Source organism: Nocardioides zhouii (genome assembly GCF_004137345.1).
GTDB classification, from domain to species: domain Bacteria; phylum Actinomycetota; class Actinomycetes; order Propionibacteriales; family Nocardioidaceae; genus Nocardioides; species Nocardioides zhouii.
In genome coordinates, this window is record NZ_SDWV01000003.1 from 110,160 (window position 1) to 222,906 (window position 112,747).

Below are 112,747 nucleotides of genomic sequence, written 5' to 3' on the forward strand. Positions count from 1 at the left end.
TTGATGCCGAGCTCGGGGTCGACGACGTCCTTCATCGCCTCGGTGACGTCGTCGACGGTGACGGTCGACGTGCCACCGCCGGTCGCCTCGGGGACCTCGGGCAGGTCGGAGTGGTCGGGCAGCTGGGACTCGCTCATGCGGTCTCTCCTTCGTCTGTGGCCTGGGCCTGAGTGGTCGCGTCCTTCCACGCCATCCAGGAGAGCAGCGCGCACTTCACGCGTGCGGGGAACTTGGCGACACCGGCGAACGCGATGCCGTCCTCGAGGACGTCCTCGTCGGGTTCGACCTGCCCCTTGCCCTGCATGAGCTCGAGGAAGGTCTGGTGGATCGTCATCGCCTCGTCGACCGGCTTGCCGATCACGAGGTCGGTCAGCACGGAGGCCGAGGCCTGCGAGATGGAGCAGCCGACGCTGTCGTACGACACGTCCTCGACGACACCATCGGACAGGTGCACCCGGAGGGTGACCTCGTCGCCACAGGTCGGGTTGACGTGGTGGACCTGCGCCTCGAACGGGTCGCGCAGGCCCTTGTGGTGCGGGTTCTTGTAGTGGTCCAGGATGATCTCCTGGTACAGGTTGTCGAGCTCGGCACTCATGGGATCAGCCCACCTTGAAGTAGCTGCGGGTGTGGTGGAGCGCCTCGATGAGCGCGTCGATCTCGGCCGGGGTCGTGTAGAGGTACGACGACATCCGCGTCGTGCTCTGCACCCCGAAGCGCGCGTGCGCCGGCTTGGCGCAGTGGTGGCCGGCGCGCACGGCGACGCCGCGCGAGTCGAGCACCTGCGCGATGTCGTGCGGGTGCACGCCGTCGAGCTCGAAGGAGATCGCTCCGCCGCGCTGCGTGGCGTCGAGCGGACCGAGCACGGTCACGCCCGGCACGGACTGCAGCCCGTCGAGGGCGTACGCCGTGATCGTCTGCTCGTGGCGGTGGATCGCGTCGAGCCCGATGTGGCCGAGGTAGTCGACGGCGGCACCGAGGCCGACCGCCTCGACGATCGGCGGGGTGCCTGCCTCGAAGCGGTGGGGCGCCTTGGCGTACGTCGAGCGCGCCATCGTCACCGTCTCGATCATCTCGCCGCCGCCGTGGAAGGGCGGGAGCTCGTTGAGCAGCTCCTCGCGACCCCACAGCACGCCGATGCCCGTCGGGCCGCAGACCTTGTGGCCGGTGAAGACCAGGAAGTCGCAGTCCACGGCCTGTACGTCGACCGGGAGCTGGGGCGCGGCCTGCGAGGCGTCGATCACCGAGAGGGCGCCGAACGCCCGGGCGCGAGCCACCAGGTCGACGACCGGGTTGATCGTGCCGAGCATGTTGGACACCCACGTGAAGGCGACGACCTTGGTGTGCTCGTCGACGAGCTGGTCGGCGTTGCTCAGGTCGAGCTCACCGCCGTCGGTCAGGCCGAACCAGCGCAGCTCCGCACCCGAGCGCTCGCACGCCAGCTGCCACGACACGATGTTGGAGTGGTGCTCCATCTCGGTGATGACGACGTTGTCGCCGGGGCCGAGGTCGATCGTGCGCGCAAGCAGGTTGAGCGCCTCGGTGGCGTTCTTGGTGAAGATCACCTCGTTGCGCGAGCGCGCATTGAGGAAGGTCGCCACCTTGTCGCGAGCGCCCTCGTACGCCTCGGTCGACTCCGCGCCGAGCTGGTGCATCGCGCGGGCGATGTTGGCGTTGTGCCGCTCGAGGTGGTCGACCATCGTGTCGATGACGACCTGCGGCTTCTGCGAGGTGTTGGCGCTGTCGAGGTAGACCAGCGGCTGCCCGCCCGCGAGCGTGCGCTCGAGGATGGGGAAGTCCTTGCGGATCACGTCGAGATCCGGAAGCAGTCCTTCCATCGTCAATACCTCGTTTCGGCGGAGTGAGAAGTGGTGCTGGTCAGGCAGTGACGGCGTTGACGTACTTGTCGTAGCCATTGGCCTCGAGCTGGTCGGCGAGCTCCTTGCCGCCGGACTCGGCGACCTTGCCGTCGACGAAGACGTGGACGAAATCGGGCTCGATGTAGCGCAGGATGCGGGTGTAGTGCGTGATCAGCAGGACACCCTTGCCCTCGCGCGCACGGAAGCGGTTGACGCCCTCTGAGACGGTCTTGAGCGCGTCGATGTCGAGGCCGGAGTCGGTCTCGTCGAGGACGGCGACCTTCGGGTCGAGCAGCTCGAGCTGCGCGATCTCGTGGCGCTTCTTCTCCCCACCCGAGAAGCCCTCGTTGACGTTGCGGGTGCCGAACGACGGGTCGAGGTTGAGCTGCTCGAGCGCGGCGTTGACGTCCTTGACCCACGTACGGAGCTTGGGAGCCTCACCGTCGATGGCGGTCTTCGCGGTGCGCAGGAAGTTCGACACCGAGACGCCGGGCACCTCGACGGGGTACTGCATGGCGAGGAACAGGCCGGCGCGGGCACGCTCGTCGACGGACAGCGAGAGGACGTCCTGGCCGTCGAGGGTCACCGTGCCGCCGGTGATCGTGTACTTCGGGTGGCCGGCGATCGAGTACGCCAGCGTCGACTTGCCGGAGCCGTTGGGCCCCATGATCGCGTGGGTCTCGCCGTCGTTGATCGTCAGCGTGACGCCCTTGAGGATCTCCTTGGGGCCGTCCTCGGTGTCGACGGTGACGTGCAGGTCGTTGATCTCGAGCTTGCTCATGCGGGGGTGACTCCGTTCAGGGTGGTCTCGGTGTCGACGAAGATCTCGGTGCCGCGTACGTCGACGGGGAAGGTGGCGACCGGTTCGGTCGCCGGGAAGTTGGTGGGCTTGCCGGTGCGCAGGTCGAACATCGACCCGTGCAGCCAGCACTCGATCTGGCAGTCGGCCACCTCGCCCTCGCTGAGGGCGACCTCGGCGTGGCTGCAGGTGTTCTCGATTGCGAAGACCTCGTCGCCGTTGCGGGCGATGGCGATGTCGTAGCGGCCGACGGTGACCGCCAGGGCCTGGTCGGCCTGGACCTCGTCCAGCGCGCAGGCGCGCTCGTACGTCATCGCGGGGTCCCCGCGGCGTTGTCGGCGGAAGGAGCGGAGCGGGAGGAGCCGAGAACGTCGTGGGGTGCATTGTCGTCCTGCCCGAACGCGGCGAGGGACCCCAGGTCCTTGAGGACGTTCTTGGCGAGCTCGGCCTCGACGGTGGTGAGCAGCCGCTCCTCGATGGAGGGCACGCCCACCTGGCGGATCAGGTCGTTGAAGAAGCCGTGCACGACGAGGCGCTGGGCCTCCTTCTCGGAGATGCCGCGCGATTGGAGGTAGAACAGCTGCGTGTCGTCGAAGCGCGCGGTGGCCGAGGCGTGCCCGGCACCCTCGATCTCACCGGTCTCGATCTCGAGGTTGGGGATCGAGTCGGCCCGGCAGCCGTCGGTGAGGACCAGGTTGCGGTTCTCCTCGTAGGTCTCGATGCCCTCGGCGACCTTGCGGATCAGCACGTTGCCGACCCACACGGTGTGCGCCTTCTCGCCCTGCAGCGCGCCCTTGTAGACGGCGTGCGACTTGGTGCGAGGGGCGGTGTGGTCGGCGAAGATTCGGTGCTCGATGTGCTGACCGGCGTCGGCGAAGTAGAGCCCGAGCAGCTCCGCGGAGCCGCCGGGACCGTCGTACGTCACGTTGGCGTCCATCCGCACGAGGTCACCGCCGAAGGAGATCGCGGCGTGCTTGTACGTCGCGTCGCGACCCACCCGCGCCTGGTGGTGCGAGAGGTGCACGGCGTCGTCGGCCCAGTCCTGGATCGACACGACCGTGACGTCGGCGCCGTCGCCCACGGCGATCTCGACGACCGCGGCGACAGTGGACGAACCGGTGTGGTTGAGCACCACGATCGCCTTGCTGTGCCTGCCGAAGCGCATCGCGACATGGCCGGCCTCCGTGACGCCGGCGTCCGTGCCGTCGAGGTCGACGACGATCGGCTCGGCCACCTCGGTGTCGGCCGGCACGTCGATGAGCAGGGTCGAGGGGACCTCCGCGAGAACTCGCGCAGCCCAACGGGTGTTGGGCACGAGGCCGGAGATGCCGCGCAGGCCGCGGGCCTCGTCGCCGGAGACACCCTCGACGCGGACACCCTCCTGGGTGTTCCACGTCGAGGTGGTCGCCGAGCGCATGAACTCCGCGTCGGCGTGCAGGCCCTTCAGCCGCTTGAGCGGCGTGAAGCGCCAGATCTCCTCGCGACCGGTGGGGACCTCGTGGTCGGCGACGTCGAACGAGCCCTCCGGGTGGAGGTGGCTGTCGACGTGGTCGTGCTCGGGAGCCAGCTCCAGGGCGGAGCGGACTGAGTCGGTGGTGACGGTCAAAGCTCTACTTTCTACGTACGGGCGTGGGGACTGCGCGGCCGGCGATCAGCCGACGGCGCCTTCCATCTGCAGCTCGATCAGGCGGTTGAGCTCGAGGGCGTACTCCATCGGGAGCTCCTTGGCGATCGGCTCGACGAAGCCGCGGACGATCATCGCCATCGCCTCGTCCTGCTCCATGCCACGCGACATGAGGTAGAAGAGCTGGTCGTCGGAGACCTTGGAGACGCTCGCCTCGTGGCCCATGGACACGTCGTCCTCGCGGATGTCGACGTAGGGGTAGGTGTCGCTGCGGCTGATCTGGTCGACGAGCAGCGCGTCGCACAGCACGTTGGACTTCGAGCCATACGCGCCCTCGTTGATCTGGATCAGGCCGCGGTACGACGTACGCCCGCCGCCGCGCGCCACCGACTTGCTCAGGATCGAGCTCGACGTGTGGGGAGCCGCGTGCACCATCTTGGCGCCGGCGTCCTGGTGCTGGCCCTCGCCGGCGAACGCGATGGACAGCGTCTCGCCCTTGGCGTGCTCGCCCATGAGGTAGATGGCGGGGTACTTCATCGTCACCTTGGAGCCGATGTTGCCGTCGACCCACTCCATCGTCGCGCCGGCGTCGCACGTGGCGCGCTTGGTGACGAGGTTGTAGACGTTGTTCGACCAGTTCTGGATGGTCGTGTAGCGGCAGCGACCACCCTTCTTGACGATGATCTCGACGACCGCGGAGTGCAGCGAGTCCGACGAGTAGATCGGCGCGGTGCAGCCCTCGACGTAGTGCACGTAGGCGTCCTCGTCGACGATGATCAGCGTGCGCTCGAACTGGCCCATGTTCTCGGTGTTGATCCGGAAGTAGGCCTGCAGCGGGATGTCGACGTGCACACCCTTCGGCACGTAGATGAAGGAGCCGCCCGACCACACCGAGGTGTTGAGGGCCGAGAACTTGTTGTCGCCGACGGGGATGACGGTGCCGAAGTACTCCTTGAAGAGCTCCTCGTGCTCCTTCAGCGCGGTGTCGGTGTCGACGAAGATGACGCCCTGCTCCTCGAGGTCCTCGCGGATCGAGTGGTAGACGACCTCCGACTCGTACTGCGCGGCCACGCCGGAGACGAGGCGCTGCTTCTCGGCCTCCGGGATGCCGAGGCGGTCATAGGTGTTCTTGATGTCCTCGGGCAGGTCGTCCCAGGTGGCCGCCTGCTTCTCGCTGGACCGCACGAAGTACTTGATGTTGTCGAAGTCGATCGTGCTGAGGTCCGAGCCCCACGTGGGCATGGGCTTGCGGTGGAAGAGCTTGAGTCCCTTGAGCCGGAGGTCGAGCATCCACTGCGGCTCGTTCTTGAGGCCCGAGATGTTGCGGACGACGTCCTCGCTGAGGCCACGCTTGGCGATCGAGCCCGCCGCGTCGCTGTCGGACCAGCCGAACTCGTAGTTGCCGATGCCCTTGAGCGTCGGGTTGAGCTCTTCGATGGAGGTCATGCCTTCTCCTTCTTCGGGGTCTGGGGGATGCACGTGGTGCACACGCCGTCGCCGTGGGCGATGGTCGCCAACCGCTGGACGTGGGTGCCGAGCACCGCGGCGATGGCCTCGGTCTCGGCCTCGCAGAGCTGCGGGAACTCGTGGGCGACGTGGGAGACGGGGCAGTGCTGCTGGCACAGCTGCTCCCCCACGACCGGCATGTCGCGTACGGACGCCGCGTAGCCGTTCTGGGTGAAGACCCGGGCGAGCGCCTCGGCGGGCGTCAGCTCGGGGTCGAGCGCGGTGAGCGCGGCGTAGTCGCGCCCGACGAACGCGACGCGGCGTCGGGCGAACTCGACGACCGCCTCCTCGCCCTGTGTCTCGGCGAGGAACCGCATCGCCTGGACGGCGAGGTCGTCGTACTGCTGGTCGAAGCTGTCGCGACCCACCTCGGTCAGCGCAAACACCTTGGCCGGGCGACCGCGCCCGCGTGCGCCGTAGACCTTCTGCTCGCGCGACTCGACGACGTCCTCGGCCATCAGGTGGTCGAGGTGCCGGCGTACGGCGGCCGGAGTCAGGTCGAGCAGGAGGGCCAGGTCGGCGGCCGTCGATGGGCCGTTCTCGAGGATCGTGCGGGCCACGCGGTCGCGAGTGGGCGCATCGCCCTCACGCTGTGCCGTCGACGTCCTCACGAATTCCACAACGACAGTGTGTCGTTAATGCTTCCCGGCATTCAAGCAAGGGTCACCTAAGTGCCTGGACCGGAGACGCCGGCGGGCGTGACCCCTGGAGGTGTCACGCCCGCCGAACGGGTGTTGCTGCTGCTTCTCAGGTCAGGGCACGGTCACCGTGACGAAGGTCGGAGCGAGTGCCCCGTCGTACTCGAACGCGCCCAGGTAGCGGCCCGTGGTGAGCCCGGACCACGTCGCCTTGAACGTGGTCTTCTGACCCTGGACCACGTCGACCGGGTCCGGTGTGGCGGCGAACCCACCGAGCACCGTGGCCGGCGTGACCAGGTAGCGGTCGTAGCGGTAGGCGATACCGCTCTCACCCGTCGCCGCTGCGTAGCCGTCGACGTCGACCCGGTACTTGCCTGCCACCGGGTTGGTGAGGGTGACGCGCTCGTCCGCCGACCCGGTGGCCGACTGGCCGACCAGCTCGACCGGGACGCCCGCGTCGTTGAGGCGGTAGACGTAGAGGTCCAGGTCCGCCCCGTTGTTGGTCGCGTCCACGTCGAAGCGGGCGAACTTGGTGCCCGCCTCGATCGTGACCGCGTCGTTGGACACCGCGCCGACCGCCAGGGTGCCCGCGACGGTGGTCGCCCGGGCGAGTCCGCTCGGCTTGACGTCGAGCTTGCCGGTGAAGCCGGCCGTGATGGCGACGTCGGCGGTGCTGGTGGCACCCGCGCCCGTGACCTCGGCCGGGGCCGAGACCGACACCGGTCGCAGAGCGATCGGAAGCCGGACCGTCGTGGTCCCGGTGAGCGTCGCGAAACCGGTCGAGAACTGACCCAGCGTCGCCGTCGTCGTGGTGAAGGTGAAGGTCACCGTCTCCTTCGCCCCGGCAGCGAGCGTGAAGCTCGCGTCGCCGCTCGAGTCGGCAATCGCCACGTCGAAGCCCGGCACCGAGGCCGCGACGTTCCACGTGCCCGCCTTGACCGCGGTGAACGTGCGCTTGATCACGACACTGGACGTCACCTGGCCCTTGGCCATCGACGGGATGTTGAGGTCCGTCGCAGCCACCGCCGGGATCGAGTCGAGGTCCGGGTCGTCGAAGAAGGCACCCTGACCCCTCAGGAAGCCGATCCACTCGGCCGCGCCCGAAGTGACGACGAGGCCCGGGTCGAAGAACTTCGTCGGGTCGACGTGACCGGCACCCTCGTTGAACGGGTTGGTGTCGGGCGAGCCGTTGGCGTTCTTGAGGTCGTACGCAGTCGTCATCATGGCCGACTTGACTGCCATCGGGGTCCAGGTCGGGTTCTTGCTCAGGATGAAGGCTGCGAGACCCGCGATGTGCGGGCTCGACATCGAGGTGCCCGAGTAGAGGTCGAAGTTGCGACCCCCACCGGACGCCGGCGCCACTGCGGCCAGCACGCTGACGCCGGGAGCCGAGATGTCCGGCTTGATGACGTCCGAGCTGTTGGCGATGGCGGGGCCGCGCGAGGAGAACCCGGCAACCTGCGGGAGCGGGGTCTCGACACCGGTCGTGTTGGTGAGCTCGAACGCCGCAGTGGCGCCCGCCGTCTTCGAGTAGGCCTGCACAGCGCCGTCGAGGTCGTTGATGTGCACCGTCGGCACCGAGTGGAAGTCGGCGTCGAGGCTGCCCGCCGTGGCGTTGGCCAGGATCATGGCCACACCACCGGCGCGCTTGACCTCAGCGCTCTTCGCCACACGGTCGAAGCCGCCGCGCACGCACAGCACGATCTTGCCGGCCGCCTTGGCCGGGTCGAGCGTGTTCGGACCGCAGAGGTTGAGGTTGGACGCGTTGGCGCCAGCGACCCCTGCAAGGGTGGAGCTCACCAGTGCGGTCTTCGCGACCGGGGTGTCCGCGATCGACGCGCCCTTGTACTTCGCCTCGTTGCCGAGGACGACGGTGTTCTCGTAGTTGACGTGCGTGGAGGCCGCCACCGTGGTCAGCCACGGGCTGTTGTGGGCGACGGTCGAGGCGGTCGGTCCGCTGTTGCCGGCGGACGCGGCCACGAAGATCCCGGAGGCCGCGGCGCCCAGGAAGGCGAACTCCACTGCGTCGATGACCGTGTCGGTCGCGCCGGAGATCGAGTAGTTGATGACGTCCACGCCGTCGGCGATGGCGTCGTCGACCGCGGAGAGGGTCGAGGAGGTGTAGCAGCCACCCGTGTCGGGGTCGAGGTCGCTGAAGCAGACCTTGTACGCCGCGATCTTGGCCGCCGGCGCCATGCCGCTGACCTTGCCGAAGTAGCGACCCTCGACGCTCGCGTCGACCCCGTTGTTGCCGGCAGCAGTGCTGGCGGTGTGGGAACCGTGGCCGTCACCGTCGCGGGTCGAGATGAACTCGGCGCCGAAGCGCTCCTGCGGGGGCACGCTGTCGAGGAAGGCGTCGGGGTAGTAGCGCGCTCCGACGATCTTGCTGTTGCAGTCGTCGACGTTCCACTTCTGGCCCGGCTGGCACACGCCACGGAAGATGCCGCCGTCGGCCTTCTTCATGTAGATCGTGTTGCCCTTGCGGTACAGGTCGAACGGACCCGTCGGGTTCCGGTCGATCTTTGAGCCCGCGAAGGAGGCGGACTCGGGCCAGATGCCGGAGTCGAGGATGCCGACGACGGTGCCCTTGCCTGCGGTGGCGACGCCACCTGTCTTGTCCCAGACGCCAGCCGTGCCGCCGGGGCCGACTAGGCCGAGGAACTCGGGGGACTTGTAGGTGTCGAGGCTGAAGGCCGTGTCCTTCACGACCATCAGGACGTCGCGCGACTGGGACAGGTCGGTGGCCTGCTTGCCGGTGAGACGCGCGGTGAAGGAGCTGGCGGAGAGCGTCGATCGGCTCATCACCTCGGCGCCCACCGCGGCGGCCACACCGTTCTGACGCTTGGTCAGGTACGACTGGTAGTCGGCGACCTTGGCGGTCTGGGCGTCGAACGACCTGCCGTTGGGCGACGCGGTCGCCTGGAGGCCGTTGACCCCTCCGTCGTAGCGGGTGGCACCCGGGTCGTTGAGCAGCACGACGTAGCGACCCGCAGCGAGGGTCGAGGCCCTGGGTGCGACCGCCGAGGTGATCGTCCGGTCATTCTTCTTGGTCGCGGCGGAAGCGCCCGGCACGCCCGCAGCAAGGCCGCACACCACTGCGGCCGTCGTCAGTACGGCGAGGCCGCGTCGCGCGGCCCGCCCGGTGAAGTGGATCGACACGAGAAATTCCTCCGAAGGCTCTCCGCTGGCGAACGGCTCGCCAGGTGGCCCACGCGCGTGCCGGATCGCGGCACGGTGCGAGCCTCCTCACACAAGGCCATGACGGTGGACCAGTCAAGGCTTCCCGGGTCAAAAGTGGTCGGATGGCTGCAAACTCCCTCCCTAGGGTGTAGGGCACGGCCGTGACGACTGTCTCGTCGACGCCGACGCGGGTGGATGGAGGACGGCTCCCTAGACTGACCGCGTGTCCACCGCTGCGCCCGCCGTCTCGGTCGACGGGCTCGTGATGCGCTACGGCGACAAGGTGGCCGTGGACGGCCTCTCGCTCGAGGTGGCCCGCGGGTCGATCACCGCGGTCCTCGGTCCCAACGGCGCCGGGAAGACCACGGTCCTCGAGACCTGTGAGGGCTACCGCGCCCCGCAGCAGGGCACGGTCCGCGTGCTCGGCCTCGATCCGCAGCGCGATCGCGCCCGGCTCCTTCCACGCATCGGCGTCATGCTCCAGGCGGGCGGTGCGTGGAGCGGCGTACGCGCCCACGAGATGCTGGCACACATGGCGTCGCTGCACGCCCACCCCCTCGACACCGCGATGCTCAGCGAGCGGCTCGGCCTGGCCGACTGTGGGAAGACGCCGTACCGGCGACTGTCCGGCGGGCAGCAGCAGCGGCTCGGCCTCGCGATCGCGCTGGTCGGCCGACCGGAGCTGGTCTTCGTCGACGAGCCCACCGCCGGGATGGACCCGCAGGCACGACGTACGACGTGGGAGCTGCTCGAGGAGGTACGCGCCGATGGCGTCACCGTCGTGCTGACCACCCACCACATGGACGAGGCGGAGCACCTCGCCGACCTGATCCACATCCTCGACCGCGGCACGGTGATCGCGAGCGGCACGCCGGGCGAGCTGACCCGCGACGGCCGCACGGCCACCATCCGGCTTGTCGTCAACCGACCCTTCCCTGACGGCGCGCCCGAGTCGTTGCGCGCCGAGCTCGGCCCCGGGACGGAGGTGCGCCAGCTCGACGACGTGAGCATGCTCATCCACGGACCTGCCGACTCGATGACGCTCGGCCGGGTCTCGCGCTGGTGCGAGGAGCACGACGTGCTCCCCCAGACGCTCAACCTCGGCCAGCGCAACCTCGAGGACGTCTTCCTCGAGCTCACCGGACGGGAGCTGGCGACGTGAACACCTTCGCCCCCGCACCCGGCGGAGCCGCCCTGTCGCGGATGGTGCTGTCGCAGGCACGGATGGAGGCGCGGCTGATGCTGCGCAACGGCGAGCAGCTGCTCCTGGCCATTGTCATCCCGGTCATCGTCCTCGTCGGAGGCGTCGCCGCTGCCGGCCGCATCGGGCTCGACCTCGACGGGCACCGCGCCGTCGACATCCTCACCCCCGGCGTGCTGGCGCTCGCGGTGATGTCCACCGCCTTCACCTCCGTCGCGATCTCGACCGGCTTCGAGCGGCGCTACGGCGTGATCAAGCTGCTCGGCTCCTCGCCGCTGCCGCGGCACGGCCTGCTCCTGGGCAAGGTCGTCGCGCTCCTCAACGTCGTCGTGCTGCAGCTCGTCGTGCTCGTCGTCGTCGGCCTCGCGCTGGGCTGGGAGCCGACGCTGGCCCATCCCCCGCGATCCGTGCTCGCGCTGGTCCTGTCGGTGGCGTTCGGGACCGCGGCGTTCGCCGCGCTCGGGCTGTTCGTCGCGGGCGTGCTGCGGGCCGAGGCGACCCTGGCCCTCGCCAACCTCGTCTACCTCCTGCTGATGGCCGGCGGCGGCATCGTCCTGCCGGCGTCCACCTACGGATCGGCGTCGGGCGTGGTCCAGTGGCTGCCCTCCGGCGCGCTCGGCGAGGCGATGCGGGCGGCGCTCGTCGACGCCACCGTCGACGGGCGCTCCCTGATCGTCCTCGCGATCTGGGCCGCAGTCGGCACCGTGCTGACCGCCCGGACCTTCAGGTGGGAGTGATGGACGCCCTTCTCTCTCGGCTCGCCCGGCACCTCTGGCCTCTCGCACTGGCCAACCTCGTCGCCAACATCGGCATCGTCGTCACCGGCGCCGCGGTCCGGCTGACCGGCTCGGGGCTCGGCTGCCCGACGTGGCCGCGCTGCTCCGACGCGTCGTACGTCGCCCACGGCGAGCTCGGCATCCACGGCGTCATCGAGTTCGGCAACCGGATGCTGACCTTCGCCCTGGCTGCGGTCGCCGTGCTGTGCTTCCTCGCCGCCCTCGGGGCCGCGCACCGCCGCGCGACGCGGCTGTCGCTCGTCGTCGGCCTCGGGATCCCCCTGCAGGCGGTGATCGGCGGCATCACCGTGCTCACCGACCTGAACCCGTGGATCGTCGCCGGTCACTTCCTGCTGTCGATGGCGATGATCATGGTCTGCGTCGCGCTCGTCGACGAGCTGCGCAGCCCCGACCGCGGCGCGGCCCCTCCCCTGCCACGTGCCCTCGCCTGGTCGACGTTGGCCGTCGGATGGGTGGTGCTCTACCTCGGCACGGTCGTCACCGGCGCCGGTCCCCATGCCGGCGACACCGAGTCGCCGCGCAACGGGCTCGACCCTGCGGCGGTCGCGCACGTCCACTCGTACGCGGTGTACGTCCTCGTCGCCCTCACGGTCGCGCTGCTGGTCGTCGCCGTACGCGGTGGGCACCGCTGGCTGGCCACCGTGACCTCGCTGGTGCTGCTGATCGAGGTGCTGCAGGGCGTGCTCGGGTGGGTGCAGTACTGGCTCGACCTGCCGGTCGGGCTGGTCGCGCTCCACATGCTCGGAGCTGCCCTCCTCGCGGCCGGGCTGGCCCGGATCGCGCTGGCCGTCCTGCCCCACCGCGCGAGCCACGAGGCCCGCGCCGACGGGCAGGAGCAGCCGCACGCAGCGACGCGGCTCCCCTAGACCGGGACCAGCCCGGGACTACCGGCCGAGCTTGCGCGCGAACACCACGGTGCGCTTGGAGTAGTCGTCGGCCTTGCAGCCGACGAGGACGATCCTCGGCGGGCCCGACACGGAGTAGAGCGAGCCCATCCTCCGCTGTGCCGGCCAGAACTCCCGCCGGGTCACCTCGAACCAGCAGCCGGCGACCTTGATCCGGTCGCCCCGGCGCAGCTGCCCCCACCTGTCGGCGACCCCGTTGCCGGCGCGCCACGCGTGCCCGGCGTACAGGGTGCTGCCGCTGGGGTCGCAGGGCGGATCGCCCTTCGACCACGTGTAGACAGCGCCGTTGAGGCGCGAGCCCACGGCGAGCGTGCCGCCACGCGAGGCCACCCGGACCACCACGGCGTCCGTGCCGGTCCGGGCGATCGTGAGCCGGTCAGGGGCGGCGGACTGCGCCGCACCCTGACCGGCAAGCACCGTCGCGCACAGCGTCAGCAGGGACCGAGCGAGCGCGTTGCGACGCATCACGACCCGGTGTGGGGCGCGACCTGGGGAGCCTGGGCGCACGCCTTGCGGGTGAACGACAGCTTCCAGACCGACTTGCCCTGCAGCTGGTACGTCGCGTCGGCCGCGCTCGCGCGGACGGTCACCGAGCGGGTGCGCGCCTTGAGCCAGACGCCCTGGCGGATCACCTTGCCGTTGACCTTGTAGACGACGCCGGCGTTCCTGGCGACCTTGAAGAGGTCGCTCTCGCGACCGCACTTGTCGATCCAGCGCGCGCCCGCCTTCACCACGAGCAGCTCAGCGGGGAGCACCTCGGGCAGCGCCACGACGGGCGGCGTCACCACCGGCGGCGTGACGACCGGCGGGGTCGTGGGCGGCGTCGGGCACGCGACGTTGCTGTCGGTCGGGACCGGCAGGGTCACGCTCTGCTGACCGTTGGGGAACGCGAAGCCCGGGTTGGCGGTGATGGTGAGGCTGCCGTCGGGGTTGGTCTTCGAGGTCCACTGGCCGGTCGGCACCGTGCCGTAACGAGCGTTGCCCGGGCCGCAGTCATCGATGACCGGAACGGTGGGCACCGTCACCGGGCACGGCGTGTTGCTGTCCGTCGGCTTGGCATAGGTGACCGTCGTCTGGCCGTTGGTGAACCGGTAGCCCTGGTTGGCGGTGATGGTGAGGCTGCCGTCGGGGTTGGTCTTCGAGGTCCACGGACCGCTCGGGACGGTACCGAATCGGGCGTTGCCCGGACCGCAGTCGTCGATGACGGGCACCGTGGGTGCCTTGACCGTGGTGATGATGCAGGCGTCGGAGAACTCGCTCACCTCGACCGCGTCGGAGTTGGTCGAGTAGATGTTGTTGCCGTCCCGGACCCACTTGCCCGTCAGCGTGAGGTTGAGGGCCGCGGTCGGCTTCGTGGTCACGGTCTCGGTGAAGGTGCGCGTCTGCGATCCGGTGAGTCCCGTACCGACGGGGACGACAGACGTCCGGTTGGACGCCGTGATCGTCTCCGCGATCGTCTCGCTGTTGACCACGGTCCAGCTGACGGTCCAGCCCCCGCCGTCCTTGCACGTGGTCGTGCCGGTGATCGTGTTGTGGTGCGCGCTCGCGGCTCCCGCGATGCCGACGACGGCGAACCCCACCGCCAGCACCAGCGTCACGATCCTCGACACCGCCCGGTGCCCCCTGTTCCCCTGCCCTGCTTGCACTGCAGTCATGCCCGTACTCCCCTGATTGCCCGGGACAGGCCGAATGCCTCCCCGCTCCTCGATTGAACGAGACTTAGGGCGTCCTAACACGGGGCAAGGGCTCAAGAAGATGTCTAGGGATCGTCAGTCCCCGTTGATCTCTCCCAGAGGGTGTCAGCGTCCGAGCAAGGGGTCCAGCGCCACCGCGACGAACAGCAGCGACAGGTAGAGGTTCGAGGCGTGGAAGAGCCGCATCGGGTTGATGTCTCCGAGTGCGTCGGAGCCCTTCGCGCGTGACCACATCCGGTGCGCCTCGACGAGGAAGACGGCGCCGAGCACGGCCGCGGCGACCGGGTAGATCAGGCTCGTGCCGGCGACCGGCCAGAGCAGGAGCGACGTGGCCACCATGACCCAGCTGTAGAGGACGACCTGTCGGCCGACCTCGGCGGCGGGCTTGACGACCGGCAGCATCGGGACGTCGACGTTGCGGTAGTCCTCGCGGTACCTCAGGGCCAGCGCCCAGGTGTGCGGCGGCGTCCAGAAGAAGACGACCAGGAACAGCACGACCGGGGTCCAGGCGAGCTCGCCCGTCACTGCGGTCCAGCCGATGAGGGCCGGGAAGCAGCCGGCGAGCCCGCCCCACACGATGTTCTGGGTGGTGCGGCGCTTGAGCAGCATCGTGTAGACGAAGACGTAGAACGCGTTGGCCAGCACTGACAGCCCCGCCGACAGCCAGTTGACCCACAGTCCGAGGACGACGGTCGACAGCACGGCCAGCACGGTCGCGAAGACCAGGGCCGACAGCGGCGAGACGATGTGGCGCGGCAGGGCCCGGCGACGGGTGCGGCGCATCTGCTCGTCGATGTCGCGGTCGTAGACGCAGTTGTACGCCGACGCGGAACCGGCCGACAGGGTCCCGCCGACGACGGTCGCCGCCACCAGCGCGAGCGACGGGATGCCGCGCTCGGCGAAGAACATCACCGGCACGGTGGTGAGCAGCAGCAGCTCGATGACCCGCGGCTTCGTCAGCCCGACGTACGCCGCGACGACGTCGCGCCACGACGGAGAGCCCTCGACCGGGTGCCCGTCGTCACCGGTCGACGGCCGGGCTGACGCATCGGCGTGCGGGCCGGCTTGGGACACGGTGGGAGACCTCGCGGGACGGGTGCGGATGGGACGGTGACATCGGGGAACCGAAGGGTTCGAACCGCCTGCGAATCCGGCGTTCTGGGCCACCCTCGGGTGGGGTCGAGTCTACTCGGCCACGGCGCTAGGCTCGCAGTCGAGGGGCCTGTGCTCCCTGCTGCACTCCACCGAGAGGAACTGCGTTGACCGAGAAGTCCGCCCTGCCCGCCACGCTCCAGTGGAACGAGCTCGACGACCGAGCGGTCGACACGTCCCGCGTGCTGGCGATGGATGCGGTGCAGAAGGTCGGCAACGGCCACCCCGGCACCGCGATGAGCCTGGCGCCCGTGGCGTACCTCCTCTTCCAGAAGGTGATGCGGCACGACCCCGCCGATCCCGAGTGGATCGCGCGCGACCGCTTCGTGCTCTCGTGCGGCCACTCGAGCATCACCCTCTACACCCAGCTCTTCCTCGGCGGGTTCGGCCTCGACCTCGATGACCTCAAGGCGCTGCGCACGTGGGGCTCGAAGACGCCGGGCCACCCCGAGCTCGGCCACACCGCCGGTGTCGAGGTGACGACCGGTCCACTCGGCCAGGGTGTCGGCAACGCCGTCGGCATGGCGATGTCGGCCCGTCGTGTCCACGGCATGCTGGACGCCACTGCCTCCCCCAGCGAGGGCCTGTTCGACCACCAGGTCTACGCGATCGCCTCCGACGGTGACCTCGAGGAGGGCGTCAGCTCCGAGGCGAGCTCGATCGCCGGCACGCAGAAGCTCGGCAACCTCACCCTCATCTACGACCGCAACCGGATCTCCATCGAGGGTGACACCGACATCGCGTTCACCGAGGACGTCGCCGCGCGCTACAAGGCGTACGGCTGGCACGTCCAGACGGTCGACTGGACCAACGGCGGCACGGACTACGTCGAGGACGTACCTGCTCTCTACTCCGCGATCCGCAAGGCCCACGCCGTCGACGACCAGCCCTCGCTGATCGTCCTCGACACCGTCATCGCCTGGCCCGCCCCGAGCGCCCAGGGCACCGAGGCCGCCCACGGCAGCGCGCTCGGCGCCGACGAGGTCGCCGCCACCAAAAAGATCATCGGCTTCGACCCCGAGCAGACCTTCGAGATCCCGCCCGGCGTCCTGGAGCACACCCGCGAGCTGCGCGAGCGCGGCGCCGCGTGGGGTGCGGAGTGGGACGAGAAGTACGCCGCGTGGTCCTCCGCGCACCCGGAGTCGGCCGAGCTGCTCCACCGGCTCAAGCGCCGCGAGATGCCCGCCGATCTCGCTGCCGCACTGCCGACCTTCCCCGCTGACGAGAAGGGCGTCGCCACGCGGTCCGCGTCCGGCAAGGTCATCAACGCCCTCGCACCGGTGCTGCCCGAGCTCTGGGGCGGCTCGGCCGACCTGGCCGGCTCCAACAACACCACCATCAGCAGCGCCCCGTCCGTCGGCCCCGTCGTCGCCGAGGTGGGCGAGTGGAGCACCGACCCGTACGCCGGCCGCGTCCTGCACTTCGGCATCCGCGAGCACGGCATGGGCGCGATCATGAACGGCATCGCCGCGGATCGGCTCACCCGCGTCTTCGGCGGCACGTTCCTCACCTTCTCCGACTACATGCGCGGATCCGTGCGCGTGGCCGCGCTGAGCAAGCTGCCGGTCACCTACGTCTGGACGCACGACTCCATCGGCCTGGGCGAGGACGGCCCCACGCACCAGCCGATCGAGCACCTGGCCGCGCTGCGCGCCATGCCCGGCCTGGACGTCGTACGCCCTGCGGACGCCAACGAGACGGTCGCCGCATGGCAGACGATCCTGTCCCACACCGACCGGCCGGCTGCGCTGGCGCTGACCCGTCAGAACGTGCCCGTCTTCCCGCGAGGGACCGACGGTTTCGCCACGACCGAGGGCGTCGAACGCGGCGGCTACGTCCTCATCGACGCCGAGAAGGGCACCCCCGACGTGGTGTTGATCGGCACCGGCTCGGAGGTCCAGCTCGCGGTCGAGGCACGCACGCTGCTGGCTGCCGACGGGATCGGCGCCCGCGTGGTGTCGCTGCCCTGCCTCGAGTGGTTCGAGGACCAGGACCAGGCCTACCGCGACATGGTGCTGCCGCCCACGGTCAAGGCCCGGGTGTCCGTCGAGGCCGGCGTCAAGCAGGGCTGGCGCGAGCTCGTCGGCGACCACGGCCGGATCATCTCGATCGACCACTACGGCGCCTCGGCCGACTACGCCCGGATCTACAACGAGTTCGGCGTCACCGCGATCGCGGTCGCCGACGCGGCTCGCGACAGCGTCGCCGCCGCGAACGCCTGACCCCACTGACCACACTGCACACGGGAGGACCACCCATGAACGACCGTCTGAAGGCCCTGGCCGACGCCGGGGTGTCCATCTGGCTCGACGACCTGTCCCGCGAGCGCCTGGAGACCGGCAACCTCGCCGACCTGGTGAAGAACAGCAACGTGGTGGGCGTGACGACCAACCCGGCCATCTTCCAGGCGGCGCTGGCCGAGGGCGAGCGCTACGACGCGCAGGTCCGCGAGCTCGCCGCCGCGGGTGCCGACGTCGACAAAGCGACGCAGAGCATCACGACCGACGACGTGCGCGAGGCCTGCAAGGTGATGCGCCCGGTCTTCGACGCCACCGACGGCGTCGACGGCCGCGTCTCGATCGAGGTCTCCCCCGGCTTCGCCCACGACACCGACGAGACGGTCAAGGAGGCCGCCGAGCTCTGGAAGATCGTCGGTGAGCCCAACGTGCTCATCAAGATCCCGGGCACCCCGGAGGGCTGGCCGGCCATCACCGAGACGATCGGGGCCGGCATCTCGGTCAACGTCACGCTGATCTTCGGGCTCGAGCAGTACCGCAACGTGATGGAGGCGTACGTCTCCGGGCTCGAGAAGGCGCTCGACAACGGGCACGACCTGGCCGACATCCACTCGGTGGCGTCGTTCTTCGTCTCGCGCGTCGACTCCGAGATCGACAAGCGCCTCGAGGCGACGACCGAGGGTCCGGGCACCGACCCCGACCTGCGCGGCAAGGCCGGCGTCGCCAACGCCCGGCTCGCCTTCCAGATGTACGAGGAGTTCTTCAGCGGCGCGCGCTGGGAGAAGCTCGAGGCCGAGGGTGCCCGCAAGCAGCGGCCGCTGTGGGCCTCGACCGGGGTCAAGAACCCCGACTACGACGACACGATGTACGTCGTCGACCTGGTCGTCGAGGACACCGTCAACACGATGCCCGAGAAGACCCTCGACGCTGTCGCCGACCACGGCGAGGTCCGGGGTGACCGGATCCGCCCGTTCTACGACGACGCCGCCGCCCACATGGCGGCCCTGGCCGAGGCGGGGATCGACTACGACGAGGTCATCGAGGTGCTGATCAAGGAAGGCGTCGACAAGTTCGTCGTTGCCTGGGACGAGCTCCAGACGACCCTGTCGGCGTCGCTCGAGGCCGCTCGGGCATGAGCGAGGCGGTCGACCCGAGCACGACGGCCGCCTGGGCCGACCTGGCCCGACTCGCCGCGGCGTACGAGCCGGACCTGCGCAGCGCCCTCACGGCCTCGTGGGTCGACCGGCAGACTCTGGACGCGGCCGACCTGCGGGTCGACCTGTCCAAGAACCTCCTCGACGACGAGGTCGGTGCGGCCCTGCTGCGACTCGCCGACGAGGTCGACCTCCCGGCCCGCCGCGAGGCGATGTTCGCCGGCGAGCACATCAACGTCACCGAGGACCGGGCGGTGCTCCACACGGCGCTCCGCCTGCCGCGGTCCGCCTCGCTCACCGTCGACGGCCAGGACGTCGTGACCGACGTGCACGAGGTGCTGGACCGCGCGTTCGCCTTCGCCGAGCGCGTGCGCTCCGGCGACTGGACCGGTGTCACCGGCAGGCGGATCGAGACGGTCGTCAACATCGGCATCGGCGGCTCCGACCTCGGCCCGGTCATGGCGTACGAGGCGCTGGCGCCCTACCGGCAGGACGGCCTCACCTGCCGCTTCATCAGCAACATCGACCCGACCGACGCCGGCCAGACGCTGACCGGGCTCGACCCCGAGACGACGCTGTTCATCGTCTCCAGCAAGACCTTCGGCACGCTCGAGACGCTCACCAACGCCCGGCTCTGCAAGGCGTGGCTCCTCGACCGGCTGCCCGCCGACGCCGACCCCGGTGAAGCCGTCGCTCGACACTTCGTCGCCGTCTCGACGGCGCTCGACAAGGTCGCCGACTTCGGCATCGACACTGACAACGCCTTCGGCTTCTGGGACTGGGTCGGCGGTCGCTACTCGATGGACTCCGCCATCGGGCTGTCGCTCGTCATCGCCATCGGCCCCGATCGCTTCGCCGAGCTGCTGGCCGGCTTCCACGCCATGGACGAGCACTTCCGCACCGCTCCCGCCGAGGCCAACGTGCCACTGCGGATGGGCCTGCTCAACGTCTGGTACGTCAACTTCCTCGGCGCACACACGCACGCCGTGCTCCCCTACGCGCAGCTGCTGCACCGGTTCCCGGCGTACCTCCAGCAGCTGACCATGGAGTCCAACGGCAAGGGCGTGCGGTGGGACGGCGAGGCCGTCGGCTACGACACCGGCGAGGTGTTCTGGGGCGAGCCCGGCACCAACGGGCAGCACGCGTTCTACCAGCTGATCCACCAGGGCACGCGGCTCGTGCCGGCCGACTTCATCGCCTTCGCGCGCCCGGCGTACGCCCTGCAGGACGGCGACGCCGACGTGCACGAGCTCTTGCTCTCCAACTTCTTCGCCCAGACCAAGGCGCTCGCGTTCGGCAAGACCGCCGACGAGGTGCGTGCCGAGGGGGTTGCCGAGGAGCTGGTCTCGGCGCGGACCTTCCCCGGCAACCGGCCGACCACGTCGATCATGGCGCCGGAGCTCACGCCGTCGGTGCTCGGCCAGCTGATCGCGCTCTACGAGCACATCACCTTCGTCGAGGGCGCGGTGTGGGGCGTCGACAGCTTCGACCAGTGGGGCGTCGAGCTCGGTAAGCAGCTGGCCCAGGAGCTGCGTCCCGCCGTCTCCGGCGACGCCGACGTCCTCGCCCGGCAGGACCCGTCCACCCAGTCCCTGATCGGCTACTTCCAGGAGCACCGCGACTGATGACGTACACCAACCCCCTGCGCGACCCGCAGGACCGCAGGCTCCCGCGCATCGCCGGACCCTGCGGCATGGTGCTCTTCGGAGTGACCGGCGACCTGTCGCGCAAGAAGGTCATGCCGGCGATCTACGACCTCGCCAACCGCGGCCTGCTGCCGCCGGGCTTCAGCCTCGTCGGCTTCGCCCGGCGCGACTGGGCCGATCAGGACTTCGCGCAGATCGTGCACGACGCGGTCAAGGAGTACGCGCGTACGCCCTTCCGGGAGGAGGTCTGGAAGCAGCTGTCGGAGGGCTTCCGCTTCGTGCCCGGCAACTTCGACGACGACGACGCGTTCGAGCAGCTGCGCCGTACTGTCGAGGAGCTCGACCAGCTCCGCGGCACCGGCGGCAACATGGCGTTCTACCTCGCGATCCCGCCGGGCTTCTTCGGCAACGTGGTCGGCCAGCTCAAGGAGCACGGGCTCGCCGAGCAGGGCCTGGACCAGTGGCGGCGCGTGGTGGTGGAGAAGCCGTTTGGCCACGACCTCGAGTCGGCCCGCGAGCTCAACGCGACCCTCGCCGACGTCTTCCCGTCCGGCTCGATCTTCCGCATCGACCACTACCTCGGCAAGGAGACGGTGCAGAACATCCTGGCGATGCGGTTCGCCAACAACATGTTCGAGCCGATCTGGAACTCCAACTACGTCGACCACGTGCAGATCACGATGGCCGAGGACATCGGCATCGGCGGACGCGCCGGCTACTACGACGGCATCGGCGCCGCGCGCGACGTCATCCAGAACCATCTCCTCCAGCTGATGGCGCTCGTCGCGATGGAGGAGCCCGTCGCCTTCGACGCCGAGAGCCTGCGCATCGAGAAGCAGAAGGTGCTCGCCTCCGCGCAGCTGCCGCCCCGCCTCGACACGACGACCGCACGCGGGCAGTACGCCGCGGGCTGGGCCGGCGGCGAGAAGGTCATCGGGTTCACCGAGGAGGAGGGCATCAAGAAGACGTCCGCCACCGAGACCTTCGCCGCCATCACGGTCCACGTGGAGACCCGCCGCTGGGCCGGCGTCCCGTTCTACCTCCGCACGGGCAAGCGCCTCGGGCGTCGGGTCACCGAGGTGGCCGTGGTCTTCAAGCGGGCGCCGCACCTTCCGTTCACCTCGACGGCCACCGAGGACCTCACCCAGAACGCGCTGGTCATCCGCGTGCAGCCCGACGAGGGCATGACGATGCGCTTCGGGTCCAAGGTCCCGGGCACCGCGATGGAGATCCGCGACGTCAACATGGACTTCGCCTACGGCGGGTCGTTCACCGAGGCCAGCGCCGAGGCGTACGAGCGCCTCATCCTCGACGTCCTGCTCGGCGACCCGCCGCTCTTCCCGCGCCACGAGGAGGTCGAGCTCTCGTGGAAGCTCCTCGACCCGGTCATCGCCCACTGGGCGAAGAAGGGTCGGCCCGAGGCGTACGAGTCCGGCACCTGGGGACCCGAGTCCGCGGAGAAGATGCTCGCCCGTGACGGACGCACCTGGCGGAGGCCTTGATGATCGAACTGACCGACACCAACTCGTCGAAGATCGCGGCGGAGTTCGTCCAGGCCCGCACCCGTGCCGGCAGTCCGGCGATGGGCATGGTGATGACGCTGATCATCGTTGCCCCCGAAGATGACGCAGCCGAGGCCATGTTGGCCGCCAAGCGCGCCTCGCGCGAGCACCCCTCGCGCGTGCTCGGCGTGATCCTCGGTGACGCGCGCGGCGCGGGCCACGTCAACGCCCAGGTCGGCAGCGGCGACGGTTGGGGCGGCGAGACCGCCCTCATCCGGCTCAAGGGCGAGGTGGTCAGGCACGCCGAGTCGGTGGTGCTCCCGCTGCTCCTGCCCGACTCCCCTGTCGCCATCTGGTGGCCCACCACCCCGCCGGCCGATGCTGCCACCGACCCGCTGGGCGCCCTGGCCCAGCGGCGGATCACCGACTCGGCCGCCGTGTCGCGCGGCAAGTCCACGGCGATGCTGAGCCAGTGCGAGTCGTACGCACCCGGCAACACCGACCTGAGCTGGACCCGGCTCACCCCGTGGCGAGCACTCCTCGCTGCGGCCCTCGACCAGCACCCCCTGAAGGTCTCCGGCGCGAAGGTGACGGCCGAGCGGGTCAGCCCCAGCGCCGACCTGCTGGTCGCCTGGCTCGCCGACCGGCTCAAGGTCGACGTGGCCCGCGGCACCTCCGACGGCCCCGGCATCACCGAGGTCAGCATGGACACCAAGGAGGGGCCGATCCGCATCTCGCGGGCCGACGGCCGGCTCGCGACGTTCACCTCGCCGGACCGCCCGGACCGGCCCGTCGCCCTCAAGCGCCGCGAGGTCCCTGCCCTGCTGGCGGAGGAGCTGCGTCGCCTCGACGAGGACGACGTGTACGCCGCCACCGCCGCCCGCCTGGTCAAGCTGCGGGGCTCGAAGTGACCGCACCCGAGGTCCGTCGCCACGACGACTCCGACTCCCTCGTCGGCGACGTCGCCTCCGCGCTGCTCGACCGTCTCGAGTCCGCGCAGGCTCGCGGCGAGGTGCCGCAGATCGGGCTCACCGGTGGTTCGATCGCCGAAGAGCTCCACCGCGAGCTGGCCCGGCGCGCACAGGACTCCTCCGTCGACTGGTCGCGCGTCGTGTTCTGGTGGGGCGACGAGCGCTTCGTGCCGGCCGCCTCCCCCGACCGCAATGCCCGCCAGGCACGCGAGGCGCTGCTCGACCACGTCGGCGTCGACCCGGCGAACGTCCACGAGGTCCCGGCGAGCGACCAGGTGGACTCGGCCGAGGAAGCGGCTGCCGCGTACAGCGCCACCCTGCGCTCGGAGGGTGCCGGCTTCTTCGAGGTGCTGATGCTCGGCATCGGCCCCGACGGCCACTGCGCCTCCCTCTTCCCCGGCCACCCGGGCCTCCAGGCCCGCGACGCCATCGCCATCGCCGTCCACGACTCCCCCAAGCCCCCGCCCGACCGCGTCACCCTGACCTTCGAGGCGATGGAACGCTGCCGCGCCGTCTGGTTCATCGCCAGCGGCGAGGGCAAGGCTGACGCCGTCGCACGCGCCCTCGCCCCCGACGGCTCCGTCGAGGAGACGCCCGCCCGCGGCGTACGCGGTGATGAGACCATCTGGTGGCTCGACGACCCCGCCGCCTCCGCCCTCCCCACGTGACCGGGCACTTCGTGCCGGTCCTGACAGGTGACCGGGCACTTCGTGCCCGTCCTGACAGGTGACCGGGCACTTCGTGCCCGTCCTGACGGGTGAGCGGGCACTTCGTGCCCGTCCGCTCAACGCGAGAGGTCGATGTACGAGGTGTGTCGACCAGGCTGTGCCTTATCAGCTCGCATGAACCCATGTCTCAAGCGGTCGGCCGCCACCAGTTCTCTCCCATAGACGTGGACCTTGGTGAAGACGTCGATGTTCCAGTTGCGCCGTTCCTCGAGCCAGGCGATCCGGCCATCGTCGTGCACCCGCTCCTCCTCGCCATGGAACTGCTCGCCGAAGTACTCGCCGCCGTAGGAGACCTCGGAGTTGCCTACGTCGATGCGGTACTTCGGCGTGCCGTCGTCGTCGTACACCCAGATCTGCGTCTCGGGCGTCCCGATGTCGGCGTCGAACCAGTGCAGGCGCAGTGCGCTCTCGGGCTGTGACTCGGCCTTGCGATCTCCGAGCGGCGCGAGCTCGCGGAGCTGGAGAACGCCGCGAAAGCCCTTGAAGCGATCGATCTCGGCGAGCAACCTGTCATGGTCGAGGCCCTGACGCAGGAACCCGTCGATGGCACCGAGTGCATCGAAGCGCCACAACAACCGACCGAGGTCGCACGCAGTCCGGAGCTGGGAGGTCACCTGGAGGCCTTCGATCACCGTCAGGTCCCGTGGCTCGAAGGCTCGGATGCCGCTGGTGACGCCGGGGCGCCGCATCCGGCTGCCAGTGCTGCTGAAGAGGTCCAGCTCGGGCATCAAATGGATCGCGGAGCGAGGCAGCGCGTCAACCCCGTGGACCCAAGCGGCCGTACGGTCCACGACAACCGCGTGGTCGGGCACGATCAGCTTCAAGGCGCGCACACGCAACTTCAGCGAGTCCTCGACCTGACCGGCCACGAAGACGCCCCGGAGCAGAGGCCTGAGGAGCCCTCGCTCCACGAGTCGACGCCGGAGGCTTGCGCCGATGCCGAGGTCGTCGGCTTCGACAGCCGTGAACGGACGGTCCAACGGAACTGGCGCGTCGCTGCCAAGGAGGACAGCATCTCGAGCCCAGGGTGGCATGACGTGCATGCGACCACTGTGCCGCCTATGCACCTGACGCCGCTCGCGTCATCCACAGCCTCGGGCACGACGTGCCCGGTCACCTCGCCAAACGGGCACGAAGTGCCCGGTCACCTCGCCAGACGGGCACGAAGTGCCCGGTCACCCTGCCAGACGGGCACGAAGTGCCCGGTCAGAAGATGATCTCGCCGGCCTTGCGGCGGCTGCGGAGGAGGGCGACGGCCTCGTCAAGGATGTCGGCCGCCTCGGTCTCGCTGCGACGCTCCTTCACGTAGGCGAGGTGCGTCTTGTACGGCTCGATCTTCGGCGCCGGGGGCGGGTTCTCGCTGTCCAGGCTGGCCGGGAGGCCGCACTTGGGGCAGTCCCACGACTCGGGCACGTTGGCCTCGATGGCGAACGTCACGACCGAGCGGTGGTCGTGGCTGCAGAAGTAGGTGACGGTCTGCCGCGGCGCGGCATCACCGCGCTCGGCCTCACCCATCGGGCCCGCTCCGACCCGGCTACCCCGGATCGCGTTTCCAGCACCAGCCACGACGGCTCCTTCGAAAGAGTGGGGGGACTCAGTTGCCCGCGTAGGCCTTGAGAAGGCCCAGGGCGACGATGCATGCGAACCAGATGACGCCGACACCGACCGTGAACCGATCGAGGTTGCGCTCGGCAACCGACGATCCCCCCAGGCTGCTGGAGACGCCACCACCGAACATGTCGGAGAGGCCACCACCGCGGCCCTTGTGGAGCAGCACCAGCAGGATCATGATCGCGCTCGCTAGAACGAGCAGGACGGTGAACAGCAGAATCACGAGCGGAAGCCTACGTCACGACCACGGCGAAGTGAGCGGCGCCTCACAGCACGGGCATGTCGTAGAAGCGGCAGATGCCGCCGAACTCGTCGACCTGCAGGCTGGCGCCGCCGACGAGGCACCCGTCGACGTCGACCTTCTCCATGATCCCGCCCACGTTGGCGGCCTTGACCGAACCGCCGTAGAGGATCCGCAGCGAGTCGGCAGCGCCGTCGCCGTGCACCTCGCGTACGCGCTCGCGGATGGCCGCGCAGACCTCCTGCGCGTCGTCGGGCGTGGCCACCTCGCCGGTGCCGATGGCCCACACCGGCTCGTACGCCACGACGAGGCCGGCGACCTGCTCGGCGGTGAAGCCGTCGAGCGAGCCGTCGACCTGCGACAGCGTGAAGGGCACGTGCTCGCCTGCCTGGCGCACGTCGAGCCCCTCGCCCACGCACACGATCGGGGTCATCCCCGCCGCGAGTGACTTGTGAGCCTTGGCGTTGACCAGCTCGTCGCTCTCCTGGTGGTGCATCCGCCGCTCGGAGTGGCCGACCACGACGTAGGAGCAGCCCAGCTTGCTGAGCATCGCCGCGGAGATCTCACCCGTGTACGCGCCGTCGTCGTGGACGGACACGTCCTGCGCGCCGTAGCGGATCGACAGTCGGTCGCCGTCGACCATCGTCTGCACCGAGCGGATGTCGGTGAACGGCGGGACCACGACGACCTCGACCTTGCCGTAGTCGTGGCGCTTGTCGGACAGCGTCCAGGCGAGCTTCTGGACCATCACCACCGCTTCCTGGTGGTTGAGGTTCATCTTCCAGTTGCCCGCCATCAGCGGGGTGCGGTCGTTCTTCGGAGCCACGGTCAGTCCCTTTCGAGTACAGCGATGCCCGGGAGCTCCTTGCCCTCCAGGAACTCCAGCGAGGCGCCGCCGCCCGTGGAGATGTGGCCGAACGCGGCCTCGTCGAAGCCCAGCTGGCGTACGGCCGCGGCCGAGTCGCCGCCGCCGACGACGGAGAGGCCGTCCACCTCGGTCAGCGCCTGCGCGACGGCACGCGTGCCCTCGGCGAACGCGTCGACCTCGAAGACGCCCATCGGGCCGTTCCAGAACACCGTCTTCGCGTCGGCCAGCGCGGCCGCGAAGGCCCGCGCCGACTCGGGCCCGATGTCGAGACCGAGTGCGTCGGCCGGGATCTCGGTCGCGGGTACGACGCTGGGCTCGGGCGCGCGGTCGTCGGACGGGAACGCCGTGTCGACGACGACGTCGGTCGGCAGGACGATCTCGACGCCCCGGTCCGCGGCCTCTTCGAGGTAGCGGGTGCAGGTGTCGAGCTGGTCCTCCTCGAGCAGGCTCTTGCCGACCTCGTGGCCCTGGGCCTTGAGGAAGGTGAAGACCATGCCGCCACCGATGAGGATCTTGTCGGCCTTGTCGATCAGGTTGTCGATCACGCCGAGCTTGTCGGAGACCTTCGAGCCGCCGAGGACGACGACGTAGGGGCGCTCCGGGTGCTCGGTGAGCTTGCGCAGCACCTCGACCTCCGCAGCGACCAGGCCGCCCATCGCCGACGGCAGCCGGAGCGCGACGTCGTACACGCTGGCCTGCTTGCGGTGCACGACACCGAAGCCGTCGGAGACGAACGCGTCGGCCAGCTGCGCGAGCTGGTCGGCGAACGAGCCGCGGATGGCGTCGTCCTTGCTGGTCTCGCCGTCGTTGAAGCGGACGTTCTCGAGCACGGCGATGTCGCCGTCCTGGAGCCCGGCGACAGTCTCCGAGGCGCTCGCACCCACGGTGTCGGTCGCGAACGCCACGGGCCGCTCGAGCAGCTCGGAGAGCCGCGCGGCCACCGGCCCGAGGGAGTACTTCGGGTCCGGCGAGCCGTCGGGGCGGCCCAGGTGGGCGGTGACGACCACCCGGGCACCCGCGTCGGACAGCTGCGCGATCGTCGGGACGCTGGCGCGGATGCGGCCGTCGTCGGTGATGGTGGTGCCGTCGAGGGGCACGTTGAGGTCCGAGCGGACCAGGACGCGCTTGCCCGTCAGGTCACCCAGGGACTCGATGCCTGCAGTGGTCGACATCGTGGTCAGAGCGTCGCGCCGACGTGACCGATCAGGTCGACGAGGCGGTTGGAGTAGCCCCACTCGTTGTCGTACCAGCCGACGACCTTCACCTGGTTGCCGATGACCTTGGTCAGCGGGGCGTCGAAGATGCACGAGGCCGGGTCGGTGACGATGTCGGAGGACACGATCGGGTCGGTCGAGTACTTGAGGAAGACGCCGTCGGCGGCCTTCTCGATGATCGCGTTGACCTCCTCGACCGTGGTCTCACGGCCGGCCTCGAAGGTGAGGTCGGTGGCCGAGCCCGTCGGCACGGGCACGCGGAGCGCGAAGCCGTCGAGCTTGCCCTTGAGCTCGGGGAGCACGAGGCCGATGGCCTTGGCGGCACCGGTCGAGGTGGGGATGATGTTGAGCGCGGCCGCCCGGGCGCGACGCAGGTCCTTGTGGATGTTGTCCTGCAGGTTCTGGTCGGCGGTGTAGGCGTGGATGGTGGTCATCAGGCCCTTGACGATGCCGAGCTCGTCGTTGAGCGCCTTGGCCATCGGGCCGAGGCAGTTGGTCGTGCAGGACGCGTTGGAGATGACGTGGTGCGACGCTGCGTCGTAGTCCTCGTGGTTGACGCCCATCACGATGGTGATGTCCTCGTTGGAGGCGGGCGCCGAGATGATGACCTTCTTGGCGCCGGCGTCGATGTGGGCCTTGGCCTTGGTGGCGTCGGTGAAGAATCCGGTCGACTCGACGACGACGTCGACGTCGAGGTCGCCCCACGGGATGTTGGCGGGGTCGCGCTCGGCGAAGGCGCGGATGACCTGGTCGCCGACCTTGATCGAGGACTCGTCGCTCGACACGTCGGCGTCGAGGCGACCCAGGATCGAGTCGTACTTGAGCAGGTGCGCCAGCACCGCGTTGTCGGTGAGGTCGTTGACGCCGACGATCTCGATGTCGGCGCCCGAGGCGCGGACGGCGCGGAAGAAGTTGCGGCCGATGCGGCCGAAGCCGTTGATGCCTACGCGAACGGTCATGGGTGCATGTCTCCTTGGTGTGGGGCCTTCAGTGACCCCGTGGACAACTCTGGCCTTTGGTGACCGGCTCCGACCTTATCGGTTGCCGATGAGCCCGATGTGCGGAGTCTTCCGCGGTACGGACAGGTAACTTGGATCGTTCCAATACTCGGGACGAGCGTCACAACGGCGTACGTCGGGCGAGTCAGCGGCTCAGCTGGTTTCGCCCCGACTGCTCAAGCATCCTCGGCGAGCATTTCCGGGGTCAGCGACGACTCGGTGTCGGGGATGCCGAGCTCCTCGGCGCGCTTGTCGGCCATCGCGAGCAGGCGACGGATGCGCCCGGCGATCGCGTCCTTGGTCAGCACCGGCTCGTGGAGCTGGCCGAGCTCCTCCAGGGAGGCCTGCTTGTGCTCGAGGCGGAGGTGGCCGGCCTGGCGGAGGTGGTCGGGGATCTCGTCGCTGAGGATCTCGAGCGCCCGCTCCACCCGGGCCCCGGCGGCGACCGCGGCGCGCGCCGAGCGGCGCAGGTTGGCGTCGTCGAAGTTGGCCAGGCGGTTGGCGGTCGCGCGCACCTCGCGGCGCATCCGGCGCTCCTCCCACGCCATCAGCGACTCGTGGGCGCCGAGGCGGGTCAGCAGGGCGCCGATGGCGTCGCCGTCGCGGATGACGACCCGGTCGACGCCGCGCACCTCGCGTGCCTTGGCCGAGATGCCGAGCCGGCGGGCGACACCCACGATCGCGAGGGCCGCCTCGGGGCCGGGGCAGGTGATCTCGAGCGACGACGAGCGACCGGGCTCGGTGAGCGACCCGTGGGCCAGGAACGCACCGCGCCAGGCGGCCACGGCGTCACAGCCGCCGCCACTGACGACAGCAGGCGGCAGACCGCGTACGGGGCGACCGCGCTGGTCGAGCAGGCCGGTCTGCCGGGCGAGCGCCTCACCGTCCTTGGTGACCCGGACGATGTAGCGGCTGCCCTTGCGGATGCCGTTGCCCTGCACCATCACGACGTCGGAGGGGTGGCCGTAGACCTCGGAGATGTCCTTGCGCAGCCGGCGGGCCGCCGCACCCGTGTCGAGCTCGGCCTCGACCACGATCCGACCACTCACGATGTGGAGACCGCCCGCGAATCGGAGCATCGAGGCGACCTCGGCCTTGCGGCAGCAGGTCTTGGTGATCTGGGTGGAGGCGAGCTCGGCCTTCACCTGTGCCGTCATTGCCATGGACGGAATCCTGCCATGCTGGTCAACGACCCTCGACCGGCGAGGTGGAGACGCCTCAGCTGCCCTCGACGATGCGCCCGAAAGCGGCCGCGAGCAGGTCGGGATCGTGCCGTGGCTCCCCCGGTACGGCGATGTCCTCGACGACCAGCCGGGCACCCCGGTCGGCGACGACCTTCTCCAGCCGCTCGCGGTCGCCGCCCACGGCCGAGGAGTCCACGAGGACGGCGTGCACGGTGAGGTCGGGGGCGTGCTCGTAGAGCACCGCGAGGTGGTCGGCCGGCCCGAAACCGGTCGTCTCCCCCGCCTGTGCCTCGAGGTTGAGCACGACGATGAGCCGACCCTCGGTCTCGGCCAGCGCGCGCCGCAGTCCCGGCACCATCAGGTGCGGGATGACCGAGGAGAACCACGATCCCGGCCCCAGCACGACCCACTCGGCCGCGCGGATGGCCGCCATCGCCTCCTCGCAGGCCTCGGGATCCTCGGGGACGAGCGCGACGGACTCGATCTGGCCGTCGGTCGTGGCGACCTCGACCTGGCCGCGGACGACGGTGATGTCGTCCGGGCGTGCGGGATCGGCGCCCCGCACCCGTGCGGAGATGTCCATCGGCGTGGTCGCCATCGGGAGCACCCGGCCGTGGGCGCCGAGGAGGCGCCCCACCCAGTCGAGCGCGCGGACGTGGTCACCCATCAGCTCCCACAGCGACACGATCAGGAGGTTGCCGACGACGTGCCCCTGCATCTCGCCCTCACCAGCGAAACGGTGCTGCAGGACGTCGGCCCACGTCCGGCCCCACTCGTCATCGCCACAGAGGGCGGCGAGCGCCATCCGCAGGTCTCCCGGAGGGAGCACCCCGAACTCGCCCCGCAGCCGGCCCGACGAGCCGCCGTTGTCGGCGACGGTCACGACTGCCGTCAGGTCGTCGATCGTGAGGTCGTCGTGGAGCCGGCGGAGTGCGGACAGGGTGGCGAACAGTCCGTGCCCGCCGCCCAGGGCGACCGCGGCCTGCGCGGTCCCGCGGGCCACGTCACTCCCTGCCGAGGTCGCGGTGGGCGGTCCGTACGTCGTAGCCGCCGTCGCGGAGCCGCGCGGCGATCGCCTCCGTCATGGCCACGCTGCGGTGCTTGCCGCCGGTGCAGCCCACGGCGACCTGCATGAACCGCTTGCCCTCGCGGACGTAGCCCTCGGCGACCGTGCCGAGGACGGGGAGGTACTGCTCCAGGAAGGTGCTGGCACCGGGTTGGGACAGGACGTAGTCGGCGACGGCGGAGTCCCGACCGTTCTGCGGTCGCAGCTCGGGCACCCAGTGGGGGTTGGGCAGGAACCGCATGTCGGCCACCCAGTCGGCGTCCACGGGGATGCCGTACTTGAAGCCGAAGCTGATCACCGTCACCTTGAGCCGCGTCGAGGCCGCGGTGCCGAAGAGCTCGGCGATGCGGTCCTGCAGCTCGTGGACGTTGAAGTTCGAGGTGTCGAGCAGCACGTCGGCGTCGCCGCGGATGTCGGCCATCGCGACCCGCTCGCGCTGGAGGCCGTGGAGCAGGCGACCGCTGCCCTGGAGCGGGTGCGGCCGGCGGGCCGCCTCCTGCCGGCGCACGAGGACGTCCTCGGTGGCCTCGAGGAACAGCAGCGTCGTCGGGCGCCCGGTGACCTGCTGGTGCCGGTTGGCCTGGAGGGAGTCGAAGAACGAGCCCGACCGTACGTCGACCACGACCGCGATCGGCTGGTCGATGCCGCGGCTGTCGTCGACGAGCCGCACGACGTCGCGCACCAGCGTCGGTGGGAGGTTGTCGACCACGAAGTAGCCGAGGTCCTCGAGCTCCTTGGCGGCCGTGCTGCGGCCGGCACCGGTCATCCCGGTGACGATCACCAGCTCGCCGGGTGTCGCCTCGACCATGTCCTCAGTCCTCCTCGAGCAGCTCGCCGGTGGCCGTGTTGACCCGCGGCTGGGACGCAGTCTTGCGGGTCGCGTCGGCCTTCGCGACCGCATCCTTGATCGCCGTCGCCGTCCGCGGGCCGATGCCCGGCACGAGCGCGATCGCGTCGGGCTCGGCCTCGCGCAGCTTCTTGAGCGACCCGAAGTGCTTGAGCAGCGTCTTGCGGCGGACCTCGCCGAGGCCGGGCACGTCGTCGAGCATGCTCTCGACCATCGACTTGGAGCGGCGGCCGCGGTGGTGGTTGATCGCGAAGCGGTGGGCCTCGTCGCGGATCCGCTGCAGCAGGTAGAGGCCCTCGCTGGTGCGCGCCATGATCACCGGGTCCTCCTCCCCCGGCAGCCACACCTCCTCGAGCCGCTTGGCCAACCCGCAGACCGGGATGTCGTTGACGCCGAGCTCGGCGAGCGCCTGCTGGGCGGCGGCCACCTGGGGCGGGCCGCCGTCGACCACGACGAGCGAGGGGGCGTACGCGAACTTGCGCGGGCGACCTGTTTCAGGATCGACGAGCATGGGGCCGGAGTCGGTCGCCACCGTCTCGCTCCGCGCCTGCTCGTCGAGCAGTCGCTTGAACCGTCGGGTGATCACCTCGTGCATGGACGCGACGTCGTTCTGCCCGTCGACGCCGCGGATGACGAAGCGCCGGTACTCCGACTTGCGGGACAGGCCGTCCTCGAAGACGACCATCGACGCGACCACCTCGGTGCCCTGGAGGTTGGAGACGTCGTAGCACTCGATGCGCAGCGGCACCTCGTCGAGGGCGAGCGCCTTCTGGATCTCCTCGAGCGCGCGGTTGCGGGTGGTGAGGTCGCTGGCGCGCTTGGTCTTGTGGAGCGCGAGCGCCTGCGCGGCGTTGTTGGCGACGGTCTGCTGCAGGTCGCGCTTGTCACCGCGCTGCGGCACCCGGATCGCCACCTTGCTCCCCCGCCGCTCGGACAGCAGCTCCTCCAGCACGCCGGCGTCCGGCGGGAGCATCGGCACCAGCACCTCGCGCGGGATCGTGTCCCCGCTGTCGTCGTGGCCGACGCCGCCGTAGAGCTGCAGCAGGAAGTCCTGGACGAGCTCGGGCGTGCCGCCCTCGTCCATCCGGTCGGCCACCCAGCCTCGCTGACCGCGGATCCGGCCGCCCCGGACGTAGAAGATCTGGACAGCCACCTCGAGCGGGTCCTCGACGAGGGCGATCACGTCGGCGTCGGCGCCGTCGCCCAGCACGACCGCCTGCTTCTCCAGGGCCCGCTCCATGGCGCCGAGGTCGTCGCGCAGCCGAGCGGCCTTCTCGAAGTCGAGCGCCTCGCTGGCGGCGTACATCTCCTTGCGGATCCGCGCCATGAACGGCTTGGTCTGGCCGCCCATGAAGTCGCAGAAGTCGTCGACGATGCGGCGGTGCTCCTCCTCGGAGACGTTGCCGACGCAGGGGGCCGAGCACTTGTCGATGTAGCCGAGGAGGCACGGCCGGCCGATCTGCGCCGAGCGCTTGAAGACGCCGTTGGAGCACGAGCGCATCGGGAAGACGCGCAGCAGGATGTCGACGGTCTCGCGGATGGCCCAGGCGTGGCTGTAGGGGCCGAAGTAGCGGGTGCCCTTGCGCTTGGCGCCGCGCCCGACCATCACGCGCGGGAACTCGTCGCCGACCGTGACCGCGAGCCACGGGTAGGACTTGTCGTCGCGGTACTTGACGTTGAAGCGCGGGTCGAACTCCTTGATCCAGCTGTACTCCAGCTGAAGCGCCTCGACCTCGGTGTCGACGACGGTCCACTCGACGCTGGCGCCGGTGCTGACCATGGTCGCCGTACGGGGGTGCAGGTTGCCGATGTCCTGGAAGTAGGACGACAGGCGAGCGCGCAGGCTCTTGGCCTTGCCGACGTAGATCACGCGACCCTTGGCGTCGCGGAACCGGTAGACCCCCGGGCGGGTGGGAATCGACCCGGGCGCGGGTCGATAGGAGCTCGGCGTGGCCACCCGCCAACCCTACGGGCGGCCCCCGACACCGGAGGCCGCCCGGGTGGGCTCAGCCGAGCGTCACTTGATCTTCGTGGCCCGCGACGTCGCGCTGGCCTTCTTGAACGCCTTCTTGGTCCCGGTGACCTTGACCTTGAGCTTGTCGCCCTTCAGCGAGCGGGTGATGCGGAGCTTCTTGCCCGTGGCACCGCGGATCGCCAACTTGTCGGAGAACCACTGGTAGCGGAACTTCGTCCCGTTGGTCCAGCCCGACGTCCGCGCCACGACGCGCTTGCCCACCTTGGCCTTGCCGCCGATCGTGGGCCGCGGCGAGGCCAGCTTGCCGATGCGCACCTTGCGCGTGGACTCCGACCGCGAGTAGTCGTTCGTCGCGAACCCGGTCGCGCGGGGATACTCCAGGACCTGGATCCTCTTGCCGAGGTCCTTGGCCGTCAGCCGGTACGTCGCCGCCGTGGCGCCCTTGATGGCCTTGCCGTTGCGCGTCCACTTGTATGTCGGCGCGTAGCCGGCGGGCTTGTCGCCGAAGTAGTCCACCCAGTCGAGGCCGAGCGCGGTCAGCGTCTGGCCGACGCGCGCCTTGCCGCTGATCTCGGCGTAGCGGCGCTCACCGCTGGCGTACCAGTCCGCCGGAGCCACCACCTGGGAAGCCTGGGCCTGGGGACTCGGGTCGCGGCCCACGGCGTAGCCCGTGGCGATGACGCCGAGCGTCCCACCGGCCATCCCCGGGGACGGGGTGTACGTCGAGTCGTCGGCCTGCGGGATCGCCTGACCGTTGAAGGTCCACTGGTAGCGAGCCGCGGTGGCGCCGGGGATCGAGACCGACGCCGTCACCTGGCGGTTGACGGTGGGGGCGCCGATGGTCACAGAGCCGGCAGGGAGCGGCGGCTTGGCCGTCCTGTCGATCCGGACCGTGTTGGCTCCGGTCGCCGTCAGCGTGACGCTGGCGCCCTGGTTGGTCCAGGTCTCGTTCAGCTGCAGCGAGCCATCGCCACCGGAGGTGCCGACCAGGTAGGCGCCGCGCAGGGCGTCCTCGCGCTCGATGACCAGGCCGGGCCGATAGCCCTGCCCGAACTTGCCGCCCGTGTAGTTGCACGTGTCCGGCGCGGAGTAGCAGGTGCCGGCGTCCGCACCGGCACCGTCGCGGTAGTCGACGAAGTAGCGCTTGCCGTCGTCGGGGTTGATGAAGTGGACCCCGCGCTGGCCGCTCGCCGAGGCGCGCGGAGCAAGCGTGAAGGTGCCGCCGGCAGAGCCGTCGACCGCCTCACCGGCGGCGAGGATGCCCTGCTCCATGCGGTAGATCGTGCCGAGCGCGGGGCTGAGGCGGTTGACGACCGACGTGCCCATCACCTCGTAGAGGTCGCCGTACTCGATGTCGTTGTTGGCGTGCTGCAGGCCGACGTTGTGGCCGTACTCGTGCTCGAGGACGGTGCGGAAGCCCGTGCCCGCGTTGGCCTCGATGATCACCGGTCCGCCGTTGGCCAGCGAGGTGCCGAGGCGGCCGCGGCCGCTGGCCTCGCCGGCGCCGCACCCGTCGGGCACCACAACCACGAGGTGGTTCGGCGAGCGGCCGGAGAAGTCCACGCCGGGGAAGGCCTGTCCGGCCACATCCGCGGCGATCTCGCTGAAGCCGTCGCCGTTGTTGCGGAGGCCGCAGCCCGCCTCGAACGAGCTCGCGCCCGAGGTGACCGGGGCGATTCCGGAGGCGGTGGTCCAGGTCGGGATCACCCCGCCGGACTGACCGACCCACCACTGCTGGGCCTGGCCGAGCCCGTCGAGGATCTGCTGGTCGGTCTGCTTGAAGTCGGCACCCCAGTTGACGATCCGGGCGACGTACGTCGTGTGGGCCGTGGCCGCCGCCGACGGGGCGCGCGCGGCGACCCGGGAGTCGACGACGGTGAGCGGGGTGCCGGACGAGGCCGCCCGGGCGAGCGTCCGCGACCGCAGCGAGCCGGTGAGCGTACGACCGCTGCCGGCGCCGGGCAGCGCGACCGTCCCGGCGAACCGGGACAGCGGCTCGGCGGTGAAGCCCTCGGCGAGTTCGACGGTGCGACCCGACGGCAGCAGCAGCGAGTAGCGGTCCGGGTTGCCGTCCTCGCCGGCCAGCACGACGACCGTGCCGCGGACCTCGACGGTGTCGCGCGTCGGGGCGGGCTGCGCGGATGCCGCGCCCTGCGCCGGCGCCAGGAGGGCGGCGGTGACGGCGGCGGCCGTCGCGATGGTGGTGCTTCGAACAACCCGACGTGACATGTGGTGCTCCCCCTGTGCGCGCGCCCACTGGTCAGGGCGTGTCGGGAGCATCATGTCTCCGCGCTGGCCTCCTCAAACCCTCGGGGACCAGCCGGCCGGTCCTACGCCTGGGAGATCGAGTCCCCGTCGACGGTGATCTTCACCGCGGCGAGCGCGGCACTGGCCGGCCCGGACTGGGGCGAGCCGTCGTCCAGGGAGAACTTGCTGCCGTGGCACGGGCACGGGATGTCGCCCTCGGTGCTCGTCTCCACCAGGCAGCCCTGGTGGGTGCACACGGCGGTGAACGCCTTGAAGTCGCCCTCGGTCGGCTGGGTCAGGACGATCTTGGAAGCCGCGACCACGAAGCAGCCGCCGACCGGCACGTCGGAGGTGCTGGCGAGCGCCGCGCCACCCCCGGAGGACCCGGTGTCCTCGCTCGGCGAGGACGACTCCTCGGAGGGAGCGCTCGAGGAGGACGGGTCGGTGGCGGTCGAGGTGGAGTCGTCGCCGCACGCGGCCAGCAGCGGGACACCGACGGCCACTGCTGCGGATCCGGAGAGGGCACGTCGTCGGTTGATGGCGGTCATGCGGGGTCCCCGCGGCGTTCTTCGGGGGAGCGGAGCGGAGGAGATGAACGTCGTGGGGTGCTCATGCGGTCAGAGACTAGCCAGAGGACCTGTGAGGACCCTGTGACTACTTCTTCGTCGACCTCGTCGCGACGGCCTTCTTGGCGACAGCCTTCTTGGCAGGCGCCTTCTTGGCAGCGGCCTTCTTGGCCGGAGCGTGGGCTGCCGCCGCCTTCTTGGCCGCCCGCTCCGCCGCCGCCACCTTCTTGGCCGCGGCCTTGGTGATCGGCCGGGTGACCTCGACCGGCTTGACCTTGCCGCGGGGCTGCTTGGCCCCGCGCCCCTCGAGGATCGGCTTGAGGAAGGCGCCGGTGTAGCTCGCGCCGACTGCCGCGACCTCCTCGGGCGTGCCCTCGGCCACGACGTAGCCACCGCGCGACCCGCCCTCGGGACCCATGTCGATGAGCCAGTCGGCGGTCTTGATGACGTCGAGGTTGTGCTCGATCACGAGCACGGTGTTGCCCTTGTCGACGAGGCCGGAGAGCACGTGGAGGAGCTTGCGGATGTCCTCGAAGTGGAGGCCGGTGGTCGGCTCGTCGAGGACGTAGACCGTGCGGCCGGTCGAGCGCTTCTGGAGCTCGCTCGCGAGCTTGACGCGCTGGGCCTCGCCGCCGGAGAGGGTGGTGGCCGGCTGGCCGAGACGGACGTAGCCGAGCCCGACCTCACCGAGCGTCGTCATGTGGCGCGCGATCGGCGGGACGGCGGCGAAGAAGTCGGCCGCCTCCTCGATCGGCATGTCGAGGACCTCGGCGATGGTCTTGCCCTTGTAGTGGACCTCGAGCGTCTCGCGGTTGTAGCGGGCTCCGTGGCAGACCTCGCACGGGACGTAGACGTCCGGCAGGAAGTTCATCTCGATCTTGATCGTGCCGTCGCCCGCGCACGCCTCGCAGCGCCCGCCCTTGACGTTGAAGGAGAACCGACCCTGGAGGTAGCCGCGCATCTTGGCCTCCGGGGTGGAGGCGAAGAGGCGACGGACGTGGTCGAAGACGCCGGTGTACGTCGCCGGGTTGGAGCGCGGGGTGCGACCGATCGGCGACTGGTCGACATGGATGACCTTGTCGACGTGCTCGAGGCCGGTGATCTTGGTGTGGCGGCCCGGCACTGATCGGGCGTTGTAGATCTGCTTGGCCAGCGACGTGTAGAGGATGTCGTTGACGAGCGTCGACTTGCCGGAACCCGAGACGCCGGTGACGGCGGTGAAGACACCGAGCGGGAAGCTGACGTCGACGTCCTGCAGGTTGTGCTCGCGCGCCCCGTGGACGGTCAGCTCGCGACCGACGGTGCGCGGGCGGCGTACGGCCGGGATCGGGATCTCGCGCCGACCGCTGAGGTACTGGCCGGTGATCGAGTCGGGGTGGGTGAGCAGGTCCTCGACCGAGCCGGAGTGGACGACCTGGCCGCCGTGCTCGCCGGCGCCCGGGCCGATGTCGACGACCCAGTCGGCGACGCGCACGGTGTCCTCGTCGTGCTCGACGACGATCAGGGTGTTGCCGAGGTCCTTGAGCCGGAGCAGGGTCTCGATCAGCCGGTGGTTGTCGCGCTGGTGGAGGCCGATCGAGGGCTCGTCGAGGACGTAGAGCACGCCGACGAGGCCGGCGCCGATCTGCGTCGCGAGCCGGATGCGCTGGGCCTCGCCGCCGGACAGCGAGCCGCTGGGCCGGTCGAGCGAGAGGTAGTCGAGGCCGACGTCGAGCAGGAACCGCAGGCGCTCCTGGATCTCCTTGAGCACCCGCTCACCGATCTGGCGCTCACGGGCGGAGAGCTCGACGGTGCGGAGGTAGTCGGCCGTCTCGTCGATCGACATCGCGCAGACCTCGGCGATGTTCTTGCCGCCCTGGTCCTTGGCGCCGAGGGTCACCGACACCGAGACCGGCTTGAGCCGGGTGCCCTGGCAGGCGGGGCACGGGACCTCGCGCATGAAGCCCTCGAACCGCTCGCGGCTCGTGTCGGACTCCGCCTCCTTGTGGCGACGCTCGACATAGGGGCGGACGCCCTCGAACGCGGCGTAGTAGGCGCGCTCGCGGCCGTAGCGGTTCTTCGTGACGACGTGGACCTTGGTCTTGTGGCCCTCGAGGAGCGACGTACGTGCGGTGGGCGAGAGCTTGTCCCACGGGGTGTTGAGGTCGAAGCCGAGCTCCTCGCCGAGCGCGTTGACCAGGCGGAGGAAGTAGTCGGCGACGTGGGCGCCGCTCCACGGCGCGATCGCGCCCTCGCCGAGGGTGGCGCCGGCGTCGGGGATCACCAGCTCCGGGTCGACCTCCATCTTGGTGCCGAGGCCGGAGCACACCGTGCAGGCGCCGAAGGGCGAGTTGAAGGAGAACGACCGGGGCTCGAGGTCGTCGGTGTCGATGGCGTGGTCATTGGGGCACGACATCTTCTCGGAGAACTTCATCTCCCGGCCGGGGTCCTTGGCGTCGAGGTCGACGAAGTCGAACGCGACCAGCCCGCCGGCGAGCCCGAGCGCGGTCTCGACCGAGTCGGTGAGCCGGCGCTTGGAGGACTCCTTGACCGCGAGGCGGTCGATCACGACCTCGATCGTGTGCTTGAGCTTCTTGTCGAGCGTCGGCGGCTCGTCGAGCCCGTAGGTCTCGCCGTCGACGCGCGCGCGGCTGAACCCCTGCTGCTGCAGCTGGCGGAACAGCTCGACGTACTCCCCCTTGCGACCGCGGATGACGGGCGCGAGCACCTGGAAGCGCCGACCTTCCTCGAGGCCGAGGATCCGGTCGACGATCTGCTGCGGCGTCTGCCGCTCGATCGGGGCGCCGCAGGTCGGGCAGTGGGCGCGACCGGCGCGGGCGTAGAGCAGGCGGAGATAGTCGTAGACCTCGGTGATCGTGCCAACCGTGGAGCGCGGGTTCTTGGAGGTCGACTTCTGGTCGATGCTGACCGCGGGGCTCAGGCCCTCGATGAAGTCGACGTCGGGCTTGTCCATCTGGCCGAGGAACTGGCGGGCGTACGCCGACAGCGACTCGACGTAGCGGCGCTGGCCCTCGGCGAAGATCGTGTCGAACGCGAGGCTGGACTTGCCCGACCCGGAGAGTCCGGTGAACACGATGAGGGAGTCGCGCGGGAGGTCGAGCGAGACGTCCTTCAGGTTGTGCTCACGGGCGCCCCGGATGATGAGCTGGTCGGCCACTGTGGTCCTCTGTCTGGTCCTTGACAACGAGCGTGATGGAGTCGAACACATGTTCGTCTCGATGGCGCGCCGAGGTCAAGCCGACGCACCGGACCACCCTATGACCCCCTACCGACAGCGGGCCCATCGTCCACCCGGCGGGGTGGTGGCCCGGAGTGGCACGATGGGTCCCGTGACGCACGATGCGGGCCTCGCCCCCCACCTCGCAGACCTCCTCGCGGAGGCCGACCAAGCACTCGTCCGCACCGTCGACGGCCTCCCGGACGACGCGTACGCCGAGCCGTCCCTCCTCCCCGACTGGACGCGCGCCCATGTGGTCGCGCACCTGACGCTCAACGCGGAGGGACTGGCAGGCGTGCTCCACGGAGCTCACCTCGGCCACCCGCGGACGATGTACTCGTCCCTGGAGGCGCGCAACGGCGACATCGCCGAGCTCGCGACCACCGACCCGGCCGACCTGCGCGAGCGGTTCCTCACGTCGGTCGGGGTCCTGGGCGAGGCGCTCGGCGCGATGGTCGACGACGACTGGGACGGTCGGTTCGAGCGGGTGCCGGGTGCCGGGACGGACATCTCCGTCGCCCAGGTGCCGCTCATGCGGCTGCGGGAGGCCGAGATCCACCACGCCGACCTCGGAGCGGACTACACCGCCGCCGACTGGCCGGAGGCGTTCCGCGTCATCCTGCTGGAGTCGATGACCAAGCGTCCCTACCCCGCGCCCTTCGAGGCCCGACCCACCGACCTCGACCGCACCTGGCACTACGGCGAGGGCGGTGGCGGACCCGTCGTGACCGGCACGTCGGCCGCCATCGGCTGGTGGCTCACCGGTCGCGGCAGCGGCGAGGGCGTCTCGTCCGACACAGGATCACTCCCGGAGGTGGAGTCATGGTGAACGAGTCCTACACAGGGGACGTGTCCCCCGGCGGCGAGCCGCACATCCGTACGCTCGGCTGCCTGACCCTGACCAAGGTCGCGGTCGACCCGGAGATGTCCAACAACTGCTATCTCCTCCACTGCGGCGAGACCGACGAGCTGGTGCTCATCGACGCGGCCGCCGAGCCCGAGCGGCTGCTCGAGCTCATCGGCGAGCGCTCGCTCACCTCGATCGTCACCACGCACCAGCACTGGGACCACCACCGTGGCCTGGCCGCTGTCGCGGCGGCCCATCCCGACGCCACCGTGGTGGCCGGGGCGCCCGACGCCGACGCCATCGAGGAGCAGACCGGCGTCACCGTCGACCGCCGGGTCGGGGAGGGCGACAAGGTCGCGGTCGGCACCTGCGACCTCCTGGTGATCCCCATCGCCGGCCACACGCCCGGTTCGATCGCGTTGCTCCTCGACGACCACACCGCCTCGTCCGAGCCGCACCTCTTCACCGGCGACTCCCTCTTCCCCGGCGGCGTCGGTGCGACGCGCGGCAACGCCGACGCGTTCACCCAGCTCATCGGCGAGGTCGAGACCAAGATCTTCGGGCGGCTCCCCGACGAGACGCTGTTCTACCCCGGCCACGGCGGTGACGGCGTCCTCGGCGACGAGCGGCCCCACCTCGAGGAGTGGCGCTCCCGCGGCTGGTAGGTCGCCGACGTGAGTCGGCGGCGCAACCGTGGCACGCTTGAGGCATGAGCACCCGCGAGCTGACCCTGGCCGACTTCGAGCAGACCGTCAGCGGCGAGGGCATCGTCCTCGTCGACTTCTGGGCTGCCTGGTGCGGACCGTGCCGCCAATTCGCGCCGATCTTCGAGAAGGCGGCCGAGGACAACCCCGACATCGTCTTCGGCAAGGTCGACACCGAGGCCGAGCAGCAGCTGGCCCAGATGGCGGCGATCACCTCCATCCCCACCCTGATGCTCTTCCGCGACGGCGTCCTGCTCTTCAACCAGGCCGGCGCGCTGCCGCCGCAGGCGCTCGGCGGCGTGATCGCCCAGGCCCGCGAGCTCGACATGGACGCCGTACGCCAGGAGGTGGAGGCCGCGCAGGAGGCTGCCGCCAACGGCCCCCAGGACGAGGTCGGCCTCGACGACTTCGCCGCGGCGCACAGCCAGGGTGCGTACGTCGTCGACGTCCGCGAGGCGGCCGAGGTGGCGGGCGGACGCGTGCCCGGCGCCGTCCACATCCCGATGAACGACATCCCCGCGCGGGCCGCCGAGCTGCCGAAGGACGCGCCGTTCTTCGTGATCTGCGCCGTCGGCAGCCGCAGCCGCCAGGTGGTCGACCACCTGCGGGCCCAAGGGCTCAACGCGCTCAACGTCGACGGTGGCACCCACGGCTGGGCGCAGCGCGGCTGGCCGCTGGAGAGCTGACCGGGCTCAGGGCATCTGGCGTCGGATCGCTGGGATAACCTCGGCGCGTGCTCATCTCCGACTCCCAGAGGGTCCTCTTCGTCCACGTCCCGAAGACGGGCGGCGTCTCGGTCGAGGACACGGTCAAGGAGGCCTGCCCCGACGCGCGCAAGGTGAGCAAGAAGATCGGGCGCCACGCGACGCTCGGCAAGATCCTGCGCAATGAGCCGCAGGTGCTCGACTACTGGACCTTCGGCTTCGTCCGCAACCCGTGGGCGCGCATGGTGTCGTGGTACTCGATGATCTCCGCGTGGGACCGGCGTCACGGCCCGGCCAGCGGCAAACCGCAGGACGTCCGGCACGGCTCGATGCGCGACGGCAACGAAATGTGGCGCGCTGCGGCGGCGTACTCCGGCTTCGACGAGTTCGTCATGCGAGGCACCGAGGAGCTCCCCCGCGTCGGCGCCCCTCAGATCACCTACCTGCGCGCGCCGAAGTTCGAGCGCGAGGTCGACTTCATCGGCCGTACGGAGAACTTCGTCGCCGACCTCCAGCGCGTGCAGGTCCAGCTCGGCCTGGAGCCGACGACGCCGGTGCACAAGAACAAGTCCAAGCACGGCACCTACCACGACTACTACACCGACGAGACGCGCCAGCGCATCGCCGAGGTCTACGCCGAGGACATCGACCTCTTCGGCTACACCTACTAGGGACCTGAGCCCCTACTGGGGCCGCTTCGCCAGCCTCGTCCCGCGTGCGCCGGACCACACGCCCGTGTCGTCGAGCCGCCGCCACACGTCGTACTCCGGTGCGAACCATGCCTCGAGCCGCTCGCGCGTGTCCGCGGTGAGCTCGCCGCGCTCGGCGGCGGACACGTTGCGGCGCTCGAACTCCAGCGGCTCGCCCACCCGCTCGGCGAACCACGCCGACCACACCTCCGGCCGGTCGACGCTGAAGATGCGGTCCACCGCGACGGCTCCCTGTGCGCGGATGAACCTCGCCGGGCGGCCGGCGGGGACGGGCGCCTCGTCGTCGCCCGCGACGTAGCGCAGGGCGAACTCCTCGAACGTCACGTCAGCGGTCGACTGCTTGCTGGCATCACGCGCCCGGTAGCGCCACCACGACTCCAGCCACTCGATCGGCTCGCGGAACATCGTGACCAGCTCGTACGACTCGCGCGGGTGACCCTGCGAGGCCAGCTCCTCCGCCCGGGTGTGGACGAAGCCGCGGGCCGGCAGGTGCTTCTGGGCCGGCGGCGAGCCGACGACCTCGGTGGCGTACGGCGTCAGCGTCCGCTCCAGCGACGTGCTCGCGGTCTTCGGCAGGGCGAGGAGCACGAAGTCCCGGCCGGGTCCGAGCCCCAGGAACGTCATCACCCGCCGATCATCCCCCATCGCGGTCACCGGCTCTGCCTGCTACCCGTGAGTGGGTTAGCCTCGCGCCGTGTTGATCTCAGACGCCCGTCGCGCGCTCTTCGTGCACGTGCCCAAGACCGGCGGCGTGTCGGTCGGCGTCGCGTTCGAGCGCTGCTGCCCCGACGCGCGCAGCAAGACGCCCGGGGTCACGCCGCCGCTCGGCCGGCACGCGCCGTACGCGCGCATCCTCCGCGCGGAGCCCCGGACGGCCGACTACTGGTCGTTCGGCTTCGTCCGCAACCCGTGGGCGCGGATGGTGTCGTGGTGGTCGATGATCGACGACTGGGACCGCGAGTGGGGCCCGTCGAGCGGGAAGCCGCAGGGTGAGGCCGCCGTGAAGATGCGCGGCAACGACATGTGGCGCGCCGCCGCCGCGTACTCCGGGTTCGAGGAGTTCGTGCTGCGCGGCACTGAGGAGCTGCCCCGCGTCGGCCGGCCGCAGGTCGACTACCTCCGCACGCCCGACCGCGAGGTCGACTTCGTCGGCCGCACCGAGCGATTCGCGGAGGATCTGCAAGAGGTGGAGCGACGCCTCGGCGCCGAGCCCACCCGCGTGCCGCACCGCAACAAGTCGCCCCACGGCGGCTACCACGACTACTACTCCCCCGCCGCCCGCGACAAGGTCGCCGAGGTGTACGCCGCCGACCTCGAGGCCTTCGGCTACACGTTCTGAGCCGCCCGGCCCGGACGTACGGACACCGGGCCAGGCGGCTGCCTGACCCGGTGTCCGGTGTCACTTCTCGCGCTGGGTTCAGCTCGCCCGGTACTGCGTCCAGGCGTCGCTCATGCGAGCGACCTGACCACCCGTGAACTGGTACATGCAGGAGTCCTGCGTGTAGTCCATGTAGTTGTGGATCGGGTCGACACCGGGCGAGGCGCAGGTGTCGGCGCCGACCGGGCAGTTGAACTGCGGCCCGGCCTCGGCCGGGGTGTCGGCGACCTGGTCGCCGGGGCCGTTGCAGCCGCCCTGGAACGTGTGGAACAGCGCCAGCCAGTGGCCGACCTCGTGCGGCAGCGTGTCGCCCTCGGCGTAGATGCCGGCCTTGCCACCCGGCATCGACTCGTCGAGGATCACGACGCCGTCGTCGGTGCTGTCGGTGTTCTTCGGGAACGTCGCCCAGCCCAGGAGGTCCTGGCCGATGTTGGCCGTCCACACGTTGAGGGTCTCGTTGCCGCCCACCCGGGTCGCGGCCTTCATCTCCGTCTCGACCTTGCCGGGCACCACGCCGTACCACGCGTCGTTGAAGGCGAAGTCGATCTCGACGAGGTCGAACGAGAACGGCGTCACGGCGGACGACTTCTTGCCGGTGCGACCCGCGTAGGCCTCGTTGAGCACGGCGACCTGGTTGGTCACCAGGCGGGTGAGTCGGTCCTCGGCCCTCGTGCTGTTGCCCGCCTCTGCGGCGGGCAGCACTACGTGGAAGTAGGTCGGGATCGTGATCGAACCGGCAGCGAGCGTCGCGGAGTCGGCGAGGTTGACGTACTCCTCGCCGGTGCCGGTGAAGCCCTGGGGCTCGAGCTTCTTGGAGCCCTGGCGCACGCGGGCGTTGGCGGCGTCGGAGTGGCTGTCGGCGCACGCGGCTGCCCCGGGGGACAGCGACAGCGCGGTGGCCGGGATCGCGGCGGTCGCGGAGAGCGTCGTGGCGGCGAGCGCCATCGAGCCGGCGACCACGAGGCCACGAAGGGGACGGGAGTGTCGCATCCGTTGAACACCTGTCTGTGGGGATCTGGGAACCGCAGCAACCTAACCGCTCGGTCGGTAAAACGGATAGACCCTCAGGTGTGGACGCTGGACAGGCTCTTCCCACGGGCGTCGCAGGCTGCAAGGTTTCCGGTCGTGGACGCACTCGACACCTGGACCCGCTCCGAGCACACCGCCGACGTCAACGGGGAGCCGACGACGCACCCGGTCTGGCGCAAGGGCACCGGCCCCGGTGTCATCGTGATCCATGAGATCCCGGGGCTCACGACCGGCGTGATCGGGTTCGGCCAGGAGCTGGTCGACGCGGGCTACACGGTGCTGCTGCCCCACCTCTTCGGCCCTGCCGGGCGCCCGTTCAACAACCTCGACGTCATGCGTACGATGCCGAAGGTCTGCGTCAGCCGGGAGTTCACCAAGCTCGCGACGGGCGTCACGACCCCCGTCGCCGGGTGGCTCCGCTCCCTGGCCCGCGACCTCCACGCCGAGCTCGGCGGACCCGGCGTCGGCGCGCTGGGGATGTGCTTCACCGGTGGCTTCGCGCTCGCGATGATGGTCGACGAATCCACGGTCGCGCCGGTCGTCTGCCAGCCCAGCGCGCCCTTCGTGCCCTTCCCCGGCCGCGGCGCCGACCTCAACCTCTCCCCCGCCGACGCGGAGGTCGTGCGCCGTCGGGCGGGCGAGGGCTGCCCCGTCCTCGGCATCCGCTACGCCTCCGACCCGCTCCCCGGGACCCGCTTCGACACCCTCACCACCCTCATCGGCGACGCCTTCATCCGGGTCGACCTCGAGGGCAAGGGCCACTCGACAGTCACCGAGCACCGTTCCCAGCGTGCCGTCGACGCGGTGCTCGAGTTCTTCGGCGAGCGGCTGACCTCCTAGCTCTCTCCGCCCTTCCGTCGGGGTAGTCCAGTGAGGGTTGGCTGCGGAGCCGACGTACTCCAGTGAGCGATGGCTGTCCGTGGCACGTAGGACGACCATCCGTCACTGGACTACCTAGGGCGGCCTTGATCCCGTACCCCGGGGTCAGGGCTTGTCCGCCACGCTCACCGGCGGGAGGCCGAGGTCGGCGCGGGCACGGTCGACGACCTCCTGCACGAACGCGCCCTTGGCCGCGGTGTACGTCCGACCCCACGTGCCGTCCGCCCACAGGGTCTGCTTGAGCTCGGCATAGCGCCGTCGATCCTCGTCGTGGGCGCGTAGCCAGGCGACGAAGAGATGCTGGTGGGCGGTGTCCCACGCCTCCGCCGGGAAGAAGTGGGCGATGTGGGTGCGTACTGCCCCCTCGAGGCGCATCCGGACGCCGTGGCTGCTGACGCTGGAGCCGACCTGCAGCCAGCCCGCCGACGCGAGTGCGTCGTCGTACGCCGCGAGGGCGGCATCCGGCGCGATCCGCACGGCGAGGTCGATCACCGGCTTGGCGAGGAGGCCCGGCACAGCGGTGGACCCGATGTGCTCCACCGTCCAGGCCGGTCCGAGGACAGCGACCAGGCCGCCGCGGGCCGCCTCGAACTGAGAAGGCCACGTGTCGTCGTACGCGACGAGTCCGTCGACCGGGTACCTGGCGGGCTCGTCCATCAGCTATCGCGCGACGCACTCAGCCGCCGGTACCCCGCCTCATCGGCATGCATCCCAGCCATCGGACAGGACACTAGTACTGGCCAGTAGATTGGGTCGGGTGAGTTTTCTGAGCCGCCAGAGCATCGTCGCCGCCCTGACCGCCAATGCCGTCCGGCCGCCGCGCCACCATCGTGCGGAGCTCCCGGCCTTCGTCGCCGGCTGGCTCGTCAGCGAGACCGCGCCGCAGATGCTCGCGCTCACTGCCCTCGACGTCGCCACGCACCTGACGCGCGGCCGCCGCAAGGGCGTACGCGCCAAGGCCGGCCTGGCGCTGGCCGGCGCGAGCGCGCTCGGTCTGGCCCACATCGTGCGCCAGAGCCGCCGGGCCAAGGACGGCTTCGAGGACGCGCTGGTCGAGGGACTCGGCGTGGACTACGTCGAGCAGCTCGACCAGGTTCCGACGCCGGCCGACCTCGCGACGCCGTGGCGCAAGATGGCTCGGCCCTTAAACTTCGCCGACGAGGGTGTCCGGGTGATCAGCGACCTGCCCTACTCCGAGGCGGGCAAGCGCGGCCACCTCGACCTCTACCTTCCTGCCGGCGAGGACGCGATCACGGACGCGCCGGTCCTCCTGCAGATCCACGGCGGTGCCTGGTCGATCGGTGAGAAGGAGCACCAGGGCCGACCGCTGATGAACCAGATGGCCGCCAAGGGCTGGATCTGCGTGGCGATCAACTACCGCCTCTCGCCCCGCGACGCCTGGCCGGCGCACATCGTCGACGTCAAGCGCGCCATCGCCTGGATCAAGGACAACATCGCCGAGTATGGCGGCGACCCCGACTACCTCGCCGTCACGGGCGGCTCGGCCGGCGGGCACCTCACCGCCCTGGCCGCACTGACCGCTGGCGATCCGGAGTTCCAACCCGGGTTCGAGGACGCGGACACCAGCGTCCAGGCGGCCGTGCCGTTCTACGGCATCTACGACTTCGCCGGCTCGACCGGACTCTCGAACGCGATCGGGATGCGCGACACGTTCCTCGGCCCGCGCGTCATGCAGACGACCTGGCAGGACGCACCCGACGTCTACGAGGCGGCGTCCCCGATCCTCCGCATCACCCCGGACGCGCCGGACTTCTTCGTCATCCACGGCGAGCTCGACACGCTCGTCGCGGTCGACCAGGCCCGTCTCTTCGTCGCCGAGCTGAGGCGGACGTCGACGAAGTCGGTCGTCTACGCCGAGCTCCCCGGCACCCAGCACGCCTTCGACGTCTTCCACTCGATCCGCAGCGCGTACGCCGTCCACGCGGTCGACCGCTACCTGACCTGGCACTGGAACACCTGGCGCCACGGCCTCGAGGCCGATAGCGGTGTCGATCCGGAGGAGCTCTCGGGAGACCGCCCCGCCTGACCGCTCACGCCTGGGTGATGAATCCGACCTGGTTGCCGGCCGGGTCGGACAGCAGCGCCAGCGACGTGCCTCCGCCGACCGCCGTGACCGGGCGTACGACGGTCCCGCCGGCCGCCTCGACCTCGGCGACCTTCGCGTCGAGGTCGTCGGTCATCCAGTAGACGACAGGCCCGGTCATCTGGTCCCGCTCGCCGTTCGGGTTGAGGCCGATCTCCTGGCCGTCGAGGTTGAAGCCGACGTAGTAGGGCGTCTCGGTGTGTGCGGCTCGGCGCCCCACGCGACCCGGGAGAACGCCGTCGCGGCGGCGAGGTCGGGGGTGGGGATGACGATCGTGTGGTTGCTCATGGCTGCTCCTGGGGTAGTGGCGTGCTTCTCCCCTACGACGAGCGGCGGCGGGCGAGTGTGACCACGCGCGCTAGGGGCGAGCCGCATGCCCAACGACTCGGGCGCGGTCTCCACGAAGCCCGCGGACTCGTACAGCCGGCGTCCGGGCTCATCGGCCAGGAGCGTGACGTACGCGCCCTCAGGCGCAGCAGCTTCGATCTGCGCGATCAGGTCGGCGAGCACGCGCCTGCCCAGCCCTCGCCCCTGGTCCTCGGGAAGTGTCGCCATGTCGGCGACGTGGAAGTACCACCCGCCGTCGCCGATCACGCGGCCCATCGCGACAGCCCGTCCATCACGACGTACGACGCTCCAGCACCAGCTGCCCGTCAGCGCGCCGGCGCCCTGCGCGGGCGACTTCGGCGACAGGCCGGACGTCGTGCGCAGGTGAAGGTAGTCATCCAACGTCGGCGGAGTCCTGGTCAGCTCGTCGGCGGTGTCAGGTGTGCTCACCCGACCGAGGCTAGGTGGCCGTCGTCACGCGAGCACAGAGCGGCCCTCGTGATCCGCCTGGTGGATCACGGGCACCGCACTGACTCCCGCCCGTACCCGCCGCAACTAGGCTCGCGCCGTGATGCCCGCAGACCTGCTCGAGCACGCGCGCGCGGCCAAGGGCTTCATGCCCGAGGACGAGGGCGCGCTGCTGCACCGGTGGGCGCGCGACCGGCTGCCGCACGGCCCAGCACTCGAGGTCGGCACCTACTGCGGCAAGTCGGCGATCTGGCTCGGGGCCGCCGCCCGCGAGGTCGGCGGGACGGTCTTCACCGTCGACCACCACCGCGGCTCGGAGGAGAACCAGGCCGGCTGGGAGCACCACGACGACAGCCTCGTCGACGCCGACCTCGGCGTGATGGACACCCTGCCGACCTTCCGGCGCGCGATCCGCAACGCCGGGTTGGAGGAGCAGGTCGTCGCGGTCGTCGGGCGCTCGGAGGTCGTGAGCCGCTGGTGGCGTACGCCCCTGTCGTTGCTCTTCATCGACGGCGGGCACGGCGTCGAGCCGGCCCGCTCCGACTTCCGCGGCTGGGCGCACCACGTGATGGCGGACGGCGTGCTGGTCATCCACGACGTCTTTCCCTACCCGGCCGACGGCGGCCGCCCGCCGTACGAGGACATCTACCTCCCGGCGCTGGCGAGCGGCGCGTTCACCGAGGTGGACGTCGTCGGCTCGATGCGGGTGCTACGCCGTACGTCGGGCGAGGCCGGCGACCCGCTCACCTGACGCGCAGCCGCACTCCAGGCCGATCTCGGCGAAGTCAGGAGCAAGGGTCGTGCCGCGCATGATGTCGGCGCCGGGCGTCGTGTCGGACAGGGCGTCCACGGCCAGGATCACCGCCGCGGCGGTGTACGTCGTCTGCTCCCCCGGCCAGTTCACGCCCACCTCGTCGACATCTGTGGGGAAGACGTAGCCGGTCCAGTAGGACCCCTCGTCGGTGCGCAGGTGCTGCATGTCGGCGAGCAGCCGCAGCGCCCGGTCGCGGTCGCCGATCGCCTCGAGCGCCAGCACCAGCTCGCACGTCTCCGCGCCGGTGACCCACGGGTTGGCGGAGACGCAGCGGATGCCCAGGCCGGGCTCGACGAAGGTGCCCCACCGCTCGGCGAGCAGTGCGTACGCCGCGTCGCCGCGGACCGCGCCACCGAGGACGGGGTAGTACCAGTCCATCGAGAAGGTCGACTTGTCCAGGAAGAGGTCGCGGTGCTCGCGCAGCGCGTGGCCCAGCCGCCCGCCGGCCAGCTCCCACTCGACCTGCGGCTCCCCCACCAGCTCGGCCATCGCGACGCCGGCACGGAGCGAGTGGTGGATGCTCGACGACCCGGCGAGCAGCGCCTCCTCGTTGACCGACGCAGGGGCGCCGTCGCGCCACTCCTGCGACCACGCGATGCCGCCGAACGGCAGCTGCAGGGACACGACGTGGTCGAGCGCGCGCCGCACCGTCGGCCACATGAGGCGTACGAACGCCGCGTCGCGGGTGACCAGCCAGTGGTGCCACGTGGCGACCGCGACGTACGCCGTCATGTTGGACTCGCCGGAGTGGTCCTCGACCTCGCCGGCGACGATCTTCATCGGCCACGAGCCGTCGGCCCGCTGGGTGTCGCGCACCCACGCGAACGCGCGCTCCGCGGCCTTGCGGCGGCCGCCGACGAGCAGCCCCATCGCGGACTCGAGGTGGTTCCAGACGTCGGTGTGCTCACCGCGCGACCACGGGATCGCCCCGGACGGCTCCTGGACGGCCTCGATGGACGCGGCGGTCTGCTCGACCTGCGCCCGGGTGAGGATCCCGTCGAGCGACGGGACCGTCACGCGACCGGCTTCTGGAAGTAGAGCACCAGGCTCTTGCCGATGAGTGGGTCGAGGACCTTGCCGACCAGCTGCAGAGAGCGCGGGTTCTCCATGATCTCCCGGACCAGGAGCTTGTGGTACCCCTTGGCGAGCGGATGGTCGTCGTTGGTGACACCGACCGCGCACTTGATCCACCAGTAGGGCGCGTGGAGGCCGTGGGCGTAGCCCTTGCCGGTGAAGACCATCGCGTCGCCGGGGGTGCCGTCGTTGGCGCGACCGGCCTTGGTCACCTTGTCGACGAGCTCCTCGGCCGTGTAGATCCGGACGTGGCCACCCTCCGCGTTGTGGTAGTCGTCGGAGAGCTTCCAGTTGATCACCTCGGGCAGCCACCGCGGCACCGAGACCGCCAGCGTGCCGCCGGGGCGCAGCACCCGCACCAGCTCCTTGATCGCCGCGACGTCGGCGTGGATGTGCTCGAGCACCTCGGCCGCGACGATGCGGTCGAACTCGCCGTCGGCGAAGGGCAGCGCGAGCGCGTCACCCTCCTTGACGTCGGCCTCGGCGCCCGCGGGCACCTCCCCGGCGTCACGCATGGCGGCGAACCACTCCCGTACGGTCGCGAGCTCGTCGGCGTCCTGGTCGAACGCGATGACGTCGGCGCCCCGCTTGTACATCTCGAACGCGTGCCGGCCGGCTCCGCAGCCCATGTCGAGCACGCGGTCGCCCGGGCGCAGCCCGAGCCGGTCGAAGTCAACGGTCAGCACGGCGCTGCTCCTCGCTGGTGCGCTGCTCGATCTTGAAGGCGGCGATGGTCTCCTCGTAGGCGGCGGCGGTGGCCTCGGCCACGGCGCGCCAGCTGAACAGCTCCTGCACGCGGGCCCGGCCCGCGGTGCCCATGCTCGTACGTCGCTCGGGGTCGTCGAGCAACGCGGCGATCGCCGACGTCAGCTCGCCGACGTCACCGGGAGTCACCAGGTCGGCGCAGACGCCGTCCTCGCCCACGACCTCCGGGATGGCGCCCGCCCGCGACACCACGAGCGGCGTGGCGCAGGCCATCAGCTCGGCGGTGGGCAGCGAGAAGCCCTCGTAGAGCGACGGCACGCAGGCGAGCTCGGCGGACCCCATCACCTCGACGAGCTCCTGGTCGCTGACCCCGCTCACGAAGCTCACCCTGTCGACGATGCCGAGGTCGTCGATCAGCCGCTCGGTGCGGCCGCCGGGCTCGGGCCGGGTGACCAGCACCAGCGAGACATCGCGCTCGACGCTCAGCTTGGCGAAGGCCTCGAGCAGGGTCGCGATGCCCTTCATCGGCGCGTCCGCGCTGGCCATCGCCAGGATCCGGCCGGGCACACGAGGTGCGGTCGGCGGCACGAAGACGTCGTCGACCCCGAGCAGGATGGTCTGCATCCGGGCCGGGTCGACGCCGAAGTCGCGCGCGATGTCGCGCCGCGACGAGTCGGACGGTGTGAGGACCTTGCGCAGCCGCTTGGCGACCCTGGTCTGCATCCTCAGGAAGCCGTACCACCGGCGCAGCGTCAGCCGCTTGCGCCAGTTCGGCGCCGTCTGCAGGTCGATCTGCCGGTCCATCGTGATCGGGTGGTGGATCGTGGCGATGACCGGCAGGCCGAGGGCCTCCAGCTCCAGGATCCCGGTGCCGAGCACCTGGTTGTCGTGGGCGATGTCGAAGTCGCCGGCGCGCTCCTTCATCAGTCGCGCGATCCGCGTGCTGAAGGTCTTCGGCTCGGGGAAACCGGCCGCACACATGGTGAGGAACTCCTCGACGTCGATGAGGTCGCGGAACTCCCGCAGGTGCGGCACCCGGAACGGGTCGGGCTCGCGGTAGAGGTCGAGGCTGGGCACCTCGGTCAGCCGGACGCCCTCGTCGAGCTCGGGATAGGGCTGGCCGGAGAAGACCTCGACGTCGTGCCCGAGGCGGACCAGCTCGCGACTGAGGTGACGGACGTAGACGCCCTGGCCGCCGCAGTGCGGCTTGCTCCGGTAGGACAGCAGGGCGATGCGCACGGGGTCATTATGCCTACTGACCGGTAGGGCCCGGCGCGCTCACCCCTCGCTGGGCTCAGCCCTCGCTCGAATGGCCGGGGAACACGTGTGCGGACGGATCGATCGTGACGGCCGCGTTGTTGACCGCCGTCGCGGCCTCGCCGAACCCGACCGCGATCAGCCGGACCTTGCCCGGGTAGTCGGTGATGTCACCGGCCGCGAAGACGCGCTGCAGGTTGGTCCTCATCGCGGAGTCGACGACGACGTGCCGCTTGGACGTGACCAGCCCCCACTGCTGGATGGCACCGAGGTCGGCGATGAAGCCGAGCGCGGCGACGAGCGCCTGCGCCTTGACCACGCGGGGCTCCTGGCCGTCGACACTGATCTCCACCTCCTCGAGGTGCGCGTCGCCGCGCAGCTCGGTGACCTGGGCGTTGGTGACGATCTCGACACTCGACTCCTTGACCGCCGAGACCGTGCGCTCGTGGGCACGGAACGCGTCGCGACGGTGCACCAGGGTCACGGAGGAGGCGACGGGCTCGAGGTGCTGCGCCCAGTCGAAGGCGCTGTCCCCTCCCCCGACGATGACGACATCCTTGCCGGCGTACGGCGCGAAGCTCGGCACGAAGAACTCCATGCCGCGCCCCACCCAGCCCTCGCCGGCGGGCAGCGGCCGCGGGCTGAACTTCCCGATGCCCGAGGTGATGAGCACGGCGCCGGCGGTGACCCGCGTGCCCTCGTCGAGGGTGACCACGACGTGGTCGTCCGCGTGCTCGAGCATGGTGGCGGTGCGGTCGAGGAGGTACGTCGGGTGGGCCGTCGCCGCCTGCTCGACGAGCCCCTCCACGAGGTCGCGCCCCTTGACGCTCGGGAAGCCGGCGACGTCGAGGATCGCCTTCTCGGGGTACATCGCCGTGATCTGGCCGCCCAGCTCCGGCAGCGAGTCGACGACCGCGACGCTCATCCCCCGGAAGCCGGCGTAGTAGGCGGAGTAGAGACCGGTCGGGCCGGCTCCGATGATCAGCAGGTCCGTCGTCACGTCGTCCACGCCGCGATCCTCCCGTCCGGACGGTGTGCCCACAAGGGGCGTGTCATCGATCACGGCTCAGAGCGCATCGAGCTCGTCGACCAGCCAGTCGCCGTCGACGTGCCGCAGCGTCACCAGGACCCGGTCGAGGTCGAGGGTGGGCTTCTCGAGGTCGTCGCCGGACGTGCTCTGGTTCACGAACACCAGCACCCGGGCGTACGACGTCGACGCCGTCACGAGCGCCGTGTCGACGATCTCGGCCGTGGCGACCGTGTGCTCGCGGCGGCTGCTGGTGCCGACGCCGGCCATCGTGCGGTCGTAGCGCCGCTGCATGTCGCTCGTCATCAGCGACCGCGCCTTCGTACGGTCGTCTCCGAGCGTGTCCCAGGAGTAGCTGTAGGCGGCCTTCGCCGCCTTCGCGGCGGCGTCGCGGGCAGCTGACTTGACCTCCGCCGAGGCGATCGAGGCCTCGGACGACTCGGCCGTGCTCACCGTCGGGGCCGCCCCGCCCTGGTCGCGCACCAGCCAGAAGAGGACCGCCGCGGCGAGGAGGACGAGGACGGCGAGGACCCTCGCGGTCAGCCGCTGCGTCGCGGTCACCGGACGAACTCCACGTTGCTGGTGAGCCACCGGTCGCCCTCGCGCACCAGGGAGAGCCGCAGCCGGTAGTAGCGGACCTGGCCCTCGTTGCCCGTCGTGGTGTTGGTGACCGTGCTGTTGGCCGCGATGAGCACGTCGCCCGCGTCGTCGGTGAAACCGCCGACGCCGAGCGCGACGACCTCGGCGGTCGAGGTGGCCTCGGTCCGGATGGCCTCGCTCGTGAGCATCTCGCGCTGCGACTCGTACTGCTTCTTGAAGCGGCCCGTGGCGCCGGAGAGGACGGCGTCGACAAGCGGGTCCATGTTCTCGTGGTCGACCGTCAGGAAGGCCAGGGCCTCGGCGCGCGCAGCCGCAGCGATGTCGTGCTGGGTCTGGGTGAGCTCGGCGTCGGCGGTGTCGCGTGAGCCGACCAGCACCCCGATGCCGACGAGCAGGCCGACGAGCACGAGCACGAGCGCTCCGATCACCCACCTGCCGACGCGCGCTTCCACGCGGCGAACCTAGCGGAGCGGAGCGACGCAGCGCCGCTGATCCGGCTCCCTAGACTGCGTTGTCGTGACCACTCCGATCCGGCACCTCACCGCCCACCCGTCGGCGATGCTGCTCGGCGCGCAGCTGCTGCAGGTGCTGGCGTACCCCTTCCTGGGCGAGTCGCGTGTCGGCGGGGCGATCCTGGGGGTCATCGGGATGCTCGCCGTGGGGTCCGCGGTCCTCGCCGTGCGACGTACGCCGAACGTGAGCCGGGTCGTGTTCTTCCTGGGCGCGCCGACGATCGTCTTCACCCTGCTCGAGGCGACCTTCTACGAGAACAGCACGATCATCCTGGTGTCGGGCCTGCTGCACGCGCCGTTCTACTTCTACGTCTCGTACGCGATGCTGCGGTACCTGTTCCACGACGACGTCGTCACCACCGACGAGTACTACGCGACCGGTGCCGCCTTCACCGTGGTCGCGTGGGGCTTCACCTACCTCTTCGCAGCGGTGCAGGTGGTGTGGCCCGACTCCTACATCAACGCCGACGGCTTCGACCGGTCGTGGTTCGAGCTGCTCTACCTGTCGTTCTCCACGCTGACGAGCGTCGGGCTGTCGGACATCGTCGCTGTCGGCGAGCAGGCCAGGTCCCTGCTGATGGTGGAGATGATGGTGGGCGTCTTCTACATCGCCATGGTCGTCTCGCGCATGGTCGGGCTGACGATGATGCGGCGCCGCCGCTGAGGGTGGACCCCACCCCCGCGGGGTGTGCGGGGATGGCCACGTGAGCAGTGAGCGGGCCGGCTCAGGCGTCCCAGCCGTCGGGCCTGTCCCGCTTCGGCAGCCGGGACACGACGAGCCGGTAGGACTCCTGCACCGCCTCGACGAGCTCGTCGTCGGGGATGGCGCCGCCCAGCACGAGGTCGTTCCAACCCGAACGGCCGATGTACGCCATCACGCTCGCGTCGTGGGGATAGCGGTCGAGCCACTCGTCGGCGACCTCGCGGGTCGCTGCGGCCTTGACGCCGACCTTGTCGACACCGAGGAACGCGAAGATCTTGCCGCGCTGTCCCGCGCCGACCTTGAAGACCGGGTGCTCGTGGTCCCACGGATTGTCGGGCCAGGCGCCGGGGAAGCCGGCACACAGCTCCTGCACCTGCGTCACGTCCACCCGTCGCCCCTCACTCGGCTCAGTCGTCGGAGCCCTCGTCCTCCTCGTCGTCGAGGAGGCCTTCCCGCTCGGCAGCCTTCACGATCCGGCGGACGTTGTCGATCGCGCCGCAGTCGGCGTCGAGCTGCTGGTTGCGCTCGGTGGCGAAGGCCAGGCCGAGCTCGGCACGAACCTGCTCGCCGACGTCCTCGCGAGCCGGGTTGAGGATCGTGAGCTCCTCCTCGGTGAGGTGGTGGTTGATCACCTTGGCCAGCTCCTCCACCGCGTCGTCGAAGGCCTGCGTGTCGGTGCCCTTGAGCTCGAGCACCGCGAGCATCGCCTCGTGGCCCTCGGCGTGCTCCTCCTCGCCGTGCTCGGCCTCGTGCTCGGTGATCGCGTCCTTGCGCTGGAGCTTCGGGTAGACGTGCTTCTCCTCAGCCTCCGCGTGCGCCACGTGGAGGGCGGCCAGCGCCTTGCGTACGCCGTCGCGGTCCGAGGTGCTGTCGCGCAGGTCGCGCAGGAGGGTCTCGAAGCGGCGGTGGTCCTCGAGGATCAGGTCGATGACGTCGCCGGAGACCGGGCGACCGAGGTCGATGGGAGTGCTCATGCTCGCGAACCTAGCGAGCCGTTCCGACGACGGCACGCCACCCACATCCCGAGGGGTGGGGCGGGTGCCTACGATGGTCCGGTGCCAGGCATCGAGGTGTGGAGCCAGTTCGACCACGACCCGCGCATTGCCGCCAACACGACGATGCGCGCGTCGGACCGCGACCGCGCGGTCATCGAGACCGTGCTGGCCGACGCCTTCGCCGAGGGACGCATCACGCGAGCGGAGTACGACGAGCGCACCGACGCCGCGATGGCCAGTCGCACCCTCGGCGAGCTGATGCCCCTCGTCGACGACCTGCCGGTCGGCCGCGCCCAGCAGTCGAGCATCCCCGAGGAGGCGGTGCGCGCCTACGTCCAGGCCCGTCGCTCGGCGATCTGGGGCTTCCTGTCGGCCTCGCTGATCTGTTGGGTGATCTGGGTCGCGACCAGCTTCGGCGGCGACGGCTTCAACGCCCAGTTCCCCTGGCCGCTCTTCGTGATGCTCGGCACCGGGCTCAACGCCGGCCGGGTGGCGTGGCAGCGCGACGAGATCATCGAGGAGGAGACGCGCCGCCTGGAGAAGAAGGAGCGCAAGGAGCTCAAGCGGCGCGACGAGCTGGGCTGAGTGCGGATCTCCAAGCGCAAGTGGGCGCCGGCCACGTCGACCTTCGACGAGGCATTCAGCTGGCAGGTCGTTCCCCTGGGCGCCGATCGGCACGGCACGTGGCTGGGCTCGCGACGCGGCAACCCGGTGCGGCAACGCGACGGCCGCATCGAGCAGCAGCCGCACGACGCGGTCTGGCTGGTCGTCGAGGGCGCATGGTGGCTGACCGCCTTCTGGTTCACCGCGGAGACCGACCTCACCATCGACGTGTGCACACCGCCCGTGCTCGATGAGTCGACCTGGTCATTCACCGACCTCGAGCTGGACCTGTTCCGGGCGGCCGACGGCCGTGCCGGAATCGTGGACCAGGACGAGTTCGACCTGATCGCCGCGTCGGGCACGCTCAGCCAGCACGAGATCGAGACGGCTGAGACGACCGCGCGTGTACTGCTCCCGCTCGTCGAGCAGCGGTCCGAGCCTTTCGACGACACCGCGCTGGCCTGGCTGCGGATGCTCCGCGAGCTGGAGGCCTGACGCGGGGCAGGTCATGCCGGCTTTCGGTCCGCTCGTACTGTCGAGCCGGACGAGCACCTGCTCGTCGTCACCCAGCAGAACGAGGCCGTCACCATGCCCCAGCCCACGACCGCCATCGCAGGCGCGACCGGGGATCTCGGCGCCAGGATCACCCGCGCCCTGGTGGCGCGCGGAGCGTCCGTACGCGCGCTCGTACGCCACGACGCCGGACCCGAGGTGCTCCAGCAGGTGCGCGACCTGGGCGCCGAACCGGCCGTCGCCGATGTCTCGGACGTCTCGTCGATGGCGGAGGCCTGCCGCGGTGCCGACTGCGTCGTGTCCGCGCTCAACGGCCTGCGCGACGTGATCGTCGACCGGCAGAGCGTGCTGCTCGACGCCGCCGTCGCGGCGGGAGTACCGCGATTCATCCCGTCGGACTACTCCGCGGACTTCACCACCACGCCGCCCGGCGACAACCGCAACCTGGACCTGCGACGGGAGTTCATGGGCCGTGCCGACCGGGCGCCCATCCGGGTGACGTCGATCCTCAACGGCGCCTTCATGGACATGCTGGGTGCCGAGATGCCGATCATCCAGCCGCGGATCAAGCGGGTGCTCTTCTGGGAGGACAAGGACCAGCTCCTCGACTTCACCACCAAGGACGACGTCGCGGCCTTCACCGCTGCGGCCGCCCTGGACCCCACCACCCCGCGCGCGCTCCGCATCTCCGGGGACACCCTGAGCGTGCGAGACCTCGCCGGCACCCTGACCCGTACGACGGGCGATCGCTACCGGCCCCTGCGGGTGGGCAGCGTCACGAGTCTCAGCCTCCTGATCGGAGCGATCAGGACGGTCGCCCCTGCGCATGGCGAGGTGTTCCCGGCGTGGCAGGGCATGCAGTACACCCGCGACATGTTCTCGGGCCGCGTACAGCTCGGCTCGCTCGACAACGACCGCTACCCCGAGCTGACTTTCACGACGGTCGACGACAAGTTCACCCGGCGCGAGCTGGAGTCCGCTGCTCGCTAGGCCGGGTCTTCAGGTCGCCGGCGCTTGTGCGGTGCTTGTGACGCGTTTCCCGCACCACCATCACCGCGCAGCGGTAGTCGCTGGGCCTCGCTCAGCGCCCCCTCCTCACTTCGTCGCTTCCATCATCTGGCGCAGTTCCTTCTTGAGATCGCTGATCTCGTCGCGGAGGCGGGCGGCGACCTCGAACTGCAGCTCGGCAGCCGCGGTCCTCATCTGGTCGGTCAGCGCCTGGATGAGCTCGGCCAGGTCGCTGCTCGGGATGCCGGCGGTGTCGGGCATGTCCTTGTGGATCCTCGACAGGGCGGGCGTCGGCGACTTGCCGGCCTTCACGCCTCCCGCGCGACCCTTCTGACCGACGTCGGCCCAGGTGCGCAACAGCTCCTCGGTGTTCTCGTCCTCGCGGGCGAGCATCTCGGTGATGTCGGCGATCTTCTTGCGCAGCGGCTGGGGGTCGAGCCCGCGCTCGGTGTTGTAGGCGACCTGGATAGCCCGGCGACGGTTGGTCTCGCCGATCGCCATCTCCATCGACGGCGTGATCTTGTCGGCGTACATGTGGACCTGGCCGGAGACGTTGCGCGCTGCGCGGCCGATGGTCTGGATGAGCGACTTGTCGGAGCGCAGGAAGCCCTCCTTGTCGGCGTCGAGGATCGCGACCAGCGACACCTCGGGCAGGTCGAGGCCCTCGCGGAGCAGGTTGATGCCGACGAGCACGTCGTACTCCCCCATCCGCAGCTCGCGCAGCAGCTCGATGCGCCGCAGCGTGTCGACCTCGGAGTGGAGGTAGCGGGTGCGGATGCCGGCGTCGAGGAGGTAGTCGGTGAGGTCCTCGGACATCTTCTTGGTCAGCGTCGTGACCAGGACGCGCTCGTTCTTGTCGGTGCGCTCGCGGATCTCGTAGATGAGGTCGTCGATCTGGCCCTTGGTGGGCTTCACCACGACCTCGGGGTCGATCAGGCCGGTCGGGCGGATGATCTGCTGGACGGTGCCGTCGATGCCGCCGACCTTGTCGAGCTCGTAGTTGCCCGGGGTCGCGGAGAGGTAGATCGTCTGGCCGATGCGGTCGAGGAACTCCTCCCACCGCAGCGGGCGGTTGTCCATCGCGCTCGGCAGCCGGAAGCCGTGGTCGACCAGGTTGCGCTTGCGCGACATGTCGCCCTCGTACATCCCGCCGATCTGCGGCACGGCCACGTGGGACTCGTCGACCACGAGCACGAAGTCCTCGGGGAAGTAGTCGAGCAGTGTGTTGGGCGCGCTGCCGGGCTTGCGGCCGTCCATGTGCATCGAGTAGTTCTCGATGCCCGAGCACGAGCCGACCTGCCGCATCATCTCGACGTCGTACGTCGTGCGCATCCGCAGTCGCTGCGCCTCGAGCAGCTTGCCCTGCCTCTCGAACACCGCGAGCTGGTCGGCGAGCTCGAGCTCGATGCCCGTGATCGCCTTCTCCATGCGCTCGGGACCGGCGACGTAGTGGGTGGCGGGGAAGACGTGGAGCTCGGTGTCCTCGGAGATCACCTCGCCGCTGATCGGGTGGAGCGTCATCAGCCGCTCGATCTCGTCGCCGAAGAACTCCACGCGCACCGCGAGCTCCTCGTAGACCGGGAAGATCTCGAGGGTGTCGCCGCGCACCCGGAACGTGCCGCGGGTGAACGACATGTCGTTGCGGGTGTACTGGATCTCAACCAGCCGGCGGAGCACCGAGTCGCGGTCGTGCTCCTCGCCGACCTTGAGCCGCAGCATCCGGTCGACGTACTCCTGCGGGGTGCCGAGGCCGTAGATGCAGGACACTGTCGAGACCACGATCGTGTCGCGGCGGGTGAGCAGGCTGTTGGTCGCGCTGTGGCGCAGCCGCTCGACCTCCTCGTTGATCGAGGAGTCCTTCTCGATGTAGGTGTCGGTCTGGGGGACGTAGGCCTCGGGCTGGTAGTAGTCGTAGTAGGAGACGAAGTACTCGATCGCGTTGTCCGGGAACAGCTGGCGCAGCTCGTTGGCGAACTGCGCGGCGAGCGTCTTGTTGGGCTGGAGCACCAGCACCGGACGCTGGACCTGCTCGGCCACCCAGGCAACCGTCGCGGTCTTGCCGGTGCCGGTCGCGCCGAGCAGCACGATGTCCTGCTCGCCGCCCTGGATGCGCTCGACGATGTCCTCGATCGCGGCCGGCTGGTCGCCGGAGGGCGAGTAGTCGGAGACCACCTTGAAGGGGGCCACCCGGCGCTGGAGATCGGTGACTGGACGCATGCGTCGAGCCTACGGGCAGCCACCGACAGCGACCCGTTCGCCGATCGTGACCCGGGCATGATCCGTGAGGTGCACACTCACGGCATGGGGGTACGACAGGGTCTCGGCGCGGTGGCGCTCGTGTTCGGGTTGGCGGTCGCCGGAGGCTCGGCCGCCGGGGGTGAGGCGGACGTCGACCTGGGCGGCACCTGGGTGCTCGTGGCCGGTCGGACGGCCGCAGGTCCGCTCGCGGTGAGTAGGTACGCCCACGTCACCCTGACTTTCGACGCCGACAACCTGGGTGGCAAGGGGGCATGCAACGACTACGGCGCCGACTACGAGCTCGACGGCCACTCCTTCGACGTCATCGGCCCCGGCATCGAACAGACCTCCATGGGCTGCAGCGAGGAGCAGGAGGCACTGGACTCTGCGTACTTCTCAGCGCTCACCGGGGCCGATGCCGTCGCCCGAGACGGCGACACCCTGACCATGACCGGCGAGGACGTCGAGCTCGAGCTGCGACTCGTGGCGCCGTGGCCGCGGGCCGAGGTCGTCGACAAGCTGTGGCGGCTCGCCACCTGGACCGACGACGCTGGCGTCGTCCACCGGCCGGCGTGGAAGCCCGGACTGCGACCGTTCATCCGGTTCGACGACAACGGGGGTGCCAGCGGTCGCATCTCCGCCAGCACCGGCTGCCGGGTGCTGGAAGGTCGCTGGCGGATGTCGCGCGGCGCCCCGTACATCGCCCGCGCGGAATGGCGCGGCGACTGCCCCGACCGGCTGATGGACCAGGAGATGGCAATCAACAGCGTGCTGTCCGAGCCGGTCCTCGACGTGCGCACCGGGGACCGTGGTCCGAAGCTGGTCATCCGCTACGCCCACGTCAACGGTCCGGCCAAGGTCGTCTACCGCCACTGACCGCCCGGCGCGTCGGACGACCAGAAGTCTGCCGACCCACGCCCGGCCAGGCTCAGCCCCCGGGCCGTCGTACGACTTTGTCCTGTCCGACGCGCCGGTCCTACGCTCGCGTCATGCTCTCGGACGACGGAAGGCCCTCGGACCGCGTGCTCGACCTGTTCGCCGCGGAGGGCGTGCTCGAACGCCTCGCCGGCGGGCGGGGCACGACCTGGCGCGCCGGCGATCTCGTGCTCTCCCCCGTCGACGGCTCGGCCCAGCTCGCCTGGCTCGCGCCGGTGCAGGCCAGGCTCGCGGTGCGGCTCGACGAGGAGGTGCCTCGTTCGCTCCGGCTCACCCTGCCCGTCCCGGCCCGCGACGGCCGCCTGGTGGTCGACGGCTGGGCGGCCACCCGCTTCGAGCACCGTACGACGCCGTGTCACGACCTCGCGACCCTGCGGGCGACGGCCCATCTCCTGCACGCCCGGCTGGCGAGCGTCGTCCCCGAGCGACCCGCCGCGCTCGACGCGCGGACGGACCAGTGGGCGGTGGCCGAGCGGCTGGCGTACGACGGCGCCGCCGCCGCGCGAGCCGCACAGGGCCGGCCCGAGCCCGGGTTCGCCGACCTCGCCGCCGCGCTCGTGGCCGGGCTCGACGACACCGACCTGGGCCGCGAGCAGGTCGTGCACGCCGACCTCGCAGGCAACGTGCTCCTCGATGCGACCGGCGTACCGCTCGTGATCGACTTCTCGCCCGCCTGGCGGTCGCCGCTCTGGGCCGAGGCGGTCTGCGTCCTCGACGCGGTCCTGTGGCTCGGCGCTCCGCCCGAGGCGCTCGACGAGTGGCGCTCCGGCGCGCACCGGCACGCGATGCTGCGCGCCGCGCTCTTCCGGGTGTTCTCCGACCAGCCGTGCGACGTCGCGCGCTACGCCGCCCTCGGTCTCACCTGAGCCCTAGGCTGCAGGTATGGAGAGCGACGGGGAGCCGGCCCACCGGAGCGGGCGTACGTCGACGGTGGTCCTGGGTGTGCTCTGGGCGATCCTGGGCGCGTGGCTCATCTCGTCCGGTGACACCGGGCCGGGAGTCGGGATGCTCCTCCTCGCTGGGGCGTACGGCTTGGCTTTCGTGTCGCCGCGCGTCGAGGCGTTCATGTACACCCCGATCTTCCGCAGGAAGAAGTGAGCGGCGACCGCTGGCCCGTGCTGGCTAGATTGTGCGCGTGACCGTCGCCCGCATGCTGACCGCCGCGCGACGGACTGCGTTGGGGCTGCTCGGGCTCCAGCTCACGGTCGCCATCGCGCTGTCCCTCGTCGACTCCTACCGGCGCCGCGGCAAGAAGCCCAAGGCGTTCCCGGTCACCGAGCCGGAGACCGTGCCGGTGGGCGGCGGGATGATCACGACGTACACCTTCGGGCGCGACCTCTACGACGACATGCTGGCCGCGATCGACGGCGCCAAGAAGCAGATCCTCTTCGAGACCTACATCTGGAAGGGCGACGAGATCGGGTGGAAGTTCAAGACCGCCCTGACCGCCGCAGCCGATCGTGGCGTCGACGTCCACTGCATCTACGACGGCTTCGCCAACGTGGTCGTCTCCCCCGCCTTCAAGCGCTTCTCCCCCTCGCTCAAGGTGATGCGCTACCCGATCTGGAACGCCGGCATCAAGTTCTGGGACCTGCGCCGCTACGGCCGCAACCACCGCAAGCTGCTGGTCGTCGACGAGGAGGTCGCCTTCCTCGGCGGCTACAACATCGGCTCGGCGTACGCCACCGAGTGGCGCGACACGCACGTACGGATCAGCGGTCCGGGCGTGTGGGACCTCAAGCGCGCGTTCGCGGACTTCTGGAACCTCAACCGGCGTCGGCGGCTCACCCGCAGTGAGCGGCCGCTGCTCATCGAGACCGCGTCCGAATGGGACCCGCAGATCCGCATCCACCGCAACATCCCGCGGCAGTGGACCTTCCCGATCCGGAGCATGTACCTCGAGGCGATCAACCGCGCGAGCCGCAACATCTGGCTGACCACGGCCTACTTCCTGCCCGACCAGGACTTCGTCGACTCGCTCGCCGACGCGGCGCTGCGCGGGGTCGACGTACGCATCCTGCTGCCGCTGAAGTCCAACCACATCGTGGCCGACTGGATCTCCCGCGGCTACTACGGCCAGCTGCTCGCGGCGGGCGTACGCATCCTGCGGTTCAAGGACGCGATGGTGCACGCCAAGACGGCCACCATCGACGGCAGCTGGGCGACCGTCGGCACGGCGAACATCGACCGGCTCAGCCTGCAGGGCAACTACGAGATCAACCTCGAGGTGATCGACCCCGACTTCGCGGCCGTGATGGAGCGGGTCTTCCGCAACGACGAGACCAACTGCCTCGAGCTGACCTTCGACGAGTGGCAGGCGCGCGACCTCAACCGGAAGTTCACCGAGAGCTTCCTCGCACCACTCCGCCCGCTGCTGTGAGCGGCCGGCTCTCCCCGCTGGGGGCGCCGGCCTTCCGGTGGTTCTTCATCGGGCAGGTCGTCAACCGGGCCGGATCCTCGATGGCGGGAGTGGCGCTGGCCTTCGCGGTCCTCGACATCGAGGACTCCGCGTCCGCCCTCGGGTGGGTGGTCGCGGCGTCGAGCGTGCCGACGGTCGTCTTCATGCTGCTGGGCGGCGCGATCGCCGACCGGATGCCGCGCGCCCTCGTGCTGCGCGGCTGCAACCTCGTCCAGGGAGTCGTGCAGGCACTCACGGCAGCCCTGGTCATCAGCGGGCACGCGGAGATCTGGCACCTCGTCGTCCTCCAGGCCGTGGCCGGCACCGTCTTCGCCGTGAGCTATCCCGCGTTCCTCGGGATGGTCCCGATCCTCCTGCCGCCCGAGGAGCGCAAGGCCGCCTTCCTGCTCATCGGCCAGGCCACGAGCGCGGTCGGCATCCTCGGACCGGCGATCTCGGGCGTCCTCGTGGCCACCGCGGGTCCGGGAGCGGCGCTGGCGATCGACGCTGCGACCTATCTGGTCGCAGCCGGCCTCCTCCTGCTCGTACGCCTCCCGCCGGGCGACCGCAGCCAGGCCAAGGCCAGCGTGATCGGCGACTTCGTCGCCGGTTGGTCGTACGCCCGGCAGCTGGGCTGGGTCATCCCGGGGGCGTCGTGCGCCCTCGTGTTCAACGCGCTCGTGAGCGGCGGCATCTACGTCCTCGGGCCCGTGATCGCCAACGACACCATCGGCAGCGAGGGCTGGGGCCTGGCCGGATCTGCGCAAGCGGTGGGCGTCTTCGTGGCCGCCTTCTTCCTCGCCAAGGCCAAGCTGACCAGGCCGATGAAGGCGATCATGGGCGCCTTCGTCCTCTGGTGCCTGCCGATGCTGGTGCTCGGCACCCACGTGAACATCTGGCTCCTCACGGCGTCCTTCGTCGTCGCCGGTGCAGCCCTGAGCCTGCTCGACCTCTCGTGGAACATGCTGGTGCAGGAGAAGGTGCCCGAGGCGATGCTCTCGCGGATCATGGCGATCGACGGGTTCTTCTCGTTCGTCGCCAACCCCATCGGCCAGGTGGCCGTGGGTCCGCTCGCCGGCGCCTTCGGCGCGAGTCGCGTGCTGATCGGCTTCTTCGCGATCGCCGTCCTCGTCGCCTGCTTCGCCCTCACCCGGCGCGTGCTCACCGACCTCACGCTGACCGGTGCGCCGCCGCCCGAGCTGTCGGGCTAACGCGTCGGGAGGTGCGTCGGGATGCTCATCCGCGGGCCACGTCGCGGCCGCGACTGGCCGCCGGCGATCGCCATCGCGGCGGCGCGACCGCGCTGCGGGCGATAGGGCTCGAGCAGCTCGCCCATCTCGTCGTCGGTGATGTCGTGGCCGACCAGCGCCCAGCCGACCCAGTTGGCGAGGTGGTAGTCGCCGAAGCTGACTGCATCGGCGTCGCCGAGGGCCCGCATGCGCACCTCGGCGCTGGTCCACACCCCGATCCCGCGGACCGTACGCAGCCGCGTGTCCGCCTCCTCGGCCGACACCTGGCTGACCCGCTCCAGCGACGGCGCGAGCCGGCAGGCGGTGACCATGGTCCTCGACTGCGCGGGTTGTACGCCGAGCCGCAGCCACTCCCACGACGGGATCGCCGCGATCGTCGCCGGGGTCGGCTGGAGCATCAGGCGCAGCGCCGCGACCGGACCGGGGGCGGGCTCCCCGTGACGGCGGACGAGCTCGCGGAACGAGCCGAACGCCTGCTTGCCGGTTACCTTCTGCTCGAGGATCGACGGCACCAGTGACTCCATCACCAGGCCGGTGCCACCGATGCGCCAGTGTCCGTGGCGTCGGATCCCTTCGGCGACCTGCGGGTGGTGGGCGACGAAGCCGGACGGGTCGTCGTCGGCACCGAGCAGGGCGGGCAGCCGGTCGAGCGCCCACTCCGCACCCGGTCCCCACGCGCGGGCGTGCACGTCGCCGGTCGACGGCCGGGCCTGGACGCACAGCGACGCCGGCCCCGTCGGCGTACGCAAGGCGCGCCAGATGCGGCCGGCGTCGTCCTCGCGCTGGGTCGGGTCACCGGCGCCGCGTCGCTGCGGGCGCAGCACCTGCGCGACCGAGCACGGCCAGTCGGGCACCCACGTGCGGGTCTGCTCGCCGGTCGTGAGGGCCATGGTGCGACGGTAGACGAGGCCACCGACCGCTCTGGCAGATAGGTTGCCAGCCATGGCCGAAACTCCGAACCAGCGCGACCTCGAGGACGGCATCCAGCGGGACTTCTCGCGGTCGATGTCCTACGGCGACTACCTCCGCCTCGACACCCTGCTCGCGGCCCAGCAGCCCCTGTCGGACCCACCGCAGCACGATGAGCTGCTCTTCATCATCCAGCACCAGACCAGCGAGCTCTGGCTCAAGCTGATGATCCACGAGCTGCGTTCGGCCCGTGCCCTGCTGCGCAGCGACGACCTCTCCCCCGCCCTCAAGCGGACGGCGCGGATCAAGCACATCCTGCACACGCTCACCGACCAGTGGTCGGTGCTCGCGACACTGACGCCGAGCGAGTACGCGGAGATCCGGCCGTTCCTCGCGACCAGCTCGGGCTTCCAGTCCGCGCAGTACCGCGAGGTCGAGTTCCTGCTCGGCAACAAGAACCCCGACATGGTCGACGTCTTCTCCCACGACGAAGCCGCCCGCACCACGCTCGCCGAGCTGCTGCACGAGCCGTCGCTCTACGACGAGTTCCTCGCCCACCTGGCCCGGCAGGGGTACGCCGTCCCGCTGCGGCTGCTCGACCGCGACTGGTCGCAGCCCCGCACGTCCGACTCCGAGCTGGTCGATCTCTTCGCGTCCGTGTACGCCGCACCCGCCGAGCACTGGGGCGTGTACGAGACCTGCGAGGAGCTCGTCGACGTCGAGGACGCCTTCCAGCAGTGGCGCTTCCGCCACCTCCAGGTCGTGCAGCGCGTCATCGGCCACAAGGTCGGCACCGGCGGCTCGTCGGGCGTCGACTTCCTGCGCCGGGCGCTCTCGCTCACGTTCTTCCCGGAGCTGTACGAGGTGCGGACGCGGATCGGGGAATGACCCGGGCGTGCGTCGCTTGGGTCCGAGTTTGATCGTGGATGCCGCGAGCAGACTTCGACCCAGACCGGCGGTCTCCAGCACTCGGCCTCCGTTGAGCAAGGCACGTCGACCTAGGCTGCGTACGTCGCTCGTCTCGGGCGAAGTCCGCAGCACCCGACCTCGAGTGAGGACCACGCCCGTGCCCGTCCGCAGCCTTCGGCAGGAGGAGGCCGTCGAGCGCGCGGCCCTCCTGTCGGTCACGTCGTACGACATCGCCATCGACCTCACCGGACTGGTCGACGGTCCTGACTTCCGGGCCGTCAGCACGATTCGCTTCACGGCCGCGGCGGGAGGATCGACGTTCGTCGACTGCTGCGCCCAGGTGGAGTCGGCCACGCTCAACGGCGAGCCGCTGCCCGCGGCCGAGGAGGGTCGGATCGCCCTCGCGGACCTGAGGCAGGACAACGTGCTGGTGATCGCCACGGTGCAGAGCGACACCACCCACGGGCGCGGCGTGCACCGCGCGGTGGACCCGGCCGACAAGAACGTCTACCTGTGGACGTCCTTCGAGCCCGACGAGGCGCGCTACGCGTGGGCCTGCTTCGACCAGCCCGACCTCAAGGCGCCCCACGCCTTCACCGTCACCGCACCGGCCACGTGGACCGTGGTCAGCAACTCGGGGGACCCGGCGATCGAGCACGTCGACGAGGGGCGGAGGTGGACGTTCGAGCCCACGCCGCCGCTGTCGACGTACAACCCGGTCGTGGTGGCCGGCCCCTTCGTGGAGGTGCGCCGGGAGGCGGACGGCTACGACCTCGGTCTGTACGCCCGGCAGACGCTGGCCTCCGCGCTGGAGCGCGACGCCGAGCAGCTGTTCACCCTCACCGCCCAGGGCCTGGCGTTCTTCGGCGAGCGGTTCGGCATGCCCTTCCCGCAGCGCAGCTACGACCAGGTGTTCCTGCCCGAGTTCGGCGGCGCGATGGAGAACTACGGCTGCGTCACCTGGGCCGACAGCATCCTGCAACGCCACGAGCCGACCACCAGCGAGTGGCAGGTCTTCGCCAACGTGCTGCTGCACGAGATGGCGCACATGTGGTTCGGCAACATCGTGACGATGCGCTGGTGGGACGACCTCTGGCTCAACGAGGCCTTCGCCGAGTTCGCCTGCATGTGGGCGGCCGAGCGGGCCACCGCCTACGGCGACACGGCTGCCAACAACCTGGTGGGCGACAAGCTGGCCGCCTACCTCGCCGACCAGGGGCCTGCCTCGCACCCCATCCGCCAGCCGGTGGCCACCGTGGCCGACGCCGAGTCGATCTTCGACTCCATCACCTACCCCAAGGGCGCGGCGGTGCTCAAGCAGCTCATGCACTTCGTGGGCGAGGACACCTTCTCGACCGGCATGAGCGCCTACTTCGCCGAGCACGCCTGGGGCAACACCACCCTCGACGACCTCGTCGCATCGCTGGAGCAGGCGAGTGGTCGAGACCTCCAGCCCTGGCGCATCGCCTGGCTCGAGACCGCCGGCGTCGACCGGCTCGGCATCGAGCACACGGCCGACGGCCTGGTGCTCACCGCCCATGGCGCCCACGGGGCGCCGCACCCGCAGGTCGTGGGCGTGGGCGCCTACCGCCGTACGGGCAACGTACTCGAGCAGGTCGGCTCGACCATGGTGGAGGTGGACGGTGAGCGCACCGCCGTCGAGGGCCTGCCCCAGGCCGACCTCTACCTCGTGAACCACGACGACACGACGTTCGCCACCAGCCGGCCCGACGCCGCGGGTCGCGAGGTGCTCATCAATCATCCGTCGGGCCTGCCCACCACCCTCGCGCGCGCCGTGGCGATGGCGACGGTGTGGGACATGCTGTCCAGCGGCGAGGCCACGGCAGCCGAGGTCGTGGGCGCGTACACCGACGTCCTGACGGTGGAGACCGTCGAGACCGTCGTCGAGCCGTGCCTCGAGCATGCCTTCGCAGCCGCCCAGCGGTGGGCACCCGAAGCTGAGCGGGTCGGCCTCGAGGCGCAGGTGGCGGCCGCCGCACGGCACCTGGTCGACACCGGGGTCTCGCGGCAGTCAGCACTGCGCATCCTGGCTCGTACGGCGACCGGTGCGGACGACCTCGCCCGGTTGCGCGAGCAGGTGGGCGACGACGTCGACCTGCAGTGGTACGTCCTCCAGCGCCGGGCCGAGCTCGGCGACGTGGACACCGACGCCGTGAATGCCCTGGAGGGGCGCGACCCCGACCCCGACGCGTGGATCCGCGGACTCTGTGTGCGCGCGAGCTCCCCGACTGCACAGGCGAAGGACGAGGCGTGGGCCGCGATGGTGGAGCGCACCGCGCCCATCCAGAACGTCAGCCAGATCTCGGACGCGTTCTGGCGCCCCGGCCAGGACGACGTGCTGACGCCGTACGCCGAGCGCTACGTCGCGGCGCTGCCGAGCCTTCACGAGGGCGGGATGATCCCCGGCCTGGCGCTCTCGTTCGTGCTCTTCCCCGTGTTCGCGATCGACGAGGCGTGGGTGGACCACGCCCGCGAGGTCGCAGCCGCCGACGCCGCACCCGTCGTGGTGGGCTCGCTCACCGAGCGCTCCGAAGAGGTGCTGCGGATGCTGCGCGCGAGGTCGCTGTGAGAAGTGGAGCGGACGCGAGGATTTGAACCTCGACCATCTCCCTGGAAGGGAGCCGTGCTGCAACTACACCACGTCCGCATGGCCAGGATCTTGCGAGCCTGACAGGTGACAAGTGTGCACCACTCCCGCGAGCGGGACGGTGCCGGGCTAGTTTGACGCCGTGTTCCACGTGATGTTCCTCGAGCCCCGGATCCCGCCCAACACGGGCAACGCGATCCGGCTCGCGGCGGCGACGGGCGTGACCCTGCACCTGGTCGAGCCCCTCGGCTTCGACCTGTCCGAGCCCCAGCTGAGGCGCGCGGGCCTCGACTACCACGACCTGGCCACGGTGGAGGTGCACGCCGACCTCGACGCGGCCCTCGCCAGCCCCGCGCTGGCCGGATCGCGGGTGTTCGCCTTCACCGCGCACGCGACCCGCTGGCACACCGACGTCGAGTTCGAGCCGGACGACGTGCTGCTGTTCGGACCGGAGCCGACCGGGTTGCCGCCCGAGGTGCTGGACCACGAGCGGGTCACCGATCGGCTCCGGATCCCGATGGTCCCAGGACGCAGGTCGCTCAACCTGGCGAACTCAGCGGCCGTCGTGACCTACGAGGCCTGGCGTCAGCACGGCTTCCCGGGAGCCCAGTAGCAACCAGCCTCAGAGCAGGCGACCGCACGTAGGCCACGGGGAGCGCCCGCGCTGCTGGAAGAGCAGCTTGGCCCGGTACGTCTGCTCGGCTGCGGAGGCGTTGGTGGGGAGGCCGGAACCGCCGACGCTCCCCCACGTGCCGAGGTCGAACTGGTAGAGCCCGTAGTAGCCGGCCGGGTTGACCGCGTTCGGGTTGCCGCCTGACTCGCAGTTGGCGAGAGCGCCCCAGTTGAGGCCGTCGGCGCCGGGCACGGAGTACGCCTCACGGCCCACGAGCACGCGGCGGGCGCGCGGCTCCTGGACGAGCTTCCGCTTGATCACGCGGTACTTCACGGGCTCGTCATTGTGGAGCGTCTGGATCGCGACGACCTTGCGGACGCCCGCGCGACCCGTGCTGACGACCTTGCGCTCGCCGGGCTCGAGCTTCGTCGTGAACAGCTCGACGGTGCCCTTGCGGACCTTGCTGAGCTTGGTCTTGCGCTCCTTCACGACCTCCGTCAGGCGTACGACGTCGCCCTCACGCAGCCGCTTGCGGTCTCCCGAGACCTCGTCCCCGTCGCGCAGCACGTCGACCAGGTCGTTGCCGTCGACCGGCACGCCGTACGCCTCGAGCACCTGGCCGGGCCACGTCTGGGGCGTGGTGGCGACCTCGACGGGAGCCGCGTCGGCCACCTTGAGGCGTACGTCGACGGCGTCATCCTGCGCGACGGCGCTACCGGGCACGAGGGTGAGCGCGAGCGCTGCTGCGGCGATGCCGGCAGAGAATCGCGGACGGGTGAACAGGGCGGGTGTGGTGGTGGCACGCATGTGCTTCGGACCTCACGGGGGTGTCGGGGCACGCCTCGGCGGCGTTCGGACGCGACGCCGTCGGTGGGCGTCGAGGCCGCGGCACGCATCCGCCTCGCGATGGGAGGCGCCTCGGTGAGGAGCGGTGCCTGCGGCATCTCCACCAGAACACGATCGCGGCGGGCATGTCGAATCACGAACCTGCTCTCGAGGTGCATCCAGTGACGCCTCTCACACGGAGAAGGGGTCAGAGGGTGACCCGCACCCGCCCACGAAGGGATGTCCCATGAAGCGCATGCTCGTTGCTGGTTCCATCGCCGCTCTCGCCCTGCTCGGTTCGGCCGGCGCCGCCCAGGCCGCTCCCTCCGACGCGGCGTGCTTCGGCGGGATCCACAAGGCCATCAACACCGCCGACGCCCTCGGCCTGGAGAACGTGGGCCAGCTGGTGAAGGCCGTGGGCGGCCAGGCCAAGAACGCCGCCGCCACCGGTCTCTGCGGCGGCTGACGCCCAACCCCGATCGGCGAAGGGCGTCCTGGTCCCCTGGCCGGGGCGCCCTTCGTCTTGTCACAGGTGTCGTATCGCCCCCTACCCGTTCGTCGTACTGGTGGAGGCCCCACCATGGGGCCTGAACGACGAGGAGACGACTGATGACGCACGCACCCGTGGCCCGCAGGATGTTCGACCTCACCGAACCGATCGCGCTGGTCAACTTCTTCTCCGACGAGCCGAACGAGGCGATGGCGGCGCTCGGCTTCCGGGGCTACTGGGACGGCTACTTCGCCGGTCGCTCCGCGCCACTGGGCGTGGTCCCGGCCGAGGTCGTCGACGCTGCCTTCTACAACTTCGCACCCGGTGAGGTCGCCCGCCATGTCCCGAAGGTCTGGGCGACCACCACCCCGGAGGCCGCGCACGCTGCCCGGCAACAGGGATGCGTCGCCGCGCTGGTGCGGATCCTCGGCGACCTCGTCGGCACCCCCGGCCTGTCGCGCGCGGCCGACCTCCTCACCCTGGCTGCGGTGAGCGCGCCCGTCGAGGGACGCGTGATGTACGCCGCCCTCCGCGCGCTCCCGATCCCCGACGAGCCGGTCGCCCGGCTGTGGCACGCGGCCAACATGCTGCGCGAGCACCGCGGAGACGGTCACATCGTCGCGCTGATGGCCGAGCAGATCGACCGGACCGAGGCCCACGTGCTCCTCGCCCTCGACATGGGGATCCACCCGGCCGAGACGTTCGGGCGGATCCACCACCTCCCGGCGAGCTATCTCGCGTCGGTGATGGACGGTCTGCGCTCGCGCGGGCTGGTGGACGCGTCTGGTCTCTTCACCGACGCAGGGCGCGCCTCCAAACACCTGATCGAGTCCCTGACCGACATCCTCGCCGAGCCGCCGTACGCCGTGCTGGGCCCCGTCGAGCTCGACGACCTGATCGCCTCGCTCGAGCCGATCGCGGCAAGGTTGCAGGAGACGGGATCGCGCTAGCTGCCGACCCGGAGCCGGATCGGCCTTTCGGCCGAGCCCCTGGCGGTGCTCCATCCCTACGCTGAGGGGGTGAGCAACCCACTGCGGTCCCTCCTGGAGGAGCCCCGGCCCTCGCCCCCGCCGGTCCGGGTGTGGCGGGACTGGGCCCTGCTCGCGGTCGTGTTGTTCTTCGGGGTGCTGGAGGGTGTCCTGCGTGACGACCTGTCGCTGCCGTGGCTGGCGGTGGTGGTGACGGTCGGACTGACGCCGGTGCTGCTGTGGCGACGCACCCATCCGCTCGCGATGGTCGTGACGGCCTTCGGCGTGGTCACGGTCATTGACCTGTGCTTGATCACCTTCGGTGCGCCGGCGCTCGACGTCTACACGATGCTCTACTTCCTGCTGCTGGCCTACGCACTCGTCCGATGGGGTTCCGGGCGGGAGGCGGTCGCGGGACTGGCGGTGATCCTGTTCTCCGGCACGGTGGCGTTCATCGGGAGCTGGACCGGGATCGGCGACGCCATCGGCGGGGTCGGGATCCTGATGTCCGCCTTTGCCCTGGGGTGGGCGGTCCGTTCCCAGCACGGTGCCCGGGAGCGACGGCTGGAGCAGGTGAAGTCGGACGAGCGGGTCCTGTTGGCGCGCGAGCTGCACGACACTGTGGCGCACCATGTTTCTGCGATCGCCATCCAGGCACAGGCGGGTCGCGCGCTCGCGGCGACCAACCCCTCGTCGCCGCTCGAGGCGCTGGAGGTGATCGAGGTGGAGGCGTCGCGCACGCTCGCGGAGATGCGGGCGATGGTCCGCGTGCTGCGCAACGGGGCACCGGTCGACTACGCCCCGCAGCCCGGTGTCGCCGACCTCGAGCGGCTGGCCGGTGCCTCGCCTGCCGGGCCGCGGGTGGCGATCAGCGTCTCGGGTGACCTCGCCGCCCTGCCGGCTGCGATCGACGCCGCTGTCTTCCGGATCGCCCAGGAGGCGGTCACCAATGCCCGGCGCCACGCCCGGAACGCCACCGTGATCGACGTACGTGTGGTCGGCGACCGGTCGATGGTCAACCTCGTCGTCCGCGACGACGGTGATCCGCGTCCGGCCGACCCCGCCCCCGAGGCGGGTTTCGGGCTCACCGGGATGGTGGAGCGCGCGCTGCTCCTGGGGGGCGTGTGCCAGGCGGGTCCCGGCCCCGGCCGCGGCTGGGCCGTCACCGCGACACTGCCGCGCACGGTGCCGGCGTGAGCATCCGGGTGGTGGTCGCCGACGACCAGGACCTCGTCCGGACCGGACTGCGGCTGATCCTCGGCACCCTGGACGGCATCGAGGTCGTCGGGGAGGCGCGCGACGGGCAGGAGGCGGTGCGGCTGGCTCGCGAGCTCCGTCCCGACGTGTGCCTGATGGACATCCGGATGCCCGTCCTCGACGGCGTCGAGGCGACGCGCCTGCTGGCCGGACCGGGCGTCGAGCACCCGATCGCGGTCGTCGTGATCACCACTTTCGACCTCGACGAGTACGTGCACGGCGCGCTGTCGGCCGGCGCCACCGGCTTCCTGCTGAAGGACGCCGGCCCCGAGCTGCTCGGCGAGGCGATCCGGGCGGCGACCCGGGGTGACTCGCTCATCTCGCCCAGCATCACCCGCCGGCTGCTGTCGACGTTCGCGGGCTCGGGTCGGTCATCGCCTCCCGTCCAGCCCATCGACCCGCTCACCGAACGCGAGGAGCAGGTGCTGCTCACCATCGCGCGGGGTCGTACGAACGCGGAGATCGCCGCCGAGCTGCACATCAGCCTCAGCACGGTGAAGACCCACATCGGCAGCCTCATGGCGAAGCTCGGTGCCCGCAACCGGGTGGAGATCGCGATGTGGGGGTACGAGACCGGCCGCGTCCGGGACTAGGGACAGCCCTCAGGGTCGAACCGTACTTTCGGCCGGGTCAGGACTGGCCTTCGAACCGATACGCGCACGACGTGATACCGCGAGGGTTGGGGCCATGATCACAGTCGATTCCCTGACCCGGACGTACGCCGGCTTCACCGCCGTCGACAACGTCTCCTTCACAGCACGGTCCGGTCGCGTGACCGGCTTCCTCGGTCCGAACGGTGCCGGCAAGTCCACCACCATGCGCGTCATGGTGGGGCTCACCACCGCAACGTCCGGCTCGGCGACCATCGACGGCGTCCGGTTCGCCGACCTCCCCAACCCCGGCCTCGAGGTGGGCGTCCTGCTCGACGCCTCTGCCCAGCACGCCGGCCGCACCGGACGCGAGATCCTCACCCTTGCCTCCGACACCATGGGCCTGCCCCGCGCCCGGGTCGACGAGATGATCGAGCTGGTGAGCCTGACCCCCACCGAGGCCGGGCGCCGCGTGCGCAACTACTCCCTCGGGATGCGTCAGCGTCTCGGCATCGCCACCGCGCTGCTCGGCGATCCGAGGGTGCTGATCCTCGACGAGCCCGCCAACGGGCTCGACCCCGCGGGCATCCGGTGGATGCGCGACCTCCTGACGGGCTTCGCCGGCCGGGGCGGCACGGTGCTGCTGTCCTCGCACCTGCTCCACGAGATCGAGGTCATCGCCGACGACCTGGTCGTGATCGGGAACGGCAAGATCGTCGCGTCCGGCACCAAGGAGGACCTCCTCGCCGCGGCCGGGACGCTCGCCCGCTCGGCGTCACCCCGCGACCTCGCCCACGCACTCGAGCAGGCCGGGATCCCCAGCACGCTCGCCGGGGACGGCTCGGTCCGTACGGACGCCGACCCCGCACAGGTCGGGGCCGTGGCCCTGGCCGCCGGCATCGCCCTCACCGAGCTCCGCTCCGCCGAGGGCGCCGGGCTCGAAGACATGTTCCTGTCGCTCACTGCCGACACCCAACGAGAAGGAGTTGCGGCATGACCGCCACGATCGTCCCCCCTGCCACCACCACGGAGACTGCACCTGCCCGCCGGGCGGTCCGTCCCATCCCGACCGCCCGGCTCGTCAGGATCGAGCTCCGCAAGATGTTCGACACGCGCTCGGGGTTCTGGATGCTCGTCAGCATCGGCGTCCTGTCGCTCGTCGCCACCGGGGCGGTCATCCTCTTCGCTCCCGATGACGCCGTGACGTACGACAGCTTCGCGACTGCGATCGGCTTCCCCATGTCGGTGATCCTGCCGATGATCGCGATCCTGGCCGTCACGAGCGAGTGGAGCCAGCGCAGCGGGCTCACCACGTTCACCCTGGTGCCCCACCGCGGACGCGTGATCGGCGCGAAGGCGATCGCGAGCGTCATCGTCGGCCTCGGCTCGATGGCCATCGCGTTCGCGGTCGGCGCCGTGGGCAACCTGGCCGGCTCCGCACTCGCCGGCGTCGACACCGTCTGGGACGTGTCGCTGTCCACCGCCCCGCAGATCGTGCTCGGCAACCTGGTCGGCATGGCGATCGGCTTCACGCTCGGCGTGGTGCTGAGGGCCTCGGCCGCGGCGATCGTGGGCTACTTCGTGGTCTCCCTCGTCATGCCGGGCATCCTCGTCCTCCTCGCGCAGGTGCGCTCGTGGTTCGAGGACCTGCAGCCGTGGATCGACTGGAACTACACGCAGGTGGAGCTCTTCGAGGGCGCCACGAACACCGGTGAGGAGTGGGCGATGCTCGGCTCGACGACGATGATCTGGATCGTCGTACCCCTCGTCATCGGGCTGCTGACCCTGCGCCGCTCCGAGGTCAAGTAGCCGGCTGCACCGCTCGATCGATCGTGGTGACCACGCTCGTCACCGAGGGCCGCTTCGGCGTGCTGGAGAACCCGAACCGGCAGGGCGGCTCGACAGGGGCGAGCCGACCCAGGTCGGTCCCACGCCACTCCCCCTCGATGGCCGAGACCGCCACCATCGCGGTCGCGCCGTACCACTCGCCCCGGTCGTTGCCGGCGGTCCCACGGGTCCGTACGCCCCGCAAGACGACGCGTGCGACCGGGTCGATGGCGCTGCACCAGGCAGGCGAGGTCGCGACGCGTGCGGGCACGAGGTCGAGCAGGGAGCCCAGCGGCGTACGCCCTCCGACCACACCAGGCGGAGCGACAGCGAGGGCGTGACGACCTGCCACCCGTCGGCAGTGTCCTCGACGGACACCGGCTCGATGACCTGCTCGTCGAAGGAGTACGTCGACGAGACGAACTCGCGGACCCGCTCGTCGGGCGCGAGCAGCACGCGGTGGCCGGCGGCGTCCTCGACCATCGCGTCGGCGAAGGTGCCCCAGGGCGAGTCGTCCCAGCGGCCGACGACGATCCGCACCCCGCTCGTACTGCCGACGCCGGCGATCCGCCCGGTGAAGCGCTCGCGGATCCGGCCCGGCTTCACTCCTGCACCAGACCAGCGGGGTCGACGCCGTCGGCCGCGAGCCCGCGGGCGACACCCGAGCGGTCCTCGTCGGAGCGGTTCTGGCTGAGCTTCGCCTTCGCCTCGACGGACTCGACGAGGAGCTCGACACCGACGATCGGGCGGAGGTTCTTGTCGATGTAGTCCGCCGGTGCGTCGGTGACGGCCCACGGCTCGTCGCGTGAGGACTCGTGACGGTCGGTGAGCCGGGTGACCAGCGCACGCACCCACTCGGGGTCGTCGTGGACGACGATCCGGCCGCGGAGGTGGACCACGGAGTAGTTCCACGTCGGCACGACCTTGCCGTGCTCGGCCTTGGTGGCATACCAGCTCGGCGAGACGTACGTGTCCGGCCCCGTGACGATTGCAAGCGCCGGTGAACCGTCGACGATCCGCCGCCAGTGGGCGTTGGCGCGGGCGAGGTGGCCGACGAGCCGGTCGCCCTCCCAGAGCACCGGCAGGAACGTCGCGTCGGGCACGCCGTCCGCACCCACCGTGACGAGCTGCGCGGTCGCGACGGCCTCGACGAAGGGGCGTACGGCGTCGGGCTCCATCACGTTGAAGCGCGGCACGTAGAGGGATGCGTCAGTCACTCGACCATCCTGCACTGCCCGTCGGGGGCAGCGGGTGTCGGTGGCGGGCGGCAGGATGGGCGCATGCTGCTCGCCGAGCTCGTCGCGACCTCCACCGCCGTCGCCGCCACCCGGTCCCGCAAGGCCAAGGTGGCCGCGCTCGCGGAGACCCTGCGGGGCGTCGAGCCGGCCGAGCTCGAGATCGTCGTGTCCTACCTCGGCGGCGCGCTGCGCCAGCGGCGTACGGGCCTGGGCTGGCGCGGCGTCAGCGACCTGCCCTCCGCCGCCGACGAGCCGTCGCTGACGGTGCTCGAGGTCCACCACGCGTTCGAGGCCATGTCGGGCCTCTCCGGAGCCGGGTCACAGATTGCGCGCAAGGAGGCGGTCACCGACCTCTTCGGCCGCGCCACCGCCGCCGAGCAGGCGTGGCTGCAGGCCGTCGTCACCGGCAACCTCCGCCAGGGAGCGCTGGACGCCGTCACCCAGGAGGCGGTCGCGCAGGTGGCCGAGGTGCCGCTCGCGGCCGTACGCCGTGCCGCGATGCTCGCCGGCAGCACGGTCGCGGCCGCCGGGGCGGCGTTCGAGGGCCAGGCGGCGCTGGATGCGATCGGGCTCGAGGTGGGCCGGCCGATCATGCCGATGCTCGCCTCCAGCGCGCCCGACGTCACGACGGCCATGGCCGGCCTCTCCGCCGACGGCGCGACCGAGGTCGCCATCGACGCCAAGCTCGACGGGATCCGGATCCAGGTGCACCGCGACGGCGACGACGTGCTCGTGGTGACCCGCAGCCTCGACGACATCACCGGTCGACTGCCCGAGGTGGTCGAGGTCGCCCGATCACTGCCGGCGACCCGTTTCGTGCTCGACGGCGAGGCACTGGCGCTGTCCGACGACGGGCGGCCGATGGCCTTCCAGGACACGGCCAGCCGGACGGCCCAGGACACTGGAGTCGCGGTCACGCCCCACTTCTTCGACCTGCTTCACCTGGACGGCCGCGACCTGCTCGACTCCCCCGGCCACGAGCGCCTCGCGGCCCTCGACGCGCTCGTGCCCGAGCAGCACCGCGTACGCCGCCTCGTCACCGCCGACGCGGCCGCCGCAGACGCCTTCGCCAGCGAGACCGTCGCCGCCGGGCACGAGGGTGTCGTGCTCAAGGACCTGTCCGCTCCGTACGCCGCCGGCCGCCGCGGCTCCGCGTGGGTGAAGGTCAAGCCGCGCCACACCCTCGACCTCGTCGTGCTCGCGGTCGAGTGGGGCTCGGGCCGGCGCCAGGGCTGGCTCTCCAACATCCACCTCGGCGCCCGCGACCAGTCGTCGGAGACCGGGTTCGTGATGCTCGGCAAGACGTTCAAGGGCATGACCGACGAGATGCTCGCCTGGCAGACCGAGCGGTTCACCGAGCTGGCGACGTCACCGGTCGACCGCAGCTCGTACGTCGTCCACGTCCGGCCCGAGCAGGTGGTGGAGATCGCCTTCGACGGCCTGCAGCGCTCGACGCGCTACCCCGGCGGCGTCGCGCTCAGGTTCGCGCGCGTCCTGCGCTACCGCGACGACAAGGGACCGGACGAGGCCGACACGATCGAGCAGGTCCGCGCTCACGTCCCCGGCTGAGGGCCGCTCCCGGGCCTCGCGGTGCAAGCAACGTTGCTTGCAGGCCCGGAGGCGTCACAGGTCGAGCAGGTAGAGCCGCAACGTCGCCGGACTGCCGTCGGGATGGCGGTCGGTGCCCGAGACGAACTCGCGCACGAACCGGAAGCCGGCCTTGTCCGCGACCCGCAGGGACGCGTCGTTCTCCGGGTCGGCGCGGATGGCTGCACGTCGGCCGATCCCGTCGCTCCGCAGCAGCGCACAGACGAGAGCGACCGCCTCCCCGGCCACGCCGCGGCCGCGCGCCCAGGGGTGGACGCAGTAGGAGAGGTTGACCTCGTCCGCCTCGAGGCCGTCGTCCAGGTCGGGGTCGAAGTCGACGTAGCCGCCCAGCCGGCCGTCGACCCACATCCCGTAGCCGCGCTTGCCGACCCCCGCCGCGGCGTTGTCGGCCAGCACGGCGAAGTGCTCCGCCGTTCCCTCGATCGTGCCGTAGCCACCGGTGAGCCACCGCACGACGAGCTCGTCCTCGCCGGCGTTGTGCGCCTCGACGTCCTCGGTCGTCAGCGGCCGGAGCTCGACCACCATCAGCCGCGCGGCTTCGCCAGCTTGCAGCCGGCCACCGAGAGGTCGAACCGCCGGTCCGCGCCTACACACGTGGTGAGCAGCCAGGTCTGCTGGCCGTAGTTCATGTTCTTCCGCATCACCACGCGCCCGCGCTGGTTCTCCTCGCAGGCCGAGTCGATGCACCGGCGGCCGCCGACGTACCCGGTGTTCGCGATCCCGACGACGAGGCCGGTCTCCCGCGACGCGATCGGCGACCCGGAGTAGCCGCCGCGGATCGCGCACCCGTCCTGGGCGGGCAGCCGGATCGAGCGCCACCAGTCCCACTCCCGCTCGTGGACCCGGTACGCCGTCCCGGTGGTCGTGCAGGCCCGCTGCTCGGTCCAGTAGCCCGACGGGATCCGGATCTCGTCACCGCGCGACGGGCCCTCGGTGGCGAGGGTGAGCGGGGTGACGCCCGCTGCGGCGAGGTCGGTGTAGGACTCCCGCAGCTCGTAGACGGCGAGATCGGTGCGATACATCGAGGCGTACGCCAGCCGCGTGCCGCGCACGGTGGTCGCGACGTCACCGCTGCCGTCGAGCAGCTCGATCTTCTTGTACTGCTTCTGGTCGACCAGCACCTCCCGAGCGCCGAGGAACGGGAAGCGGACGCAGTGGCCGTTGGTGATCACGACGGCCGGGTCCTCGGCGAGGGCCGACGCCCACCGCACCACCGCGCCGGAGCAGCCGGGCAGGCGCGCGGTCCCGGTGAACCGGTCGTCGGCGGCAGCGCCGGCCGACGCCGGTGGGGTGAAGGCCAGGCCGCCGAGGAGCGCGAGCAGGAGGCAGACGAGGAGGCGACGGAGTCCGAGAGAGGCCATGACGGCATGCAACCACACCCGGGGCTCGACGACCGCCCTCCCTAGACTGGCCCCATGAGCACCGAGTCGGCCCCGGCGACCGCCGGGCGCGGAGGCACCGCGGCCGCGCGCCGACGACTCCGCGAGACCGAGATCATCTCGGCCACCCGCCGGCTCTTCGACGAGCGCGGCGTCCGCGACGCCCAGATCGAGGACATCGCCCGGGCAGTCGGCATCAACCGGGCGATCATCTACCGGCACTTCACCGGCAAGGAGGAGCTCTTCAGCCTCACACTGGTGCAGTACCTCGACGAGCTGCGCGTCGCGCTCGAGGACGCGGCCGAGACGACGAGCGAGCCCCGCGCGCAGCTGGAGGCCCTCGTCGAGGCATTCGTCGGCTACGGCCTGGCCCACCCGGCCTTCGTCGATTGCGCCCAGTCGATCATGCGGCGCCCGGGCGGCGACCTGCTCGAGGAGGTCAGCGAGAGCGCGATGTACCGGCTCGGCCAGGCCATCAGCGGTTGCCTGTCGGTCCTGACCCGCACGATCGAGGCCGGCGCGCAGAGCGGCGACTTCCACGTCGAGGACCCGCGACTGCTGGCCAACATGCTCTACGCCAGCGGGCTCGGCACCCTCCAGCTCGGCCGGGTGGCGATGCTCGTCTCGGAGGAGGCGCCCGGCGTGCCGCGGATCAGCCGCGTGACGGCCGAGCAGGTGCGCGACCACATGGTCACGACCGCGCTGGCCGTGGCGGCCGGCGCGCCCGCCACCCGCTGAGCGAGGTACGGACCCTCAGCGCGAGAGGTGCCTGGCACGCGCGAAGCAGAACAGGCCGTACGCCGCGATACCGAGCGCGATCGCGGTGAGCAGCACCTGGCCGAAGGGCTGCTCGAGCACGGTCTGCAGCGCCTGGTCGAGCCCGCCGGATTTCTTCGCCTCGTGGGTGATGGCCGCGTAGCCGAAGAGCCCGCCGACGATGCCGATCGAGACGCCCTTGGCGATGTAGCCGACCTTGCCGAGCATGACGTACGCCGAACCGTCCTGGCCCGACTGACCCTGTGCATCGAGGTTCTCGCGGAACTTCTCCGTCCAGCCCCGGATGATGAGCGAGATGCCGTATCCGATGATCGCGAGGGCGATGGCGCCGACGATCAGCTGGCCGCCCGACAGGTTCATGATCTTGGCCGTCATCGAGTCGGTGCCGCCCTTGCCCCCACCGTCGCCGGTGGCGGTCTTGAACGCGCTGTACGCGATCACCCCGTAGATGATCGCCTTGCCCAGCGACGTCGCGCGCTTGCGCCAGCGCTTCGCGTCGTCCGACTCCTCGGGATAGCCGAAGGCGAACTCCAGCAGTCGCCAGACGACGAGGAAGAGCATCCCGATCGCGATGACCCACACCAGGAATCCCCCGAGCGGCTGCTCGGACAGGTAGTGCAGCGCGCCCGAGTTGGAGGTCTGGTCCTCCTTCTCACCGAACGCGAGCTGGAGGGCGAGCCAGCCGACCAACAGGTGCACGACGCCGTACGTCACCAGTCCGATCCGGATGGCGTAGTCCATCCACTTGCTCTGGTGGACGGACTCGGCAGTGTCGCTGGGGGCGTTCATGGCCTCAACCTAGGACGTACAACTGTTCACCGGCGACGTCCGGTCACCCCTGCGAGTGGTGCGAGTCAGACGAGGGTGGCGCGGTCGCGCAGCACCGAGCCGAGCAGGCCGTTGACGAATGCCGGTGAGTCGTCGGTGGAGAGGTCCTGCACCAGATGCAGCGCCTCGCTCACCGCGACGTTCTCCGGCACGTCCGCGTCGCCCCACAGCAGCTCGTAGACGCCGATGCGCAGGACGTTGCGGTCGACGACCGGCATCCGTGCGAGGGTCCAGCCCTTGCTGTAGGTCGTCAGGACCTCGTCGATGCGGGTCAGGTGCTCGGCGACACCGCGTACGAGCGTGCTGGTGTAGTCGTTGGTCGGGCCCTCACCGGCCTCGATGGCGCGGTCGAGCGCCACGACGGGGTCCTCGGAGCGGAGCTCGGAGGCGAACAGGATGTCCAGCGCGCGCTTGCGGGCCTTGGAACGGGCAGCCACCTGGGGCGCTCAGGCCTTGACGCGGCCGAGGTAGGACGAGTCGCGGGTGTCGACCTTGACCTTCTCGCCAGAGGTGATGAACAGGGGCACCGCGATCGTGTGACCGGTCTCCAGCGTGGCGGGCTTGGTGCCGCCGGTGGAGCGGTCGCCCTGCAGGCCCGGCTCGGTCTCGGCGATCAGCAGCTCGACGGAGGCGGGCAGCTCGATGAAGAGGACGCGGCCGTCGTTGGTGGCGACGATGGCCTCCTGGTTCTCCAGCATGAAGTTCTTGGCGTCGCCGACGACCTCGGGAGAGACCTCGAGCTGCTCGTAGGTGCTGTTGTCCATGAAGACGTACGACGAGCCGTCGTTGTAGAGGTACTGCATGGTCCGCTTGTCGACGTTGGCCGTCTCGACCTTGAGGCCGGCGTTGAAGGTGCGGTCGACGTTCTTGCCCGACTCGACGTTGCGGAGCTTGGTGCGCACGAAGGCCGGACCCTTGCCGGGCTTGACGTGCTGGAAATCGACGACGGCCCAGAGCTGACCCTCGATCCTGAGGACCATGCCGTTCTTGAGGTCGTTGGTGCTTGCCATGCTCGCTGTCCGCCTTCGTCGCTGTGTCAGATGTCAAGGATGAGCGGGCGCCGCGGCCGTGGGGCCGGCGCCGACGCGCCAGTCTAGTCGTGGGCTGCGAGAGCCATGAAATGCTCGGCCTGCGCCTCGGTGGTGCCCGGCGGGTTGCGCCGCCAGCCCCCGTTGCCCGGCAGGAGCATCACCAGCCAGAAGGCGGCCCACAACGGGCGGTACGCCGTCATCCGCTCCCGCGCGTCGGCGTCGAGGTCGACCGCGTCCGCCAGCGCGTGGGGTTCGTACACCCGCGGAAGCCGGCTGCCGAGGTGCTCGACGTGGTCCGCGAGCTCGTACGCCGGGTCGCTGAGGCCGCCGTCCTCGAAGTCGACCAGTCGGGCGACCCGCCCGTCCCACAGCACGTTGGGCGGGTTGAGGTCGGCGATCCCGAGGGCCGTGACCCGCGGCTCGGGCAGGGGCGGGGCGGCGGCGTAGGCACGGGCGACCTCGACCGCCTCGGCGACCAGCTGGGGGTCCCGGCACTCGGTGAGGTCGTGGTCCTCGGCGAGCCATTCGACGAGGAGCGGCGCGTGCTCGCGCACGCCGTACCTCCGCGGCCCGATCCCGGCTTCCCGTACGGTCTCGACCGGTACGGCGTACAGCCGTCGCAGCGCCGACCCGAGCGCAGCGGTCTGGAAGATCGTCAGCGGGCGCGGGGCGAGCGGTTCGCCGGGGAGTCGCTCCATCACGATCACCGGCGTCGCGCCGTCCTCGCGGCGCAGCGGCCGTGGCGCAAGGCCGGGCGCGTGCTCGGCGAGGAGCGTGAGAATGGCCCACTCCCGCTCGGCCTCCGCCTCGTGGTCGGCCACGAACTCCTTGCGGACCTCCCGGTCGCCGATCGTCACGGCGTGGGTGGACGTCTGCACCGCGCCACCGTAGCCGCGCTAGCGTCGGACGCATGAGAATCACCATCGTCGGCGGCCACGGCAAGATCGCACTCCTCCTGGCTCCCCTGCTGGTCGAGGCGGGCCACGAGGTCACGTCGGTCGTCCGCAACCCCGACCACGCCGCCGACGTGGAGGAGACGGGTGCCACCGCGCTCGTCTCGTCCGTCGAGGACGCCGACACCGACGCCCTCACCGAGCTGCTGTCCGGCCAGGACGCGGTCGTGTGGTCCGCCGGCGCGGGCGGTGGTTCGCCCGAGCGTACGGACGCCGTCGACCGGGACGCCGCGATCCGCTCGATGGACGCCGCCGTCGCCGCCGGCGTGTCCCGCTACGTGATGGTCTCCTTCTCCGGCGCGAGCGCCGACCACCTCGTGCCCGAGGATGACCCGTTCCGCCGCTACCAGGACGCCAAGATCGCTGCCGACGAGCACCTGCGCAGCACCGAGCTGGACTGGACCGTCCTCGGCCCCGGCGCCCTCACCACGGACCCGTCCGACGGCCGCGTCAACCCCGACGCCTCCTCCCGCGACGGCGACGAGTCGCCGCGCGAGCTGGTCGCGCACGTGGCGGCTGCGGTCCTCGCCGACAACCGAGCGTCGCGCAAGACCCTCGTCTTCGGCGCCGGCGAGGTACCGATCGACGCATGGCTGGGCAACCTCTGAGATGACCGAGCGGCTCTTCGTCTACGGCACCCTCGCGCCCGGGCGGCCCAACGAGCACGTGCTTGCGCCACTGGGCGGCACGTGGGTACCGGCGGTCGTCCACGGCGAAGTGCTCGACGTTGGCTGGGGAGCCGACCACGGCTACCCCGCCCTGGCCCTGCGACCGGACGGACCCGAGGTGTCCGGGCTCGTCCTCACCACTCCCGCGCTGGCCGACCACTGGACGTCGCTGGACGAGTTCGAGGGACCGGGCTACGAGCGGGTCCTCGCCCCCGTGACGCTCGCGTCGGGCGAGGTGGTCGATGCCTGGCTGTACGTCGACGCGGCTGGCTCGCCGTGACCTCGCTCGCGGTCCTGGGCTACCCCTAGCCTGTCCGGGTGCCTGAGCCCACGCATCAGCTCGTCATCCAGTTCCCGCAGTCGGTCTTCCCTGCCTTCGACGACCTCGTGGACTACGAGGACGCTCTGATCGAGGTGCTTGGCGATGACCACGAGGTCGACGGGCACGACATCGGGTCTGGTGAGGTCAACTTCTTCATCTTCACGGCTGAGCCGGCGCGCGCGCTGAGCACGGTCCATGAAGCGTCGCTGCTCGCACACGCGGAGGTGCGCGTCGCTGCCAGGCCCGTGGGCGGCGAGCGCTACGAGGTGCTCTGGCCTGTCGGCGACGACCGTGAGTTCGACCTCGCGTAGGACCTTCCATGGCCGTCCTCCTCCAACGGTGGGGCGCCGGTCAATCCCTGTCCACAGGCGGGTCCTGGAGGCAGGTCCACTGTCGGTGGGTCCTGATTGTGTAGTCACATGACAGCAGCCACCGCCTTCGGATCCGGGGTCACCGACCTCGAGGACCTGGCCGAGTCTGCGCTGCTGTCCGAGGCCACCGAGATCGAGTCGGTGCTGCGTGAGGGCGAGGTCCACAAGCTCCAGATCGCCTACCAGTGGGCTGTCGCTCACCCGCCCGTCGATGCCTGCGAGACCGCCGACGGCCCCGTGCTCCCCTCTGTGCTCACCGAGCCGGAGACGCTGGGCGGCGCTGGCACGCCCGAGGTCGCGGCGTTCACGAGCGAGCCACTCGCCGTCGCGATGGGGTGCTCGCCGGCCTCTGCCTCGACGCTCCTTGCGGACACCCTCGACCTGCACCACCGCCTCCCCCTGCTGTGGGATCAGGCGCGGGCGCTGCTGGTGCCGGCCTGGAAGGCGCGCCGGGTCGCCTCCCGCACGCGAGGCCTGTCCCCCGATGCCGCACGCTGGGTCGACCGGCAGGTCGCCGGCCGCGTCTCCTCGCTCAGCGCACCGGCACTCGACCGACTCGTCGCCGAGGCGGCTGCCCGCTGCGACGGCGTCGAGCTCGCCGACCGCGAGCAGGCCGCCCGGTCGTCGTGGGACGTGGTGCTGTCCCATCCCGACCCCCATCGCGCCTCGGGCACCTCCGAGCTCCACGCCACGGGCGACACCCTCGACCTGACCCGGTTCCACGACGTGGTCTGCGCCGAGGCCGAGGCGCTGGGCGCGCTCGGCGACGCCGAGCCCCTCGGCGTACGCAAGGCCAAGGCGCTCGGCGTCATCGCCGACGCACAGGCACGACTCGACCTCACCTCGCTGCTGTCCACGCCCGATCCGCAGGCGCACGAGCAGGCGCGTCGCGAGGCGATGAGCCGACGTGACGCGAAGGTCAGGCTCTACCTCCACGCCTCGCTCGCCGACGTGGTTGCCGGCACGCCGGGAGCCAGCGGCAGCGTCGAGTCGCTCGGGCCGGCGACCCTCGACCTCATCCGGGAGTGGGTGGGCCGTTCGGGCGTGACCATCCAACCCGTCGTCCACGTCGCCGCCGACGACCGCTGGTCCGTCGACCGGCACGACCCGCCTCCCCGCATGGCGGAGGAGGTTCGTCTCCGCGACGAGACGTGCGTCTTCCCATGGTGCGGTCGCGCGGCCCGCCAGTGCGACCTCGACCACCGCGACCCGTTCCTGGACCCCGGCGACGGCGGACCGCCGGGGCAGACGTCACCGGACTCGCTCGCGCCCCTCTGTCGGCGCCACCACCGGGCGAAGACCGCCGGGCGATGGAGCTACGAACGCACTGGCCCGGGGTCCTACCTCTGGACCGGACCCGCAGGACTCTCGGTCCTGGTCACCCCGCGCGGCACCGTGAGCATCCCGCGCACCTAGTCACGGACGCCTGCTCCTCCCGCGATCACGTCCCGATCGTGGGAGGAGCAGACGCGCCCTGTACGGGCGTACGGCTCAGCCCGCCCGGAGACCGGGCTGACCCGCCAGGGGCTCAGTGCCGCGTCAGCCGAGCTCGGACTGGAGCGGTCGCATGCTGTCGGCTGCCACGCGGAGGTCACGCCAATCCGTGACGGCGAGCCGTGCGGCTGACGCGAGTCCGGCGAGGCTCGCGTTGGCCAGCACCCACACGTCTTCCATCACGTGCGATGGCGGCGTGATGTCGCCGTGGCAGTCGTGCCAGGCGAGCTCCAGCAGCTCGAGGATGTCGAGTGCCGCGTCGGCCTCCGCGCCGAACTGGATCGAGGCGCGTCCGCGGGCGGCATCTCGACGCTCCCGCCGGCTGATACCGATCACGGACGGCGGCACCCGGCCCCCACTGCCGGCACCTGCCGCACCGTCCCGGACCATCATCGCGCTGACCTTCGGGGCCGGACCGTGCTGATCGTGTGCAGGAGCGCGTCCCGTCGCGCTGCGCGGATCTCCCCCAACTTCACCTCGCAGGCTCCACACCGGCAGCTCGCAGCGCAGCACCTCGCGTCGCGGACCTCCGCTTCCAGCTGGTCCGCATGCGCGCTCCTGCTCAGCACGTGTCGCATGGTTCCCTCCCCGACCTCGCTCAGGATGCGAGGCCTGCGACCGAGTCTGGCGTCGCGGGCAGGCACTCCACATCAGCAGTCCTACGGATCTCTGGGTGGGTCGCGCGGGTACGGTCCTAGGCTTCGAACGTGCCCGTGACCGTCCGCCAAGCCCTCGAGTCCGATGCCGAGGGGCTTTCCCGGCTCGCCGCGCTCACCTTCCCGCTCGCTTGCACGCCGCAGACCTCGGCCGAGTTCCTGGCGACGCACATCGCCACCCGGCTCGATCCGGCGAGCTTCCGCCGCCACCTCGCCGACCCGGCCTGCGTCGTCTTGCTCGCCGAGGCGGACGACGGGACCGACCCGCTCGGCTACACGATGCTCATCGGTGGAGAACCCACGGATCCTGACGTCGCGCGCACGATCCGCTTCCGACCAACAGTCTCGCTCGAACGGTGCTACGTCCATCCCGACCACCACGGCACCGGGGTCGCCAGCCACCTGATGGCCGCCACGCTGGACGCGGCTCGGCAAACCGGGGCGCAGGGCATCTGGCTCGGAGTCAGCGAGGAGAACGCGCGGGCCAACGCGTTCTACGCACGCCACGGCTTCGAGCAGGTCGGCAAGAAGCGCTTCCACATCGGTGATGCGTGGGAGGACGACAACGTCCGCGAGCGCGCGCTGTAGTCGACCCGAACGGTCTACGGAATGGCCCCGCACGCCGCCACGATGGCGGGCACCAGGACGCGATACCCGGCCCCGTTGAGGTGCACCCCATCGTCCGCGAAGGCCTTCGCGCCCAGCGGAGCGAGCAGGAGGTCCGTACGCACGACGCGACCGCCGACCTGTCCAGCCACCTCGATCACAGCCTCCCGATAGTCGTCGATCACCGCGTTGGTGCGATCGCGTGCCCCGGCCAGACGTGCTTCGACCACCCCGGGCGGGGCGACAAACACCCAGCCGCGCGGCGCGTGGGACGCCGCGAGCATCGACAGGGTCTGCGCAAACTCGGGCATCGGGACGTGCTTCCACGGGGCGGCGTCGTTCGTGCCCACCGACAGGACCACGACGTCCGACTCCCGTACGCCGACCGCGGCCGCCTGCCCCATCAGGTCGCGCGAGGACGCGCCGCCCTCGGCTGCGTTGCGGACCTCACCGGGGAAGCTGTCGAGCTCGCGGCGCAGCCTGGCCAGGTGGCTGTCGCCCAGGAGGACCGTACGCACGGTCAAAGATCGACCTCGCCGACGATCCGGGTCACCGCATCGCCCGACACCCACACCCTGTCGCCGTCCGCTTCCAAGCGGACGCGTCCCTCCCGGCCGATGACGCTGCCCTGCCGGGACGTGTACGCCGCCGGCAGGGCGCCGGTGCCGATCAGCCACTGCGCGAGGCCGGCGTTGGCCGACCCGGTGACGGGGTCCTCGCCGAAATCGCGACCATCGGCGTAGAACGCCCGCACCTCGACGTCGGCGCCGAGCTCGCTGGCCGACGCGTCGTCCCAGCGGCCGAGGATCGTGACCTTGAGGTCGGTGAAGGCGGCGATGTCAGGCACCACCTCGAGCACGGCTCGCGCCGAACCGAGGTCGGCGCCGACCCAGCCGGGACCGTTGTCGATCCACGCCATGTCCTCCACCGAGGCGTCGTCGATGCCGAGCGCACGAACGATGCGCGCCCGCAGATCCGCCACGACGGGCCCGGACCGACGGAGCGGTGGTGCGGCGAAGCCGAGCCGCGGCGAGCGGCGTACGTCGACGAGGCCAGCACCGCACTCCTGGACGATCACGTCGCCGCGGGGCACTCCCCCAGCCTCGAGCCACGCGTGGGCGCTGCCGATGGTGGGGTGCCCGGCGAACGGGAGCTCGCCGCCGGTCGTCCAGATCCGAACGCGGTAGTCAGCGCCCGGGCCCGTCGGTGCGCAGAGGAACGTGGTCTCGGACAGGTTGGTCCACCGCGCGAACCGCGCCATCTGCTCATCGGTCACGCCGTCGGCGTCGTGGACCACTGCGAGCGGGTTGCCGAGCCACGGCTCGGCGCTGAAGACATCGACCTGGCGGAAGGGCAGCACCCGTCGATCCAATCAGGTGTGGGCGGCCCATCGACGCGAGGCCTCGTCGGCCGCCGCCGAGATCAGCGCGGTGATCTCGGGACGGTCGGGCACCGGGAACGAGACGTACGCCCCGCGGCCGCCCGCGACCGGCCGTCCGTAGGCCTTGGCGGCCAGCGAGCCGTCGGGCAGCATCCGGATCGTCAGCGACTGGAGCTCGAACTCCTCGTCGCGTCGCGTGTCGCGCCACCGCAGGTCCTCGGGGATGGCCACGTTGATCGCCAGCGCGCTGAGCTCCACCCGTTCGTCCATGCGCCAAAGGCTCGCACGGATCGGCTCAGGCGAGGGTCTGGACGTCGCCCACGAGCCCCACGAACGCCAGCACCGACAGCGCCGCGAAGAACGCCCGCAGGGTCCACGCGACCGCGGGGGCGCGGACGGCCAGGTCCTCGCCCGGCGGCGTGCCTCCGAGGCGCACCATCGCGAGGTGCATGAGCGGCCCGTAGGTCGCGGGCACGAGCACGAAGAGGCCGACGGTGAGCCACACCGGGCCGAGGAGGGTGAAGTCGACGCCCTCGGGGTGCACGATCAGGCTCGCCACGACCACGCCCGGCGGGATGCTGAGGCAGAACCAGCGGAACCAGCCCGGGCCGAACAGCAGCGGCCTGGCCACGAGGTACACCAGCCAGCCGGCGACGCCGACGAAGAGGCCCAGGACGGCGAGGTTCATCGACCCGTCGAAGGTCACCACGCCCATCTCGAAGCCGTCGTCACTCGTGCGCCCGGCGGCCTGCGGGTTGCGGCTGGCGAGCAGTGACATGGCGATCCGTGAGAGTCCGCCGACGCAGACGACGCCGGTCGCCAGCGCCACCGCGAGTGCCGTCAGCACGTAGCGCACGCGCATGGGGACCGCCTCCCTCCCCGCTCGCACATTGTCGCGCTCGCCGAGTGCCTGGCGGAAGGGAGGTCTAGCCGGGTCCGGCGAGGAACTCCAGCGCGCGACGGTAGCCGTCGACTCCCTCACCCGCGATCGTGAGCGCTGCGTGCGGCTCGACGACGGAGGTGTGCCGGAACTCCTCCGGGCGCTGCTTCGGGTCGGAAATGTGCACCTCGACGAGCGGCGCGGAGAGCTGGGCGCAGGCGTCCCAGAGGGCCAGCGAGTAGTGCGTCCAGGCGCCGGCGTTGAGGACGACCCGGACCCCGTCGTCGGCGGCGGTGTTGAGCCAGTCGAGCAGCTCGCCCTCGTGGTTGGTCTGGCGCACCTCGACCTCGAGGTCGAGACCGCTGCCCCACTCGACGCACTGGTGCGCGAGCTCGGCGTGCGTGGTGGAGCCGTAGATCTCCGGCTGGCGGCGACCGAGGCGGCCCAGGTTGGGTCCGTTGAGCACCAAGACCTTCATCACGGCAGCGTAGTGCGCCGCGCCTCGGCCACCAGCGGAGTGTCCGGCAGCGGCGGCGTGGTCCATGCGGCGGGCGGGCGCCACGCCGTCCACTCGTCGTCGAGGGGCCAGTCGCGTCCCTCGACCAGCTCGGCGCGGGCCCACTCGCCGATCGCGCGCACCTCGGCGGCCTGCTCGGGCAGGTAGCGCCCCGCCTCCACGACGGCCTCGAGCTCATCGGCGTCCTTGAGCCACAGCACGCCCGACGGCTCGAGCCACAGGTCGAGGATCAGGTCGCGGGTGTTGGTCTCGTCGCCGTGCCGTCGGTGCGGCAGCTCGAGATTCACGTAGTGGCCGGCCAGCGATCCGTCGTCCTCCCGGAAGACCCACACCGACCACGGCCGGTCGGTGGGCGCGATGCGGAGGATGCCGCCGCCCCGCCAGGTGCCGAGCGCGGGCACCCGGTCGCCCAGGAAGCGCTCGGCGAGTGGCTTGTCCCGCAGTGCCACGCCGTCCCCGGGCGCCGTGGACAGCAGCTCGGTGTCGTCGGCCAGCCACGCCACCAGCCCGCGCTCGTCGTCACGGACCACGCGCATCGGGTCGCACCTGGTCGCGTAGCGCCACTGGACGACGTCCCCCACGGCGAGGAACGGTCCGGCACCTGCCGGGCACCACGGGCCGGCGCCCTCGGCCACCTGCAGCGGCGACAGGACCTCGAGGTCGACGGGACGAGGGGATGCAGCGCCGGAGAGGCGCTGCATGGTGCCTCCGGACTCGGAGACGTGGACGTCGGGATCCGGTTCGCTCACCCGGCGGACGTTATCGCGGCGTACGCCGCCCGCAGGTCCTCCTCGCCGGGGCCGGCGAGGATCCGCGGGGAGGCGAGGTCGTCGAGCACGACGAACCGCAGCTGCGATCCGCGCGCCTTCTTGTCGATCTTCATGGCCGCGTGGAGGTCGTCGAACGACGCGGCGTCGTACGTCGTCGGCAGGCCGACGCGCGACAGCGCCGCACGGTGCCGCTCGACGATCGCGGGGTCGAGCGAGCCGGCGCGGGCGGCCAGCTCGGCGACGAAGACGCACCCGATCGCGACGGCCTCGCCGTGGCGGACGGTGTAGTCGCTCGTGCGCTCAATCGCGTGCGCGAGCGTGTGGCCGTAGTTGAGCACCTCGCGTCCGACTCCCCCACGGGCACTGGTCTCCTTCAGGTCGCCGACGACGACGTCGACCTTGACCCGGATCGCCCGCTCGACGAGCTCGCGCAGCTCGGGCGAGTCGGCGGTCAGCGCGGCAGGATCGGTGCGCTCGACGATCTCGAGGATCGCCGGGTCGGCGATGAAGCCGCACTTGACGACCTCGCCCAGCCCCGCGACGAGCTCCTCGCGCGGCAGCGAGGCCAGCAGGGAGAGGTCGCACAGCACACCGGCCGGCTCGTGGAACGCCCCGACGAGGTTCTTGCCGGCACCGGTGTTGATGCCGGTCTTGCCACCGACGGCCGCATCGACCATCGCGAGCAGGGTCGTCGGCACGTGCACGACGCGTACGCCCCGGAGCCAGGTCGCGGCGACGAAGCCACCGAGGTCCGTGGCGGAGCCGCCGCCGATCGTCACCACGGCGTCCGACCGGGTGAAGCCGGCCTCGCCCAGCGCCTCCCAGCAGTCGGCGGCGACGGGGGCGGTCTTGGCGCGCTCACCCTCGGGTAGCCCGAGGGCGAGGACGTCGTAGTGCTCGACCAGCGCGTCGACGATCGGGTCGGCGAGCGCGCCGAGCGCTCCCGCGTACAGCACGGCGACGCGCTCCACTGACTCACCCAACAGCTCGGGGAGTCGCGCGGTCAGGTCGTGACCGACCACGATGTCGTACGGCGAGGCGCCGCCGACGTGCAGGACGGTGTCGTCCGAGGTGCTCACGAGAGCAGCTCCCGGATCTCCGCGGCAACCTCGTCGGGGGTGCGGCCGTCGGTCTCGACCACGTGGGTCGCGACGGACTCGTAGATGGGCGTGCGCTCGTCGAGCAGCGCCTTGATGCGCGAGCGGACGTTGCCGAGGAGCAGCGGCCGCCCGATGCCGAGGTCGACCCGCTTCACGGCGTCGGTGAGTCCTACCCGCAGGAACACCACGGTCAGGCCGGCCAGCAGGTCACGCGCGCCGGGGCGCAGCACCGCACCACCGCCGAGGGCCAGGACGCCCTCGTGCTCGGCGACGGCCGCCGCGACCGCGGCAGCCTCGAGCTCGCGGAAGGTCTCCTCCCCCGACTCGACGAAGATGTCGGAGATCTCGCGGCCGGTGCCGGCCTCGATGTCGGCGTCGGTGTCGCGCACCGGCACCTGCCACGCCTCGCCGAGCAGCCCGGCGACGGTCGTCTTGCCGGCACCCATCGGGCCGACCAGCACCACGCGTGGGGGCATCAGCGGTACCGGAGCGTGTCGAGGTAGGACTCGACGTTGCGCCGCGTCTCCTGGACCGAGTCGCCGCCGAACTTCTCGACGACCGCGTCGGCCAGCACGAGCGCGACCATCGCCTCGGCGACGATCCCGGCGGCGGGCACGGCGCAGACGTCCGAGCGCTGGTGGTGCGCGACGGTGGCCTCGCCGGTGGCGACGTCGACCGTGCGCAGGGCCTTGGGCACGGTGGCGATCGGCTTCATCGCCGCGCGGACCCGCAGCACCTCGCCGGTGGACATACCGCCCTCGGTGCCACCGGAGCGGCCAGTCGTACGCCGCAGCCCGTCGTCGGTCGGGACGATCTCGTCGTGCGCGAGCGACCCCGGGGTGTCGGCCAGCTCGAAGCCGTCGCCGACCTCGACGCCCTTGATCGCCTGGATGCCCATCAGCGCGCCGGCCAGCTTGGAGTCGAGGCGGCGGTCCCAGTGGACGTGCGAGCCGAGGCCCGGCGGCAGCCCGTGCACGACGACCTCGACGACGCCGCCGAGCGTGTCGCCGTCCTTGTGGGCCTGGTCGATGCGCGCCACCATCGCGGCGCTCGCCTCGGGGTCGAGGCAGCGGACCTCGTCGGCGTCGAGGCGCGCGACATCGTCGGGGGCGGGTACGACGCCCGCGGGCGCCTTCACCCCGCCGAGCGAGACGACGTGCGACACGATCCGCGCACCGGTGGCCTGCTCGAGGAAGTTGGACGCCACCCGGCCGAGCGCCACGCGGGCCGCGGTCTCGCGGGCGGACGCGCGCTCGAGGATCGGGCGGGCCTCGTCGAAGGCGTACTTCTGCATCCCGACGAGGTCGGCGTGACCGGGGCGCGGCCGGGTCAGCGGCGCGTTGCGGGCCAGGGCGTCGAGCTCCACCGGGTCGACGGGGTCGGCCGACATGACCTTCTCCCACTTCGGCCACTCGGTGTTGCCGACCTCGATGGCGACAGGGCCGCCCTGCGTCTCACCGTGCCGGACGCCGCCGAGCACGCGGATCTGGTCCTGCTCGAACTTCATCCGCGCACCGCGGCCGTAGCCGAGCCGGCGCCGCGCAAGCGACTCGGCGAGGTCGTCGGTCGTGACACGGACGTGGGCGGGCAGCCCCTCGAGGATCGCCACCAGCGAGGGACCGTGGGACTCGCCTGCAGTGAGCCATCGGAGCATGGCTCCAGTCTCTCAGCCCCAGATGCGCCCAGCGAGCGCGGTCCCCCAGACGAGACCCACCAGCGCGCCGACGATCATGAACGGCCCGAACGGGAACGGCTTCTTCATCAGGCTCCGGTCCCGCTTGACGATGGCGAGGAGAAGGCCGGGCAGGCCGAAGATGACCATGCCGATCCAGAATCCGAGCAAGGCAGGGCCCGGTCCGACCCAGCCGAGCACCAGTCCGACCGGGGCAGCCAGGCGTACGTCGCCGAACCCCATCCCGGCCCCGCCCAGCACGGCCCACAGGACCCAGAAGAAGGACCGCGCGACGACCATCACCACCAACGCACTCACGAGGTGGTCGCGCTGGTCGGTCATGAGCCCGACGACGACCACCAGCAGGATCGCCGCCAGCGTCACGGGCACCACGATCCGGCGCGGCAGCAGCCGGGTGTGCCAGTCGATCACCGACAGCGCGACGGCCACCGGGGTCAGCGGGAGCAGCCACAGCAGTGGCCAGTCGAGGCCGGTCGCGGCACCGAGCACCGCACCGCACACTGCGGAGATCGCGGCGCTGCGCACGCCCAGCCCCGGCCGGGCCGCGATGTCGACGTACGCCGTCTTCGGCGGCTCCTCGGCCTCAGGAGTGGCGGGCGGATCGGCCTCGGACTCGACGGTCTCGTCGGGCGCGGCCTCCGACTTCTTGGGTGCCGGCTCCGGCACGGAGGCGATCAGTCGCGGCACCAGCAGGCCACCGAGGCCTGCGACCAGGAGCCCGAGCAGGGCTGCCAGCACGGCGTCGTTCACTCAGGGCTCCGTTCGTCGAGGGCGTGCCGGCCAGCCTCCCGCATCACGTCGAGCGGCGCAGGAAGTCCGGTGAACAGCTCGACCTGGACGACGGCCTGGTGCACGAGCAGGTCGAGGCCGCCCACGAGCGTGCGGCTACCGGACTCGTCGACCGAGGCAGCCAGCGGTGTCGGCCACGGGTCGTACAGCGCCTCGAAGACGACCGGGACGCCGGCACAGCGCGCGACCAGCGCGTCGGTCTGCGCGGCCGCCGGGATCGTGGCGACGACGACGTCGACGGCCAGGTCACCGGTCGCGTCCAGCGCCCCGGTGCGTACGTCGATGCCTGCCGGGTGCGACCGCAGCAGGTCGATCGTCTCGGCGGCCCCGGCCTCGTCGCGCACCAGCACCTCGATCGTGGTCACGCCCAGGTCGACCAGGGCGAGTCCGACCGAGACGGCCGTCGCGCCGCCGCCCAGGATCGCCGCCGACCGCAGCGGGAGGGACGTACGCTCCCGGATCGCCGCGACGGCGCCGGGCAGGTCGGTGTTGTCGCCGAGCCGGGTGCCGTCGCCCTCGAGCACCAGCGTGTTCACGGCGCCCGCGAGCCGGGCGCGGTCGGTGACGCGGTCGGCCAGCGCGAGCGCCTCGCGCTTGAGCGGCATCGTCAGGGACAGCCCGCGCCACGTCTCGTCCAGCCCGGCGAGGAAGGACGTCAGGCCACCCGCAGGCACCCGGTGGGCGTCGTAGGTCCAGTCGAGCCCGAGCTCGACGTAGGCCGCCCGGTGGAGCACCGGTGAGAGCGAGTGGGCGATGGGATCACCCAGCACGCTGCAGCGTCGGCTCAACAGCGGTCCGACGAGGTCTCGCAGTAGGAGTTGTACTCCGCCTTGCCCTCCAGGAAGCCGTCGTAGTCCTCGTAGAACTTCGTCTCGCCGGTCTCGAGGTTGACCGTGACGTAGTAGTACCAGGGGCCGTCGACCGGGTTGGCGGCCGCCGCGATGGCGTCGTCGCCGGGCGCCTCGATCGGCGTCGGGGGCAGACCGACCCGCCGGCGGGTGTCGTAGGGGGTGTCGACCGCGAGCTCCTCGGTGGTCAACGCCGTGGTGCCGGACTTGCCGAGGCCGTAGGCGTTGGACGCGTCGATGCCCAGGGTGCCGTTGGTGCCGCCCTTGTCGCCGGGCCCGTCGAGCCGGTTGTAGATGACGCGGGAGATCTTCGGCATGTCGGCGCCGCGGCCCTCGGCCTCGATCAGCGAGGCGATGATCATCAGCTCGGCCGGCGTGTGGCCCAGCTCTGCCGCCCGGCCCTCGAGGTCGGCGGCATCGGCGGCATCGCGCCAGCGGCTGACCATGGTCCTGAGGATCTGGACGGGCTTCTGGTTCGGCTTGATCTCGTAGGTCGCCGGGAAGAGGTAGCCCTCGGCGTTGCCCTCGGCATAGTCGGGGAGGCCGAGCTTTCCGGACTCGAGCGCCTTGTTGTAGGCGCCCTGGGAGAAGTCGGTGTTGTCGGCGAGCACGGACACGATGTCGACGAGTCGCAGGCCCTCGGGGATGGTCACCGTGGGGAAGCTGATGAGGTTGGCCGGGTCGATGAGCACCTCGAGCGCGTCGGAGGCCTTCATCTCCTTCTGCAGCTCGTAGTCACCGACCTGGATGCCGCTGGACGCGCTCTCGCCTGCCGCGGCGTCGATGAACGCCTGTACGGACTTGGTGACGCCCTGCTCCTTGAGGTTGCGGCCCATCTGGGCGACCGTGTCGCCCTCGTTGACGGTGAACTCGACCGAGCCCGTGCCGGGACCGGCGTAGTCGTCCGGTCCCTGGAACTGGTCGGAGACCCACGAGACGCCCTGGGTGAGACCGACGTAGAAGCCGCCGACGAGCACGGCGAGCGCGACGAGGACTGCCAGGCACCCCTTGAGGCCGCGGCCCTTGCGCCGCCGACCACCGGGGACGTACTCGTAGGACTCCTCGTCCTCGGCCCGGTCCTCGTGCTCACTCATCCGTCACTCACCTCGACGATCTCTCCCGGTGCCTGTCCGCTCGCCCGCTCGGTGTCGAGAGCAGTCTGCAGGATCAGCACCGCGGCTGCTTGGTCCACCACGGCGCGTCTCTTCGCCCCGTGCCGGCCCTGCTCGCGCAGGATCGACTCGGCGGACACCGTGGTCAGTCGTTCATCACACAGTCTGACGGGGACTGGCGCAACTCGGCGGGCCAGCCGCGCCGCGAAGGCGCGTGCCTTCTGCGCCGCCGGCCCCTCGGCGCCGCTCAGGGAGCGCGGCAGCCCGACGACGACCTCGACGGCCTCCCGCTCGACGACCAGCTGGGCGATCCGGCGTACGTCGCCCCGGCCGGTGCGCACCGTCTCGACCGGGGTCGCGAGGAAGCCGGAGGGGTCGCTCGTCGCGACGCCGATCCGGGCGTCGCCCGGGTCGATCCCCAGCCGCACCCCGAAGCGCACGCTCAGCCCTGCGTGGTCGCCCGGGCGACCTCGGTCGTGACCAGCGCAAGCGCCTCGTCGATGCGCGAGGCGTCGCTGCCGCCGCCCTGGGCGACGTCGTCCTTGCCGCCGCCCTTGCCGCCGAGCAGCGGTCCGAGAGCGCGCACCAGCTCGCCCGCGGACAGGCCGCGCGACCTGGCCTCGTCGTTGGTCGCGGCCACGACCGACACCTTGCCGTCGGCCTGGCCGATGATCACCACGACGCCCGGCTCACCCCGGGGCAGCCGGCCGCGTACGTCGAGCGCGAGGTTGCGTACGTCGGCGCCGCCGGCACCGTCGGCGCGGTGGGCCACGACCTTGACCGGACCGACCTGGCTCGCACCGGCCGCCAGCTCGGCGCTGGCGCCGAGCAGCTGGGCGAGGCGTGCCTTCTCGAGCTCCTTCTCCGCAGCACGGAGCCGCTCGGCGAGCCCCTGAACCCGGCCGACGAGGTCGTCGGGCTGGGTCTTGAGCAGACTCGTCAGCTGGGCCACGACGTCGCGCTCGCGGGCGAGGTAGCCGAAGCCCTCGACGCCCGTCAGCGCCTCGATCCGGCGGTTGCCGGAGCCGACGCTCGCCTCGCCGGTGACCACGACGGTGCCGATCTGCGACGAGTGGTCGACGTGCGTGCCGCCGCAGAGCTCGCGCGACCACGGGCCGCCGATCTCGACGACGCGCACCTGGGTGTTGTCGTAGGTCTCGCCGAAGAGCGCGATCGCGCCCCACTCCTTGGCCTGCTCGAGCGTCATGTAGTCCCAGCCGACGGCCAGGTCGGCGCGGAGCGCCTGCTGCGAGACGAGCTCGATGTCGCGCACCTGCTCGGGGCTCAGGGCCTGGGTCCACCCGAAGTCGAGCCGGAGGTAGCCGGGCCGGTTGTAGGAGCCGGACTGCAGCGCCGTCGGGCCGAGCACCTCACGCAGTGCGGCGTGCACCACGTGCGTGCCGGAGTGGGCCTGCCGGGCGCCGATGCGCCACTCGGGGTCGACGCGCGCGTGGACCTCACGGGTGGCGTCCAGCTCGCCCTCGACCACGCGCACCTGGTGGACGACGAGGCCCTTGATCGGTCGCTGGACGTCGATCACCTCGAGCTTGCCGCCGTCGACGATGATCGTGCCGGCATCGGCGACCTGGCCGCCCGACTCGGCGTAGAAGGGCGTGCGGTCGAGGACCAGCTCGCCGATCTCGCCCTCGACGAGGCGCGGCACGGCCTCTCCCCTGCTGAGCAGCGCCAGCGGGCGCGACTCGGTCTCGAGCGTCTCGTAGGCGAGCCACTCGGTCGGACCGTGCGTGTCGAAGATCCCGCGGTAGACGGCCGTGTCGCCGTGGGTGCCCTTCTTGGAGCGGGCGTCGGCCTTGGCGCGGTCGCGCTGCTCGGCCATGAGGTCTATGAAGCCTTGCTGGTCGACCTGCAACCCATGCTCTGCGGCCATCTCGAGCGTGAGGTCGATCGGGTACCCATACGTGTCATGCATCGTGAATGCATCCTGCGCCGTCACCATCTTGGTCACTTGGGCTGACTCAACTACTCGGAGAGCCACCTGCTCGCCGGTCTGCAGCGTCTTGCGGAACGCGTCCTCCTCGGCGAAGGCCACCTGCGCGATGCGCTCCCAGTCGGTGACCAGGTTGGGGTAGGTCGGGCTCATGGCGTCGCGGGAGACCGGCATCAGCTCGGGAAGCACCCGGTCCTCGCAGCCGAGCAGGCGCATCGAGCGTACGGCGCGGCGCAGCAGCCGACGCAGGACATAGCCGCGGCCGTCGTTGCCGGGAGTGACGCCGTCACCGATGAGCATCATCGCGGAGCGCACGTGGTCGGCGACGACGCTGAACCGGATGTCGTCGGCGTTCGTGCGGTCGGCGCCGTACGTCTTGCCGGTCAGCTGCTCGGCCCGCGCGATCACCGGGTGGACGATGTCGATCTCGTACATGTTCTTCTTGCCCTGCAGCAGCAGCGCGACGCGGTCCAGCCCCATGCCGGTGTCGATGTTCTTCTTGGGCAGGGAGCCGGCGATGTCGAAGTCGGACTTGGAGCGTACGGCGCTGAGGTCGTCCTGCATGAAGACGAGGTTCCAGATCTCCAGCAGCCGGTCCTCGAGCTCGACCGGCATGTCGGGGCCGAGCGTGGCGGCGTCGAAGTCGGGACCGAAGTCCGGGCCGCGGTCGAAGAGGATCTCCGAGCACGGGCCGCCGGGGCCCGGGACACCCATCGACCAGTAGTTCTCCTTGGGCCCGAGCTGGACGATGCGCTCGCGGGGCAGCCCGGTGACCTTCATCCAGAGCGCGATGGCCTCGTCGTCGCCGACCAGCACCGAGGGGTAGAGACGGTCCTTGTCCAGCGCGTAGCCACCGTCGGCGACCGGCTTGGTGATCAGGTCCCAGGCGAGCTGGATCGCGCCTTCCTTGAAGTAGTCGCCGAAGGAGAAGTTGCCGCACATCTCGAAGAACGTGGCGTGCCGCGTCGTCTTGCCGACGTCCTCGATGTCGGGCGTGCGGATGCACTTCTGCACGCTCGTCGCGCGGTCGAAGGGTGGCGTCTCCTGGCCGAGGAAGTAGGGCTTGAACGGCACCATGCCGGCGTTGACGAACAGCAGGTTGGGATCGTCGGCGAGCGTCGATGCGGAGGGCACCACAGCATGTCCGGCGGCCTCGAAGTGCGCGAGGAATCGGCGGCGGATCTCGGCGGTGTCCATCAGTGGTCCTTCATCGTGTCGGTCGTGGTGAGCTCGGGTAGCCCATGAGGCCGGAGGCCGAGCTGCTCACGCAACTCGGTTTCGCGCTCGGTGCGGCCCTGGTGTACCTCGTCGGCGAAGAGCCGCGCGCCGACCTGCCACCCGCGCAGGCGATCACGCAGGCCGTCGGCGGTGAGGGACTCGGCGGCACGGCGGGCGCGGGCAGCGGCGTACACCCCGACCCCCGCCCCGGCGACGAACCAGAGTGGGCGACCCATCAGGCAACGTCCTCCCCGACCTCGGTGTGGCCAGCGGCGGCGCGCTCGCGGGCCCGGAACTCGCGGAGCGCCTGCTTGGTCTCGGCCCGCCGCTCGCGCCCGGCGCGCCTGGTCTCCTGGCGCACCTGGAAGCGGATCCGGTTGCGGCTCTCGGGCGACAGCGCCCGGCGCAGCCCGGCAGTCCACGACGCGGCCTTCACGACGGTCTCGCGGGCGACGATGTCGGCGAACAGGCGACCGTCGATCGGCCGGGCCGGAGGTGCCGCCCCAGGGTCCAGGTGCGTGATGACGTACGTCGTCGCGTCAGCGTCGCCCAGCGGCTCGAGGGGGCCGGTGGCGGAGGTCGAGGACGCGGCGCCGCCGGACTCGAGGACGTCGATCCGTCCGACGAGGGCGGCGACCAGCGACTCCGTACGACGTGCACGGCGACGCGAGCGGAGCGCCAGCAGGAGCGCAACCAGAGCGAGCGTGGTCGCCGCAGCGCAGAACGCGCCCAGCCACACCTGCTCCGTCGTCACCGGGCCACCCTATAAGCCGCGCGGAATCACGGCACGACGTAGAGGTCCTTGTAGTTGGGCATACCCATCGAGGCGTCGCCGGACGGGTTGCCGACCCGGTCGCCGAAGACGAACAGGCGGTTGACGTAGGCGATCGGGATGACCGGGAAGTACGTCTTCATGATCTTCTCGTCCAGCGCCCCCCAGGCGTCGGCCTGGTCCCCGACCGGCAGGGCGGAGAGTGCGGCCATCGCCTTGTCGATCGAGGGCTCGTCGAACTGGGCGGTGTTGTAGGCCGCGCCCTGGCTCAACAGCGGCGGGAGCATGGCCGCACCGGCGGGCCACGCGGGACACCAGCTCGCGCCGCGCAGGTTGAGGGTCTGGTTCACCTCGTCGTCGGGGTCGGTCCAGATGCTGAACGGCGACTCCTGGACCGGGATGGCCTTGACCGAGAAGCCACTGGCCTCGAAGCCCTTGGTGATCTGGTCCTGGGCCGCGACGGCCTGCGGGTCGAGCTCGAAGTAGACCATCGTGATCGGGTAGGGCTCGTCACCGAAGCCGGCCTTGGCCAGGAGCTCCTTCGCCTTCTCCGGGTCGTAGGTGATCTGCGTGCCGTCGACCTGGAAGTCGCGCTGACCCGCCATGCCGGGAGGCATCACCGAGCTGGCCGGCACTCGGCTGACGTCCGGCACTTCACCGCTGGCGATCCAGGCGTCCTCGTAGGGGTACGCGTAGGCGAGGGCCTTGCGGACGTCGATGTCGGTGATCTTGGTGTAGTCGGGCGCCAGGCTCGACAGGCACTGCGTCGGCTGCTGCACCAGGCGGTCCCCGAGCCGGAGGCGGGCGAGGTTGTAGAGGTTGGCGTCGAGCGACGTGGACACGGCGGCCTCGCCGGGCGAGCTGTCCGCCAGCATGATCGCGTCCACCTTGGCCTGGTCCTGGTTGAACTTGAAGACCCACCGGCTGGCGTACTGGTGACGACCCGGGTCGGAGCCCGCGTCCCACGCGTCGTTCCTGACCAGCACCAGCTCCTCGCCATAGACCCAGCTCTCGACCTTGTACGGGCCGGTGGCCTCCGGCTCCTGGCGGTACGTCGACGGCTCGGCGGCGTCGCCCAGCGGAGCCGGGCCCATGGCCATGACCGCGCCGTAGTAGTCCATGTCCGGGAACGGCCGGGACATCGAGATCGTGATGTCCTGGCCGTCGACCGAAATGCCCGACCAGTCGTCGCAGCCGGGGTCCTCGCCCGTGTAGGGACCCTCGTATTCTTCGGCGCCGGCGAAGTAGGTCTCCGAGTACTCCGTCCCCGGACCTGCGGAGAAGGCGTCGGAGTCGAGCGAGCGGCAGATGCCGAAGGCCACCTCCTCGGCGGTGACCGTCCGGCCGTCCTCCCACGTGGCGTCGTCGCGGATGGTGAAGGTCCACTCGGTGAAGTCGGCGTTGTGCCGGCCCAGGTCGACGGCGAGGTCCGGCACCAGCACGGGCTGACCGTCGGCACCCCGGGCGTACTGGGTCAGCGAGCGGCTGATGAGGGACTGCTGGATCGCGTTGCCGGTGACCGACCAGGCACCGGTCGGGTCGAGCGTGTCGGGACCCGGCGCTCCGGGGAGGTAGACCGTGATCGTCCCTCCGCTGGCGGCACCCGCGACCGGGGCGGCGGGAGCCGTGCGCCCCGGGTCCTTCCTCCCGGTCCCCTGGTCAGCGTACGTCGGGGTCGTCGTGGCGCGAGGGCCGGCGTCGTCGTTCTCGGTCCCGCCGGCGGTGCACGTGGCCAGGGTCAGCAAGGTGAGGCACACCCCGACGAGCAGCTTGGTCCTGCTCATGCCTTCCTGTCTCCGCGCACGATGCGGCGTACGCGCTCCCAGCGCTCCTTGACCGCGGCCTCGGCACCGAGGGCGGTGGGGCGGTAGTAGCTCGCGTCCGCGAGCTCGTCGGGCGCGTACTGCTGCTCGGCGATGCCGTAGGGCGCGTCGTGGCTGTAGACGTAGGGCTTCGGCGCCCCGCTGTTGTGGCCGAGCGTGGCCGCACCGGCGTAGTGACCGTCGCGCAGGTGGGGCGGGACCGAGCCGATCTTGCCGGCGCGTACGTCGGCCTGGGCAGCGTCGATGGCCATGATGACCGCATTGGACTTGGGCGCCACGGCGAGCGCGATCGTGGCCTGGGCGAGGTTGAGGCGCGCCTCGGGCATGCCGATCAGCTGCACGGCCTGGGCGGCGGCCACGGCCGTCGGCAGGGCCGTCGGGTCGGCGAGCCCGATGTCCTCGCTCGCACTGATCACCAGGCGGCGCGCGATGAAGCGCGGGTCCTCGCCGGCCTCGATCATCCGCGCCAGGTAGTGCAGCGCGGCGTCGACGTCGGAGCCGCGGATGGACTTGATGAAGGCGCTGATCACGTCGTAGTGCTGGTCGCCCTGGCGGTCGTAGCGCACCGCGGCCTGGTCGACCGCCGTCTCCGCGGTCGCCAGGTCGATGGCGTCGAGGCCCGTGCTGGCGGCCGCTCCGGCCGCGGCCTCGAGATAGGTCAGCGCCCGCCGCGCGTCACCGCCCGCGAGGCGTACGAGGTGGGCGCGGGCGTCGTCGTCGAGGGCGGTCTCACCCGCGAGGCCACGCTCGTCGGTGAGCGCCTGGTCGATCACCTCGGCCACGTCGTCGTCGGTGAGCGACTGCAGCCGCAGCAGCAGGCTCCGCGACAGCAGGGGCGAGATGACGGAGAAGAACGGGTTCTCGGTCGTGGCCGCGATGAGGGTGACCCAGCGGTTCTCCACGCCGGGCAGCAGGGCGTCCTGCTGCGCCTTGGTGAAGCGGTGCACCTCGTCGACGAAGAGCACCGTCTCCTGGCCGCCGCGCGCGAGCTCGGCGCGCGCCCCGTCGATGGCCGCGCGGACCTCCTTGACGCCGGCCGCGACCGCCGACACCTCGACGAAGCGGCGCCGGGTCTGCTGGCTGACGATCGCCGCGATGGTCGTCTTGCCGGTCCCGGGCGGACCCCAGAGGAGCAGCGCCATCGACTGGTCGCCCTCGATGAGACGCCGCAGCGGCGAGCCGGCGGCCCGCAGCTGCCGCTGGCCGACGAGCTCATCGATCGTACGGGGCCGCATCCGCACCGCCAGGGGCGCGGAGGCGTGAGTGTTCGCGCCGAGCGACCCGCCACCCGGGACGGATCCGGACATGGCTCCGGGCGCGGGTTGCCCCGCGCCCGGAATCTCGAACAAGCCGTCCACGTCGGTGAGTATCCCCCGACGCTCCGACAGAGGAGGTCAGCCCCCCGTGGTCTGCTTGGTCTTCAGGTCGTACCAGGTCTCTTCATAGCCCGGGATGGTCAGCTGCGTGTTGGTGGGCGTGGCCCCCGCGACCGGGCTGCCCTGGTCGTCGACGCCGAGGAGCTGCGTCGTGACCGGCGTGGCCGGGTGGGACCCGAGCTCACCGGCGAAGTGGCACGCCGCCTTGTGACGCGGCCCGATCTGGAGCAGGGGCGGCTCGACCTTCGCGCAGATCTCCTGGGCGAACTGGCACCGCGTGCGGAACCGGCAGCCCGACGGCGGGTTGATCGGGCTCGGCACGTCACCCTCGAGCCGGATGCGCTCGCGCCGACCACCGATCGCCGCCTGCTTCACGTCGGGCACCGCGGAGAGCAGCGCCTGCGTGTACGGGTGGTGCGGGCGGCCGTAGATCGTCTCGCGGTCACCGATCTCCACGATCTTGCCGAGGTACATCACGGCGACCTCGGGGCAGAAGTGCCGCACGATCGCCAGGTCGTGGGCGATGAAGAGGAACGACACGTCGAACTCGGTCTGGATGTCCTGCAGCAGGTTGACCACCTGCGCCTGGATCGAGACGTCGAGGGCCGAGACCGGCTCGTCGGCGACGAGCACCTTGGGGTTGAGCGTCAGGGCGCGGGCGATGCCGATGCGCTGGCGCTGGCCGCCGGAGAACTCGTTGGGATAGCGGTTGTAGTGCTCCGGGTTGAGACCCACGATCTCGAGGAGCTCCTGGACCCGCGGCAGCACCTTGTTCTTCGGGACGATCTTGTGCACCTCGAGCGCGGCACCGACGATCGTGCCGACCGTGTGGCGAGGGTTGAGCGAGGTGTAGGGGTCCTGGAAGATCATCTGCACGTCGCGGCGCAGCGGCTTCATCTCACGGCTCGACAGCTTGGCGAGGTCGTGGCCCTGGAACATCATCGAGCCGCCGGTCGGCTTGTAGAGCCGCGTGATCAACCGGCCCGTCGTCGACTTGCCGCAGCCCGACTCCCCCACCAGTCCCAGCGAGCCGCCCTTCGGCACCTCGAACGAGATCCCGTCGACGGCCTGGACGTGGCCGATGGTGCGGCGCACGACACCCGAGGACTTCACCGGGAAGTACATCTTGAGGTTGTCGACCGACAGCACGGCCGGAGCGAGGGGGTCGAGCTTGGTGGCCGTGTGGCCCTGCTCCGCCAGCGTGGCGAAGTCGAGGTCCTGGATGCTGATCTCGTGTGAGCCGTACGCGTCCGGGGTCTCCGGGCTGCCCTCCGCGGTGAGCTGCCTGTCTCCGGTCTCGGCTGCGTTCGCCCCCACCTCGGTGGGCTCGATCTGGGCGCGGGCGTTGGGGTCCTGGGTCATCGGGTCTCCTCGACGAGCTCGGGGGCGATCTCGGGAAGCACCTCGGTGCGGTAGATCTGCAAGGGATCCGCGAGGTGGCAGCGCTTGAGGTGGGCCGTGCCGGAGCTGGCCGGCAACAGCGCCGGGAGCTCGGTGCGGCACAGGTCGCCGGGGACCTTGTCGGAGTGCACGCACCGGGGATGGAACGAGCATCCCGACGGCGGCCGCAGGAGGCTGGGCGGGTTGCCGGGGATCGGGATCAGGCGGGCGTCGGTCGACGCCGTCACGTCGGGGATGCTGGACAGCAGGCCCCACGTGTACGGCATCTCCGGCGCGACCAGGATCTGCTTGCACGTGCCGTACTCCACGCAGCGGCCGGCGTACATCACGAGGACGTCATCGGCCATCTCGGCGATGACGCCGAGGTCGTGGGTGATGATGATGACGGCCGAGTTGAACTCGCGCTGCAGGTCCTGGAGCAGGTCGAGGATCTGGGCCTGCACCGTCACGTCGAGCGCCGTGGTGGGCTCGTCGGCGATGAGGAGCGACGGGTCGTTGATCAGGCCCATCGCGATCATCGCGCGCTGCCGCATGCCGCCGGAGAACTGGTGCGGGAAGTCGTCCACACGCCGGTCGGGCTGGGGGATGCCGACGCGGTCGAGCATCTCGATCGCCTTGCGCCGGGCGTCGCGCTTGGAGGCGCTCGAGTGGTGGACGAGGTAGGCCTCCTCGAGCTGTCCGCCGATCTTGTAGAACGGGTGCAGCGCGGCGAGGGCGTCCTGGAAGATCATCGCCATTGAGTTGCCGCGCAGGCCGCGCATCTTCGACTCGCTGAGCCCGACCACCTCGGTGCCGCCGACCCGGATGGAGCCGGAGATCTGGGCGGACTTGGCGTCGTGCAGGCCCATCACGGCCATGCTCGAGACGGACTTGCCCGAGCCGGACTCGCCCACGATGCCGAGGGTCTTGCCCTTCTCCACGGAGTAGGTCAGCCCGCTCACGGCGGTGACAGGACCGTCCTGCGTCGGGAAGGTGACCTTCAGGTCCTCGACCTGGAGGTAGGGCCCCTCGGCCGCGTCCCTCTCGGCGGCGGACGACTGGGTCATGGGAACGCTGGTCACGAAAGCCTCACCCTCGGGTCGAGGACGCTGTAGACGACGTCGACGAGCAGGTTGGAGATGATCAGGACGACGGCGCTGAACAGCGCGGTCGCTTGCACGACGGGCAGGTCACGGCCCTGCACGGCCTCGAGGCTCCACCAGCCGATGCCCTGGATCTCGAAGATCCGCTCGGTGAAGATCGTGCCGGCGAGCAGGGTGCCGAAGTCGATGCCGAAGATCGTGACGACCGGCACCAGGGCGGCGCGCAGCCCGTGCTTGTAGACGATGGTGCGCGTGGGCAGGCCCTTGGCCTTGGCCGTGCGGATGTAGTCCTCGCTGAGGGCCTCGACCATCGCGCCGCGGGTGAATCGCGTGTATTGGGTGCAGCCGAAGATTCCGAGGGCGACCCAAGCCAGGAACAGGCCGCTGAACCACTTGAACGGTCCGACCTCGGTGATCGGGAAGTAGCCCGTGTCGCTGAAGAACGGCACCTCGAACGTGATCGTGAGGTAGAGCCAGGTCAGCAGCGCGAAGAGGTAGTAGGGAATCGAGCTGATGAACAGGAAGCTCGAGACGAGGGCCTTGTCGGCCACGGTGCCGCGTCGTTTCGCGGCGGCGACCCCGATGGGGACGCCGAAGAGGAGGTAGAGGAACGCACCGCCGATGGCGATGGAGAAGGTCGCGGGGATCCGCGAGACGAGCTCCTCCTTGACCGGCTGCTTGGTGCGGAAGCTGACGCCGAGGCACGGCGCGCCGCACTCGTAGTCGTTGGAGGCGATGGTGAGCGTACGTCCGACGAAGATGCCCTTGACGTACTTGCCGTACTCCTCGTAGACGGGGTTGTCGTAGCCCAGCGTCTTCTCGTACAGAGCAAGCTTGGTCTGCGTGCACCGGTTGCTGGTCTCGCGGTCGCAGATCGGCTGCGCGGGACTCGACGGGCCGAACCAGAACAACAGGAAGATCGCCATCGAGACCAACGTCACGACGAGAACTCCCGAGATCAGCCGCTTCACGACATAAGCGAACATCGCAGGTCACTCTCCGGGGATGGTGGATGAGTCGGACCCCCGAGGCGGGACAGCCTACCGGGTCCGGGCTGGCGAGTGGGGGCTCCCGGTCAGGGAGCCCCCACCCGTCAGTGGTTGCTACTAGGAACTACGCGGTGCCCTCCGGTCCTGCGAGAGCACCAGGATCACTGCATGACGTAGAGGTCCTTGTAGTTCGGCGCACCGATCGAGCCATCGCCCGACGGGTTGCCGATCTTCGAGCCGAACACGAACAGGTCGTTGCGGAACGCGGTCGGGATGATCGGGAAGTACTCCGTCATGATCTTCTCGTCCAGCGCACCCCAGGCGTCGGCCTGCTCCTCCAGCGGAAGGGTGTTGATGTTGTCCATCTCATCGTTGATCGACGGCTCGTCGAAGAACGCGGTGTTGTAGACAGCGCCACCCTTCAGGAGCGGCGGCAGCATGGTCGAACCAGCCGGCCAGTCCGAGCACCAGTTGACGCCACGGAGGTTCAGCTTCTTGTTGACCTTGTTGTCCGGGTCGAGCCAGATGTTGTACGGCGAGTCCTGGACCGGGATGGCCTTGACCGAGAAGCCTCCGGCCTCGAAGCCCTTCGTGATCTGCTCCTGGCCGGCAACGGCCAAGGGGTCGACCTCGTAGAACACCATGGTGATCGGGTACGGCTTGTCGCCGTAGCCGGCCTCCGCGAGGAGCGCCTTCGACTTCTCCGGGTCGTAGGTGATCTGCTCACCGTCGACGAAGAACTCCTTCTTGCCAGCCATGCCGGGGGGCATCACCGAGTTGGCGGGAACGCGGGTCACGCCCGGAACCTCGCCGCCGGCGATCCACACGTCCTGGTAGGGGTATGCGTAGGCGAGGGCCTTGCGGACGTTGATGTCGGTGATCTTGGTGTAGTCAGGCGTCAGGGTGCTCACGCACTGCGAGGTCTGCTGCACGAGACGCTCACCGAGCTGGCCGTTGGCGTCGTTGTACTTGTCCGAACCGAGGGCGGTGGAGACGGCGGTCTGGCTGTCGGAGTTGTCCGAGAGCATGATCTCGTCGACCTTGGCCTGGTCCTGGTTGAACTTGAACACGAACTCGTCGGCGTACTGGTGACGACCCGGGTCGGAGTCAGCGGACCACTGGTCGTTCTTGACGAGGACGAGCTCCTCGTTCGGCTTGTAGCTGTCGACCTTGTAGGGGCCGTTGGACAGCGGCTTGTTGCCGTAGTTCGGCGGCTTGGAGGCGTTGCCGAGCGGAGCCGGGCCCATCGCCATGAAGGCGCCCCAGTAGTCCATGTCGGGGAACGGAACGGCCATCTTGATCGTGACGTCCTGGCCGTCGACCGAGATGCCGGACCACTTCTCGCACTTCGGGTCCTTGCCGGTGTAGGGACCTTCATAGTCCGCCGCACCGTCGAAGAACGTCTTGGAGTACTCGGTGCCGGCACCGGACGGGAACGCCTCGGAGTCGAGCGAGCGGCAGATGCCGAAGGCAACCTCGTCGGCGGTGACGGGCTGGCCGTCCTCCCACGTGGCGTCGTCACGAATGGTGAAGGTCCACTCGGTGAAGTCCTCGTTGGCCGTGCCCAGGTCGGTGGCGAGGTCGGGGACCAGCACCGGCTGACCGTCCTCGTCGCGGACGTACTGGGTCAGCGAACGGCTCGTCAGGGCCTGCTGGATCGAGTTGCCCGTAACGGACCATCCAGCGGTCGGGTCGAGCGTGTCGGGGCCCGGGTCGCCCGGCAGGTAGACCGTGACGGTCCCCCCGGCGGTCGCGCCCTCGACCTCGACAGCGGGGCCCTGACGCTCTGCGTCCTTGGTCCCACCTTCTTGCCCGCCGAAGTCCCTCTTCGCGCCATCGTCACCGGTGCTGCCGTCGTCCGACGAGCCGCCGCCACAGGCAGCGAGGGTCAGAAGAGCGGCGCCAGCGACGAGCGCGAGCGGCTTGTTCCGCTTCATGCTGTCCAGCCTTTCCTTTTTGTTCTCACCGAGGACGGCGTCTCCGGCGCGTGCATGGACCGTGGCTGAGCGTGTGCTCAGCGTCGGGTCTTGGGGTCGAGGGCGTCGCGGACCGCGTCGCCCAGGAGGTTGAGGGAGAGCACCAGCGCGACGATGCCCAGCAGGGGCTGCCACAGGTACTGCGGGTACTCACGGAAGAAGGTGAGGTTGGTGGCCTTGAGGATCGTCTGGCCCCACGAGACACCGTCGGTGACGCCGATGCCGAGGAAGGCGAGGCCCGCCTCGAGCGCGACGAACGTCGGCAGCATCAGGGAGACGCTGATGATGATCGGGGCGGCGAGGTTGGGCAGCAGCTCCTTGAACAGGATGCGCGAGGTGGGCATGCCCATCACGCGGGCCGCCTGCACGAACTCGCGCTCGCGGAGCGTGATGACCTCACCGCGGATCAGTCGCGCCGTGCCCATCCAGCCGAAGATCGACAGTACGACGACGAGGGCGATCTTCTGGATCGTCCCGTAGTTGTCCGCGGTGTTGAACCGGTCGTTGATGATCGGCGCCAGCGTCAGCGCGGCGAGCAGGAACGGGACCGTCAGGAACATGTCGATGAAGAACGACAGCATCTTGTCGACCGCTCCGCCGAGGAATCCGGCGAGCAGGCCGATGATCACGCCGACGACGCTCGCGAAGATCGTCGCGGTGGTGGCGATCAGGAGGGACACCCGGCAGCCGTAGAGCCAGTAAGCCAGGTTGTCCTCGCCGGTGCGCGGCGCGACGCCCATCGGGTGCTCCATGGTGAACGCGCCGTTGGGCGGGCCCATCTCGGGAAGCGGAAGACCCTTGTTGAGGCCGTCGACACGCTCGCTCGCCAGCGGCGTCTCGAGGCTCACGCCGAAGACGCTGCTGATCGGGCCGGCGAAGACGGCACAGAAGATGAAGAACAGCACGACGATGGCGCAGATGACGGCGATCTTGTCGCGGGCCAGACGGCCCAGCGCGATCCGCATCGGCGACTTGCCGGAGATCTCCTTGGCCTGCTGGCTGTTGGGATCCTGGTGCTCCGGCTCGGTGCTCAACGAGCCCAGCGTCTCCGGTCCTGCGGTCTCTGCCGACATGCTCTCCCCATCTGGTTCGGGACTGTCCCGGCACCGCTTTCGGGGATCACCCGAGGCCAGCGCCGAGACAGGACTGTATGTGACCCGCGCCGCACGGACGATCACTGACGCGTAACGATCCAGTTACGACGCATTAACCAGTTGACGCCACCCGGACCGGCAAACCTCCGCCGGATCGCGGGCGCGACGCAACTTCCTTGACCGTCCCACGCGTGCAACCAACACGATTACGCGTCGGTGTCGCCGTCCTTCGCCGGGCTGGCGTCGACCCCGGCCTCCTTGCGCTGCTCTGCCGTGATCGGGGCAGGCGCGGCCGTCAACGGGTCGTAGCCGCCGCCGGACTTGGGGAAGGCGATGACATCGCGGATCGACTCGGTGCCGGCGAGGAGCGCGACGATGCGGTCCATGCCGACGGCGATGCCGCCGTGGGGCGGTGCGCCGAACTTGAAGGCGTCGAGGAGGAAACCGAACTTCTCCTGCGCCTCGTCCTCGGCCAGGCCCATCACGGAGAAGACACGCTTCTGGATGTCACCGCGGTGGATACGGATGGACCCGCCGCCGAGCTCGTTGCCGTTGCAGACGATGTCGTACGCGTACGCGAGCGCACTGCCGGGGTCGGTGTCGAAGGACTCGAGGAACTCCTCCTTGGGGCTGGTGAACGCGTGGTGCACGGCCGTCCAGGCGCCCGCACCGACCGCGACGTCGCCGCTGGCGACCGCCTCGGAGCTCGGCTCGAAGAGCGGCGCGTCGACCACCCACGTGAACGCGAACGTCGAGTCGTCGATCAGCCCGCCACGGCGGCCGATCTCGAGGCGGGCGGCACCCAGCAGCGCCCGGCTGCTCTTGGTCGCGCCCGCAGCGAAGAACACGCAGTCCCCCGGCACTGCGCCCACGTGGGTCGCCAGTCCGGCCAGCTCGTCCTCGGAGAGGTTCTTGGCGACCGGCCCCGTCAGTGAGCCGTCCTCCTGCACCAGCACGTACGCCAGGCCCCGGGCGCCGCGCTGCTTGGCCCAGTCCTGCCAGCCGTCCAGCTTCTTGCGGGGCTGGCTCGCGCCCCCGGGCATCACCACCGCGCCGACGTACTCGGCCTGGAAGACCCGGAACGGGGTGTTCGTGAAGTAGTCGGTGCAGTCGACGAGCTCGAGGCCCATCCGCAGGTCGGGCTTGTCAGAACCGAACCGCGCCATCGCGTCGGCGTACGTCATCCGCGGGATCGGGCGCTCGATGGTGTGGCCGGCCTGCGCCCACATCGCTTCGAGCACGTCCTCCATCAGCGCGAGGACGTCCTCCTGGTCCACGAAGCTCATCTCGATGTCGAGCTGGGTGAACTCGGGCTGCCGGTCGGCGCGGAAGTCCTCGTCGCGGTAGCAGCGCGCGATCTGGTAGTAGCGCTCCATGCCGCCGACCATGAGCAGCTGCTTGAACAGCTGCGGGCTCTGCGGCAGGGCGTACCAGCTGCCGGGCGCCAGTCGCGCCGGCACCAGGAAGTCGCGCGCCCCCTCGGGCGTCGAGCGGGTGAGGGTGGGCGTCTCGATCTCGACGAAGTCGCGCGCGTCGAGCACGTCGCGGGCCGCCTTGTTGATCCGGCTGCGCAGGCGCAGGGCGGCCGCGGGGCCGGAGCGGCGCAGGTCGAGGTAGCGGTGCTTGAGGCGCGCCTCCTCGCCG

General features: G+C 70.6%; 116 protein-coding genes and 1 tRNA gene (2 of these 117 only partly in view). 42 read left to right on the plus strand and 75 right to left on the minus strand.

What is annotated here, in order from left to right; translation table 11 throughout:
• The 9 genes from EUA94_RS03785 to EUA94_RS03825 all read right to left on the minus strand — a co-directional run.
• Positions 1-137, minus strand: the 5' portion of a protein-coding gene (locus EUA94_RS03785; RefSeq protein ID WP_129424860.1) for a metal-sulfur cluster assembly factor. Its footprint begins 244 nt before the window's first position; the window shows 137 of its 381 coding nt (coding positions 1-137); it begins with the start codon at positions 135-137; the stop codon falls past the left edge of the window.
• On the minus strand, positions 134-595 hold the full coding sequence (gene sufU / locus EUA94_RS03790) for a Fe-S cluster assembly sulfur transfer protein SufU (protein WP_129424862.1): 462 nt from the start codon (positions 593-595) through the stop codon (positions 134-136). Before sufU ends, EUA94_RS03785 begins: the two co-directional genes overlap by 4 nt.
• Positions 596-599: 4 nt before the next feature.
• Positions 600-1,835 (minus strand): aminotransferase class V-fold PLP-dependent enzyme, encoded by a 1,236-nt coding sequence (locus EUA94_RS03795; protein ID WP_129424864.1) that lies wholly within the window; start codon positions 1,833-1,835, stop codon positions 600-602.
• A gap of 40 nt (positions 1,836-1,875) precedes the next feature.
• A complete protein-coding gene (gene sufC / locus EUA94_RS03800) occupies positions 1,876-2,637 on the minus strand; it encodes a Fe-S cluster assembly ATPase SufC (protein ID WP_129424866.1) in 762 nt (253 codons plus the stop codon).
• Positions 2,634-2,969, minus strand: coding sequence for a non-heme iron oxygenase ferredoxin subunit (locus EUA94_RS03805; protein WP_129424868.1), 336 nt, complete (start codon positions 2,967-2,969; stop codon positions 2,634-2,636). The genes sufC and EUA94_RS03805 overlap by 4 nt, the downstream gene beginning before the upstream one ends.
• Positions 2,966-4,261 (minus strand): Fe-S cluster assembly protein SufD, encoded by a 1,296-nt coding sequence (gene sufD / locus EUA94_RS03810; RefSeq protein ID WP_129424870.1) that lies wholly within the window; start codon positions 4,259-4,261, stop codon positions 2,966-2,968. Before sufD ends, EUA94_RS03805 begins: the two co-directional genes overlap by 4 nt.
• 45 nt (positions 4,262-4,306) lie before the next feature.
• On the minus strand, positions 4,307-5,725 hold the full coding sequence (gene sufB / locus EUA94_RS03815) for a Fe-S cluster assembly protein SufB (RefSeq protein ID WP_129424872.1): 1,419 nt from the start codon (positions 5,723-5,725) through the stop codon (positions 4,307-4,309).
• On the minus strand, positions 5,722-6,405 hold the full coding sequence (locus tag EUA94_RS03820) for a helix-turn-helix transcriptional regulator (protein ID WP_129424874.1): 684 nt from the start codon (positions 6,403-6,405) through the stop codon (positions 5,722-5,724). The genes sufB and EUA94_RS03820 overlap by 4 nt, the downstream gene beginning before the upstream one ends.
• Positions 6,406-6,537: 132 nt before the next feature.
• Positions 6,538-9,582 (minus strand): S8 family serine peptidase, encoded by a 3,045-nt coding sequence (locus EUA94_RS03825; protein WP_129424876.1) that lies wholly within the window; start codon positions 9,580-9,582, stop codon positions 6,538-6,540.
• A 244-nt stretch (positions 9,583-9,826) separates the two neighbouring features.
• On the opposite strand from EUA94_RS03825, the gene EUA94_RS03830 reads away from it, so the two are divergent.
• The 3 genes from EUA94_RS03830 to EUA94_RS03840 are packed head-to-tail and all read left to right on the plus strand — an operon-like array spanning position 9,827 to position 12,467.
• The gene (locus tag EUA94_RS03830) at positions 9,827-10,765 is read left to right on the plus strand and encodes an ABC transporter ATP-binding protein (RefSeq protein WP_242494661.1); all 939 of its coding nucleotides are present in this window, start codon (positions 9,827-9,829) and stop codon (positions 10,763-10,765) included.
• Positions 10,762-11,541 carry an ABC transporter permease gene (locus tag EUA94_RS03835; RefSeq protein ID WP_340640851.1) on the plus strand — a complete coding sequence of 260 codons (780 nt, stop codon included), beginning with the start codon at positions 10,762-10,764 and terminating at the stop codon, positions 11,539-11,541. The genes EUA94_RS03830 and EUA94_RS03835 overlap by 4 nt, the downstream gene beginning before the upstream one ends.
• Positions 11,541-12,467, plus strand: coding sequence for a COX15/CtaA family protein (locus tag EUA94_RS03840; RefSeq protein WP_129424878.1), 927 nt, complete (start codon positions 11,541-11,543; stop codon positions 12,465-12,467). Before EUA94_RS03835 ends, EUA94_RS03840 begins: the two co-directional genes overlap by 1 nt.
• A gap of 18 nt (positions 12,468-12,485) precedes the next feature.
• Here EUA94_RS03840 and EUA94_RS03845 read toward each other — a convergent pair whose 3' ends face one another.
• The 3 genes from EUA94_RS03845 to EUA94_RS03855 all read right to left on the minus strand — a co-directional run bounded on the left by EUA94_RS03845 (position 12,486) and on the right by EUA94_RS03855 (position 15,304).
• Positions 12,486-12,971, minus strand: a complete 486-nt coding sequence (locus EUA94_RS03845; RefSeq protein ID WP_129424880.1) for a class F sortase — start codon at positions 12,969-12,971, stop codon at positions 12,486-12,488.
• Positions 12,971-14,161 (minus strand): hypothetical protein, encoded by a 1,191-nt coding sequence (locus EUA94_RS03850; protein WP_165356786.1) that lies wholly within the window; start codon positions 14,159-14,161, stop codon positions 12,971-12,973. The genes EUA94_RS03845 and EUA94_RS03850 overlap by 1 nt, the downstream gene beginning before the upstream one ends.
• Positions 14,162-14,305: 144 nt before the next feature.
• The gene (locus tag EUA94_RS03855) at positions 14,306-15,304 is read right to left on the minus strand and encodes a heme o synthase (RefSeq protein ID WP_129425167.1); all 999 of its coding nucleotides are present in this window, start codon (positions 15,302-15,304) and stop codon (positions 14,306-14,308) included.
• Between the two features lie 155 nt (positions 15,305-15,459).
• On the opposite strand from EUA94_RS03855, the gene tkt reads away from it, so the two are divergent.
• From tkt to pgl, 6 genes are read left to right on the plus strand one after another with little or no spacing between them, the layout of a single operon-like run.
• The gene (gene tkt, locus EUA94_RS03860; RefSeq protein WP_129424884.1) at positions 15,460-17,574 is read left to right on the plus strand and encodes a transketolase; all 2,115 of its coding nucleotides are present in this window, start codon (positions 15,460-15,462) and stop codon (positions 17,572-17,574) included.
• Positions 17,575-17,609: 35 nt separating this feature from the next.
• Complete coding sequence (gene tal / locus EUA94_RS03865) at positions 17,610-18,725, plus strand: transaldolase (protein ID WP_129424886.1); 1,116 nt, start codon at positions 17,610-17,612, stop codon at positions 18,723-18,725.
• Complete coding sequence (gene pgi, locus EUA94_RS03870) at positions 18,722-20,368, plus strand: glucose-6-phosphate isomerase (RefSeq protein WP_129424888.1); 1,647 nt, start codon at positions 18,722-18,724, stop codon at positions 20,366-20,368. Before tal ends, pgi begins: the two co-directional genes overlap by 4 nt.
• Positions 20,368-21,891, plus strand: coding sequence for a glucose-6-phosphate dehydrogenase (zwf, locus tag EUA94_RS03875; protein ID WP_129424890.1), 1,524 nt, complete (start codon positions 20,368-20,370; stop codon positions 21,889-21,891). The genes pgi and zwf overlap by 1 nt, the downstream gene beginning before the upstream one ends.
• Complete coding sequence (locus tag EUA94_RS03880; protein ID WP_129424892.1) at positions 21,891-22,802, plus strand: glucose-6-phosphate dehydrogenase assembly protein OpcA; 912 nt, start codon at positions 21,891-21,893, stop codon at positions 22,800-22,802. The genes zwf and EUA94_RS03880 overlap by 1 nt, the downstream gene beginning before the upstream one ends.
• The gene (pgl, locus tag EUA94_RS03885; RefSeq protein WP_129424894.1) at positions 22,799-23,530 is read left to right on the plus strand and encodes a 6-phosphogluconolactonase; all 732 of its coding nucleotides are present in this window, start codon (positions 22,799-22,801) and stop codon (positions 23,528-23,530) included. The genes EUA94_RS03880 and pgl overlap by 4 nt, the downstream gene beginning before the upstream one ends.
• Before the next feature lie 116 nt (positions 23,531-23,646).
• On the opposite strand, the gene EUA94_RS03890 is transcribed toward pgl, so the two are convergent.
• From EUA94_RS03890 to uvrA, 13 genes are all read right to left on the minus strand, one after another.
• Entirely contained in the window at positions 23,647-24,318 is a 672-nt protein-coding gene (locus EUA94_RS03890) for a hypothetical protein (protein WP_165356787.1), read from the minus strand.
• A 478-nt stretch (positions 24,319-24,796) separates the two neighbouring features.
• On the minus strand, positions 24,797-25,156 hold the full coding sequence (locus EUA94_RS03895; protein WP_129424898.1) for an RNA polymerase-binding protein RbpA: 360 nt from the start codon (positions 25,154-25,156) through the stop codon (positions 24,797-24,799).
• A 28-nt stretch (positions 25,157-25,184) separates the two neighbouring features.
• On the minus strand, positions 25,185-25,424 hold the full coding sequence (gene secG, locus EUA94_RS03900; protein WP_129424900.1) for a preprotein translocase subunit SecG: 240 nt from the start codon (positions 25,422-25,424) through the stop codon (positions 25,185-25,187).
• A 43-nt stretch (positions 25,425-25,467) separates the two neighbouring features.
• A complete protein-coding gene (gene tpiA, locus EUA94_RS03905) occupies positions 25,468-26,238 on the minus strand; it encodes a triose-phosphate isomerase (protein ID WP_207210398.1) in 771 nt (256 codons plus the stop codon).
• 32 nt (positions 26,239-26,270) lie between these two features.
• The gene (locus tag EUA94_RS03910; protein WP_129424904.1) at positions 26,271-27,482 is read right to left on the minus strand and encodes a phosphoglycerate kinase; all 1,212 of its coding nucleotides are present in this window, start codon (positions 27,480-27,482) and stop codon (positions 26,271-26,273) included.
• 5 nt (positions 27,483-27,487) lie between these two features.
• The gene (gene gap, locus EUA94_RS03915; protein ID WP_129424906.1) at positions 27,488-28,483 is read right to left on the minus strand and encodes a type I glyceraldehyde-3-phosphate dehydrogenase; all 996 of its coding nucleotides are present in this window, start codon (positions 28,481-28,483) and stop codon (positions 27,488-27,490) included.
• A 215-nt stretch (positions 28,484-28,698) separates the two neighbouring features.
• Positions 28,699-29,685: a DNA-binding protein WhiA gene (gene whiA, locus EUA94_RS03920; RefSeq protein ID WP_129424908.1), complete on the minus strand. Its 987-nt coding sequence runs from the start codon at positions 29,683-29,685 to the stop codon at positions 28,699-28,701.
• 55 nt (positions 29,686-29,740) lie between these two features.
• Positions 29,741-30,709 (minus strand): gluconeogenesis factor YvcK family protein, encoded by a 969-nt coding sequence (locus EUA94_RS03925; RefSeq protein ID WP_129424910.1) that lies wholly within the window; start codon positions 30,707-30,709, stop codon positions 29,741-29,743.
• 1 nt (position 30,710) lies between these two features.
• On the minus strand, positions 30,711-31,580 hold the full coding sequence (gene rapZ / locus EUA94_RS03930; protein WP_129424912.1) for an RNase adapter RapZ: 870 nt from the start codon (positions 31,578-31,580) through the stop codon (positions 30,711-30,713).
• 4 nt (positions 31,581-31,584) lie between these two features.
• The gene (uvrC, locus tag EUA94_RS03935; RefSeq protein ID WP_129424914.1) at positions 31,585-33,576 is read right to left on the minus strand and encodes an excinuclease ABC subunit UvrC; all 1,992 of its coding nucleotides are present in this window, start codon (positions 33,574-33,576) and stop codon (positions 31,585-31,587) included.
• A gap of 60 nt (positions 33,577-33,636) precedes the next feature.
• Positions 33,637-35,823, minus strand: a complete 2,187-nt coding sequence (locus EUA94_RS03940) for a hypothetical protein (protein WP_129424916.1) — start codon at positions 35,821-35,823, stop codon at positions 33,637-33,639.
• Positions 35,824-35,924: 101 nt separating this feature from the next.
• Entirely contained in the window at positions 35,925-36,389 is a 465-nt protein-coding gene (locus tag EUA94_RS03945; RefSeq protein WP_207210382.1) for a Rieske (2Fe-2S) protein, read from the minus strand.
• A gap of 106 nt (positions 36,390-36,495) precedes the next feature.
• The gene (gene uvrA / locus EUA94_RS03950; protein ID WP_129424918.1) at positions 36,496-39,564 is read right to left on the minus strand and encodes an excinuclease ABC subunit UvrA; all 3,069 of its coding nucleotides are present in this window, start codon (positions 39,562-39,564) and stop codon (positions 36,496-36,498) included.
• A gap of 172 nt (positions 39,565-39,736) precedes the next feature.
• Between uvrA and EUA94_RS03955 the strand changes: the two genes are divergently transcribed.
• From EUA94_RS03955 to EUA94_RS03970, 4 genes are read left to right on the plus strand one after another with little or no spacing between them, the layout of a single operon-like run.
• Positions 39,737-40,453: a maleylpyruvate isomerase family mycothiol-dependent enzyme gene (locus EUA94_RS03955; protein ID WP_165356789.1), complete on the plus strand. Its 717-nt coding sequence runs from the start codon at positions 39,737-39,739 to the stop codon at positions 40,451-40,453.
• On the plus strand, positions 40,447-41,136 hold the full coding sequence (locus EUA94_RS03960; RefSeq protein ID WP_129424922.1) for an MBL fold metallo-hydrolase: 690 nt from the start codon (positions 40,447-40,449) through the stop codon (positions 41,134-41,136). The genes EUA94_RS03955 and EUA94_RS03960 overlap by 7 nt, the downstream gene beginning before the upstream one ends.
• A 44-nt stretch (positions 41,137-41,180) precedes the next feature.
• Complete coding sequence (gene trxA, locus EUA94_RS23030) at positions 41,181-41,861, plus strand: thioredoxin (RefSeq protein WP_165356790.1); 681 nt, start codon at positions 41,181-41,183, stop codon at positions 41,859-41,861.
• A 47-nt stretch (positions 41,862-41,908) separates the two neighbouring features.
• Complete coding sequence (locus EUA94_RS03970; RefSeq protein ID WP_129424924.1) at positions 41,909-42,550, plus strand: sulfotransferase family 2 domain-containing protein; 642 nt, start codon at positions 41,909-41,911, stop codon at positions 42,548-42,550.
• Between the two features lie 12 nt (positions 42,551-42,562).
• Here the strand turns inward: EUA94_RS03970 and EUA94_RS03975 are convergent, their stop codons facing one another.
• A complete protein-coding gene (locus EUA94_RS03975; protein WP_129424926.1) occupies positions 42,563-43,216 on the minus strand; it encodes a sulfotransferase family protein in 654 nt (217 codons plus the stop codon).
• A gap of 67 nt (positions 43,217-43,283) precedes the next feature.
• Between EUA94_RS03975 and EUA94_RS03980 the strand changes: the two genes are divergently transcribed.
• The gene (locus EUA94_RS03980; RefSeq protein WP_129424928.1) at positions 43,284-43,928 is read left to right on the plus strand and encodes a sulfotransferase family 2 domain-containing protein; all 645 of its coding nucleotides are present in this window, start codon (positions 43,284-43,286) and stop codon (positions 43,926-43,928) included.
• Positions 43,929-44,006: 78 nt separating this feature from the next.
• Here the strand turns inward: EUA94_RS03980 and EUA94_RS03985 are convergent, their stop codons facing one another.
• Positions 44,007-44,957 carry a zinc metalloprotease gene (locus EUA94_RS03985; protein ID WP_207210383.1) on the minus strand — a complete coding sequence of 317 codons (951 nt, stop codon included), beginning with the start codon at positions 44,955-44,957 and terminating at the stop codon, positions 44,007-44,009.
• A gap of 135 nt (positions 44,958-45,092) precedes the next feature.
• On the opposite strand from EUA94_RS03985, the gene EUA94_RS03990 reads away from it, so the two are divergent.
• The gene (locus EUA94_RS03990; RefSeq protein ID WP_165356791.1) at positions 45,093-45,836 is read left to right on the plus strand and encodes a dienelactone hydrolase family protein; all 744 of its coding nucleotides are present in this window, start codon (positions 45,093-45,095) and stop codon (positions 45,834-45,836) included.
• Positions 45,837-45,980: 144 nt separating this feature from the next.
• Here EUA94_RS03990 and EUA94_RS03995 read toward each other — a convergent pair whose 3' ends face one another.
• A complete protein-coding gene (locus tag EUA94_RS03995; protein WP_129424932.1) occupies positions 45,981-46,532 on the minus strand; it encodes a GrpB family protein in 552 nt (183 codons plus the stop codon).
• A gap of 100 nt (positions 46,533-46,632) precedes the next feature.
• On the opposite strand from EUA94_RS03995, the gene EUA94_RS04000 reads away from it, so the two are divergent.
• On the plus strand, positions 46,633-47,922 hold the full coding sequence (locus EUA94_RS04000) for an alpha/beta hydrolase (protein ID WP_129424934.1): 1,290 nt from the start codon (positions 46,633-46,635) through the stop codon (positions 47,920-47,922).
• A 4-nt stretch (positions 47,923-47,926) separates the two neighbouring features.
• Here the strand turns inward: EUA94_RS04000 and EUA94_RS23035 are convergent, their stop codons facing one another.
• Together EUA94_RS23035 and EUA94_RS22365 are read right to left on the minus strand one after the other, a co-directional pair.
• Positions 47,927-48,199, minus strand: coding sequence for a VOC family protein (locus tag EUA94_RS23035; RefSeq protein ID WP_340640852.1), 273 nt, complete (start codon positions 48,197-48,199; stop codon positions 47,927-47,929).
• A complete protein-coding gene (locus EUA94_RS22365; protein ID WP_207210384.1) occupies positions 48,097-48,756 on the minus strand; it encodes a GNAT family N-acetyltransferase in 660 nt (219 codons plus the stop codon). Before EUA94_RS22365 ends, EUA94_RS23035 begins: the two co-directional genes overlap by 103 nt.
• A gap of 121 nt (positions 48,757-48,877) precedes the next feature.
• Between EUA94_RS22365 and EUA94_RS04010 the strand changes: the two genes are divergently transcribed.
• On the plus strand, positions 48,878-49,525 hold the full coding sequence (locus EUA94_RS04010) for a class I SAM-dependent methyltransferase (RefSeq protein WP_129425171.1): 648 nt from the start codon (positions 48,878-48,880) through the stop codon (positions 49,523-49,525).
• On the opposite strand, the gene EUA94_RS04015 is transcribed toward EUA94_RS04010, so the two are convergent.
• Genes EUA94_RS04015 through EUA94_RS04040 form a run of 6 tightly spaced genes read right to left on the minus strand, consistent with a single transcriptional unit; the run spans position 49,484 to position 54,703 of the window.
• Positions 49,484-50,605, minus strand: coding sequence for a glucosidase family protein (locus EUA94_RS04015; RefSeq protein ID WP_129424935.1), 1,122 nt, complete (start codon positions 50,603-50,605; stop codon positions 49,484-49,486). The genes EUA94_RS04010 and EUA94_RS04015 overlap by 42 nt on opposite strands.
• A complete protein-coding gene (locus tag EUA94_RS04020) occupies positions 50,602-51,348 on the minus strand; it encodes a class I SAM-dependent methyltransferase (protein WP_129424937.1) in 747 nt (248 codons plus the stop codon). The genes EUA94_RS04015 and EUA94_RS04020 overlap by 4 nt, the downstream gene beginning before the upstream one ends.
• On the minus strand, positions 51,335-52,606 hold the full coding sequence (locus EUA94_RS04025) for a glycosyltransferase family 4 protein (protein ID WP_129424939.1): 1,272 nt from the start codon (positions 52,604-52,606) through the stop codon (positions 51,335-51,337). Before EUA94_RS04025 ends, EUA94_RS04020 begins: the two co-directional genes overlap by 14 nt.
• A gap of 55 nt (positions 52,607-52,661) precedes the next feature.
• Positions 52,662-53,633 (minus strand): NAD(P)/FAD-dependent oxidoreductase, encoded by a 972-nt coding sequence (locus EUA94_RS04030; protein ID WP_207210385.1) that lies wholly within the window; start codon positions 53,631-53,633, stop codon positions 52,662-52,664.
• 57 nt (positions 53,634-53,690) lie between these two features.
• Positions 53,691-54,212, minus strand: a complete 522-nt coding sequence (locus EUA94_RS04035; protein ID WP_129424940.1) for a hypothetical protein — start codon at positions 54,210-54,212, stop codon at positions 53,691-53,693.
• Positions 54,209-54,703: a hypothetical protein gene (locus EUA94_RS04040; protein WP_129424942.1), complete on the minus strand. Its 495-nt coding sequence runs from the start codon at positions 54,701-54,703 to the stop codon at positions 54,209-54,211. Before EUA94_RS04040 ends, EUA94_RS04035 begins: the two co-directional genes overlap by 4 nt.
• A 64-nt stretch (positions 54,704-54,767) precedes the next feature.
• On the opposite strand from EUA94_RS04040, the gene EUA94_RS04045 reads away from it, so the two are divergent.
• Entirely contained in the window at positions 54,768-55,427 is a 660-nt protein-coding gene (locus EUA94_RS04045; protein WP_242494663.1) for a potassium channel family protein, read from the plus strand.
• A 61-nt stretch (positions 55,428-55,488) separates the two neighbouring features.
• On the opposite strand, the gene EUA94_RS04050 is transcribed toward EUA94_RS04045, so the two are convergent.
• Positions 55,489-55,854: an MmcQ/YjbR family DNA-binding protein gene (locus EUA94_RS04050; protein WP_129424944.1), complete on the minus strand. Its 366-nt coding sequence runs from the start codon at positions 55,852-55,854 to the stop codon at positions 55,489-55,491.
• 19 nt (positions 55,855-55,873) lie between these two features.
• Entirely contained in the window at positions 55,874-56,440 is a 567-nt protein-coding gene (locus EUA94_RS04055; RefSeq protein ID WP_129424946.1) for a hemerythrin domain-containing protein, read from the minus strand.
• Between the two features lie 81 nt (positions 56,441-56,521).
• On the opposite strand from EUA94_RS04055, the gene EUA94_RS04060 reads away from it, so the two are divergent.
• From EUA94_RS04060 to EUA94_RS04070, 3 genes are all read left to right on the plus strand, one after another.
• Positions 56,522-57,046, plus strand: coding sequence for a DUF1707 SHOCT-like domain-containing protein (locus EUA94_RS04060; RefSeq protein WP_207210386.1), 525 nt, complete (start codon positions 56,522-56,524; stop codon positions 57,044-57,046).
• Positions 57,047-57,559 (plus strand): ribonuclease FAU-1 family protein, encoded by a 513-nt coding sequence (locus EUA94_RS04065; protein WP_129424948.1) that lies wholly within the window; start codon positions 57,047-57,049, stop codon positions 57,557-57,559. It abuts the gene before it with no gap.
• Between the two features lie 93 nt (positions 57,560-57,652).
• A complete protein-coding gene (locus tag EUA94_RS04070) occupies positions 57,653-58,567 on the plus strand; it encodes an NmrA family NAD(P)-binding protein (RefSeq protein ID WP_129424950.1) in 915 nt (304 codons plus the stop codon).
• Between the two features lie 105 nt (positions 58,568-58,672).
• Here the strand turns inward: EUA94_RS04070 and uvrB are convergent, their stop codons facing one another.
• On the minus strand, positions 58,673-60,802 hold the full coding sequence (gene uvrB / locus EUA94_RS04075; RefSeq protein WP_129424952.1) for an excinuclease ABC subunit UvrB: 2,130 nt from the start codon (positions 60,800-60,802) through the stop codon (positions 58,673-58,675).
• 84 nt (positions 60,803-60,886) lie between these two features.
• Here uvrB and EUA94_RS04080 point away from each other — a divergent pair, with 84 nt between their 5' ends.
• From EUA94_RS04080 to EUA94_RS04100, 5 genes are all read left to right on the plus strand, one after another.
• Entirely contained in the window at positions 60,887-61,699 is an 813-nt protein-coding gene (locus EUA94_RS04080) for an META domain-containing protein (protein WP_165356793.1), read from the plus strand.
• 113 nt (positions 61,700-61,812) lie between these two features.
• Positions 61,813-62,625, plus strand: a complete 813-nt coding sequence (locus tag EUA94_RS04085; protein WP_207210387.1) for an aminoglycoside phosphotransferase/kinase family protein — start codon at positions 61,813-61,815, stop codon at positions 62,623-62,625.
• Between the two features lie 16 nt (positions 62,626-62,641).
• On the plus strand, positions 62,642-62,857 hold the full coding sequence (locus EUA94_RS04090; protein ID WP_129424956.1) for a hypothetical protein: 216 nt from the start codon (positions 62,642-62,644) through the stop codon (positions 62,855-62,857).
• Between the two features lie 37 nt (positions 62,858-62,894).
• Positions 62,895-64,139, plus strand: coding sequence for a phospholipase D-like domain-containing protein (locus EUA94_RS04095; protein ID WP_242494664.1), 1,245 nt, complete (start codon positions 62,895-62,897; stop codon positions 64,137-64,139).
• Positions 64,136-65,368: an MFS transporter gene (locus EUA94_RS04100; RefSeq protein WP_165356794.1), complete on the plus strand. Its 1,233-nt coding sequence runs from the start codon at positions 64,136-64,138 to the stop codon at positions 65,366-65,368. Before EUA94_RS04095 ends, EUA94_RS04100 begins: the two co-directional genes overlap by 4 nt.
• On the opposite strand, the gene EUA94_RS04105 is transcribed toward EUA94_RS04100, so the two are convergent.
• Positions 65,365-66,297 (minus strand): DNA-3-methyladenine glycosylase family protein, encoded by a 933-nt coding sequence (locus EUA94_RS04105; protein WP_129424960.1) that lies wholly within the window; start codon positions 66,295-66,297, stop codon positions 65,365-65,367. The genes EUA94_RS04100 and EUA94_RS04105 overlap by 4 nt on opposite strands.
• Before the next feature lie 52 nt (positions 66,298-66,349).
• On the opposite strand from EUA94_RS04105, the gene EUA94_RS04110 reads away from it, so the two are divergent.
• Positions 66,350-67,204 (plus strand): tryptophan 2,3-dioxygenase, encoded by an 855-nt coding sequence (locus tag EUA94_RS04110; RefSeq protein WP_129424962.1) that lies wholly within the window; start codon positions 66,350-66,352, stop codon positions 67,202-67,204.
• Between the two features lie 178 nt (positions 67,205-67,382).
• On the plus strand, positions 67,383-69,815 hold the full coding sequence (gene pepN / locus EUA94_RS04115) for an aminopeptidase N (protein ID WP_129424963.1): 2,433 nt from the start codon (positions 67,383-67,385) through the stop codon (positions 69,813-69,815).
• A 4-nt stretch (positions 69,816-69,819) separates the two neighbouring features.
• On the opposite strand, the gene EUA94_RS04120 is transcribed toward pepN, so the two are convergent.
• A tRNA-Gly gene (locus EUA94_RS04120) sits at positions 69,820-69,893 on the minus strand.
• An 82-nt stretch (positions 69,894-69,975) separates the two neighbouring features.
• Here EUA94_RS04120 and EUA94_RS04125 point away from each other — a divergent pair.
• Positions 69,976-70,446 (plus strand): tRNA (cytidine(34)-2'-O)-methyltransferase, encoded by a 471-nt coding sequence (locus tag EUA94_RS04125; protein ID WP_207210388.1) that lies wholly within the window; start codon positions 69,976-69,978, stop codon positions 70,444-70,446.
• A 9-nt stretch (positions 70,447-70,455) separates the two neighbouring features.
• Here EUA94_RS04125 and EUA94_RS22550 read toward each other — a convergent pair whose 3' ends face one another.
• On the minus strand, positions 70,456-71,253 hold the full coding sequence (locus tag EUA94_RS22550; RefSeq protein ID WP_129424965.1) for a resuscitation-promoting factor: 798 nt from the start codon (positions 71,251-71,253) through the stop codon (positions 70,456-70,458).
• A 265-nt stretch (positions 71,254-71,518) separates the two neighbouring features.
• Here EUA94_RS22550 and EUA94_RS04135 point away from each other — a divergent pair, with 265 nt between their 5' ends.
• From EUA94_RS04135 to EUA94_RS04160, 6 genes are all read left to right on the plus strand, one after another.
• Positions 71,519-71,737: a hypothetical protein gene (locus EUA94_RS04135; protein ID WP_129424967.1), complete on the plus strand. Its 219-nt coding sequence runs from the start codon at positions 71,519-71,521 to the stop codon at positions 71,735-71,737.
• 143 nt (positions 71,738-71,880) lie between these two features.
• Positions 71,881-72,711, plus strand: a complete 831-nt coding sequence (locus EUA94_RS04140) for an SCO6745 family protein (RefSeq protein ID WP_129424969.1) — start codon at positions 71,881-71,883, stop codon at positions 72,709-72,711.
• A gap of 69 nt (positions 72,712-72,780) precedes the next feature.
• The gene (locus EUA94_RS04145; RefSeq protein WP_129424971.1) at positions 72,781-73,926 is read left to right on the plus strand and encodes a sensor histidine kinase; all 1,146 of its coding nucleotides are present in this window, start codon (positions 72,781-72,783) and stop codon (positions 73,924-73,926) included.
• Entirely contained in the window at positions 73,923-74,579 is a 657-nt protein-coding gene (locus EUA94_RS04150) for a response regulator (RefSeq protein WP_129424973.1), read from the plus strand. The genes EUA94_RS04145 and EUA94_RS04150 overlap by 4 nt, the downstream gene beginning before the upstream one ends.
• A gap of 94 nt (positions 74,580-74,673) precedes the next feature.
• Positions 74,674-75,573, plus strand: coding sequence for an ABC transporter ATP-binding protein (locus EUA94_RS04155; RefSeq protein WP_129424975.1), 900 nt, complete (start codon positions 74,674-74,676; stop codon positions 75,571-75,573).
• Positions 75,570-76,385, plus strand: coding sequence for an ABC-2 transporter permease (locus EUA94_RS04160; RefSeq protein WP_129424977.1), 816 nt, complete (start codon positions 75,570-75,572; stop codon positions 76,383-76,385). The genes EUA94_RS04155 and EUA94_RS04160 overlap by 4 nt, the downstream gene beginning before the upstream one ends.
• On the opposite strand, the gene EUA94_RS22375 is transcribed toward EUA94_RS04160, so the two are convergent.
• Positions 76,378-76,755, minus strand: coding sequence for a hypothetical protein (locus EUA94_RS22375; protein WP_207210389.1), 378 nt, complete (start codon positions 76,753-76,755; stop codon positions 76,378-76,380). The two genes, EUA94_RS04160 and EUA94_RS22375, sit on opposite strands and share 8 nt — an antisense overlap.
• A 250-nt stretch (positions 76,756-77,005) precedes the next feature.
• Complete coding sequence (locus EUA94_RS04170) at positions 77,006-77,620, minus strand: FMN-binding negative transcriptional regulator (protein WP_242494665.1); 615 nt, start codon at positions 77,618-77,620, stop codon at positions 77,006-77,008.
• Positions 77,621-77,683: 63 nt separating this feature from the next.
• Between EUA94_RS04170 and EUA94_RS04175 the strand changes: the two genes are divergently transcribed.
• Positions 77,684-79,210: an ATP-dependent DNA ligase gene (locus tag EUA94_RS04175; protein ID WP_129424979.1), complete on the plus strand. Its 1,527-nt coding sequence runs from the start codon at positions 77,684-77,686 to the stop codon at positions 79,208-79,210.
• A gap of 54 nt (positions 79,211-79,264) precedes the next feature.
• Here EUA94_RS04175 and EUA94_RS04180 read toward each other — a convergent pair whose 3' ends face one another.
• Positions 79,265-79,774 carry a GNAT family N-acetyltransferase gene (locus EUA94_RS04180; protein ID WP_129424981.1) on the minus strand — a complete coding sequence of 170 codons (510 nt, stop codon included), beginning with the start codon at positions 79,772-79,774 and terminating at the stop codon, positions 79,265-79,267.
• A complete protein-coding gene (locus EUA94_RS04185; RefSeq protein ID WP_129424983.1) occupies positions 79,774-80,610 on the minus strand; it encodes a S1 family peptidase in 837 nt (278 codons plus the stop codon). The genes EUA94_RS04180 and EUA94_RS04185 overlap by 1 nt, the downstream gene beginning before the upstream one ends.
• Positions 80,611-80,664: 54 nt before the next feature.
• Between EUA94_RS04185 and EUA94_RS04190 the strand changes: the two genes are divergently transcribed.
• Positions 80,665-81,366: a TetR/AcrR family transcriptional regulator gene (locus EUA94_RS04190; protein ID WP_129424985.1), complete on the plus strand. Its 702-nt coding sequence runs from the start codon at positions 80,665-80,667 to the stop codon at positions 81,364-81,366.
• Positions 81,367-81,381: 15 nt separating this feature from the next.
• On the opposite strand, the gene EUA94_RS04195 is transcribed toward EUA94_RS04190, so the two are convergent.
• The 4 genes from EUA94_RS04195 to EUA94_RS04210 all read right to left on the minus strand — a co-directional run bounded on the left by EUA94_RS04195 (position 81,382) and on the right by EUA94_RS04210 (position 84,142).
• Positions 81,382-82,194: a DUF1206 domain-containing protein gene (locus EUA94_RS04195; RefSeq protein WP_129424987.1), complete on the minus strand. Its 813-nt coding sequence runs from the start codon at positions 82,192-82,194 to the stop codon at positions 81,382-81,384.
• Between the two features lie 65 nt (positions 82,195-82,259).
• Complete coding sequence (gene nusB, locus EUA94_RS04200; protein ID WP_129424989.1) at positions 82,260-82,670, minus strand: transcription antitermination factor NusB; 411 nt, start codon at positions 82,668-82,670, stop codon at positions 82,260-82,262.
• A 9-nt stretch (positions 82,671-82,679) separates the two neighbouring features.
• On the minus strand, positions 82,680-83,243 hold the full coding sequence (gene efp / locus EUA94_RS04205) for an elongation factor P (protein WP_129424991.1): 564 nt from the start codon (positions 83,241-83,243) through the stop codon (positions 82,680-82,682).
• A gap of 83 nt (positions 83,244-83,326) precedes the next feature.
• Positions 83,327-84,142, minus strand: coding sequence for an aminoglycoside phosphotransferase family protein (locus EUA94_RS04210; RefSeq protein WP_129424993.1), 816 nt, complete (start codon positions 84,140-84,142; stop codon positions 83,327-83,329).
• A 32-nt stretch (positions 84,143-84,174) separates the two neighbouring features.
• On the opposite strand from EUA94_RS04210, the gene EUA94_RS04215 reads away from it, so the two are divergent.
• The 4 genes from EUA94_RS04215 (at position 84,175) to EUA94_RS22035 (ending at position 86,994) form a co-directional block, all read left to right on the plus strand.
• A complete protein-coding gene (locus tag EUA94_RS04215; RefSeq protein ID WP_129424994.1) occupies positions 84,175-84,825 on the plus strand; it encodes an NAD(P)H-binding protein in 651 nt (216 codons plus the stop codon).
• A 1-nt stretch (position 84,826) separates the two neighbouring features.
• A complete protein-coding gene (locus tag EUA94_RS04220) occupies positions 84,827-85,165 on the plus strand; it encodes a gamma-glutamylcyclotransferase family protein (protein ID WP_129424996.1) in 339 nt (112 codons plus the stop codon).
• Between the two features lie 38 nt (positions 85,166-85,203).
• Entirely contained in the window at positions 85,204-85,518 is a 315-nt protein-coding gene (locus tag EUA94_RS04225; RefSeq protein ID WP_129424998.1) for an ABC transporter, read from the plus strand.
• Positions 85,519-85,626: 108 nt separating this feature from the next.
• A complete protein-coding gene (locus EUA94_RS22035) occupies positions 85,627-86,994 on the plus strand; it encodes an HNH endonuclease signature motif containing protein (RefSeq protein WP_165356795.1) in 1,368 nt (455 codons plus the stop codon).
• A gap of 123 nt (positions 86,995-87,117) precedes the next feature.
• On the opposite strand, the gene EUA94_RS04235 is transcribed toward EUA94_RS22035, so the two are convergent.
• Positions 87,118-87,465 carry a hypothetical protein gene (locus EUA94_RS04235; RefSeq protein WP_129425000.1) on the minus strand — a complete coding sequence of 116 codons (348 nt, stop codon included), beginning with the start codon at positions 87,463-87,465 and terminating at the stop codon, positions 87,118-87,120.
• A 314-nt stretch (positions 87,466-87,779) separates the two neighbouring features.
• Here EUA94_RS04235 and EUA94_RS04240 point away from each other — a divergent pair, with 314 nt between their 5' ends.
• Positions 87,780-88,316: a GNAT family N-acetyltransferase gene (locus EUA94_RS04240; protein WP_129425002.1), complete on the plus strand. Its 537-nt coding sequence runs from the start codon at positions 87,780-87,782 to the stop codon at positions 88,314-88,316.
• Between the two features lie 14 nt (positions 88,317-88,330).
• On the opposite strand, the gene EUA94_RS04245 is transcribed toward EUA94_RS04240, so the two are convergent.
• The 24 genes from EUA94_RS04245 to aspS form a co-directional block, all read right to left on the minus strand.
• Positions 88,331-88,852, minus strand: coding sequence for an SGNH/GDSL hydrolase family protein (locus EUA94_RS04245; RefSeq protein ID WP_165356796.1), 522 nt, complete (start codon positions 88,850-88,852; stop codon positions 88,331-88,333).
• Between the two features lie 2 nt (positions 88,853-88,854).
• Entirely contained in the window at positions 88,855-89,694 is an 840-nt protein-coding gene (locus EUA94_RS04250; protein ID WP_129425006.1) for a PhzF family phenazine biosynthesis protein, read from the minus strand.
• A gap of 12 nt (positions 89,695-89,706) precedes the next feature.
• Positions 89,707-89,985, minus strand: coding sequence for a hypothetical protein (locus EUA94_RS04255; RefSeq protein WP_129425008.1), 279 nt, complete (start codon positions 89,983-89,985; stop codon positions 89,707-89,709).
• Between the two features lie 25 nt (positions 89,986-90,010).
• Complete coding sequence (locus EUA94_RS04260; protein ID WP_129425010.1) at positions 90,011-90,577, minus strand: hypothetical protein; 567 nt, start codon at positions 90,575-90,577, stop codon at positions 90,011-90,013.
• A gap of 64 nt (positions 90,578-90,641) precedes the next feature.
• Positions 90,642-91,073 carry a type II 3-dehydroquinate dehydratase gene (locus tag EUA94_RS04265; protein ID WP_129425012.1) on the minus strand — a complete coding sequence of 144 codons (432 nt, stop codon included), beginning with the start codon at positions 91,071-91,073 and terminating at the stop codon, positions 90,642-90,644.
• The gene (locus tag EUA94_RS04270) at positions 91,073-91,861 is read right to left on the minus strand and encodes a ribonuclease FAU-1 family protein (RefSeq protein ID WP_129425014.1); all 789 of its coding nucleotides are present in this window, start codon (positions 91,859-91,861) and stop codon (positions 91,073-91,075) included. The genes EUA94_RS04265 and EUA94_RS04270 overlap by 1 nt, the downstream gene beginning before the upstream one ends.
• On the minus strand, positions 91,858-92,961 hold the full coding sequence (gene aroB / locus EUA94_RS04275; protein WP_129425016.1) for a 3-dehydroquinate synthase: 1,104 nt from the start codon (positions 92,959-92,961) through the stop codon (positions 91,858-91,860). Before aroB ends, EUA94_RS04270 begins: the two co-directional genes overlap by 4 nt.
• Complete coding sequence (locus EUA94_RS04280) at positions 92,958-93,458, minus strand: shikimate kinase (RefSeq protein ID WP_207210390.1); 501 nt, start codon at positions 93,456-93,458, stop codon at positions 92,958-92,960. Before EUA94_RS04280 ends, aroB begins: the two co-directional genes overlap by 4 nt.
• Complete coding sequence (gene aroC / locus EUA94_RS04285) at positions 93,458-94,636, minus strand: chorismate synthase (protein ID WP_129425018.1); 1,179 nt, start codon at positions 94,634-94,636, stop codon at positions 93,458-93,460. Before aroC ends, EUA94_RS04280 begins: the two co-directional genes overlap by 1 nt.
• 12 nt (positions 94,637-94,648) lie before the next feature.
• Positions 94,649-95,425: a prepilin peptidase gene (locus EUA94_RS04290; protein WP_129425020.1), complete on the minus strand. Its 777-nt coding sequence runs from the start codon at positions 95,423-95,425 to the stop codon at positions 94,649-94,651.
• Positions 95,422-96,234 (minus strand): shikimate dehydrogenase, encoded by an 813-nt coding sequence (locus EUA94_RS04295; RefSeq protein WP_129425022.1) that lies wholly within the window; start codon positions 96,232-96,234, stop codon positions 95,422-95,424. The genes EUA94_RS04290 and EUA94_RS04295 overlap by 4 nt, the downstream gene beginning before the upstream one ends.
• Before the next feature lie 14 nt (positions 96,235-96,248).
• Positions 96,249-97,406: an endolytic transglycosylase MltG gene (mltG, locus tag EUA94_RS04300; RefSeq protein ID WP_129425024.1), complete on the minus strand. Its 1,158-nt coding sequence runs from the start codon at positions 97,404-97,406 to the stop codon at positions 96,249-96,251.
• Complete coding sequence (gene ruvX / locus EUA94_RS04305; protein WP_129425026.1) at positions 97,403-97,864, minus strand: Holliday junction resolvase RuvX; 462 nt, start codon at positions 97,862-97,864, stop codon at positions 97,403-97,405. Before ruvX ends, mltG begins: the two co-directional genes overlap by 4 nt.
• A 2-nt stretch (positions 97,865-97,866) precedes the next feature.
• Positions 97,867-100,569, minus strand: a complete 2,703-nt coding sequence (alaS, locus tag EUA94_RS04310; RefSeq protein WP_129425028.1) for an alanine--tRNA ligase — start codon at positions 100,567-100,569, stop codon at positions 97,867-97,869.
• A complete protein-coding gene (locus tag EUA94_RS04315; RefSeq protein ID WP_129425030.1) occupies positions 100,569-100,826 on the minus strand; it encodes a DUF6167 family protein in 258 nt (85 codons plus the stop codon). Before EUA94_RS04315 ends, alaS begins: the two co-directional genes overlap by 1 nt.
• Entirely contained in the window at positions 100,826-101,344 is a 519-nt protein-coding gene (locus tag EUA94_RS04320; RefSeq protein WP_129425032.1) for a hypothetical protein, read from the minus strand. The genes EUA94_RS04315 and EUA94_RS04320 overlap by 1 nt, the downstream gene beginning before the upstream one ends.
• A gap of 26 nt (positions 101,345-101,370) precedes the next feature.
• Entirely contained in the window at positions 101,371-103,146 is a 1,776-nt protein-coding gene (locus EUA94_RS04325) for an ABC transporter substrate-binding protein (RefSeq protein ID WP_129425034.1), read from the minus strand.
• Complete coding sequence (locus tag EUA94_RS04330) at positions 103,143-104,492, minus strand: replication-associated recombination protein A (RefSeq protein ID WP_129425189.1); 1,350 nt, start codon at positions 104,490-104,492, stop codon at positions 103,143-103,145. The genes EUA94_RS04325 and EUA94_RS04330 overlap by 4 nt, the downstream gene beginning before the upstream one ends.
• 87 nt (positions 104,493-104,579) lie before the next feature.
• On the minus strand, positions 104,580-105,923 hold the full coding sequence (locus EUA94_RS04335; RefSeq protein ID WP_277986076.1) for an ABC transporter ATP-binding protein: 1,344 nt from the start codon (positions 105,921-105,923) through the stop codon (positions 104,580-104,582).
• Complete coding sequence (locus EUA94_RS04340) at positions 105,920-107,008, minus strand: ABC transporter ATP-binding protein (RefSeq protein WP_129425193.1); 1,089 nt, start codon at positions 107,006-107,008, stop codon at positions 105,920-105,922. Before EUA94_RS04340 ends, EUA94_RS04335 begins: the two co-directional genes overlap by 4 nt.
• Positions 107,009-107,019: 11 nt before the next feature.
• Positions 107,020-108,030 carry an ABC transporter permease gene (locus EUA94_RS04345; protein ID WP_129425036.1) on the minus strand — a complete coding sequence of 337 codons (1,011 nt, stop codon included), beginning with the start codon at positions 108,028-108,030 and terminating at the stop codon, positions 107,020-107,022.
• Positions 108,031-108,194: 164 nt separating this feature from the next.
• A complete protein-coding gene (locus tag EUA94_RS04350) occupies positions 108,195-109,970 on the minus strand; it encodes an ABC transporter substrate-binding protein (RefSeq protein WP_129425038.1) in 1,776 nt (591 codons plus the stop codon).
• 77 nt (positions 109,971-110,047) lie between these two features.
• Complete coding sequence (locus tag EUA94_RS04355) at positions 110,048-111,082, minus strand: ABC transporter permease (RefSeq protein WP_129425040.1); 1,035 nt, start codon at positions 111,080-111,082, stop codon at positions 110,048-110,050.
• A gap of 227 nt (positions 111,083-111,309) precedes the next feature.
• Positions 111,310-112,747 carry the 3' portion of an aspartate--tRNA ligase gene (gene aspS, locus EUA94_RS04360; RefSeq protein ID WP_129425042.1) on the minus strand. It continues 356 nt past the right edge of the window, so only the last 1,438 of its 1,794 coding nucleotides appear in the window; its start codon lies off the right edge, out of view; its stop codon occupies positions 111,310-111,312.

Coding starts and splice junctions, on each gene's coding strand:
- sufU (WP_129424862.1), bottom strand. CDS start 595: ATGAGTGCCGAGCTCGACAACCTGTACCAGGAGATCATCCTGGACCAC.
- EUA94_RS03795 (WP_129424864.1), bottom strand. CDS start 1,835: ATGGAAGGACTGCTTCCGGATCTCGACGTGATCCGCAAGGACTTCCCC.
- sufC (WP_129424866.1), bottom strand. CDS start 2,637: ATGAGCAAGCTCGAGATCAACGACCTGCACGTCACCGTCGACACCGAG.
- EUA94_RS03805 (WP_129424868.1), bottom strand. CDS start 2,969: ATGACGTACGAGCGCGCCTGCGCGCTGGACGAGGTCCAGGCCGACCAG.
- sufB (WP_129424872.1), bottom strand. CDS start 5,725: ATGACCTCCATCGAAGAGCTCAACCCGACGCTCAAGGGCATCGGCAAC.
- EUA94_RS03840 (WP_129424878.1), top strand. CDS start 11,541: ATGGACGCCCTTCTCTCTCGGCTCGCCCGGCACCTCTGGCCTCTCGCA.
- EUA94_RS03845 (WP_129424880.1), bottom strand. CDS start 12,971: ATGCGTCGCAACGCGCTCGCTCGGTCCCTGCTGACGCTGTGCGCGACG.
- EUA94_RS03850 (WP_165356786.1), bottom strand. CDS start 14,161: ATGACTGCAGTGCAAGCAGGGCAGGGGAACAGGGGGCACCGGGCGGTG.
- tal (WP_129424886.1), top strand. CDS start 17,610: ATGAACGACCGTCTGAAGGCCCTGGCCGACGCCGGGGTGTCCATCTGG.
- pgi (WP_129424888.1), top strand. CDS start 18,722: ATGAGCGAGGCGGTCGACCCGAGCACGACGGCCGCCTGGGCCGACCTG.
- zwf (WP_129424890.1), top strand. CDS start 20,368: ATGACGTACACCAACCCCCTGCGCGACCCGCAGGACCGCAGGCTCCCG.
- EUA94_RS03880 (WP_129424892.1), top strand. CDS start 21,891: ATGATCGAACTGACCGACACCAACTCGTCGAAGATCGCGGCGGAGTTC.
- EUA94_RS03890 (WP_165356787.1), bottom strand. CDS start 24,318: ATGCCCGAGCTGGACCTCTTCAGCAGCACTGGCAGCCGGATGCGGCGC.
- tpiA (WP_207210398.1), bottom strand. CDS start 26,238: ATGGCGGGCAACTGGAAGATGAACCTCAACCACCAGGAAGCGGTGGTG.
- EUA94_RS03910 (WP_129424904.1), bottom strand. CDS start 27,482: ATGTCGACCACTGCAGGCATCGAGTCCCTGGGTGACCTGACGGGCAAG.
- gap (WP_129424906.1), bottom strand. CDS start 28,483: ATGACCGTTCGCGTAGGCATCAACGGCTTCGGCCGCATCGGCCGCAAC.
- whiA (WP_129424908.1), bottom strand. CDS start 29,685: ATGGCAATGACGGCACAGGTGAAGGCCGAGCTCGCCTCCACCCAGATC.
- rapZ (WP_129424912.1), bottom strand. CDS start 31,580: ATGGTCGAGGCGACACCCGGCGAGCTGGTGATCGTCACCGGGATGACC.
- EUA94_RS03940 (WP_129424916.1), bottom strand. CDS start 35,823: ATGTCACGTCGGGTTGTTCGAAGCACCACCATCGCGACGGCCGCCGCC.
- EUA94_RS03945 (WP_207210382.1), bottom strand. CDS start 36,389: ATGACCGCCATCAACCGACGACGTGCCCTCTCCGGATCCGCAGCAGTG.
- EUA94_RS03960 (WP_129424922.1), top strand. CDS start 40,447: ATGGTGAACGAGTCCTACACAGGGGACGTGTCCCCCGGCGGCGAGCCG.
- trxA (WP_165356790.1), top strand. CDS start 41,181: ATGAGCACCCGCGAGCTGACCCTGGCCGACTTCGAGCAGACCGTCAGC.
- EUA94_RS03985 (WP_207210383.1), bottom strand. CDS start 44,957: ATGCGACACTCCCGTCCCCTTCGTGGCCTCGTGGTCGCCGGCTCGATG.
- EUA94_RS03995 (WP_129424932.1), bottom strand. CDS start 46,532: ATGGACGAGCCCGCCAGGTACCCGGTCGACGGACTCGTCGCGTACGAC.
- EUA94_RS04010 (WP_129425171.1), top strand. CDS start 48,878: ATGCCCGCAGACCTGCTCGAGCACGCGCGCGCGGCCAAGGGCTTCATG.
- EUA94_RS04055 (WP_129424946.1), bottom strand. CDS start 56,440: ATGAGCACTCCCATCGACCTCGGTCGCCCGGTCTCCGGCGACGTCATC.
- EUA94_RS04070 (WP_129424950.1), top strand. CDS start 57,653: ATGCCCCAGCCCACGACCGCCATCGCAGGCGCGACCGGGGATCTCGGC.
- uvrB (WP_129424952.1), bottom strand. CDS start 60,802: ATGCGTCCAGTCACCGATCTCCAGCGCCGGGTGGCCCCCTTCAAGGTG.
- EUA94_RS04080 (WP_165356793.1), top strand. CDS start 60,887: ATGGGGGTACGACAGGGTCTCGGCGCGGTGGCGCTCGTGTTCGGGTTG.
- EUA94_RS04085 (WP_207210387.1), top strand. CDS start 61,813: ATGCTCTCGGACGACGGAAGGCCCTCGGACCGCGTGCTCGACCTGTTC.
- EUA94_RS04090 (WP_129424956.1), top strand. CDS start 62,642: ATGGAGAGCGACGGGGAGCCGGCCCACCGGAGCGGGCGTACGTCGACG.
- EUA94_RS04105 (WP_129424960.1), bottom strand. CDS start 66,297: ATGGCCCTCACGACCGGCGAGCAGACCCGCACGTGGGTGCCCGACTGG.
- EUA94_RS04110 (WP_129424962.1), top strand. CDS start 66,350: ATGGCCGAAACTCCGAACCAGCGCGACCTCGAGGACGGCATCCAGCGG.
- EUA94_RS22550 (WP_129424965.1), bottom strand. CDS start 71,253: ATGCGTGCCACCACCACACCCGCCCTGTTCACCCGTCCGCGATTCTCT.
- EUA94_RS04135 (WP_129424967.1), top strand. CDS start 71,519: ATGAAGCGCATGCTCGTTGCTGGTTCCATCGCCGCTCTCGCCCTGCTC.
- EUA94_RS04140 (WP_129424969.1), top strand. CDS start 71,881: ATGACGCACGCACCCGTGGCCCGCAGGATGTTCGACCTCACCGAACCG.
- EUA94_RS04155 (WP_129424975.1), top strand. CDS start 74,674: ATGATCACAGTCGATTCCCTGACCCGGACGTACGCCGGCTTCACCGCC.
- EUA94_RS04160 (WP_129424977.1), top strand. CDS start 75,570: ATGACCGCCACGATCGTCCCCCCTGCCACCACCACGGAGACTGCACCT.
- EUA94_RS04175 (WP_129424979.1), top strand. CDS start 77,684: ATGCTGCTCGCCGAGCTCGTCGCGACCTCCACCGCCGTCGCCGCCACC.
- EUA94_RS04180 (WP_129424981.1), bottom strand. CDS start 79,774: ATGGTGGTCGAGCTCCGGCCGCTGACGACCGAGGACGTCGAGGCGCAC.
- EUA94_RS04185 (WP_129424983.1), bottom strand. CDS start 80,610: ATGGCCTCTCTCGGACTCCGTCGCCTCCTCGTCTGCCTCCTGCTCGCG.
- EUA94_RS04190 (WP_129424985.1), top strand. CDS start 80,665: ATGAGCACCGAGTCGGCCCCGGCGACCGCCGGGCGCGGAGGCACCGCG.
- EUA94_RS04195 (WP_129424987.1), bottom strand. CDS start 82,194: ATGAACGCCCCCAGCGACACTGCCGAGTCCGTCCACCAGAGCAAGTGG.
- efp (WP_129424991.1), bottom strand. CDS start 83,243: ATGGCAAGCACCAACGACCTCAAGAACGGCATGGTCCTCAGGATCGAG.
- EUA94_RS04215 (WP_129424994.1), top strand. CDS start 84,175: ATGAGAATCACCATCGTCGGCGGCCACGGCAAGATCGCACTCCTCCTG.
- EUA94_RS04220 (WP_129424996.1), top strand. CDS start 84,827: ATGACCGAGCGGCTCTTCGTCTACGGCACCCTCGCGCCCGGGCGGCCC.
- EUA94_RS22035 (WP_165356795.1), top strand. CDS start 85,627: ATGACAGCAGCCACCGCCTTCGGATCCGGGGTCACCGACCTCGAGGAC.
- EUA94_RS04235 (WP_129425000.1), bottom strand. CDS start 87,465: ATGATGGTCCGGGACGGTGCGGCAGGTGCCGGCAGTGGGGGCCGGGTG.
- EUA94_RS04255 (WP_129425008.1), bottom strand. CDS start 89,985: ATGGACGAACGGGTGGAGCTCAGCGCGCTGGCGATCAACGTGGCCATC.
- EUA94_RS04260 (WP_129425010.1), bottom strand. CDS start 90,577: ATGCGCGTGCGCTACGTGCTGACGGCACTCGCGGTGGCGCTGGCGACC.
- EUA94_RS04265 (WP_129425012.1), bottom strand. CDS start 91,073: ATGAAGGTCTTGGTGCTCAACGGACCCAACCTGGGCCGCCTCGGTCGC.
- EUA94_RS04280 (WP_207210390.1), bottom strand. CDS start 93,458: ATGCCCCCACGCGTGGTGCTGGTCGGCCCGATGGGTGCCGGCAAGACG.
- aroC (WP_129425018.1), bottom strand. CDS start 94,636: ATGCTCCGATGGCTCACTGCAGGCGAGTCCCACGGTCCCTCGCTGGTG.
- mltG (WP_129425024.1), bottom strand. CDS start 97,406: ATGAGTGAGCACGAGGACCGGGCCGAGGACGAGGAGTCCTACGAGTAC.
- alaS (WP_129425028.1), bottom strand. CDS start 100,569: ATGGACACCGCCGAGATCCGCCGCCGATTCCTCGCGCACTTCGAGGCC.
- EUA94_RS04315 (WP_129425030.1), bottom strand. CDS start 100,826: ATGGGTCGCCCACTCTGGTTCGTCGCCGGGGCGGGGGTCGGGGTGTAC.
- EUA94_RS04325 (WP_129425034.1), bottom strand. CDS start 103,146: ATGAGCAGGACCAAGCTGCTCGTCGGGGTGTGCCTCACCTTGCTGACC.
- EUA94_RS04330 (WP_129425189.1), bottom strand. CDS start 104,492: ATGTCCGGATCCGTCCCGGGTGGCGGGTCGCTCGGCGCGAACACTCAC.
- EUA94_RS04335 (WP_277986076.1), bottom strand. CDS start 105,923: ATGACCCAGGACCCCAACGCCCGCGCCCAGATCGAGCCCACCGAGGTG.
- EUA94_RS04340 (WP_129425193.1), bottom strand. CDS start 107,008: ATGACCCAGTCGTCCGCCGCCGAGAGGGACGCGGCCGAGGGGCCCTAC.
- EUA94_RS04345 (WP_129425036.1), bottom strand. CDS start 108,030: ATGTTCGCTTATGTCGTGAAGCGGCTGATCTCGGGAGTTCTCGTCGTG.
- EUA94_RS04350 (WP_129425038.1), bottom strand. CDS start 109,970: ATGAAGCGGAACAAGCCGCTCGCGCTCGTCGCTGGCGCCGCTCTTCTG.
- EUA94_RS04355 (WP_129425040.1), bottom strand. CDS start 111,082: ATGTCGGCAGAGACCGCAGGACCGGAGACGCTGGGCTCGTTGAGCACC.